This is a genomic window from Deefgea salmonis (genome assembly GCF_020531905.1).
GTDB lineage: Bacteria > Pseudomonadota > Gammaproteobacteria > Burkholderiales > Chitinibacteraceae > Deefgea > Deefgea salmonis.
Map to the genome: position 1 here is coordinate 57,672 of NZ_JAJAWG010000001.1, position 115,343 is coordinate 173,014.

95 protein-coding genes (1 of these 95 only partly in view) are annotated in these 115,343 nt (G+C 49.3%); 60 read left to right on the forward strand and 35 right to left on the reverse strand.

Translation table 11 applies throughout. The annotated features are described in order from the left end of the window. Both LG219_RS00270 and LG219_RS00275 read left to right on the forward strand, forming a co-directional pair. A protein-coding gene (locus LG219_RS00270; protein ID WP_226762553.1) for a glutathione S-transferase N-terminal domain-containing protein crosses the window boundary here: on the forward strand, window positions 1-336 show its 3' portion. It extends 21 nt beyond the left edge of the window; the window shows 336 of its 357 coding nt (coding positions 22-357); its start codon lies off the left edge, out of view; it ends in the stop codon at window positions 334-336. Window positions 337-615: 279 nt separating this feature from the next. Next, window positions 616-2,319: a methyl-accepting chemotaxis protein gene (locus LG219_RS00275; protein WP_226762554.1), complete on the forward strand. Its 1,704-nt coding sequence runs from the start codon at window positions 616-618 to the stop codon at window positions 2,317-2,319. A gap of 142 nt (window positions 2,320-2,461) precedes the next feature. Here the strand turns inward: LG219_RS00275 and LG219_RS00280 are convergent, their stop codons facing one another. Beyond that, entirely contained in the window at window positions 2,462-3,049 is a 588-nt protein-coding gene (locus tag LG219_RS00280) for a metal-dependent hydrolase (protein ID WP_226762555.1), read from the reverse strand. A 484-nt stretch (window positions 3,050-3,533) separates the two neighbouring features. Here LG219_RS00280 and LG219_RS00285 point away from each other — a divergent pair, with 484 nt between their 5' ends. The 7 genes from LG219_RS00285 to LG219_RS00315 all read left to right on the forward strand — a co-directional run bounded on the left by LG219_RS00285 (window position 3,534) and on the right by LG219_RS00315 (window position 9,910). After that, window positions 3,534-4,232, forward strand: a complete 699-nt coding sequence (locus LG219_RS00285; protein ID WP_226762556.1) for an ABC transporter ATP-binding protein — start codon at window positions 3,534-3,536, stop codon at window positions 4,230-4,232. Beyond that, on the forward strand, window positions 4,229-5,623 hold the full coding sequence (locus LG219_RS00290) for an ABC transporter permease (RefSeq protein ID WP_226762557.1): 1,395 nt from the start codon (window positions 4,229-4,231) through the stop codon (window positions 5,621-5,623). Before LG219_RS00285 ends, LG219_RS00290 begins: the two co-directional genes overlap by 4 nt. Before the next feature lie 48 nt (window positions 5,624-5,671). Then, window positions 5,672-5,857 carry a LiaF transmembrane domain-containing protein gene (locus tag LG219_RS00295; RefSeq protein WP_226762558.1) on the forward strand — a complete coding sequence of 62 codons (186 nt, stop codon included), beginning with the start codon at window positions 5,672-5,674 and terminating at the stop codon, window positions 5,855-5,857. Then, window positions 5,850-6,710 (forward strand): outer membrane lipoprotein-sorting protein, encoded by an 861-nt coding sequence (locus LG219_RS00300; protein WP_226762559.1) that lies wholly within the window; start codon window positions 5,850-5,852, stop codon window positions 6,708-6,710. Before LG219_RS00295 ends, LG219_RS00300 begins: the two co-directional genes overlap by 8 nt. Next, window positions 6,710-8,044 (forward strand): hypothetical protein, encoded by a 1,335-nt coding sequence (locus tag LG219_RS00305; RefSeq protein WP_226762560.1) that lies wholly within the window; start codon window positions 6,710-6,712, stop codon window positions 8,042-8,044. The genes LG219_RS00300 and LG219_RS00305 overlap by 1 nt, the downstream gene beginning before the upstream one ends. An 11-nt stretch (window positions 8,045-8,055) precedes the next feature. Next, a complete protein-coding gene (locus LG219_RS00310; RefSeq protein WP_226762561.1) occupies window positions 8,056-9,099 on the forward strand; it encodes a sensor histidine kinase in 1,044 nt (347 codons plus the stop codon). 76 nt (window positions 9,100-9,175) lie between these two features. Continuing rightward, complete coding sequence (locus LG219_RS00315) at window positions 9,176-9,910, forward strand: LytR/AlgR family response regulator transcription factor (protein WP_226762562.1); 735 nt, start codon at window positions 9,176-9,178, stop codon at window positions 9,908-9,910. A gap of 51 nt (window positions 9,911-9,961) precedes the next feature. Here the strand turns inward: LG219_RS00315 and pssA are convergent, their stop codons facing one another. From pssA to LG219_RS00335, 3 genes are all read right to left on the reverse strand, one after another. After that, the gene (gene pssA / locus LG219_RS00320; RefSeq protein WP_226762563.1) at window positions 9,962-11,302 is read right to left on the reverse strand and encodes a CDP-diacylglycerol--serine O-phosphatidyltransferase; all 1,341 of its coding nucleotides are present in this window, start codon (window positions 11,300-11,302) and stop codon (window positions 9,962-9,964) included. Window positions 11,303-11,445: 143 nt separating this feature from the next. Beyond that, window positions 11,446-13,437, reverse strand: a complete 1,992-nt coding sequence (locus LG219_RS00325) for a glycosyl hydrolase family 18 protein (protein ID WP_284691454.1) — start codon at window positions 13,435-13,437, stop codon at window positions 11,446-11,448. A gap of 320 nt (window positions 13,438-13,757) precedes the next feature. Next, window positions 13,758-14,852, reverse strand: coding sequence for a PLP-dependent cysteine synthase family protein (locus LG219_RS00335; protein WP_226762564.1), 1,095 nt, complete (start codon window positions 14,850-14,852; stop codon window positions 13,758-13,760). 870 nt (window positions 14,853-15,722) lie between these two features. On the opposite strand from LG219_RS00335, the gene LG219_RS00340 reads away from it, so the two are divergent. After that, on the forward strand, window positions 15,723-16,679 hold the full coding sequence (locus LG219_RS00340) for a GSU2403 family nucleotidyltransferase fold protein (RefSeq protein WP_226762565.1): 957 nt from the start codon (window positions 15,723-15,725) through the stop codon (window positions 16,677-16,679). 129 nt (window positions 16,680-16,808) lie between these two features. Here the strand turns inward: LG219_RS00340 and xseA are convergent, their stop codons facing one another. Continuing rightward, a complete protein-coding gene (gene xseA / locus LG219_RS00345) occupies window positions 16,809-18,170 on the reverse strand; it encodes an exodeoxyribonuclease VII large subunit (protein WP_226762566.1) in 1,362 nt (453 codons plus the stop codon). 461 nt (window positions 18,171-18,631) lie between these two features. Next, window positions 18,632-19,324 (reverse strand): FadR/GntR family transcriptional regulator, encoded by a 693-nt coding sequence (locus tag LG219_RS00350; protein ID WP_226762567.1) that lies wholly within the window; start codon window positions 19,322-19,324, stop codon window positions 18,632-18,634. A gap of 184 nt (window positions 19,325-19,508) precedes the next feature. Between LG219_RS00350 and uxuA the strand changes: the two genes are divergently transcribed. The 7 genes from uxuA (at window position 19,509) to kdgK (ending at window position 27,606) form a co-directional block, all read left to right on the forward strand. Further along, window positions 19,509-20,564, forward strand: a complete 1,056-nt coding sequence (uxuA, locus tag LG219_RS00355) for a mannonate dehydratase (RefSeq protein ID WP_226762568.1) — start codon at window positions 19,509-19,511, stop codon at window positions 20,562-20,564. Then, on the forward strand, window positions 20,561-21,415 hold the full coding sequence (locus tag LG219_RS00360) for an SDR family oxidoreductase (protein WP_226762569.1): 855 nt from the start codon (window positions 20,561-20,563) through the stop codon (window positions 21,413-21,415). The genes uxuA and LG219_RS00360 overlap by 4 nt, the downstream gene beginning before the upstream one ends. A gap of 325 nt (window positions 21,416-21,740) precedes the next feature. Then, window positions 21,741-23,135: a glucuronate isomerase gene (gene uxaC, locus LG219_RS00365; RefSeq protein WP_226762570.1), complete on the forward strand. Its 1,395-nt coding sequence runs from the start codon at window positions 21,741-21,743 to the stop codon at window positions 23,133-23,135. A gap of 124 nt (window positions 23,136-23,259) precedes the next feature. Then, window positions 23,260-24,243, forward strand: coding sequence for a TRAP transporter substrate-binding protein (locus LG219_RS00370; protein ID WP_226762571.1), 984 nt, complete (start codon window positions 23,260-23,262; stop codon window positions 24,241-24,243). A gap of 343 nt (window positions 24,244-24,586) precedes the next feature. After that, on the forward strand, window positions 24,587-25,066 hold the full coding sequence (locus LG219_RS00375) for a TRAP transporter small permease (RefSeq protein WP_226762572.1): 480 nt from the start codon (window positions 24,587-24,589) through the stop codon (window positions 25,064-25,066). Window positions 25,067-25,068: 2 nt separating this feature from the next. Continuing rightward, window positions 25,069-26,376, forward strand: a complete 1,308-nt coding sequence (locus LG219_RS00380; protein WP_226762573.1) for a TRAP transporter large permease — start codon at window positions 25,069-25,071, stop codon at window positions 26,374-26,376. Between the two features lie 288 nt (window positions 26,377-26,664). Further along, window positions 26,665-27,606: a 2-dehydro-3-deoxygluconokinase gene (kdgK, locus tag LG219_RS00385; protein WP_226762574.1), complete on the forward strand. Its 942-nt coding sequence runs from the start codon at window positions 26,665-26,667 to the stop codon at window positions 27,604-27,606. Between the two features lie 228 nt (window positions 27,607-27,834). Here kdgK and LG219_RS00390 read toward each other — a convergent pair whose 3' ends face one another. Beyond that, window positions 27,835-29,169 (reverse strand): NCS2 family permease, encoded by a 1,335-nt coding sequence (locus tag LG219_RS00390; protein ID WP_226762575.1) that lies wholly within the window; start codon window positions 29,167-29,169, stop codon window positions 27,835-27,837. A 423-nt stretch (window positions 29,170-29,592) separates the two neighbouring features. Between LG219_RS00390 and LG219_RS00395 the strand changes: the two genes are divergently transcribed. From LG219_RS00395 to adk, 8 genes are all read left to right on the forward strand, one after another. Next, on the forward strand, window positions 29,593-30,204 hold the full coding sequence (locus LG219_RS00395; protein ID WP_226762576.1) for a MotA/TolQ/ExbB proton channel family protein: 612 nt from the start codon (window positions 29,593-29,595) through the stop codon (window positions 30,202-30,204). A 237-nt stretch (window positions 30,205-30,441) separates the two neighbouring features. After that, window positions 30,442-30,867: an ExbD/TolR family protein gene (locus LG219_RS00400; RefSeq protein WP_173534436.1), complete on the forward strand. Its 426-nt coding sequence runs from the start codon at window positions 30,442-30,444 to the stop codon at window positions 30,865-30,867. A 74-nt stretch (window positions 30,868-30,941) separates the two neighbouring features. Then, window positions 30,942-31,616 carry a DUF4145 domain-containing protein gene (locus LG219_RS00405; RefSeq protein WP_226762577.1) on the forward strand — a complete coding sequence of 225 codons (675 nt, stop codon included), beginning with the start codon at window positions 30,942-30,944 and terminating at the stop codon, window positions 31,614-31,616. Between the two features lie 704 nt (window positions 31,617-32,320). Continuing rightward, window positions 32,321-33,367, forward strand: a complete 1,047-nt coding sequence (lpxK, locus tag LG219_RS00410) for a tetraacyldisaccharide 4'-kinase (protein WP_226762578.1) — start codon at window positions 32,321-32,323, stop codon at window positions 33,365-33,367. Further along, a complete protein-coding gene (locus LG219_RS00415; protein WP_173534433.1) occupies window positions 33,357-33,536 on the forward strand; it encodes a Trm112 family protein in 180 nt (59 codons plus the stop codon). The genes lpxK and LG219_RS00415 overlap by 11 nt, the downstream gene beginning before the upstream one ends. After that, window positions 33,533-34,312, forward strand: coding sequence for a 3-deoxy-manno-octulosonate cytidylyltransferase (gene kdsB / locus LG219_RS00420; protein ID WP_373314809.1), 780 nt, complete (start codon window positions 33,533-33,535; stop codon window positions 34,310-34,312). Before LG219_RS00415 ends, kdsB begins: the two co-directional genes overlap by 4 nt. Before the next feature lie 14 nt (window positions 34,313-34,326). Beyond that, window positions 34,327-34,710, forward strand: a complete 384-nt coding sequence (locus LG219_RS00425) for an MAPEG family protein (protein ID WP_226762580.1) — start codon at window positions 34,327-34,329, stop codon at window positions 34,708-34,710. A 70-nt stretch (window positions 34,711-34,780) separates the two neighbouring features. Beyond that, a complete protein-coding gene (gene adk / locus LG219_RS00430; protein ID WP_226762581.1) occupies window positions 34,781-35,437 on the forward strand; it encodes an adenylate kinase in 657 nt (218 codons plus the stop codon). Window positions 35,438-35,606: 169 nt separating this feature from the next. On the opposite strand, the gene LG219_RS00435 is transcribed toward adk, so the two are convergent. The 6 genes from LG219_RS00435 to tsaE all read right to left on the reverse strand — a co-directional run bounded on the left by LG219_RS00435 (window position 35,607) and on the right by tsaE (window position 42,689). Continuing rightward, window positions 35,607-36,395: a crotonase/enoyl-CoA hydratase family protein gene (locus LG219_RS00435; protein WP_226762582.1), complete on the reverse strand. Its 789-nt coding sequence runs from the start codon at window positions 36,393-36,395 to the stop codon at window positions 35,607-35,609. Between the two features lie 513 nt (window positions 36,396-36,908). After that, window positions 36,909-37,544 carry a PEP-CTERM sorting domain-containing protein gene (locus LG219_RS00440; protein WP_226762583.1) on the reverse strand — a complete coding sequence of 212 codons (636 nt, stop codon included), beginning with the start codon at window positions 37,542-37,544 and terminating at the stop codon, window positions 36,909-36,911. A 207-nt stretch (window positions 37,545-37,751) separates the two neighbouring features. Beyond that, window positions 37,752-38,696, reverse strand: coding sequence for a tRNA (adenosine(37)-N6)-dimethylallyltransferase MiaA (gene miaA, locus LG219_RS00445; protein WP_226762584.1), 945 nt, complete (start codon window positions 38,694-38,696; stop codon window positions 37,752-37,754). 87 nt (window positions 38,697-38,783) lie between these two features. Further along, window positions 38,784-40,754 (reverse strand): DNA mismatch repair endonuclease MutL, encoded by a 1,971-nt coding sequence (gene mutL, locus LG219_RS00450; RefSeq protein WP_226762585.1) that lies wholly within the window; start codon window positions 40,752-40,754, stop codon window positions 38,784-38,786. Between the two features lie 106 nt (window positions 40,755-40,860). Beyond that, window positions 40,861-42,186 carry an N-acetylmuramoyl-L-alanine amidase gene (locus tag LG219_RS00455; RefSeq protein ID WP_226762586.1) on the reverse strand — a complete coding sequence of 442 codons (1,326 nt, stop codon included), beginning with the start codon at window positions 42,184-42,186 and terminating at the stop codon, window positions 40,861-40,863. After that, on the reverse strand, window positions 42,183-42,689 hold the full coding sequence (gene tsaE / locus LG219_RS00460; protein WP_226763187.1) for a tRNA (adenosine(37)-N6)-threonylcarbamoyltransferase complex ATPase subunit type 1 TsaE: 507 nt from the start codon (window positions 42,687-42,689) through the stop codon (window positions 42,183-42,185). Before tsaE ends, LG219_RS00455 begins: the two co-directional genes overlap by 4 nt. Between tsaE and queG the strand changes: the two genes are divergently transcribed. Next, window positions 42,690-43,766, forward strand: a complete 1,077-nt coding sequence (gene queG / locus LG219_RS00465; RefSeq protein WP_226762587.1) for a tRNA epoxyqueuosine(34) reductase QueG — start codon at window positions 42,690-42,692, stop codon at window positions 43,764-43,766. A gap of 25 nt (window positions 43,767-43,791) precedes the next feature. Here queG and LG219_RS00470 read toward each other — a convergent pair whose 3' ends face one another. Both LG219_RS00470 and LG219_RS00475 read right to left on the reverse strand, forming a co-directional pair. Then, on the reverse strand, window positions 43,792-45,669 hold the full coding sequence (locus LG219_RS00470) for a PAS domain-containing hybrid sensor histidine kinase/response regulator (RefSeq protein ID WP_226762588.1): 1,878 nt from the start codon (window positions 45,667-45,669) through the stop codon (window positions 43,792-43,794). Further along, a complete protein-coding gene (locus LG219_RS00475; protein ID WP_226762589.1) occupies window positions 45,666-46,946 on the reverse strand; it encodes an HD-GYP domain-containing protein in 1,281 nt (426 codons plus the stop codon). The genes LG219_RS00470 and LG219_RS00475 overlap by 4 nt, the downstream gene beginning before the upstream one ends. 244 nt (window positions 46,947-47,190) lie before the next feature. Between LG219_RS00475 and LG219_RS00480 the strand changes: the two genes are divergently transcribed. Then, window positions 47,191-47,916 carry a LamB/YcsF family protein gene (locus LG219_RS00480; RefSeq protein ID WP_226762590.1) on the forward strand — a complete coding sequence of 242 codons (726 nt, stop codon included), beginning with the start codon at window positions 47,191-47,193 and terminating at the stop codon, window positions 47,914-47,916. A gap of 43 nt (window positions 47,917-47,959) precedes the next feature. Further along, window positions 47,960-49,336 (forward strand): peptide MFS transporter, encoded by a 1,377-nt coding sequence (locus LG219_RS00485; RefSeq protein WP_226762591.1) that lies wholly within the window; start codon window positions 47,960-47,962, stop codon window positions 49,334-49,336. A 353-nt stretch (window positions 49,337-49,689) separates the two neighbouring features. Here the strand turns inward: LG219_RS00485 and LG219_RS00490 are convergent, their stop codons facing one another. Continuing rightward, on the reverse strand, window positions 49,690-50,502 hold the full coding sequence (locus LG219_RS00490; protein ID WP_226762592.1) for a fused MFS/spermidine synthase: 813 nt from the start codon (window positions 50,500-50,502) through the stop codon (window positions 49,690-49,692). Window positions 50,503-50,654: 152 nt separating this feature from the next. On the opposite strand from LG219_RS00490, the gene LG219_RS00495 reads away from it, so the two are divergent. Both LG219_RS00495 and murI read left to right on the forward strand, forming a co-directional pair. Further along, a complete protein-coding gene (locus tag LG219_RS00495; protein WP_226762593.1) occupies window positions 50,655-52,304 on the forward strand; it encodes a SulP family inorganic anion transporter in 1,650 nt (549 codons plus the stop codon). 94 nt (window positions 52,305-52,398) lie between these two features. Then, window positions 52,399-53,205: a glutamate racemase gene (gene murI / locus LG219_RS00500; protein WP_226762594.1), complete on the forward strand. Its 807-nt coding sequence runs from the start codon at window positions 52,399-52,401 to the stop codon at window positions 53,203-53,205. 39 nt (window positions 53,206-53,244) lie between these two features. On the opposite strand, the gene LG219_RS00505 is transcribed toward murI, so the two are convergent. The 4 genes from LG219_RS00505 to LG219_RS00520 form a co-directional block, all read right to left on the reverse strand. Next, window positions 53,245-53,391, reverse strand: a complete 147-nt coding sequence (locus LG219_RS00505; protein WP_226762595.1) for a hypothetical protein — start codon at window positions 53,389-53,391, stop codon at window positions 53,245-53,247. A gap of 212 nt (window positions 53,392-53,603) precedes the next feature. After that, the gene (locus LG219_RS00510; protein WP_226762596.1) at window positions 53,604-54,335 is read right to left on the reverse strand and encodes a DedA family protein; all 732 of its coding nucleotides are present in this window, start codon (window positions 54,333-54,335) and stop codon (window positions 53,604-53,606) included. Window positions 54,336-54,517: 182 nt separating this feature from the next. Further along, complete coding sequence (locus tag LG219_RS00515) at window positions 54,518-55,729, reverse strand: hypothetical protein (RefSeq protein WP_226762597.1); 1,212 nt, start codon at window positions 55,727-55,729, stop codon at window positions 54,518-54,520. A 101-nt stretch (window positions 55,730-55,830) separates the two neighbouring features. Continuing rightward, a complete protein-coding gene (locus tag LG219_RS00520) occupies window positions 55,831-56,622 on the reverse strand; it encodes a ParA family protein (protein ID WP_226762598.1) in 792 nt (263 codons plus the stop codon). A gap of 209 nt (window positions 56,623-56,831) precedes the next feature. Here LG219_RS00520 and LG219_RS00525 point away from each other — a divergent pair, with 209 nt between their 5' ends. Continuing rightward, window positions 56,832-59,150 carry a Tex family protein gene (locus LG219_RS00525; RefSeq protein WP_226762599.1) on the forward strand — a complete coding sequence of 773 codons (2,319 nt, stop codon included), beginning with the start codon at window positions 56,832-56,834 and terminating at the stop codon, window positions 59,148-59,150. 383 nt (window positions 59,151-59,533) lie between these two features. Here the strand turns inward: LG219_RS00525 and LG219_RS00530 are convergent, their stop codons facing one another. Continuing rightward, window positions 59,534-60,208: a glycerophosphodiester phosphodiesterase gene (locus LG219_RS00530; protein WP_226762600.1), complete on the reverse strand. Its 675-nt coding sequence runs from the start codon at window positions 60,206-60,208 to the stop codon at window positions 59,534-59,536. 48 nt (window positions 60,209-60,256) lie between these two features. Here LG219_RS00530 and LG219_RS00535 point away from each other — a divergent pair, with 48 nt between their 5' ends. From LG219_RS00535 to ligA, 6 genes are all read left to right on the forward strand, one after another. Further along, window positions 60,257-62,449 (forward strand): patatin-like phospholipase family protein, encoded by a 2,193-nt coding sequence (locus LG219_RS00535; RefSeq protein WP_226762601.1) that lies wholly within the window; start codon window positions 60,257-60,259, stop codon window positions 62,447-62,449. Window positions 62,450-62,584: 135 nt separating this feature from the next. Beyond that, a complete protein-coding gene (apbC, locus tag LG219_RS00540) occupies window positions 62,585-63,679 on the forward strand; it encodes an iron-sulfur cluster carrier protein ApbC (protein ID WP_226762602.1) in 1,095 nt (364 codons plus the stop codon). Window positions 63,680-63,834: 155 nt separating this feature from the next. After that, a complete protein-coding gene (locus tag LG219_RS00545; RefSeq protein WP_226762603.1) occupies window positions 63,835-65,157 on the forward strand; it encodes a sodium-dependent transporter in 1,323 nt (440 codons plus the stop codon). Between the two features lie 215 nt (window positions 65,158-65,372). Beyond that, on the forward strand, window positions 65,373-68,843 hold the full coding sequence (gene smc / locus LG219_RS00550) for a chromosome segregation protein SMC (protein ID WP_226762604.1): 3,471 nt from the start codon (window positions 65,373-65,375) through the stop codon (window positions 68,841-68,843). A 157-nt stretch (window positions 68,844-69,000) separates the two neighbouring features. Next, window positions 69,001-70,311, forward strand: a complete 1,311-nt coding sequence (locus tag LG219_RS00555) for a cell division protein ZipA C-terminal FtsZ-binding domain-containing protein (RefSeq protein ID WP_226762605.1) — start codon at window positions 69,001-69,003, stop codon at window positions 70,309-70,311. Window positions 70,312-70,557: 246 nt separating this feature from the next. Then, a complete protein-coding gene (gene ligA, locus LG219_RS00560) occupies window positions 70,558-72,972 on the forward strand; it encodes an NAD-dependent DNA ligase LigA (protein ID WP_226762606.1) in 2,415 nt (804 codons plus the stop codon). A gap of 129 nt (window positions 72,973-73,101) precedes the next feature. Here ligA and LG219_RS00565 read toward each other — a convergent pair whose 3' ends face one another. After that, entirely contained in the window at window positions 73,102-73,329 is a 228-nt protein-coding gene (locus tag LG219_RS00565) for an immunoglobulin domain-containing protein (RefSeq protein ID WP_226762607.1), read from the reverse strand. 37 nt (window positions 73,330-73,366) lie between these two features. On the opposite strand from LG219_RS00565, the gene galU reads away from it, so the two are divergent. The 13 genes from galU to LG219_RS00630 all read left to right on the forward strand — a co-directional run bounded on the left by galU (window position 73,367) and on the right by LG219_RS00630 (window position 91,460). Next, entirely contained in the window at window positions 73,367-74,443 is a 1,077-nt protein-coding gene (gene galU / locus LG219_RS00570) for a UTP--glucose-1-phosphate uridylyltransferase GalU (protein WP_373314778.1), read from the forward strand. 751 nt (window positions 74,444-75,194) lie between these two features. Then, a complete protein-coding gene (locus LG219_RS00575; protein ID WP_226762608.1) occupies window positions 75,195-75,905 on the forward strand; it encodes a class I SAM-dependent methyltransferase in 711 nt (236 codons plus the stop codon). 415 nt (window positions 75,906-76,320) lie between these two features. Further along, window positions 76,321-81,669 (forward strand): glycoside hydrolase family 99-like domain-containing protein, encoded by a 5,349-nt coding sequence (locus LG219_RS00580; protein WP_226762609.1) that lies wholly within the window; start codon window positions 76,321-76,323, stop codon window positions 81,667-81,669. Window positions 81,670-81,863: 194 nt separating this feature from the next. Next, entirely contained in the window at window positions 81,864-83,315 is a 1,452-nt protein-coding gene (locus LG219_RS00585) for a flagellin N-terminal helical domain-containing protein (RefSeq protein WP_226762610.1), read from the forward strand. Window positions 83,316-83,390: 75 nt separating this feature from the next. Continuing rightward, entirely contained in the window at window positions 83,391-83,813 is a 423-nt protein-coding gene (locus LG219_RS00590; RefSeq protein WP_226762611.1) for a flagellar protein FlaG, read from the forward strand. Between the two features lie 44 nt (window positions 83,814-83,857). Then, complete coding sequence (gene fliD / locus LG219_RS00595) at window positions 83,858-85,345, forward strand: flagellar filament capping protein FliD (RefSeq protein WP_226762612.1); 1,488 nt, start codon at window positions 83,858-83,860, stop codon at window positions 85,343-85,345. Between the two features lie 5 nt (window positions 85,346-85,350). Beyond that, window positions 85,351-85,800, forward strand: a complete 450-nt coding sequence (gene fliS, locus LG219_RS00600) for a flagellar export chaperone FliS (RefSeq protein ID WP_226762613.1) — start codon at window positions 85,351-85,353, stop codon at window positions 85,798-85,800. A 4-nt stretch (window positions 85,801-85,804) separates the two neighbouring features. Beyond that, entirely contained in the window at window positions 85,805-86,113 is a 309-nt protein-coding gene (locus tag LG219_RS00605; protein ID WP_226762614.1) for a hypothetical protein, read from the forward strand. Window positions 86,114-86,133: 20 nt separating this feature from the next. Beyond that, window positions 86,134-86,556 carry a DUF2802 domain-containing protein gene (locus LG219_RS15490; protein WP_226762615.1) on the forward strand — a complete coding sequence of 141 codons (423 nt, stop codon included), beginning with the start codon at window positions 86,134-86,136 and terminating at the stop codon, window positions 86,554-86,556. Further along, on the forward strand, window positions 86,556-87,599 hold the full coding sequence (gene fliK / locus LG219_RS00615) for a flagellar hook-length control protein FliK (RefSeq protein ID WP_226762616.1): 1,044 nt from the start codon (window positions 86,556-86,558) through the stop codon (window positions 87,597-87,599). Before LG219_RS15490 ends, fliK begins: the two co-directional genes overlap by 1 nt. Next, on the forward strand, window positions 87,589-87,939 hold the full coding sequence (locus tag LG219_RS00620; RefSeq protein WP_226762617.1) for an EscU/YscU/HrcU family type III secretion system export apparatus switch protein: 351 nt from the start codon (window positions 87,589-87,591) through the stop codon (window positions 87,937-87,939). The genes fliK and LG219_RS00620 overlap by 11 nt, the downstream gene beginning before the upstream one ends. Then, window positions 87,936-89,075, forward strand: a complete 1,140-nt coding sequence (locus LG219_RS00625; RefSeq protein ID WP_226762618.1) for an MFS transporter — start codon at window positions 87,936-87,938, stop codon at window positions 89,073-89,075. The genes LG219_RS00620 and LG219_RS00625 overlap by 4 nt, the downstream gene beginning before the upstream one ends. A gap of 378 nt (window positions 89,076-89,453) precedes the next feature. Then, window positions 89,454-91,460: an NADPH-dependent 2,4-dienoyl-CoA reductase gene (locus LG219_RS00630; protein WP_226762619.1), complete on the forward strand. Its 2,007-nt coding sequence runs from the start codon at window positions 89,454-89,456 to the stop codon at window positions 91,458-91,460. A gap of 237 nt (window positions 91,461-91,697) precedes the next feature. Here the strand turns inward: LG219_RS00630 and LG219_RS00635 are convergent, their stop codons facing one another. Then, window positions 91,698-92,609 carry a recombination-associated protein RdgC gene (locus LG219_RS00635; RefSeq protein WP_226762620.1) on the reverse strand — a complete coding sequence of 304 codons (912 nt, stop codon included), beginning with the start codon at window positions 92,607-92,609 and terminating at the stop codon, window positions 91,698-91,700. 159 nt (window positions 92,610-92,768) lie between these two features. Here LG219_RS00635 and LG219_RS00640 point away from each other — a divergent pair, with 159 nt between their 5' ends. From LG219_RS00640 to LG219_RS00655, 4 genes are all read left to right on the forward strand, one after another. After that, window positions 92,769-93,764, forward strand: a complete 996-nt coding sequence (locus LG219_RS00640; RefSeq protein ID WP_226762621.1) for an extracellular solute-binding protein — start codon at window positions 92,769-92,771, stop codon at window positions 93,762-93,764. A gap of 200 nt (window positions 93,765-93,964) precedes the next feature. Beyond that, the gene (locus tag LG219_RS00645; RefSeq protein WP_226762622.1) at window positions 93,965-95,566 is read left to right on the forward strand and encodes an ABC transporter permease; all 1,602 of its coding nucleotides are present in this window, start codon (window positions 93,965-93,967) and stop codon (window positions 95,564-95,566) included. Beyond that, window positions 95,566-96,597, forward strand: a complete 1,032-nt coding sequence (locus LG219_RS00650; protein ID WP_226762623.1) for an ABC transporter ATP-binding protein — start codon at window positions 95,566-95,568, stop codon at window positions 96,595-96,597. Before LG219_RS00645 ends, LG219_RS00650 begins: the two co-directional genes overlap by 1 nt. 94 nt (window positions 96,598-96,691) lie before the next feature. Continuing rightward, on the forward strand, window positions 96,692-98,764 hold the full coding sequence (locus LG219_RS00655) for a methyl-accepting chemotaxis protein (RefSeq protein ID WP_226762624.1): 2,073 nt from the start codon (window positions 96,692-96,694) through the stop codon (window positions 98,762-98,764). A gap of 505 nt (window positions 98,765-99,269) precedes the next feature. Here the strand turns inward: LG219_RS00655 and LG219_RS00660 are convergent. Genes LG219_RS00660 through LG219_RS00675 form a run of 4 tightly spaced genes read right to left on the reverse strand, consistent with a single transcriptional unit; the run spans window position 99,270 to window position 102,175 of the window. Further along, window positions 99,270-100,988, reverse strand: a complete 1,719-nt coding sequence (locus tag LG219_RS00660; protein ID WP_226762625.1) for a SulP family inorganic anion transporter — start codon at window positions 100,986-100,988, stop codon at window positions 99,270-99,272. Then, on the reverse strand, window positions 100,985-101,401 hold the full coding sequence (locus LG219_RS00665) for a DUF6691 family protein (RefSeq protein ID WP_226762626.1): 417 nt from the start codon (window positions 101,399-101,401) through the stop codon (window positions 100,985-100,987). The genes LG219_RS00660 and LG219_RS00665 overlap by 4 nt, the downstream gene beginning before the upstream one ends. A 14-nt stretch (window positions 101,402-101,415) precedes the next feature. Beyond that, window positions 101,416-101,841, reverse strand: coding sequence for a YeeE/YedE family protein (locus tag LG219_RS00670; protein WP_226762627.1), 426 nt, complete (start codon window positions 101,839-101,841; stop codon window positions 101,416-101,418). Continuing rightward, complete coding sequence (locus LG219_RS00675; RefSeq protein WP_226762628.1) at window positions 101,831-102,175, reverse strand: ArsR/SmtB family transcription factor; 345 nt, start codon at window positions 102,173-102,175, stop codon at window positions 101,831-101,833. The genes LG219_RS00670 and LG219_RS00675 overlap by 11 nt, the downstream gene beginning before the upstream one ends. An 80-nt stretch (window positions 102,176-102,255) precedes the next feature. Here LG219_RS00675 and LG219_RS00680 point away from each other — a divergent pair, with 80 nt between their 5' ends. Genes LG219_RS00680 through LG219_RS00690 form a run of 3 tightly spaced genes read left to right on the forward strand, consistent with a single transcriptional unit; the run spans window position 102,256 to window position 103,772 of the window. Further along, window positions 102,256-103,128, forward strand: coding sequence for an MBL fold metallo-hydrolase (locus LG219_RS00680; protein ID WP_226762629.1), 873 nt, complete (start codon window positions 102,256-102,258; stop codon window positions 103,126-103,128). Window positions 103,129-103,137: 9 nt separating this feature from the next. Then, window positions 103,138-103,566, forward strand: coding sequence for a thioredoxin TrxC (gene trxC, locus LG219_RS00685; RefSeq protein WP_226762630.1), 429 nt, complete (start codon window positions 103,138-103,140; stop codon window positions 103,564-103,566). Window positions 103,567-103,583: 17 nt separating this feature from the next. Next, window positions 103,584-103,772 carry a YgaP family membrane protein gene (locus tag LG219_RS00690; RefSeq protein ID WP_226762631.1) on the forward strand — a complete coding sequence of 63 codons (189 nt, stop codon included), beginning with the start codon at window positions 103,584-103,586 and terminating at the stop codon, window positions 103,770-103,772. A 92-nt stretch (window positions 103,773-103,864) separates the two neighbouring features. On the opposite strand, the gene pbpG is transcribed toward LG219_RS00690, so the two are convergent. Beyond that, window positions 103,865-104,974: a D-alanyl-D-alanine endopeptidase gene (gene pbpG / locus LG219_RS00695; RefSeq protein WP_226762632.1), complete on the reverse strand. Its 1,110-nt coding sequence runs from the start codon at window positions 104,972-104,974 to the stop codon at window positions 103,865-103,867. 240 nt (window positions 104,975-105,214) lie between these two features. On the opposite strand from pbpG, the gene LG219_RS00700 reads away from it, so the two are divergent. Further along, on the forward strand, window positions 105,215-106,915 hold the full coding sequence (locus LG219_RS00700) for a PHA/PHB synthase family protein (RefSeq protein WP_226762633.1): 1,701 nt from the start codon (window positions 105,215-105,217) through the stop codon (window positions 106,913-106,915). A 99-nt stretch (window positions 106,916-107,014) separates the two neighbouring features. Next, complete coding sequence (locus LG219_RS00705) at window positions 107,015-108,193, forward strand: acetyl-CoA C-acetyltransferase (RefSeq protein ID WP_226762634.1); 1,179 nt, start codon at window positions 107,015-107,017, stop codon at window positions 108,191-108,193. Window positions 108,194-108,281: 88 nt separating this feature from the next. Here the strand turns inward: LG219_RS00705 and mscL are convergent, their stop codons facing one another. The 7 genes from mscL to LG219_RS00740 form a co-directional block, all read right to left on the reverse strand. Continuing rightward, entirely contained in the window at window positions 108,282-108,707 is a 426-nt protein-coding gene (gene mscL / locus LG219_RS00710) for a large conductance mechanosensitive channel protein MscL (protein WP_226762635.1), read from the reverse strand. A gap of 87 nt (window positions 108,708-108,794) precedes the next feature. Next, window positions 108,795-109,856, reverse strand: coding sequence for a 23S rRNA (cytidine(2498)-2'-O)-methyltransferase RlmM (gene rlmM, locus LG219_RS00715; RefSeq protein ID WP_226762636.1), 1,062 nt, complete (start codon window positions 109,854-109,856; stop codon window positions 108,795-108,797). Between the two features lie 104 nt (window positions 109,857-109,960). Next, window positions 109,961-111,463, reverse strand: a complete 1,503-nt coding sequence (locus LG219_RS15495; RefSeq protein WP_226762637.1) for a sensor histidine kinase — start codon at window positions 111,461-111,463, stop codon at window positions 109,961-109,963. Between the two features lie 101 nt (window positions 111,464-111,564). After that, on the reverse strand, window positions 111,565-112,233 hold the full coding sequence (locus LG219_RS00725; RefSeq protein WP_226762638.1) for an energy-coupling factor ABC transporter permease: 669 nt from the start codon (window positions 112,231-112,233) through the stop codon (window positions 111,565-111,567). A gap of 14 nt (window positions 112,234-112,247) precedes the next feature. After that, entirely contained in the window at window positions 112,248-112,883 is a 636-nt protein-coding gene (locus LG219_RS00730; RefSeq protein ID WP_226762639.1) for an alpha/beta hydrolase, read from the reverse strand. A 181-nt stretch (window positions 112,884-113,064) separates the two neighbouring features. After that, a complete protein-coding gene (locus tag LG219_RS00735; RefSeq protein ID WP_226762640.1) occupies window positions 113,065-113,400 on the reverse strand; it encodes a (2Fe-2S) ferredoxin domain-containing protein in 336 nt (111 codons plus the stop codon). Window positions 113,401-113,412: 12 nt separating this feature from the next. Further along, a complete protein-coding gene (locus tag LG219_RS00740; protein ID WP_226762641.1) occupies window positions 113,413-114,501 on the reverse strand; it encodes a hypothetical protein in 1,089 nt (362 codons plus the stop codon). A gap of 270 nt (window positions 114,502-114,771) precedes the next feature. Between LG219_RS00740 and LG219_RS00745 the strand changes: the two genes are divergently transcribed. Continuing rightward, entirely contained in the window at window positions 114,772-115,245 is a 474-nt protein-coding gene (locus tag LG219_RS00745; RefSeq protein ID WP_226762642.1) for a WbuC family cupin fold metalloprotein, read from the forward strand. Window positions 115,246-115,343: the final 98 nt, after the last annotated feature.

The following is a 115,343-nucleotide window of genomic DNA, read 5'->3' on the forward strand; positions in this document are numbered from 1 at the left end:
GTTGGGCGATTGATTTTGATTTTAAATGCTGTTTTTGCCCCCAAAAAAGCGCAGCATCAAGCTGAGCATCAAGCATGGTTGGATCAGCAAACCCAATCGTTGGCGCTGTATGAATACGAGGCTTGCCCGTTTTGCGTCAAGGTGCGCCGCGCGCTGCGTCGCCAAGGTTTAAATATTCAAACCATCAACGCCAAACAAGCTGAGCATAAGGCTGAGTTGGCGCAAATGGGCGGCAAGGTACAGGTGCCGTGTTTGCGCATTGAAGAAAATAACCAAGTGCAATGGTTGTACGAGTCGAGCAGCATTATTCAATACTTAGAGCAACGCTTCGCCTGATTGTTGCCGCCGCGCCGCTAGGCGCATGCTTGCCCAGTGCCACCAAAAAACCGCCCGATTGATTTGGGCGGTTTTTTTATGCCTTGCGCCGCGGTGTCAGCAAATTGTATCGAGCGTGGATGTACCCAGTTGGCAGGCTAGACTTTGGGCGGGTCGCGCCTTGGGGTTTTATTTATTGAGGTATTCGATATGTTTTCACGCCAGTCGCTCATTAGGCGTTGAATACTGACTCAAAAACACTATTGTTAGTCATGTTAATGCCATACAAGGGTGATTGAAATGTCAGCTTTCCAAAAAAATCTATTGGGCTCAGTGATCGGTTTGATTGCTTTGGCTTTGTTGTTTGCTTTTTATGTTTGGGCGCAAACCAAGGTGGAGCATGAGAATGAGCGGCGCTATCAGTCGTATTTATTGGCCGATGAATTACGGCAATCGTCGGATGATTTAACGCGTTTGGCGCGAACGTATGTGGTGAGCCGCGATCCGAATTTTGAAAAGCAATATATGGATATTTTGGCGATTCGCAATGGCGAAAAACCGCGCCCAGAAGCGTATAACCGAATTTATTGGGATTTTGTTGCCGCGAATCATCAAGCGCCACGGCCTGATTCGGCGGCGAAAGTGCCTTTGCTCGATTTGATGAAATCGCTGGGCTTTACCGAGGCGGAATTTGCCAAGCTCAACGAAGCGAAGAAAAACTCCGATGGTTTGGTCAATACCGAAGTTGAAGCAATGGGTTTGGTGAAAAAAACCGGTGAAGGCGCCGAAGAAGGTTATGCCAAGGCGCGAGCGATGATGCACGACGCGACGTATCACAGCAATAAAGCCAAAATCATGCAGCCGATTGATGATTTTTATCAGTTGTTTGAGCAACGCACGCAACAAGCGGTGGCCGATGCCGCTTTTGTCGCGTCAATGGTTGAGTTGGGGTTTTTGCTGGTGGGTTTGGTGACGTTGTTGATGCTGTGGCTCACGTATCGCAGTTTGCTGAATGTGATTGGCGGCTCAGTGAGCGACGCCAAAAAACACATTGGCTATTTGTCCGAGGGCGACTTTACGCATCCGATTGCCACTGATGGCCGTTCAAGCGACAGCTTTATGGCCTTGATGGCGGTGATGCAACAAAAACTCAGTCGCATCGTATTGCAAGTGACGCTGACTGCGCGTGAGATCGAGCAAGGTGCGGTGGATATTGGTTCGGCGTCCAGTGAGGCCGAGCATCTGGTGCAAGGACAAACGGACTCGATGTCGAGTATGAGCGCAGCGATTGAACAAATGGTGGTCAGTATTAACCATGTGTCGAGCAACGCCAATAGTGCGTCAGAGCGAACTCGCTCGTCCAATCAGGCTTTGGATCGCGGTGAGCGAGTGATTAGCGATACGGTCGATAGTATTCGCGTGATTGCTACCTCGGTGCAAGACGCATCCAATAGCGTGGCGACGCTCACAGGGCAAACGCAGCAGATTTCGCAGATCGTGCAGGTGATTCGCGATATTGCCGATCAAACTAATTTGCTGGCGCTCAATGCGGCCATTGAGGCGGCGCGCGCCGGTGAGCAAGGGCGCGGCTTTGCGGTGGTGGCCGATGAAGTGCGTAAATTGGCTGAGCGCACGGCGTTGTCGACACAAGAAATCACCGAAAAAATCCGCAGCATCCAATCGGGCACCGAGTCCACCGCCGTGTTTATGAATGCAGGGGTGAGTAAGGTGGCGGTGGGGGTGGATTTGGCCAGCCAAGCGGGCGGTGCATTTGGCTCAATCCGGCAAGACGCCAATGATGTGATGGGCGTGATTGATGAAATTAGTAGCTCTTTGCATGAGCAATCACAAACGGCCAATCAGGTGGCCAATAATATTGAGCAAGTCACGCAAATGGCCAGCGCCAGCTGCACGGCGGTTGAGCGCGCCGCGAGTATTTCACGGCGCATGGGTGAATTGTCCAAATCGTTAAGTATGGAAATGAAAAACTTCCAGCTGGCTTGATGGTTGAACTGAGGGTAATCGACCTGCTTTAGTGTCAGACTAAAGCAGGTTTTTTATTGCCTTTGAGGTGACGCTCAAATTTAAGCTTGGTCAGTTGCTTGGGGCAAACTTACGGCGGCATTGCGTTTTGCTGCTCGATGATTTAGGCCATGATGCGTAGCAGATGCACCAGCATCGTGGCGCTGTGCTCCAGTGCGGCAACGCACCAGTTGCTGACTGCCATATGCGCGGGACGAATCCAAATATCGCCCGGTCTTTGCAGTGCCACCCATAAAAAATAACCAACGCCCAGCCAGCAGCCGCGATAAATGACATGTTCCATCGGGCCGTCGGCTTTGAATAAATTCAAAGAGAATTTTTTACGTACCGGCCACAGTAGCGGCACGCCCGATGGGGTGAGCAAATCGCCAATAATGTGCGAAAAATAACCAATCACCAAGGGCAAAACGGGAATATCTTGCTGCTCTCGATAAGTCAGTAACAGCCAGATAATCAGCGCGACCATCAAAAATGAGTGCGTAAACCCGCGATGGCCAAACACTTTGGCAATCGGTATCGAGATATACGGCACGATACGGCCAAAAGTCGATTGGGGGTGATCCAAGTCGGGCAATAGGCCGGCTGCGCCAGCGAGGGCGACTTCATGCACTTGCGGCATCCGCTGCAAAATGCCAACACTGCAGGCCACCATCATCAAGGCGGCAAATGCAATGTGGGTCCGGGCCATCATGGGTAATACCTTGCAGAGCAAACGATGGGTGCCATACCGATATATGGTATTGGCATGAACCCCTTGAAAACAAAGGGGGCTGTGAAGATACCAGAAAAACTTCGCCTTGGTATAAGAAAATGTAGGGGGTTTGTCGTTTGGTTTTTAACGCTTACAAACGACTTTCTGTTGCAACTTGATTCGCCGAAAAATCGCGACTGCGCGGCGAAAAACCATACATCACTAGCCCTAGGCGGCTGAACTGATTAATCCGCCGATTGGACTATGTGCATTGAGCAAAGTTCGTCGTCACGGCCGCGTTATTGCGCGGGTACTGGCGATTTTGCGGCGCTGGCGGAGTTTGGGGTGTTTATCTTGAACATCGCTTGCTATTCAATCCCAAAAAACGGCATTTCAAACCCGCCCATCGCACTTTATCGCAAACCCACTCAGCACTACCCAAACGGCATACAGTGTCATTCTCTGTCTTTAATTGAGTACGACCATGTTGCCAGTAACCTTACAGCAAGTGAATAAGCGCTATCAGCTCGATAGCGTGGCGGTGCCCGCTTTGGCGGACATTAATTTGGTGATTCAGCCGCAGCGGTTTACGGTGCTCTCAGGCCCGTCGGGCAGCGGTAAAACCACCTTGCTCAACTTAATCGGCTGCATTGATTTGCCCGATAGCGGCCAGATTACGGTGGCCGGCGAAAATGTGCAGCAATTGAGCGATTCGGCTTTGGCGGATTTTCGTTTGCGTCATATTGGCTTTGTGTTTCAAAACTTTAATTTATTGCCGGTGTTATCGGCGTTTGAAAACATCGAATACCCTTTGCTGCTGGCTAAAGTGGCGCGGCCAGCGCGGCATAAACGGGTAAAAATGCTGCTCGACGCGGTCGGTTTAAGCGAAAAAAGCCAGCATTTACCCGGCCAGCTTTCAGGCGGGCAACGGCAAAGGGTAGCGATTGCGCGCGCTTTGGCTACGCAGCCGCAGTGGGTATTGGCCGATGAGCCAACCGCCAATTTAGATAGCCATACTGGCGCGTCGATTATTGCGCTAATGCGGCAAATGCAGCGCGAGCTGGCAGTGTCATTTATTTTTTCTTCGCATGACCCCCAAGTTTTGGCCGCCGCTGACGACGCGGTGCTGATTCGGGATGGCCGCATTGTGGCGATTGAAAGCAAAATGGCGGTGGCAGCATGAGTGTGGCAACGTTGGCGCTGAGAAATTTATTACGCAATCGTCGTCGCTCTTTGACCACCTTGTTGGCGATGGTGATTGGCGCGGTGGCGATTTTGCTGTTTGGCGGTTATAGCGGCAATATTAATTTGGGTTTACAAACCAGTTATGTGCGCAACGCTGGGCATTTGCAGATTCAACATCAGGATTATTTTTTATATGGCAGCGGCAATCCGGCGGCGTATGGCATTAAAAATTACGCCGAGTTGATTGAAGTGCTACGCAACGATCCAGAACTCAAGCCGCTGCTCACCGTGGTAACGCCAACGCTCAGCCTAGGGGGTATTGCCGGCAACTTCAGTGCGGGCGTGTCTCGCACGGTGATCGGTACCGGGGTATGGGTGAGCGATCAAAATAAAATGCAGCTGTGGAATGAGTTTGATTTTCCCGGTGAAGCCAAAACACTGGCCTTAACTGGCACGGCGGGCAATGCGGTGGTGATTGGCAATGGCGTGGCGCGGGTGTTGCAATTATGCGCGCCGTTGCAGCTCAAAAACTGTCCAGCCAGCCAAGCCAAAGTCAATGCTGGCCCGGCGGCGCCCGATGATATTAACGCCTTGTCGCAGCAAGCCCATGCTGAAAATCCAAAGCCGCAATCCAGCGCCTTGCCGCAAATTGAACTATTAGCCGCCAATGTGCACGGCGCGCCCAATGTGGCGACTTTGGCGGTGGTGAAAGCGCAAGGCTTTGGAATAAAAGAGCTGGATGACATTTCAATGCTGTTGCATTTGCCGCAAGCGCAGCAATTGGTCTACGGCCAAGAAACGCCGCAAGTCACGGCGATTGTGTTGCAGCTGAAACACAGCGCTGATTTAGCTAAAGCGCAAGCGCGGATCAATACGCTATTGGGCACTACGCTGAAAGATCAGCCGTTGGCGGTGTATGACTTTGCCACGCTTCATCCGTCTTTTGGCCAAATTACCGGCATGTTTACCGCGATTTTTAGTTTTATTTCGCTGCTGATCGGGGCGATTGTGCTGTTTACCGTTGGCAATACCATGAGCATGGCGGTGATGGAGCGCACGGTGGAGATCGGCACGCTGCGGGCAATGGGCGTGCGGCGCAATGGCATTTGGCGCATGTTTGTCTGCGAGGGTGCTTTGCTGGGTTTAGTGGGGGCGGTTGTTGGGATCGTGCTGGCGCTGTTGTTGGCATGGGGGATCAATCATGCCGGATTAACTTGGTTGCCGCCGGGCAATATTGAGCCGGTGCCGCTCACGGTGCGGGTGTGGGGTGAAACGCGGATGCTGCTTGGCACGGGATTGATGTTGGTGGTGTTGGCGGCCATTTCGGCGTGGTGGCCAGCGCGCCGTGCGGCCAGAATGAATATTGTTGATGCTTTGCGCCATGTGTAAGCCGCCATGGGTAAATCGTGATGTGTAAATACCAAAAAGGAGAGAATGATGCGACACAAGTATTTTTCTGCGCTGTTATTGGTTGCGCTCGGGATCTTGTTTTTGGCGCATAACTTTGGCTTTTTACCCAACTTTGGCCAAATGTGGGCGTTGTGGTGGCCCTTGGTGCTGATTATTGTTGGGGTGAATTTATTGTTTCGCCGCCCGAAAGACAAGGATAAAAAAGATGATTAAAGCGATGCAAGCCGCCTTGGTATTGATGGCCAATCCGTTTGGGGCGCGCGCAATTAATACGGTAGGTCAGCAATCAAGCAAAACACGCTACCGGGTATTGAGTGCAAGTCTATTGCTGGCCTGCTGCGCGACCGTGGGCGCAGCACCCAGCGCGCAGCAAATCTTAAGCGCCAGCGACGCGATCCGTAATCCTGAGCAACCCTTTGGCGTCACCAGCACCTTGATTGAATATCGCAATGGCAAGCAAGTCGAAACCAGCACCTTGGCGGTGTATGCGCGCGCCGATGCGCAAAGTGGGCAGTTTCGCAATTTAATTCGCTTTGTCGCGCCGCAGCGCGATGCCGGTAAATTGCTGCTGAAAAATGGCAATGATTTATGGCTATATGATCCATCCAGCAAAGCCAGTATTCGCATTTCGCCGCAGCAGCGTTTGCTGGGCCAAGCGGCCAATGGCGACGTGGTGACGGTGAATTTGGCGGTGGATTACACCGCCAGCTTGGTCGGTGAAGAAACAATTGCCGATGGCGAGCGACAAAATCGCGATACGTATTTGCTCAAACTCAATGCCAAAACCCCGGATGTGACGTATCACCGCATCGATTACTGGATTGATCGCCATAATAATCAGCCAGTGAAAGCCAAGTTTTATTCCAGCAGCGAGCATTTATTAAAAACGGCGTATTACCGCCGCTTTCAAAAGCAGCTTGGCGTGTCGCGCCCGACCGAAACGGTGATTATTGATGGGCTCGATCCGCAGTGGGTGACGGTGCTGCGTAGCAGTGATTTTGCCTTTCGCGATGTGCCCGAGAGCTGGTTGCAGCGGGATTTTTTGCCCCGCTTTAAGGCCGAATGATGGCGCACTGGCATGGGGTGAGCGACACTCGCGTGATGCCGCCAGTCATCCGCATTGATCGCAAGATTGGGTGGCTAAATCCACGGCTGGGCGTGGGTTTGGCCGCTTGGCTGATTGCTGGATTGGCGAGTACGGCGAGCTGGGCGAGCGATGCCGATGCACTGGCTTTAGCCGATCAAGCGCTAGAGCCAGCGGCAGCCAGATCGGACTGGCAGATTTTTACTGAGGGTATGCTCGGGCAGGTCAATCAGCGTGCGCCTTTGGACGATATACGCATCAGTCGTGCCTCGGTGGATGTGTTGCTCGATACGGCGATCAATCCCGATTGGCGATTGACGCTGGCCAACCGCGTTGATTGGCTGGGGCAAGATGGGCAGTATGAGGTGGTGAATACCTTTAAAGAAGGCTATGTCAGCTGGCAGGCGCAGCCCAATGCTGCGCTCGATCTGGGGCGAATTAATCTGCGCAATGGCGTCGCTTTGGGCTACAACCCGACTGATTACTTTAAAGTCGGCGCTTTGCGCTCGGTGGTGTCGATTGCGCCAGCTAGTTTGCGCGAAAACCGCCTCGGCGTGGGCATGTTGCGCGGGCAATGGGTGTGGGAGGGCGGTGCAGTCAATGCCGTGTTTGCGCCCAAATTGGCTAATCGGCGGCAAAACGCAGCGTTTTCGCCCGATTGGGGTGCGAGTAATTCGGTATCGCGCTATTTGTTGACCAGTAGCGTGCAAGTGTTGCCGGGCTTTGCGCCGCAATTTTTACTGTTGGGTGAGCAAGGGCAGTCGCCGCAGTTGGGGATGAATGCGTCGATTTTGGCCGGTGACGCGTTAACCCTCTACGCCGAATACAGTGGCGGGCGCAGCGCCGCCTTGTTGCTCGCTGCGCCCGCCTTGTTGCCTGCTGCACCCGTATCGTGGCATTCGCGCTTGGCCGCTGGCGGCACGCATACCTTTGCCAATAATTTATCGCTGAGTTTGGAATACCACTACGATGGCGAGGCGCTCAATCAAAGCCAATGGCGCGCTTTGTGGCTTAATCCTGCCGATTATTGGGCGTATCGCAGTGCGGTGTTTCATGCGCAAAGCCTGCCTACGCAACAGGCGGCAATGAGTTTTGTGTCGTGGCGCGATGCGGGTGTGAAGGCGCTGGATTTAAATTGGATGCTGCGGCGCGACTTAGTTGATCAAAGTTGGCAAAGCTGGCTAGAAGCGCGCTACCATTTCGAGCGCATCGATTGGGCGCTGCAATGGCAGTATCAAAACGGCGCACCGGGCAGTCAATACGGCGCGTTGCCACAACGGCATAGCCTACAAGCTGTGGTGAAATACTTTTTTTGAGTGACGGATGGATGCAGCCACAACACAAAACAATGACGTGCCGCTACCAAAAGGATTTGCCGATTTTACTCTTGGTGAACGCACTGATTGCGGTGCTATTGACCTTGATCGACGAGCGAACTGCGCTGGTCGATAATCTGGTGATTTCCAACTGTATTGGTTTTTGTATTTGGTCGTGCAATTGGGCGGTGGATCGCATTACGGGTGAGGCTTGGTCGCGGCCTTGGCGGATGCTGGTGAGTACGCCGGTGGGTTTGTTGGCCGGCTTTACGCTGGCCGCGGCCTTGGGCGCGTCAGATGTGATTGCGATTTTGCTGCATACGCCCAGTCAAGCTTGGCGCTGGGTGGCGATTGCCGCTTTAATTTCAGGTTTTGCCAGTGCTTTTTTTTGGCTGTTGTTTCGCGCCCAGCGTGATCGGGCTGAGTTAGAAGTGCAGCGTCGGCACGCCGCCGAGGCGCAGCAAGCGCAAACCGCCGCGCAATTGGCGATGCTGCAAGCGCAAATTGAGCCGCATTTTTTATTTAATACGCTGGCCAATTTACACAGCCTGATTGCGCGTGACCCCGCTTTGGCGCAAACCCTGCTCGAGCATCTGAATGATTATTTGCGCGCCAGTCTTAAGCGCACGCGGCAATCGAGCTGCAGTCTGGCGCAAGAACTCGATTTGGTGGGCGCGCTATTGGCGATTAATCAGATTCGTTTGGGGGCGCGGTTGAGCTATCAAATTCGCGTGCCGGCCACTTTACGCGGCGCTCAATTGCCACCGTTACTATTGCAACCCTTGGTGGAAAACGCCTTGCAACATGGCATTGAGCCGGCCATCGCCGGTGGCGTGGTTGAGATTGAAGCCGAGCAAATTGGCACGCAATTGTGCTTGCGAGTGATCGATAGTGGTTTGGGTTTAAATCTAAATGCACCGAGCCAAAGCGGTATCGGTTTGGCTAATGTGCGCGACAGGTTGATGTATTTGTATGGCGGTCAAGCTACACTCAGTGTTGCGAGCAATACCCCTTGTGGCGTGGTGGCCGAGCTGCGGATTCCTTTTGCTGAGTAATTCGGGCTTGGTGGGTTTTTAGATGCCGTCCCACGCCATCCTAATGTAGGCGCACGAACTGAGGTCAATTTTAACGATGCCAACTGCCCTAATTGCCGATGACGAGCCGCTATTGATGGCGGCGTTTGCCAGTCGCCTTGCTGTCGTTTGGCCGCAATTGCAAATTGTCGCGCAGGCCAAAAATGGCGTTGAAGCGGTGGCGCTACTGAGCCAATGGCAGCCCGATTTTGCTTTTTTGGATATTCGTATGCCGGGACTCAGTGGCTTGCAAGTTGCTGCCACTTGGCGCGATACGCGGGTGATTTTTGTCACCGCGTATGACGAATACGCCGTGGCCGCCTTTGAGCAATCGGCGGTGGATTATTTATTAAAACCAGTCAGCGAAGCGCGGCTGGCGCAATGCGTGCTGCGCTTGCAGCGCGAAGCCAAACCGAGTGTCGATTGGAACCAACTCAGTCGTGAACTAATCGCACCCGCGCCGCCGAGCTATTTGCAATGGCTCACTGCCAGCCTAGGCGACAGCACCCGGCTGATTGCGGTGGATGAGGTGCGCTATTTTCAGGCCACCGATAAATACACCGAAGTGGTGACCGACGGTGGGCGGTTCTTGATTCGCACGTCGCTCAAAGACTTATTGCCGCAACTCAATCCGCAGTATTTTGCCCAAATTCACCGCAGTTATTTGGTGAGTTTGCCCGCCATTGCCAAAATCGAAAAAGACCTACTGGGCCGCCAGCAAATCTATCTAAAAAACAATTTCGCCATCTTGCCGCTCAGCCGCAGCCACGCCGCACAATTTAAACAAATGTAGGGGTATAGCGTGCCGGCGATTATTGAATAATATGCCTAGGGCAATACCTGCTTATAAAAAGCGCGAAAGTAAGCGGTCAACTCGGATTCGCGATAGGCGGGTGAGGAGTTTTTTGATTTTCTCGGGGTAGTCGGCAAGGGTTTCTAGCTCGGTATAGCTGGCGATGCGCCGAGTGTGTTGGCGGATGTGTTGCAGCTCGGCCGCGGTGCTGGTGCTGAGCTCGCCTTGTGGGTCGTGAATTAAGAGCGCGTTTTCTAAATCTAAATTAAACGCCCGTGGGTTGAGATTATTGCCGGTAAGCAATTGATAATCGTCGTCGACCCAAATGCCTTTCAGGTGAAAACTATGGCCGATGTCGTGCCAGAGTAAAATATTCAATTGCCCAGTTTGCATAGCTTTGTGCTGCGCTTTGGCAAAGCGGCGCAAATTGGCTTCGTATAAATACGGCAGCGCACCGATGGTTTTAAAAGGCTCGCTCGGCGGAATGTAAAAATCGTTCGCCGTTTTGTCACCAATGATTAATTCAATCTGTACGCCGGTTTTGATTAAGCTATTGAGCGCCTTGGTGACGCTGCGTGGCAAATTAAAATACGGCGTGCAGATGACAATCTTGCGCTCGCTAGCGGCGATCAATTTTAAAATCAAGCGATTAAGCGGATTGCGCTGGCCAACGCCAACCCACGGGGTGATCGCCAGCCCAGCTTCGGTATGGCTGCTGCCTTGCAGTGAGTAGCGCGCGGTTTTTAATTGTTGGCGACAATGCCGAATTTCGCCGCGAATGGTTTTGGTGCTGGGAATGTTGGGTCGATCCAGACGATGCACTGCGGTTTGGCTCAGTAGCGCCGTTTGAAAAAACTGCACCATGCTATCGGCCAGCGCTGGGTTGTGCAGCACATGGTAGCGATCGTAGCGATAGCGATCGCCAACGTGTAAATACACATTGTTCAGGCTGGCGCCGCTATAGATTACCGTGTCGTCTATCACAAAGCCTTTGAGGTGCAATACGCCAAGTAACTCACGGCTTTGCACCGGTACGCCATAAATCGGCACTTCGAGATGCTGTTGCTGCGCACGCTGCTGATACCAAGCGGCGTTGCCCGATTCGGCCTTGGCACCAATCAGGCCGCGCTGCGCGCGATGCCAATCGACAAAAACGGCAATGTCCAGTTGCGGTTGCCGCGCTTTGGCGGCGTATAGCGCCGACAAAATCAGATCGCCGGCGGCGTCGTTTTGTAAATACAGTGCGGCGATGTAGATGCGGCGTTGTGCTGTGGCGATGTGTTCGAGCAGCCGTTCACGAAATTGAGCGCTCGATGCTAAAGCTTCAAAGGTGTCAGCCGATTGGGCAAAGCGCGGTAAGGCGCTTAAAAAAGCGCGGGGAGATTCAAACAAAATGCGAGCCTAAATTTAAAGCGATATTGCTGCAATATGGGGCTTGATGTTGCAAATTCAAGCGGAATTGCCCGATGGTAGTGATTAAAAAAGCCACCCGAAGGTGGCTTTTGGCTTATTGCAAGCCAAGTGGCATGCGGGGTTTATTTGATCTCGGCCATGGTTTTGGTGAGTGTTGCATTGCTGTCATCGCCATCGAGCGCCCAGCTAAAGCTACCGCGTAGGCCTTGCGCTTTTACGTATTCGTTTTTTAAACGAATGGTGGTGACGTCGTCGTAGCTCCACCAGTCGCCAGTGCTGGTATACAGCGACAGTTGCTTGGTGACAGGATGATATTTACGAATACCCGCAACGTCTTTGAGTGCTTTGTAGTCGCCATAGCCCGCTTCGGTTTGAACGCCCACTTTAGCTGCAGCGCGGGTTTTCTTTTGGTACAGGCCATCGTTGATATTGGCGACGCCACCAAAACCGCGACCGTAATACGGAATGCCCAAGGTGATTTTGTCGCGTGGCATGCCATTGGCGATTAATTTATTCAGCGCATCGTTGATGTTGTAGTTACGGGCAACGCCAACAGTTGGATCGGCTGGATCGGCATACAGATGCGAATGGAAGTTACTGGTTTCATCCCAGTCGCCATGGAAGTCATAGGTCATGACATTGACCCAGTCCATTGATTTGCTGTATTGCGCTGGCTCGGTTTGGTCGATTTTTTCGCTGCCGGCACCAATGGCAGCGGTGAGGTAGTAGTGTTTATTGTTTTGCGCCACGCCATAAGCGTCTAATTGCTTGCGGAACTCAGCCATCAGCAAAGTGAAGTTCTTTTTGTCGTTGACCGTATCGACGACATTGCTGCCAATGCCTTGCACGCCGGGGTATTCCCAGTCGATATCAATCCCATCAAAGATACCCGCTGCTGCTGCGAGCCCACCTGCTGGGTCGCCGCCTGATTTTTTGAGGTTGCCCTTGAGGTAAACATCAATACATGAGGCAACCAGCGCTTTGCGATTGGCATCGGTAGCCGCAGCAGTTGAGAAATACCGTGACCAAGTCCAGCCGCCCAGAGAAATAAATATTTTTAAGTTCGGGTTTTTGGCTTTGAGTTTTTTGAGCTGATTAAAGTTGCCCTTGAGTTTGTTTTCCCACACATCGGCAACGCCATCGACTGAATCTTTGGCGGCGTAATCCATTTGATAGTCGGCCCAAGCATCGCCACCATCGCCATTGGGGTTGTTGTCGTTGGCTTTATTGATGCCGCTATCGCACTTGATTGAACCGTCGGCTTGTTTGTAGACATTACCAAACGCGTAGTTAATAAAAGTGAGTTTGGCGGCCGCGCCGCTGTCTTGCACCGCTTTGGCATAAAACGCGCTGTCGTACACTCCCCATTGTGTGAAGTAAGAGCCAACTTCACGTTGCCCAATTGGATTGGGGCTAACGGTTGGTGTTGGGGTGACGGTTGGGGTGACGGTTGGGGTGACGGTTGGGGTGACGGTTGGGGTGACGGTTGGGGTGACGGTTGGCGTGACGGTTGGCGTGACGGTTGGCGTGGCTGTTGGGGTGACGGTTGGAGTGACGGTTGGGGTGGCTGTTGGGGTGACGGTTGGGGTGACGGTTGGAGTGACGGTTGGAGTGACGGTTGGCGTGGCTGTTGGGGTAACGGTTGGAGTGACGGTTGGGATTGGGGTTACAGTTGGAGTTGGGGTGGCGTCGCTTGTACCGCAAGCGCCAAGGTCTTGCCATACATCGTTACTGCCTGGTGCATTGCCTTGCGTCCACCATTTGGCTTTGTAATTGTGGTTGTTGTAAGTCACTAGATTGCCGCCGGTATAAACCGTGGATGCATTCCAAATGGCAATGGTGCAGCTGTTTGGTGATGTGCTAGTGCTTGGGGTTGCGCTTGGACTGGTGCTGGGGGCGGGGCTGCTGGTGCTCGCAATCAGCTCCCATGGACCCCAAGTGTCGGCGCCAGGCGTATTGCCTTGCGTCCACCATTTGGCTTTGTAATCTTTGCCAGAGTAAGTAACAACGGCAGCCGCTGAATAAGCCGTGCTGCTGTTCCAAGCGGAGGCCGCAATGGCGTTGACCGATGGAATGCTTAATGCAGCCGCAATGACTGCGAGTCGAAAATTCATTGTATTGTCCTCTCATCCTATTTGGGGTGAATGCTAATGCGCTGACATCATGCTTAGCATTTCGTATTAGTCAGCTTGTTTTAAAGTTACGCTTGCTGACTTGAGAGCAGTGTTGTTGATCTGGGAATGGCTTGTCAAATTTAATTGGCAGGGTGTTTTATTGTTTAACATCAGTTAATTGCTGGGATTTTTAGCCTGTGATTTTGGCGCTAAAAACCATGTGGTGGGGCGAGCTGATCCATCAGGGATTGAATGCAAAATAAAAAAACGCAGCCCATTGCGAGCTGCGTTGTTGGTTTGATTTACATGCCACAGTCGAGTTAACTTTTATCCGCGCGCTGCAAGTCGCTCAGTGCGCCCGCTTGCTCGATTTTGGCGCTGAGGTCAGCCAGCTCTTGCTCAATATCGATGCCGTGTTGACTGAGCCATTGTGGATTGTAGTAAGAATGCGCGTAGCGATCACCGCTATCGCACAACACGCTGACAATACTGCCCGCTTCGCCACGCGCTTGCATTTGGTGGGCCAGTGCTAACACGCCGATCCAGTTGCAACCGGTCGATCCGCCAACACGGCGCCCCAGATAATTCGATAACCAATGTGTTGCCGCCAAGCTCATCCGGTCGGGCACTTTAAACATGGTATCAATCACGTGCGGCATAAATGACGCTTCAACACGCGGGCGGCCAATGCCTTCGATTTTAGAGCCTTGCTGCAAGGTATGGTCTTTGCGTCCGCTGCAGAAAGCATCAAAAAACACCGAGTTTTCTGGGTCAACGCAAGCAATTTGCGTGGCATAACGGCGATAGCGCACAAAGCGGCCCAAGGTGGCGCTAGTGCCGCCAGTGCCCGCGCTGGCAACGATCCAGCGTGGAATTGGGTGACGCTCTAAGCTCATCTGCGCAAAAATCGATTCGGCGATATTGTTATTCGCACGCCAATCGGTAGCCCGCTCGGCATAGGTAAATTGGTCGAGAAAGTGCCCTTGCGTTTCATGAGCCAGACGCTGCGATTCGGCAATCAATTGCGTTGGGTCGGCTACTAAGTGGCAGCGGCCACCATAAAAAGTAATCGCCGCGATTTTTTCGGGGCTGGTGCTGGCCGGCATCACCGCAATAAACGGCAATTTTAGCAAACGAGCGAAATACGCTTCAGAAACGGCGGTCGATCCGCTCGACGCTTCGATTACCGTGCTACCGGCATGCAGCCAGCCATTGGTGAGCGCATACAAAAACAAAGAGCGCGCTAAACGATGTTTTAGGCTGCCGGTAGGGTGGCTCGATTCGTCTTTGAGGTAGAAATCAATATCGGGGTAGGCGGCCAAATGAATCGGGATTAAATGGGTATCGGCTGAGCGATTAAAATCCGCTTCAATGGTGCGGATGGCTTGGTGTACCCAATCGCGATTGCTGGTCATGTCAATCCTCAAAAATAAAAATAGTGCCGTGGATTTTAACGGCAGTGGTCAGGGCTGGCATCGGGGTATTTGCTTAGCCGGCTTGTTTTGGCGCAAGGATTGTGCTGCAAGGTTTGGGGTATTGAATCCTAGCCTTTATTTAACATTGGCTTGGATTAAATACCCCTGTTTAATAGCTGATGCTCAGCTTACGTGTTAAGGGGTTTGAGGGTTTGCGGCAAGGCGTTTTACGGTCGTAATCTGCGGCGCGAACTTATTTAAGCTGCGTAAAATCACAGTTTTCCTGATTGTACCTTTGCTGCAGAAGCCCATAAAAAGTATGCTCTTTGTCGGCGCGGGCTCGCCCGAGAATGCGAGCGCAATAAGGAAAACCTTCGCTGGCAAGCCAACGCCTACGGAGCGCTGTTGAAGCAGAGGCATAATCAGGCCGGTTTTTGCTTGGTTAAAGATAGTAAGCAAAGAAAGGCTCCGGTATGGTTCACATCGATCGAATATGGCATCCCGCTGGCCCATTACGCCACAGCCAAACTTAGATTGCAACTTACTCGGAATGACGGATTTAAACTGGGCGGTGGGCCGTAATGGTCAACAGCGTACTTTCAGTCGCTACGATTTTGGCGTATCTGAACGGCTGTAGTTGCTACTATTTCAAACGCTCAAGGTGGTGTTTACGCAAACTTCGGCACTTCGACCAAAGCAGATATTTTAAATATCATTTTTGTTTTATTTTGTCCCAAACATTGGTTTGCGTATTAAGCAATACACCGTATTTCCGTACTTTTTCAAAAACAACGAATCATACAGAAATTCGTTTAAATACAATGAATTTCCGTATAATATTTTCTTATGCAGATTTATACGGAAAACGTGATGTTTCAAGAGCTGAACGACAATCAAATGCGGCAGTACATCGACGCAAAAGCGGCATTCATGAACCTTGCTATTGCTAAAGAACAAGCCAAAGAAGTCAGGGGCGGCATGTACTGGAAGAAAGTGGGAAAGCATGAGTATTTGGCCCGCACGAACACGAGCAATAATCAAAAAATCATCGGCACTCGAACCCCTGAGAATGAAGAAATTTATGCGCGTTTTATGACGCGGAAACAAGAAATAGAACTTCGCGCCAAAACATTAAAGGCCACAGTTCAAACCCATCAGCGCATGAATCGAGCCTTGCAGATTGGCCGAGCACCTAACCTTGTCGTAAAGCTGCTCAACATCCTTGCTGAAAACAATTTGCTTCCTTACTTCACGGTCATTGGCACATTCGCGCTGTATGCCTACGAGTCAGCGGCGGGCATTCGCATTGAAAGTGAAGGTGCATTACAAACGCAGGACGTTGATATGCTTTGGCATATTGGCAAGCGGGTTCAGTTTTTTATCGAAATGAACCGAACGCAAGAAAAAACCATGATTGCGCTATTGCGTAAAGTTGATCCAACATTCCAGCTCAGTCCAACGGGAAGCGCCTATTCGGCCATTAACGATCAATCCTTTGAAGTTGAGTTTATACGCGCACCATCAAAAAATGGAGAACCACACCCCATTAGCTTTAGTGATGCATCTGAGTATGCAGATTTAGCGCCAGTTGGCATCGTCAATATGGAACGTTTAATGTCGGCGAAGCGAATGGAAACAGTGGTCGTGGCCGTGTCTGGCGAAATGGCGCTGATGCCCACGATTCCGCCAGATGTTTTTTACAAGCACAAATACTGGCTAGCCGAGCAAAAGAACCGTGATCCACTCAAGATGCGTCGCGATCGCAACCAAGCTGCAATCGTTGAGTGCATGGTGAGTGAGTACTTACCGCAATACCTTCCCGAGTAATATTGTCGTGAGGCCGCTTTGACCGAACTGATGACGCTGTTGGTCCTGCTTTTGCGTGCGGTGCGCTTGAGCCAGGTTTTAAGCCTCGTATCGACGGCACGGCAGCAACGCCAAACCAAAACATCCCCGTTAAATTGGCAGCTCTTTTTGTTCAACCACGCCTTGGTTGACGTTGACGCTGATTTTTTCGTCGGCAAATTGCACATTGAGCGTGTCACCGGCGCGCACTGCGCTGGCTTGGCGAACGAGGGTGCCATCGGTTCGGCTCACCAGTGCGTAGCCGCGCGCTAACACCGTTTGCGGATTCCATGGGGCGAGTTTGAGTGTGGCTTGCTCGATTTGCTGGCGCTGGCTTTGAATTTGCCCGTGCATGGCGCGCTGCAAGGCTGCGCGCAATTGCGCCAGCCGCAGTTGTTGGTGTTGTACATTGGGCAATTGATGCTTCAGACGCAACGACAGGCGGCTAAGGGCTTCTTGTCGCTCAATGAGTTGGCTGTGAAAGCGATGCGTAAAGCGGCTGCGCAGTAATTGCAGTTGCGCTTGCTGGCGGGCGAGTTTTTGCCCCGGATGCTGTAGGCGGCGACCAAGCTGATCGACTTGCAGCATTTTATTGTGTAGCTCGCGCTCAAATGCCCTAACCAGACGCTGCTGCTGGTGGTGTAATAAATTGAGGAGTTCTTGCCGATTGCGGCTCACTAGTTCGGCGGCCGCAGTTGGGGTTGGGGCGCGCAAATCGGCGGCAAAGTCGCAAATGGTAAAATCTGTTTCATGGCCAACGCCGCTCACCACCGGCATATTGCACGCGGCGATGGCGCGGGCGACGACTTCTTCATTAAACGACCATAAGTCTTCTAAGCTGCCGCCACCGCGACACACAATCAGTACGTCGACTTCGTCGCGCTGGCTGGCGGTGCGAATGGCATTGGCAATTTGCGGCGCGGCATCCAGCCCTTGTACTGGGGTTGGGTATAAAATCACTGGTGTATTCGGTGTGCGGCGCGCCAGCGTCGCCAGCACATCGCGCAGCGCGGCGGCCGCCGGCGAGGTGACAATGCCGATGGCCTTGGGATAGTGCGGCAGTGGGCGTTTATTGTCTTGATCGAACAAGCCTTCGCCAGCGAGTTGCTTTTTAAGCGCTTCAAAGCGCTCAAACAAGGCCCCCAAACCCGCCGGGCGCATCGCTTCGATGGTGAGCTGAAAATCGCCGCGCGCTTCGTACAAAGTCACAATCGCCCGTGCTTCAACTTGCAAGCCTTCGCGCGGTTGAAAATCGAGTAAACCCGCCCGATTGCGAAACATCACGCAGCGCACCTGCGCGCCAGCATCTTTAAGGCTGAAGTAGCAATGCCCTGAATCGTAACGCTTAAAATTGGAAATCTCGCCAACCACCCAAAGTTGCGGCAGGCCAGTCTCTAAAAGCGTGCGTACTTTTCTATTCAGCTGCGTGACAGAAAATACAGTACTTTGTGCTATTGACAAATCAGTTTTCACGCGAATCCAGCCTTAATTAATCCACAAAATCGCCAATCTAAGCCACTTGGCATAATGTTTTAAAGTTGTAGTTTATTTGATGGTGTTAAGTTGTTGATTTTTATCAATTAATTGTTTTTGCCTAAAATCTAGGCAAACTAAACAAATCAAACTAAAACCACGCTTTTGGCCCCGTTTTTAGCACTTCCCCACAAAATTGTCCACAGAAACTGAGGATTAAAAACGGACTACATTTTGTCAATAAAGTGCTTGCTGAACCGAAACTTTCAGTTGATTCCAATGCTTAGATCTGCATTTTTGCAACAGACTTGAGGCATTCTCATTCAATTTGGCTCAGCAGTACGCTCAATTTTAAAGCCCAACGCACGGTGTATTTTGCGTTAGGACTGCGTGTATTTAGGGTGGGGGCCGAGTTTGGCCATCCGCTAATGCGGGTTTGGCCAAGTTGGCGTCGGGTGCGGTTAGCTGAAGTTGGGTTTGAATAATTTACTGTAGACATGCTGCAAATGCATGCGCATGGCTTGGCGGGCGGCGTTGGCGTCGCGATTGACTAATGCTGCGGCGATGTTTTGATGGTCTAGCAGCATTACTTCCGATACGTCATCGGCGCAAAGCGCTTCAAAGCGGGTAAATATCGCGCTGTAACGCTGATTCCATAAGTCTTTGAGGATTTTTTCTAAAATCGTATTGCCTGTGAGCTCGCCAATTAAAAAGTGAAATTTCATGTCTAAATCATGAAATTCACTGCTGTCTTTGGCGTTGTCTTGCATTTGCTGCATTACTTGTTGCAGCGCTAATAATTGCGCGTCACTGGCATTGATGGCGGCCAGCGCTGCGAGTTCACCTTCGATTAGCTCTCGGGCCTTGAGTAATTCTTCAACGCTGATTTCATCAAATTCATTCGGTTCGGCTTGGACGGGTAGTAAATTTTTAACAAAAACGCCATTACCGGTCCGAATATCGACCCAGCCTAAGATCTCCAAAACGATTAAAGCTTCGCGTACCGATGAGCGACTCACGCCCAGTTGCTGGGATAAGTCTCGTTCGGCCGGTAGCGCTTGTCCGGCAATGAATTTGCCTTCTTTAATTTGTTGAATCAATAGCTTAGATATTTTTTGGTACAGTCGTTCTGCTTTAATAATAGGTAATGGCATTTACTTCTCCGTCGCGCGAATGCTTTGGCTGCTCCTAGTGGAGTCGGCGTCACTGTATCGATAAAACAAGTGGGATCCACTAGAGGATATCCCTTACTTGCGGTGGGGGTTCGAATCATTATAATCGATTTTATTGAAATTGGCCTGACCACTAGGCCATCAGGCTATTTAAAGGAGTGCAGTAATGAAGATGACTTTTCGTTGGTACGGTGCAAGTGATCCGGTTTCTCTGGAATATATCCGTCAGATTCCTGGTATGGATGGCATTGTCTCTGCGGTGTACGACATTCCTGTTGGTGAAGTTTGGCCAGTCGAAAATATTCAAAAGCTCAAACAAACCATCGAGTCGCACGGCCTTAAATTTGAAGTGATCGAAAGTGTGCCGGTGCACGAAGACATTAAATTGGGCAAACCGAGCCGCGATCGTTTGATTGCCAACTACGCCCAAACATTACGCAATTTGGCGCAGTGCGGCTTAAAAGTGGTTTGCTACAACTTTATGCCGGTGTTTGATTGGACGCGCACTACGCTCAGCATGCCTTTGCCCGATGGTTCAAATACCTTGGCGTTTAGCATGGCCGAAGTGGCCCAGATCGATCCAGATCAAGGCATTTCTCTGCCCGGTTGGGATAGCAGCTACACCCCAGCAGAGCTCAAAGCGCTATTGGCTGAATATGCGTCAATTGATGAAGAAACCTTATGGGCACATTTGAGCTACTTCTTGCACGGCATTATTCCGACGGCCAGCGAAGTGGGCATCAAAATGGCGATGCATCCAGATGATCCGCCGCGCCCAATTTTTGGCTTGCCGCGCATTATTAAAAACCGCGCTGACTTGCAACGCTTATTGGCGATGATTGATACGCCTGCCAATGGTTTAACGCTGTGCTCAGGCTCTTTAGGCGCGGATTGCAATAACGATATTGTGGAATTGGTTCGTGAATTTGCTGGCCGTGGCCGAATTCATTTTGCGCATTTACGCAATGTCAAAGTCAATGCCGCTGGCGACTTTCACGAAACCAGCCACAAATCGAGCGATGGCTCTTTAGATATGGGGCAGATTGTTCGCGCTTATTTTGAGGCGGGTTTTGACGGCTATGTGCGTCCAGACCATGGCCGAATGATTTGGGGTGAAACCGGCAAGCCTGGTTACGGTTTATATGATCGCGCCTTGGGTGCGGTGTATTTGAATGGCTTGTGGGAAGGGATTGAAAAAGCCAAACAGGAGCAAGCACAATGAAATTGCCATTTGAAATTGATTTGCAAAACAAAGTCGCGGTCGTGACTGGCGGCGCGGGCGTGTTATGCGCTGAATTGGCGGCGGCCTTGGCCAAAAATGGCGCAAAAATCGCCATTTTGGATTTGAACCCAGTGGCAGCAGAAGCCGCAGCGCAGCAAATGCGTGATTTGGGTGCAACGGCGATTGGCGTGGCATGCAATGTGTTGCAGCGTGAATCGCTCGATGCTGCGGCAGCGCGGGTGTTGGCTGAGTTGGGCCCTTGTGATTTATTACTCAATGGCGCTGGCGGCAATCACCCTAAAGGCACCACGGGGCAAGAGTATCTGGATGTAGATCGTTTAGACGACCCAGAATTGACTAGTTTTTTTGATCTTGATCCCGCTGGCGTTGAGTTCGTGTTTAACCTCAATTTCCTCGGTACTTTGCTGCCAACCCAAGTGTTTGCGCGGCAAATGCTAGGCCGTACCGGTTGCAGCATTATCAATATTTCGTCGATGAGTGCGTTTTGCCCATTGACCAAAATCCCAGCGTATAGCGCCGCTAAAGCTGCGGTGAGTAACTTTACGCAATGGCTGGCGGTGCATTTTAGCAAAGCGGGTATTCGGGTGAATGCTTTGGCGCCGGGCTTCTTTTTGACGCAGCAAAATCACAAATTATTGATTGATGAACACAGCGGCGAATTCACCGCGCGTGCGCAAAAAATCATTCAGCAAACCCCGATGGGCCGCTTTGGCGAATCGCACGAATTGGTCGGCACTTTGCTCTGGCTCGCCAGCGAAGATGCGTCCGGTTTTGTCAATGGCACCGTGATTGCGATTGATGGCGGTTTCTCTGCTTACTCGGGCGTTTAATTTTGGCAATACACTGGGGTGGTATTGAGTTGTAGTCACTATCCATAAAGGCCTACATCGCAATACCCATTGGTGATTGATTGAAATTGTAAATATTAAAGGTTTTATTTTTTGCCAAAGGTTTGCATCATCGCTGTAAGCCTAGCTGGTTCGACGTACTGGCCGGGGTTTTCCGAATGAACGTCGCACTTTAGCCAAGTAAAGCCAATGCAATAAAGATGCTGATTTTGCCTCAGTTTGAGTGCAATAGCGGATGCACGGCGAGCGCAAAGCCAGTATGCGCTTGCCGAGTCACTGAGCAAATCAGCAGCAAAAGGACAGCATCATGAAATCGTTTATGGATCAGGATTTTTTACTCGATACCGGCGTGGCACAGCAGCTTTATCACGACATTGCCGCCGATTTACCCATTATTGACTACCACTCGCATTTGCCACCGAAAGAAATTGCCGACCGTAAAGCGTGGCGCAATATCACCGAACTCTGGCTCGGTGGTGATCATTACAAATGGCGCTTAATGCGTAGCGCCGGGATGGATGAATCGCTTATTACTGGCGACGCTGATGACGAAGCCAAATTTAACGCGTTTTGTTCAGCCTTGCCGCAAGCGATTGGCAATCCGATTTATCATTGGTCGCATTTAGAATTACGCCGAATTTTTGGGATTGATACCATCATTAATGCCAAAAATGCATCGCAACTGTGGACGGACATTAATCAAAAATTAGCGCAGATGGATAGCTGGTCGATGCTTAAACAGGCCAATGTTGAAATTGCTTGTACCACCGATGATCCGGCTGATGATTTGCTTGATCATCAACGCATTGCCAATTCAGCATTAAGCACCCGTGTATTACCGGCGTTTCGTCCGGATAAAGCCATGCGAATTAATGACGCTGGATTTATTGATTACTTAGCGACGTTAGGCCAATGCAGTGGTGTTGAAATCCATTCGTTTAAGCAATTAATTACCGCTTTGGCCAAGCGAATTGAATTTTTCCATTTGCAAGGCGCGCGTATTAGCGATCATGCCGTCGATTTGGCTTTGCCGCATCAAGTGATGAGTGACGCTGAATTAGAAATCGTTTTCCAGCAGCGTTTAGCGGGTCAATTGCTATCGTCAGCAGCGCAATCGCAATATCTATTTGCCATATTGGCGCAGTTGGCTCCGCATTATGCCGCCCACCAATGGACGATGTGTTTACACATTGGCGCGCAGCGCAATAATAACCAACGCCAATTGATTCGACTCGGCGCCGATACCGGTTATGACGCGATTTCTGGTATGGACGTTTCGTTGGGTTTGGCGCATTTACTCGATACGCTCGATGCCCAGCAATGCCTGCCTAAAACCATGCTGTTTTGTTTAAATCCGAATTTAAATGAAGTGCTGTCGACTTTAATGGGTTGTTATCAAGATGGCTCGATTGCCGGCAAAGTGCAATTTGGCCCAGCTTGGTGGTTTAACGATCATAAAGAAGGCAATTTGCAGCAATTTATTACCTTGGCCAATCACGGGGTATTTGGTGCATTTGTTGGTATGGTGACCGATTCGCGTAGTTTTGCTTCGTATCCACGACATGATTATTTCCGCCGTTTATTGTGCCGCCAAGTCGGCGCGTGGGTGGAGTCGGGTGAATATCCGCACGACGAAGCGGCATTAAGCCAAATTATTCGTGGCGTGTGTTATGACAACGCCAAAAAATATTTCTCTTTATAAAAAAATAGTCAATCGCCTGCGATATATCACCAATAAAAATTAAATGCGGGTTCGATTGCTGGTTTAGGTTTTAGTTATTTAGATAGTTGGAATGGTTTTCTTTAATTAAGGGTGTAATTCAATCATGAAAAAAACATTATTAAGTAAAATGATCGCCTCTGCTGTAATTTTGGGATTTGTTGCTGCGCCAGCAATGTCTGCGGTGAGAATGAAACTAAGCCACAACCAAAGTGTGCAGCATCCAGTTCATATCTCGATGAAGTATTTTGCCGATCGCGCCAAAGTCCTTTCTAACGGCGATGTGCAGATTCGGATTTATCCAGATGGCTCATTGGGCGATCAAAAAGATTCATTAGAGCAAGTACAAAATGGCGCGATTGCTTTGGCAAAATCCAATGCTTCTGAGCTAGAATCATTCCATAAACCATATAGTGTATTTAACTACCCCTATATTTTTAACGATAGCAATCATTTTTACAAAGTATTGTTTAGCCCAATTGGTAAAGATATTTTAGCGTCTTCAGCATCTAAAGGCTTTATCGGAATTGCTTATTACGATGGTGGTGCGCGTAGTTTTTATGCTAAAAAACCAATTAAATCACCCGCCGATTTAAAAGGCATGAAAATCCGCGTGCAGCCAAGTAAAACGGCGATTGAAATGCTCACCGTCATGGGCGCTAACCCAACGCCATTGTCGTTTGGTGAGTTATATACCTCATTGCAACAAGGGGTGGTCGATGGTGCAGAAAATAACCCACCCTCATTTACCTTAAATCGCCATAGCGAAGTGGCGAAGTTTTTTAGTTTAGATGAACACACCATGGTGCCCGATGTATTGGTAATGTCGACTAAAGTCTGGAATAAATTATCCGATGCGAATAAAAAAGCCATTCTACAAGCGGCCGAAGAATCAACTAATAAAATGCGCACGCTATGGGCAGCGAGTGAAAAAGTTGAATTAGAAAAAGCCAAAAAAATGGGGGTGAGTATTGTTGCTGTGGATAAGAAACCATTCCAAGACGCAGTGAAACCTATTTTTGATAAGCTCAAAGTGAGTGATCCAGCAACCTATGAGCAAATTGAAAAAATCCGCGCATTAGGTCGTTGATTTTGTTTTGAGGTCAATGCATTCATAAAATTAAGCACAAATACTTTAAATGATCGACTAAGTATTTGTGCTTTTTTTATGATCTATATTTTGTGATTAATTACGTTTTTCCTTCTTAGTTTCTGATTGGATATTTGTTCCAGCGCAATTATTGCAAGGCGTAAATCGTCGATGATGATGTCTTGAAATTAAATTGTTTTAAATAAAATGATTTTATCATTCAATTGCACAAAGGTTATCTAAGAACGTGCGCATTATGATGAGCTCGATACAGAGACGGGTAATGTCAGGGTAAGGTTGTGCAGGAGCTGAATTATATTTATAAGTAGTTAAGGATAATATTATGGAATTGATTAAACGCTGCTTGGATTATGTTTTATCAAAATTGATTATTTTTCTGTTTTCAATTTTGCTCATTTGCATTGTTTGGCAAGTGTTGGCGCGTTGGATGGGGGTGAATAGTACATTTACCGACGAAGGTGCGCGGTTTATTTTTATTTGGGTGGGTTTGTTTGGTGCTTCTTTAGCGCATGGACAGAAACGACATTTGGCGATTGATTTATTAACCAGTCGTTTATCGGGGTGTCGCAAAGTATGGTCTGATCGATTGATTCATTGCTTGGTGATTGTATTTTCTGTTTCGGTGATGGTGGTCGGTGGCTATATGGCGATGCTCAATACCCAAGGTCAAGTGTCTAGTGCGATGCATATCCCAATGTGGATTATCTATTTAGCGATTCCCCTCAATGGTTTAGCCATCACTTTTTATAGCTTGAATGATTTACTGCAAGCAATGAAAGCGCCACAGTTACAAGGAGCATAATCATGGATTGGTTTGCGCTGTCGGTTTTATTTGGTTTGTTTTTTGTTTTGATTTTCTTGGGTTTACCTGTTTCATTTGCCATTGGTTTGTCGTCAATTGCCACTTTGGTGTTTGCTGCAGATATTCCGCTGACGTCGAGTTTGATGACCATGGCGCAAAAAATGGCGTCGGGATTAGATAGCTTTGGTTTATTAGCGATTCCATTTTTTATTCTGGCCGGCAATATTATGAATCGCGGTGGTTTGGCGATTCGCTTGATTAATTTTGCCAAAGTGCTGGGTGGCCGTTTGCCTGGTCCTTTACTGCATTGCAATGTGCTGGCCAATATGATGTTTGGTGCATTGTCCGGCTCGGCCGTTGCGTCGGCCGCGGCTGTGGGTGGGGTGATGGCGCCACTCCAAAAAAAAGAAGGCTATGATCCGGCGTTTTCTGCTGCGGTGAATATTGCTTCTGCCCCTGTGGGTTTGCTGATTCCACCTTCAAATACCTTTATTGTGTATTCCTTGGTGTCGGGTGGTACTTCGGTAGCGGCGCTGTTTTTAGCCGGTTATTTGCCCGGTATGTTGTGGGGTGGCGCGTTGATGTTGATTGCCGGTTTGATCGCCAAAAAACGCGGTTATGTGGCCGAACAAAAACCAACTTTAAAAGACTTTATTTTTTACGGCAAAGCCGCGATTCCTTCGTTAATGCTGATTATCATCATTATGGGCGGTATTTTGTCGGGCCTTTGCACGCCGACTGAAGCTTCGGCCATTGCCGTGGTGTATTGCTTGGCGCTGACTTTTTTATACCGCGATTTAAGCCTTAAAGATTTACCCAGTATTATTTTGGAATCGGCCTTGGTGACTTCGATTGTGATGCTATTGATTGGCGTTTCAATGGGGATGAGTTATGCGATGGTGTTTACTGATATTCCAGCGACCATTAGCGAGGGTTTATTGGCGATCTCGGATAATCCAATCATCATTTTATTAATTATCAATTTGGTGTTTTTGGTGGTTGGCTTCTTTATGGATATGACGCCCGCGATTTTGATTTTTACCCCGATTTTTTACCCGATTGCCGTGCTTGAATTGGGCATGAATCCGATTCATTTCGGGGTAATGATGACCTTTAATCTGTGCTTAGGGATTTGCACGCCACCGGTGGGGAGTTCGCTATTTATCGGTTGTTCGGTGGCTAAAGTGTCGATCGAAAAAGTCATTAAGCCTTTATTGCCTTTATACGGCGCGATTGCGGTAGCGTTGTTGTTGGTGATTTTTGTACCAGAAATTTCAATGTTTATTCCTAATTTGTTCGGTTACGAATAATTCAATTTTCGCTTTACTTTGGCGTGTGGCAGGCCGCCGCCGGAGTAATTTAAGCTATAAAAGGCCTATTGATCAGAGGTTAAGCGAAGCGCTTTTGACTCTTCGCAGAATTTGCTCAGCTAGCAAAGCATTGCATGCGCTGGCAAGCCCGCGTTTACTAGTTCTAATCCGTTTTTTGACTACTTATACCCCTTGTTTTTATGACAAGGCCTCAATACTTGCTTGATTAACACAGCAGATCTTGACGGCGATTGAAGTGCCGTCGATTTGAATGGAAGTGATCTCATCATGAATAAAACAGCACAAGGTATCGCTTTAATCGGCGAATGTATGATCGAACTTCGCCGCGAGCCAACGCATTTAAATTATCGCTTTGGTGGCGATACGCTCAATACGGCGATTTATTTGGCGCGCCAGCTCGATGCCGCGTTTGAAGTGCGTTATGTCACCGCTTTAGGCGTGGATGGCTTTAGCCATGAAATGATGCAAGCTTGGCAAGGCGAGCAAATTTGTACTGATTGGGTGCTGCAAGACCCATGCCGTTTGCCCGGCATGTATTTGATTGAAACCGAAGACAGTGGCGAGCGGCATTTTCATTACTGGCGCAGCGATTCGGCGGCTAAATATTGGCTGCAGCATCCCGCAGCGCCTAGCGTGTTGGCTGGTTTGGCAGAGTGCCGCATGATTTATTTATCAGGGATTAGTCTGGCGATTTTAAGCGCCGCTGATCGCGCGGTGTTATTGGCTGAGCTGCAAAAAGCCAAGGCCGCCGGCAGCCAGATTGTGTTTGATAATAATTACCGCCAGCGTTTGTGGGAAAGCCGCGAAGTGGCGCAAGCCAATTACCGCGCTATTTTGCAATTGGCCGATATTGCCTTGCTAACGCTAGATGATGAAGTGGCGCTGTATGGCGAAGAATCGGTCGCGGCGGTGATTGCGCGAGCTCAAGCGTGCGGCGTGACTGAGGTGGTGATTAAGCGCGGCGGTAGCGCGTGTATTGTCGCCACCGCAGACATGCAAATTGAAATTTCGGCCGAGCCAGTCACTAAAGTGGTGGATACCACGGCGGCAGGGGACTCATTTGCTGCTGGCTACTTGGCCGCGCGTTTGCAAGGCATGGATTATCCAGCGGCAGCGATGCAGGCGCATCGTTTGGCCGGGATTGTGATTCAGCATCCGGGCGCGATTATTTCGCGTGAAAATATGCCGAGCGCGACGGTTGCGGCTTAACGGCAAACCAAATACTTATGCCTTTGCTTCAGAAGAGCGGCGTAGGAGCGGGCTTGCCCGCGAAGGTTTTCCTTGTTTGGGTCGCATTCTCGGGCGAGCCCGTGCCGACAAATGCACGCTTTTTGTGGGGTTCTGAAGCAAAAACAGGATCAAATAAAGCCTTATCCCGATGAACTCGGGATAAGGCTTTTTTTAAGTGTGATCAGTGCTAAGGGCGATCACAACGCTTTAGTGTGCGTCGACCCAGAAAAACTTAAGCGCAAATAAACCCGCCACAATCCAAGAGCAAGGGTGGATTTCACGCCAGCGGCCGGTGCCGGTTTTCATCACGCAATACGCAATAAAGCCCATCGCTACGCCCTCGGTAATCGAAAACGTAAACGGCATCATCACGGCCGCAATAAAAGACGGTACGGCTTCGGTGAGGTCTTCCCAGTTGACTTTGGCCAGTTCAGAACACATCAACACGCCGACAAAAATCATTGCGCCAGCGGCAGCATACGCCGGTACCATGGCTGCCAGCGGCGAGAAAAACACCGCCAGCAAAAATAATACCCCAACCACAATCGCCGTTAAGCCGGTACGCCCGCCGACAGCCACGCCTGAGGTGCTCTCGATATACGCCGATGTGGCCGAAGTACCCAGCACCGCACCACTGATTGAGCTTAAGCTATCAACCACCATCGCTTGCTTCATGCGTGGGAAACGGCCTTGTTCATCGACCATATTGGCGCGGGTGGTTACGCCAATTAAAGTGCCCGACGAATCAAACAAGTTGACCAGCAAGAATGAAAAAATCACCCCAGCCAAAGCGATGTCGAGCGAGCCCATTAAATCGAGCTGGCCCAGCACGGGCGACATACTCGGTGGCAATGCCACCACGCCTTTAAAGCTCACGTCGCCCAAAAAGTAACCCAAGGCAGTAGTGACCGCAATCGAGATCAAAACGGCAGAATGAATGCCTTTTTGCGCGCAGATACAAATAATAAAAAAGCCCAAAGCGCCCAAAATACACGGGATCGACGCTAAATTGCCCACTGCCACCATCGTGGCAGGATTAGCCACCACAATGCCGGTGTTTTGTAAGCCAATCAAGGCAATCAATAAACCAATCCCGGCGGTAATCCCTACGCGCAAGCTGTGCGGAATGTTGACCACCAACCAGTAGCGCACGCGCAACAGCGTGAGGATCAGCATACCGAGCGCGCCCCAAAAAATCGCGCCCATGCCGATTTGCCACGAGTAGCCCATGCCGGTGACGACGACAAAAGCAAAAAAAGCATTCAGCCCCATCGCGGGCGCAATGGCAATCGGTAGATTGGCAACCGCACCCATTAAAATGCAGCTCAGCCCCGTCACCACGCAAGTGGCCACAAACACCGCTTGTGGATCCATCCCCGCGTTCGACAAAATCTGCGGATTGACAAAGATGATGTACACCATCGTTAAAAAGGTGGTGACCCCAGCGATGAACTCGGTTTTGGCATCAGAGCCATGGCGCTGTAGTTTAAAAAAACGCTCGAGTAGACTCGTCGGCTCGGCGGTAGAGGGCGCTGGATTCATGGGGTTCTCAAAATAAAAGCTAAAAATAAAATACGTTGTCAATCGACGATTGCTTGCATCGCGCACTGGCGGTCCCGCAGAAGTTGGTTCGTGAACTTTAAATGGCAGACGTGTTTAATGGACAATTCTAAAGCAATCTGGCGTTAAAGACTGCATTGAGCATTCACATCAAAGGCGGTTGCCAGGAATCAATCGGTTTTTTAAGGCTTATTTTTCGCGGGTTTTTGCTTGAATGATCCTGTTTGGCGTCGCAATTGTGGCATTGGCGCGGCCAAGGATATGGCAAATATTCGGCGTGGATCGCGATTTTGTCTTCGCGCAGTGTGAATCTTATTTAAATCTTCGGCGCTAACCCTTCCCCTTACACCGTATTCGGGCTAAAGTTACGCGGTTTTTGCCATTCGTCTAATCAAGGGTTTTATTATGCTCGCTATCATCGAGGCCGCAGGCTGGCCCATCTGGCTGATTATCGCTGCGTCTATTGCAACGGTGACCATTATTATTGAGCGTTTGCTGTCCTTACGTAAAACATTGGTGTTGCCGCAAGGTACTTTGGCCAAAGTGGTGCAAGAGTATCGTAGCCAAGGCGTTACGGCAGAAAGTTTGAATAAATTGTCAGCCTCTAGTCCCTTGGGCAAGGTGTTGGCGGCGGGCTTGAAAAACGTAAAAAGCTCGCGCGAAATCATGAAAGAATCAATCGAAGAAACCGGCAGCGCCGTTGCGCATGAGTTAAATCGCTATTTGTCGACTTTAGGTACGCTGGCTGCGGTGACCCCACTATTGGGTTTGTTTGGTACCGTGATCGGGATGATCGAGATTTTTGGTTCGCAAGCCCCCAGTGGCGCCGGTAATCCAGCGGCGTTGGCGCACGGGATTTCGATTGCGCTGTATAACACCGCTTTCGGGATTATCGTTGCGGTGCCAGCGTTGATGTTTTATCGCTATTTTGCCAGTAAGGTCGATGACTTTATTGTTGAGATGGAGCAGCAGGCGATTAAGCTGGTTGAGATTGTCCACGGCGAACGCCACCAATAAAAAAACGGGCTGCGAAGCCCAAATACGGCGTTAAAAAGCGACTCAAAATCCTCATTTACCTATATGTAAACTCCGGTTTTTCGTCGCTTTTTGCCTTGTCTTTGGACTTCTCGCTCCGTTTTGAGCATTGCTAGCGTGAATCTGCATATTTTGTGTGCATCAGTTCCTGCGCTCTTAGCGCCCAACTCGAAACGGGCGCTCGCTACTTTAAAACGCTCTTTGCAGGCGGTATAAAACATGAAATTCAATAAAGGCCGTCGTGGCCGCATCGATCCGGAAATCAACTTTATTCCCTTGATCGACGTGCTGTTGGTGATTTTGATTTTCTTGATGGCAACAACCACGTATTCCAAGTTTGCCGAGCTGAAAATCAACCTGCCAACGGCCGATGCCGTGAAGCAAGAAGAACAACCGCAATCGATTCAAGTGGGTATTTCGGGTAACGGGCAGTTAATGATTAACGGCCAACCCGCGCAATTTAATAGCCCCGACGATTTCGCGGTACAACTACGCCGCGCCGCCGGCAGCAACGCCGAGCCGATGATCGTCATCAATGCCGACGCACAAACCAGCCACCAAAACGTCGTCAACGTCATGGAAGCAGCAAGGGTCGCCGGCTACGGCAAGCTGACGTTTGCTACGCAGACTAGCGGGCAGAAGTGATTGGATTGATCGTTAAAAACGGCGCTGCGGCGCCGTTTTTTGTGTAAGTGATAAAACTTGTTACTTTGGAATGTATGACAAAATATGTAGCCCCAGAAATATCACTAAAAGCTTTTAACTGTCCTTTATGTGGAGTCTTGGCGCACATTAAGTGGGGTTGGCTTGCTTCATCTAGGCCTGGTTCAGGGCATCAGTATCTTGAGGCGGTATGTAGTCATTGTGAAGAAGCTAGTTTGTGGCGTGCTATCAAGACAAATACTAATGGTTTTTCTTCTTATGCGACTGAAGGTGAAATGCTCTATCCCTGTTTTGGTCTTGCGCCATTGCCTGAAAAGGATATGCCTGAAGATGTTATTGTTGATTATATGGAAGCGGCAACGATTTTTTCTAAATCACCGCGAGGTGCCGCAGCTTTATTGAGGCTTGCTTTACAGAAGCTTTGTAAACATTTGGGAGAGAAAGGGGAAAATATTAATGAAGATATACGTTCTCTAGCTGCAAAGAATACGATTCCTCCTATGGTTGTTAAGGTTGCGGATACAGTACGAATTGCTGGAAACAATGCAGTTCACCCCGGTGAAATGTCCGATGAAGATTTTGACCTTGTAGCAGCTAAAATGTTTGATCTATTAAATTTCATTGTAAAGAAAGGTATTTCAGAGCCTAAAGAATTAGAGGCTTTGTATTGTATGACGCCAGAAGCGCCGAGAAAAAGTGCCGAAGCACGTGATGCAAAGGCAAAGGTTTAAGCACGTAAGATGGGTTGAGCCGTGTTTTTTCGGCGATACCCATCAATCGCTGGCTCTATTTGATGGGAGTCGCTTTGTTCCACCCATTCTACTGATGTATTCGCTTTTGGGGTTTGGTTGATAAGGCTTAGCGGGCAATACATCTGTTTTTTTTACAATGTTCAGATTTAGTGTTGGTGCTGTGCCGCGCTCGTCGTGCTGGGACTTAAAATCCCGTCTAAGCGCACCGAGTGAGGAGAGAGACAAACAGCTATATCGTTTGGCTCACGACGATCGAGGGCACAGCGGAGCTGGGTGCGCTCGGGTCGCCTTTCTTTCCCCCTCTTTCTTTGGCGAGTCAAAGAAAGAGGGTCCCCGTCGCGGACTGCGACTGTAAACAGCCGTGCCGCAGGCACTTAAAACCATCAACACGTAATCTGAACATTGCCGTTTTTTTTTTGTGATGTTCAGATTGTGTGTTGATGCTGGTTATAGCATCGCGGCATTCCCTCTCCCTTGATGGGAGAGGGTTAGGGTGAGGGTGATACGATGGCGTTTAGCGTAACGCCCCCCAAGGCGGAAAAGTGCGGTAGTCGCGTAACTCACGCCGTGTCGCGTGGCTTGGTTTTATTAATCGGCGCTGATGCGCTGATCCGCTGTTGTTCTGTCTGAATCCAATTGACGGGTTACGCCTAAAGGCTAACCCGCCCTACGATGATGTGTTTATGAATATTGAATCTTTTCTCAACCGAATTTGGTATGGCCGCCTAACGTTTTGGGCGGTTTTGCTGTGGCCGCTTTCCATGCTGTTTGCGCTACTCGCTAAGCTCAATGCGCTGCTGTTTCAACTCAAAATCAAACACTCGACGCGTTTGCCGGTGCCGGTGGTGGTGGTGGGCAATATCACGGTTGGGGGTACGGGTAAAACGCCGTTGACGATTTATCTGGCGCAGCAATTAACGCAGCTAGGTTTGCAGGTCGGGATTATTTCTCGCGGCTATGCCCGCAGCGGCGATGATCGCCATACGCCGCTGGCGGTGACGGTTGATAGCGATCCGGCGGTGGTGGGCGATGAGCCGCTGCTATTGGCGCGGGCAACTCAGGTGCCGGTGTTTGTCGCAAGGCAGCGCGCGAGCGCGGGGCAGGCGTTGTTGGCAGCGCATCCGGCGGTGAATGTGCTTTTGTGTGACGATGGTTTGCAGCATTACGCTTTGGCGCGCGATATTGAGTTGTGTGTGATTGATGCCGCGCGCGGTTTAGGTAATGGTTTACGTTTGCCGGCTGGGCCGCTGCGCGAACCGCGTGGGCGTTTGGGACAAGTTTCGGCAGTGGTATTGAATGGCAAGCCAGATGTGGATTTGCTTGGCGAGGCATACCCACCGCAGTTTGTAATGCAATTGGCGGCGAGTGCTTGCTATCAATTACACCACCCCGAGATCAAGCGCCACGCGGCGGATTTTGCTAGTGAATCGCTGACGGCGATGGTGGGGATGGGCAATCCTGCGCGTTTTTTTGCCACGCTGCGCGGTTTGAATTACCAGTTTATTGAGCAAGCAATGCCCGATCATCATGCTTTTTGCGCTGCCGATTTGCCCGCTTGCGGCGCGATTATGGTTACGGAAAAGGATGCGGTGAAGCTCGCTGCCTTAAATTTAATGGCAGACGGTGATAGAATCTGGGTCTTGCCAGTGACAGCGCAGATTGAACCGAATCTGGCGGACTGGCTGCAAGCTACTTTATCTGCAATTACGGAGTATCAAAATGGACGCTAAGCTACTGGAAATTCTAGTGAGCCCAGTTTCAAAAGGCCCTTTGATTTACGATAAGGCCAAGCAAGAGTTGATCTCCAAAGCAGATCGTTTGGCATTCCCAATTAAAGACGGCATCCCGGTGATGCTGGTGAGCGAAGCGCGCGAACTTAGCCCAGAAGAGTTTGAATAATGAGCTTTGTGGCGATTATTCCGGCGCGACTTAATTCAACGCGCTTGCCCAATAAGCCTTTGGCCGATATTGGCGGCAAACCGATGGTGGTGCGGGTGGTTGAGCAAGCTTTGCGCTCAAATGCCTCCATGGTGGTGGTCGCTGCCGATGCGATGGCGATTCAAGATGCGGTAACGTTGGCGGGCTACGCCTCGTTGTTAACGCGAGCTGATCATGCCTCTGGCACCGATCGATTGGCCGAAGCGGTGGATCGTTTGGAGCTGCCCGATGACGCCATTGTGGTCAATGTGCAAGGCGATGAGCCTTTGATTGATCCAGAACTCATCAATGCCGTAGCCGCAGCGCTGAGCGCTAATCCAAGTTGGGCGATGGCCACCGCGAGTCACCCGATTGCCGATGCGGAAGAGTTTTTCAATCCCAATGCGGTGAAAGTGGTCTGCGATGCACAGCAAAAAGCGCTGTATTTTAGCCGTGCGCCAATGCCGTGGCACCGCGATGCTTTTGCTGCTGACAATGAAGATACCGACTGGGTATTGCCCGCTAATCTAGGTGCACAAAGGCATATCGGCCTATACGCCTATAGAGCGGGCTTTTTACGTCAGTACCGTGATTTAGCGGTGTCGCCGCTCGAGCAAGTGGAGGCGCTAGAGCAGTTACGCGTGCTCTGGCATGGTTTTGCCATTGGGGTGCATATTGCCAGTAGCGCGCCAGCCGCTGGGGTTGATACCCCTGAAGATCTAGCGCGAGTGCGCGCAATCGTTGCCCAGCAGGGCTAATCAGCGAGGTCGATATGCAGATGGTTGCTTTGTACGCCGCATTACTGTGCCTGCTCTATCTGTATTTGACCTTGCGCGTGATTACGCTGCGGCGAAAATATCGGGTCGTTCTTGGTGATCAGCAGCAACCTGAGTTAAATCGAGCGATTCGGGCGCACGCTAATTTTGCCGAATACGTGCCGTTTTGCGTGCTGTTGTTGTTTTTACTCGAAATGCAAAATGCGCCGCATTTATTATTACAAGGCTTGGGTTTGGCTTTATTATTAGGCCGAATCTTGCATGCTTATGCGATTAGTCAGCTTAAAGAGCCGCTTAAATTCCGCGTTGCTGGGATGCTGCTCACTTTGATGACCATGCTGATTGCTGCGCTGGCTTTGTTATTTAATATCTTGTTTTAAATATAAAAAATATTCTCTTTGCCTTGAGCACTACTGAGTACTCATACTTTCAAACCACGAGGAAAACACCATGCGATTAATTCTTTTGGGCGCGCCAGGCGCTGGTAAAGGGACACAGGCGAACTTTATCCGCGAACAATTTGGCATTCCACAAATCTCGACTGGCGACATGCTGCGCGCTGCGGTTAAAGCGGGTACGCCCTTAGGGCTAGAAGCAAAAGCCATTATGGATGCCGGCGGTTTGGTACGCGATGACATTATTATTGGTCTGGTTAAAGAGCGCATTGCGCAAGCCGATTGCGCCAATGGTTTCTTGTTTGATGGCTTTCCACGCACGATTCCACAAGCTGAAGCGATGATCGCGGCGGGTGTTGATATTGATTACGTCGTTGAAATCGACGTGCCAGACGCCAATATCGTTGACCGTATGGCCGGCCGTCGTGTGCATGTGGCCTCTGGCCGTACTTTCCACATCAAATACAATCCACCCAAAGTGGAAGGCATTGATGATGAAACGGGTGAGCCTTTGGTGCAACGTGATGACGATAAAGAAGACGTGGTGTTAAAGCGTTTGGGCGTTTATCATGAACAAACCGAAGTCTTGGTTGATTTTTATGGCAAATTGGCCGCCTCTGGTCATGGCAATTCACCTAAATATATCAAAATCGATGGCACGCAAGCCGTTGATGCTGTGCGTGAACAAACACTCAAAGCATTGGGCGCTTAAGTCGTATTGATTTTGTTATTTGCAATACAAAAAGCCACTTTCAATCGAAAGTGGCTTTTTTATGGCTAAAAAATAGATCTTTTGAGAATACTTGTGGATTTGCTGGACGACTTTTAGTCTCAAGCGCATCGACATTTTATTTAAATCGGCCGCTTACGCCGACAAAGCCTTAATCGTATTGGCGCGGCGCAAATTCGACCTCATGCCCTTTGCCGGCTTTTCGGGCTAAGCGACTATTTTTGCCCAGTAGTAATTTAAGTTGCCAGATTTTCTCGAGACGCAACGCTTTGCTTGGCTTGAGGTACATGGCGTTGATTACTTGCTTGCCGGCGTGCAAAGCGTCGGGGGATTGCTGGCAAAGACGCTCTGCGAGTTCGATGGCGGCGGTTAATGGCGTCTCGGTGACCGTGCTAATTAAACCCAGTGACTTGGCCTCGGTGCCATTCAAAATTCGTCCGCTAAAGGTGAGCTCTTTGGCGATATCACTGGCGACCAATCCGCGCAGCGTTTGTGTAATGCCCATATCGGGCACCAGCCCCCAGCGACTCTCCATGATGGACAGTTGACAATCGGGTGTAGCAATTCGAAAGTCGGCTGCTAAAGCCAGCTGCATGCCCGCACCAAAACAATGGCCATGCAAAACGGCGATCACCGGAAACGGTAGTGTTTGCCAAATTAAAAATGCAGTCTGAAAAACACTTTGGCCGGGTTTAATCAACTGCCAAAATGCAAATAAACGATTTTTGGGCTGATTTAAATCGTTTAAATCAATCCCCGCACTGAATGATTCACCTTGCCCCATCAGGATGACGCAACGAATTTGTTTGTTGTTTTTGAGCTGCTTGGCGGTGGCAATTAAATCCATTAATAGCGAAAAAGGCATTGCGTTGCGTTTTTCTGGACGATTGAGTGATACATAGGCAATGGCGCCTTTGATCTCTAAAAGTAAATTAGGCATGCGATGACTCTTTGATGGGGGGGCGCATTTGCGCCAGTTTAGCGGGTTGGGCGGGGCGCTTAAGTCTTTCTTTGCTCAAAGATTGTGCCAGACAACGCTAAATAAGAAGTAAAAACAGTTGTTTAAAACGCATTGGCGTCGTCATTTATGCGACGGTCTGCAATTTAATGTTTGATGAGCAGCTTAAAGTCAGGGTTATCCGCTACTGAGTAATCGGTTCGATGTCGAGCCTTATTGGATTGTTGATGATGATCCAATCATTTTAATGCCGTGGCAGATATTTTTTTGATGGTTTTAAGGTGGGTGTAAAATTGGTTTTTACGATTTGACGGTATTGAACTGGTGGTTTTTTATTGGAAATTAATTTTTTGGTGCTTGTGTTTTATGGGTTTTGATCTTTAGGTTTTTAATAGTAATAAACTAGATAGGGTTGTATGAAAATTATGGCATATATAGAATTGTTGCCCAATAAAAAACGCCATTAATGGCGTTTTTTATTGGGCGCAGTATTGATTAATATTTACTTTTTGTATCGTGGCGTGATTTACGATGGCGGGCGGCGAGTAAACCGACTAGACCGAGCCCCATTAATGCATAGGTTTCTGGCTCTGGAACAGGCTGAGTAATACTCACCATCGAACCATACCCTGTTTGATTACTGGCTACATAAGTGCCATAGCGCGTTTGGCCGTCGGAGAAGGTTGCCGCTACTTTGGCGCCAATAAAGCCTGCGCCATTAATCCCGTTACAATCAATGCAACTCAATAAATCAGTATCAACACCAAAAATAAATTTTTGACCAGCAGCGAATGTATTGCCAGCAAAATTAAAGGTAACTTTTTGCTTGCCATCTAACGCTGCATCGCTGGGGGCCGTTGCTGAAACACCGCCAGTTGATGTATTAATCACTAAGCCTGAATAGCTATTTCCTGGGTTCGCTGCGGTGGTATCAAAAAAACCGCCAATTGGGGTTAAGTCCCAAGTTAATGAGGTGATGTATTCGCCAGCGGTTGAAGTGTTAAAAAATTGAAATGCATTATTGGTGCTAAAAGTGGTGCCGCTGATAATTTGCCCACTTGCAGAGATCTGCGCAAAAGACGAAGTGCTCAATAGGGCGGCAATAATTGCAAGTTTTTTAAGATGTTTCATTACATGCTCCGTACGCAGTTTAAAGTGGGCAAATCTCAGATGAGTTGTTGAGATATTGCATTAGCTTTAGTTTTAAATTGAAATACGGAGTAAAGCAAGAGTGCATTTAAATTTATTGACAAATGGTAATTAATTAATCTCTTATGTAATGATTTAATGATTTGTTAATGTGTTATTTATTGTGTTTATTTGCTATTTTTTGTTTTTTTAATTTCTGTGTAATTTTTTTAAAATTAATTCTAATGATTCTGTTTCTGCATTATTTCTAGTGCAGTCAATTAAGTCGCAATCCGCCATGCCGCGTAACCAAGTGAGTTGACGTTTAGCCAGTTGTCGGGTGGCGGCAATGCCTTTTTCGCGGCAGGTGGCTAAGTCGTATTCTCCGTCTAAATGGCTCCATGCTTGGCGGTAACCGACGCAGCGCATGGACGGTAAATCCAGATTGAGCGGGTATTTGGCGCGTAGCATTTGCACTTCGGCCAATAAACCGTTATTGAGCATTTGATCAAAACGCAGCGCAATTCGCTGGTGAAGTACTGAGCGATCACTTGGAACTAAGGCAATTTTGAGTAAATCGTAGGGGAGTATCTCTCTGGCGGGCTCAGCCAGTATGCTCGACATGGCTTTACCCGACAAAATGCAGACTTCTAAAGCGCGCTCGATTCTTTGTGTGTCATTGGGGTCAAGCCGAGCCGCGGTGATGGGGTCTAATGCGGCTAATCGTTGATGCATCGCTGCCCAGCCTAGCGCTTGGGCGTCAAGATGGATTTGAGCGCGCAGTTCGGCATCGGCCGTGGGTAGGTCGTGAATGCCTTGTTGCAAGGTGTTGAAATACAGCATGGTGCCGCCAACCAGTACCGGTACTTTACCGCGCGCGGTAATGTCGTCCATCAAGGCGCGGGCATCAAGTCTAAATTGCGCGGCTGAATAGACCTCAGTAGGGGCGATAATGTCGATTAAATGGTGCGGCGCCGCCGCAAGTTCGGCTTTGCTGGGTTTGGCACTGCCAATATCCATGTCTTTAAACACTAAGGCCGAATCGACTGAAATGAGTTCAACCGGCAGTCCGAGCTCTATAAGCCGTATGGCCGTCGCCGTTTTGCCGCTGGCCGTTGGCCCCATGATGAAAATAGCAGGAGGAAGTGGATTCATGATTGGGGGGCCGTGGCAAAAGTAGATCGATTAAGTTTGGCGTTGCAGCTTTGCGTCGTGGTCATACTGGGGGCAGCACAAAATTCATTACTGTCCTCGCATAAACATTTTATCAAGGTCATTCATGGTGAGGCGAAACCACGTCGGGCGGCCGTGATTGCATTGGCCGGATCGCTCGGTGACTTCCATTTCGCGCAGTAGCGCGTTCATTTCTGGCAGCGTGAGCTGACGATTGGCGCGCACCGCGCCGTGGCAGGCCATGGTGGCCAATAGCTCGTTGCGACGACCGGAGAGCACTTGCGAGACGCCCACTTGGCGAATATCGCGCAGCATGGCTTGGGCTAATTCAACGGGATTGCTGTTTTGCAATAACATCGGCACGGCGCGAACCGAGAGCTGTGTGGGCGACGTGACTGAGATTTCTAGCCCTAAATCGGCGAGTTGCTCACCAAAGTCTTCGACGGTGGCGATGTCAAATTTGTCGGCGTTAAATACATGCGGTATGAGTAAAGGCTGCATCGGCATATTGGCTAAATCGAGTGCCGTTTTGAGTTTTTCATACACCACGCGCTCATGCGCAGCGTGCATGTCGATGACGATCAGGCCTTCGTTGGTTTGGCTCAAAATATAAACGCCATGCAATTGGCCTAACGCAAAACCCAGTGGCGGCGCGCCGTTTTCATCACTCGGCGGTAGCTTGGTGCGCGGTGTTGCTAGCCATGGTGCAGGCTGATCAACGCTAGCGCCACCGATCTTCGCGCGGTGCTCAGGCTCGGGCGTGTTGCTGATGATTGGCGCAACGGGCGCTGGATCAATCTGTGCGATGTCTGCGGTCGATGCGGCGGTGCTGGGGGCGCTAGCGGCACCTTGGCGCAAATCGGCAAACATCGTTTCGTAAATCTGCAGCCCTTCGCCTGCCGTTGGGGCAAGGGGTATCGATTGCTGACGATACGCCATTTTGGCGTAATCTTGCGGTTTGTAGTTGTTTTCTTGGGGTATTGCTAGCGGGGCTTTTATTTCTCCGGTTTCGGTGTCAATACCCTCGGGTAACTTACCGGCTTTGGTTTGAGCAAGCGCTTTCGATAGGCTGGTTAGCAAAAAGCGATAGATGGCTTGGCTTTCGCGAAAGCGCACTTCGATTTTGGTGGGGTGGACGTTGACATCCACGCCTTCGGGGTCGAGCTCTAAAAACAGGCAAAATGACGCGTGCAGATTATGGTGCAGCACATCGCGATAGGCTTCTTTGAGCGCATGCATCACCACTTTGTCGCGCACAAAGCGGCCATTGACAAAAAAGAATTGCGCTTCGCGACTGGTTTTGCCCAGTGTTGGAGAGCCGGTAATGCCATGTAGACGTAAGCTGCCTATCCCTTCGTCAACCACAATGCCCGATTGCACAAATTCATCGCCGACAATCGCTGCGGCGCGTTTGGCTAAATCACCCGCCAGCCAGCGCTGCTGCGCTTTGCCGTTGTGCAGCAAGGTGATTTGAATTTGCGGGTTGGCCAGCGCCAAGCGTTCAACCATGCTCAGGCAATGGGCGTATTCGGTGCTGTCTGATTTTAAGAATTTTTTTCGTGCCGGCACTTGCGTATACAGCTCGTGCACTTCGATGGTGGTGCCGCAGGCTAAAGCGGCAGGCTCGGGCTCAAGTAAATGACCATGGTCGGCTTCAACTCGCCACGCGTGGGCGGATAATTGACCGTTTTCAGTAAAGCGGCTGGTTAAACTCAACCGAGAGACGGAGGCAATCGAGGCCAATCCTTCGCCGCGAAAACCCAAAGTGCCGACCTTGGCTAAGTCGTCCATGCTGCTGATTTTGCTGGTGGCATGGCGATGCAGGGCAAGGCCCAGATCGTCTTTGGCAATGCCGCAGCCATCGTCAATGACTTTTATCAGTTTGCTGCCGCCAGCGTGTAATTCAATTTGCAAGCTTTTGCTGCCGGCATCAATGCTGTTTTCTAAGAGTTCTTTCAATGCTGACGCGGGTCGTTCAACCACCTCGCCGGCGGCGATTTGATTGACAAGGTGATCGGAAAGTCTTTGGATGCGTGGCATGAAGTTAAACGATGGTCAAAAAACAAAAGAGGCTGAAGTATACCAGCCTGTTGGATTGACGATGCAGTCGATCCAACAGGCATTACACCGGCCAGATGGATGGGTTTTAGCTGTGGGCGAGTCGTGTTTTGGCCAGTGGTGGGTTTTTAGCAAAGTAGCGCTTAATGCCTTGATGTAAGGCTTGGGCCATTTTGTTTTGATAGGCGTCAGAAATGAGCTTTTGTTCTTCTTCTGGATTCGAAATAAACGCGGTTTCGACCAAAATCGATGGAATATCTGGCGCTTTAAGGACTGCAAAATTGGCTTGTTCAACGCTAGGTTTATGCAGACGATTGATGTTGCCGATTTCACCGAGCATGGCTTTGCCCAGCTTCATACTGTCATTAATCGTTGCTGTCGTCGTTAAATCCATTAAGGTGCGTGCCAAATACGGATTTTCAGTTTTGATTTTAATCCCACCAATTAAATCAGCATCATTTTGCGTTTGCGCCAGCCAGCGCGCTTGACTGCTGGTTGCGCCGCCTTCAGACAGCGCAAACACCGATGAGCCATTGGCACCGGGGCGCACAAAGGCATCGGCGTGAATGGAGACAAATAAATCGGCGTTGACCGCGCGGGCTTTTTTAACGCGAACGCCCAGCGGCACAAAATAATCACCATCGCGGGTTAGCACCACGCGCACATTGGCTTCATTTTCGAGTAAAGCTTTGAGTTTTTTGGCGATTTGCAAGACAACCACTTTTTCGTGCGTACCCGATGGCCCAACGGCACCGGGATCTTCGCCTCCATGACCAGGATCAAGCACCACAGTAATTAAGCGATCGACTTTGAGTTTATTACGATCGACCGTATTGTCATTGGCTTTACTGGGTTCGACGGGCTTGGTGGGTTCGATGGGCTTGGCCGCTTCGGCAACTTTGGGCTCCGCCGGTTTGGCCGGTATGGCGGTAGCGGCGCTTGGGTTGTCGTTAAGTAAGGCCAGTAGGGGATCGTTTTGTTCGGTCGGATAAAGGTCAATCACCAAGCGATGCTTGTATTCTGAGAATGGCGCGAGGGTAAAGACTTGTGGGCTGACTTGGGTTTTTAAATCTAAAACCAAGCGCACTGTGCCGGGCTTATTGCGCGCAGCGCGCAGTAATTTGATATACGGATCATCGCCGCCGACTTTGCCGGCCAAACTTTGTAATTCATTGTTTAAATCAATGCCGTGCAAGTCAATCACCAAGCGCTCTGGATCTTTAATCATAAATTGATTAAACGGTAGCGGCTCAGACGATTCAATGGTGACGCGGGTATACGCGGCCGATGGCCAAACGCGCACCGCAACGACGCTGGCGTTGCCAGCCAGACTGACCGGGCTCACCGATAAAATCAAGGTCGCGGCGGCAGCACGCAATACGTCACGGCGATTTAAATTTAGTTCGCAATTCATGGTGCGGCTTGGATTGCTAAGGTCAAAGCGTTCTGACATGTTTGGCCTAACTCACTGGTGGCGAATAATAAAATTTTTCGGCCTTCGCCTTCGGGGCTTAATTGAATAATCCAATCGGGCGTGGGGAGTTGTCCGCTGGCTTTATCGGCCCATTCAATTAAACACACTGATTCGGCATTAAAGTAATCTCTAAAACCGGCGTCTTCCCATTCGCTTGGATCATTAAAGCGATATAAATCAAAGTGATAAAAGTATAATTTAGAATCGGCTTTAAGTCCAAGCAAAGGGTAAGGCTCTACTAAGGTATAAGTTGGGCTTTTGACGCGACCCGTAAAGCCAGCACCGCGTAAAATGCCACGCGTGAGCGTGGTTTTGCCTGCGCCCAAATTACCTTCTAAAAACACCACCATGCCCGCGTGCAATACTTGCGCAATATGGCGGCCAAATTCCAATGTGGCGGCTTCATCATTTAAAACAGCGCTGAACGCGGTATCATTTGCAATATGACTGAATTTATACATTTACCACCCAATGATCAGGTTATGGTGCAATCGATTAAAGATTGGGCGCACCAGCTTGGCTTTGCCGCTGCGGCGATTGCCAATATCGATTTAAGCCATGCCGAATCCGATTTAACCCAATGGTTGGCAGCGGGTTATCACGGCGAAATGGATTATATGGCAAGGCACGGTTTAAAGCGCGCCAGAGCGGCAGAATTAGTGCCGGGAACTTTATCGGTGATTACTGTTTTTATGCCGTATCTGTCTGGCGGTGCTGATCCAGAAGCCGTTTTGGCCGATACCGATAGGGCGTATATCTCTCGTTACGCCTTAGGGCGTGATTATCACAAAGTTTTGCGGCATCGTCTGCAAGAATTGGCCGAAAAAATTACCGATTTAATTGGCCCAATGGGCTATCGGGTATTTGTCGATTCAGCGCCGGTGCTTGAGGTCGAATTGGCCAAGCAAGGTGGCAATGGTTGGCGTGGCAAACATAGTTTATTAATTAATCGGCAATATGGTTCTTTCTTTTTTATTGGCGAATTGTTTTTAGATATTGCCTTGCCGGCCGATCCTCCGATGCCCAAAGAGCATTGCGGTCAATGCACTGCGTGTATTGATGCGTGTCCGACGCAAGCGATTGTTGCGCCGTATATCGTGGATGCTCGGCGGTGTATTTCTTATTTAACCATTGAATTAAAAGGGGCGATTCCCATTGAGTTTCGCGCCCAAATTGGCAACCGCGTGTATGGCTGCGATGATTGCCAATTGGTGTGCCCATGGAATCGGTTTGCCAAAACCAGCCCTGAAACTGATTTTGTGATTCGCCATGGTTTGGATGATGTGAGTTTATTGGCACTGTTTGCTTGGTCTGAAGCTGAGTTTCAACAAAAAATGGCCGGGAGTCCGATTTACCGAATTGGTTATTGGGCGTGGTTAAGAAACTTGGCCGTTGGTTTGGGTAATGCAAACACTTCGCCAGCGGTGATTGCCGCTTTACACGCTCGGCGCGATATTGACCATGACATGGTGCGTGAGCATGTGTTGTGGGCTTTAGCGCAGCATGGGGTATTGGCTTAAAGCCTAATTAATACAAAATCTGCAGCTATATACCCTGATGGATATAGCCTAAAGCATTGTCGATGATGGGCAGTGCTTTGGCCAGATCAAGTGGTTTGGTCAAATAGGCGTCAAAGCCAAGTTGAATCGCTTGATGGATGTCTTCGGCCAAAGCGTCGCCCGATAAAGCAATCACCGGAATATGTCGGGTGGTTTTATCCATTCTCAGTTGAACCAGCAGGCTGGCACCGGTGGCGTCTGGCAGATGGCGATCGAGCAAGATTAAGTCGGGGGTGTGTTGCTGCGCGCGCAATAAGCCTTCGGCGGCGGTACTGGCGAGCGTTAATACATAATGAGCCCGCTGTTGCTCGAGTATGTGGCTCATGAGTGTTTGGGAAAGTAGATCGTCCTCAATGTATAAAATGTGCCGCTGCTTGGCCTCGGTTGAGCCGTTGCGGGGGCTGTATACGGGCACCTCGGGCGTGACCGCCGGGAAGTCCACCCAGAAATCACTCCCTATATCGAGCTGGCTTTTTACGCCGACAGTGCCGTGCATCAGCTGCGCCAGTTTACGGGTAAAAGCCAATCCGATGCCGGTGCCTTCTATTTCTTCTTGCTGCTCACCGACCCGAGAAAACGCCATAAAAAGCTGGGCTTGATCGGCTTGGCTGATGCCAAAACCGGTATCGGACACCATTAAACGCCAGTCGTTGTTTTGGGTTTGGCTGATGCTTAAGGTCACGCGGCCGGCAGAGCGATTGTATTTGATCGCGTTGGAGGTGAAATTTAATAAAATCTGTTTAATCCGCCGCGCGTCGCCACTAACAAAGCAAGGCGTGTACTTTGGCAAATCGCTGAGTAATTGAATGTTTTTTTCTGCGGCTAAATTTTGCATTAATTCGCAGCAGTCGCGCACGATGGGCGTGAGATCAACGGTTTCTTGGCGCAAGGTGAGTTTGCCCGCTTCGATACTGGCTAAATCGAGCACTTCATTAATCATGTCGAGTAAATGTCGGCCGGCATTCATAATGTAATTGCCCAGTAAACGCTGCGGGTTATCGGTGTCGGCGCAAATCAGTTGGGCAAAGCCCAGTATCGCGTTGAGTGGTGTTCTGAGTTCATGGCTCATGTGGGATAAAAATTCGGATTTGGCGCGGCTGGCCGCTTGGGCTTTTTCATGCGCAATGCGCAGCGCAGCTTCGCTGCATTTGATGGCCGTGGTGTCGTGAGCGCTAAAAATCCGCCCTTCAGGCGCTTCGCCCAAGCGTTGGGGCTGACTATTAAAGTCATAAAATCGCCCGTCAAGTAAGGCGGCGCTAAAGTGCGATGCCAGATAAGGGTCGCTATACAACAAATCGAGCCAGTCTTGAAATGCTTCGGCATTACTCAGTTGCGGGAGGATCCACTCAAACAGCGTTTCGGATTGCTGCGTGTCGGACCATTGCCAAATGTGCAGCATGGCGGCATTGCAATGGCGAATATGGCCGTCCAAATCAGTGACGACGATACCATCGGCGGTGGACTCTAAAGTGGCATACAGCAAAGAGGCGGTCAGTGCGCTTTCTCGTTCTAGTCGCTTGCTGTGGCTGATGTCATAAAAAGAAATCACGCACAGCGTTTGATCTTCCCAGATGGTGCTGCGTACGCTTTTACAGACCGATAAAAAATAACCTTGTGCATGGCGATATTCGGTTTCGAGTTGACTGACGTGGCCCTGACCGCCTTGACGAACGTCTTCCCAAAAAAAGTGCTCTTGTAATCCGGTTTCAATCTCGAGAATCGGCCGACCCATTAAATCGTGTTGGGAATAACCCAGCAGCAATGCGCTGGCTTGATTGGCCGAAACAATGCGTAAATCATGCGGCGTGACGGCTAAAATCGCGGTGGCGCAGGCGTCGAGCAGATTGTGGGCCAGTAAGGTCATATTGACTCGCTGGCACTAAAAAAATAGTTCATGCGTTTACTCGGACTTAAGGCGCGCGCTGCATCGGCACTCAGTTGATTGGCCTTGATTGATTTACTGATATTGATGCCATTTTCGTGTTCTAAATCCAAAATAATGGCGTTTTCACTGTCAGATTCATGACCGCAGACTAAGACTTGCGGCCGCAAAGGGCGCGAAGCATTCACTGAAACCACTAAGCCATAACAGTCATTGGATAAAATCACTAAAGTGCCCGGCGGATACACGCCAAGGCATTTGATAAAGTGATTGAGCGGGCCGGGATCAAATTTGGCTTTGTGTTGGGTAAACATACACGCCAAGCCTTCGTGTGGCGTTAAAGACAGCGCTGAGTTATTGCGATTGCAGTAATTGTCGTAAGTGTTCACGAGGACCAAAATGCGCGCCAGCGGATCAATTTGCGCCAATTGAAGATGTTGTGGGTAGCCCGTGCCATCGCAGTATTCGTGATGCTGGGCAATGAGTTTTAATACACTCGGGGCTAATCCTGCGCGCTGCGCGGTTTCTACGCCCCACATGGCATGTTGCTCCATCAGCGCTTGTTCTGCGCGGTTTAAGCGCTCGGTTTTGAGTAAAATACGGTCGGGTACTTCGTTTTTACCAATGTCATGAAATAAGGCGGCCAAACCCAAGGTGTGAATCTCTTCGCGAGATAATTGCATGGCGCGCCCTAGCATTAAGGCCAATACGGCCACATTTAAAGTATGGAAGTAAGTTTCATCGCCCAATGTATTGCCATTCATTAAATGAATCGCAATGTCATCGTCAATTAACAGCGAGTCGAGCATTTGATTGACGAGTTGGTTGGCCGCAGCCACGGTTTTTTTGGCGTCAATATGGATCTGACTGTTCATGCTTCTGACGGTTTTTGCCGCTTTGCCAAAGGCTTTTTCGCAGGCATCCAGTTGCGCTTGTCGGCGTTCATGCTGGGCTTGGCGTCGTCTTTTGGCCGCCATCAGCGCTAAAACATCCGCGTCGACTATTTCGGCATTGCTGATGGCATTGCTGGCTTGTTCGATTGACGGAGGGGTGAATGGTAGAGGTTGGCTGTCACTTTTATTGGGGATGTAGCGAATTTTGACTAAGCCAAGCTTTTTTAAGGTGTCAATTTGATCCATCGATTTGATTTTAAAACTACCAAAGCTAAATGGATGCGCCATCCAATGCAGATCGAGTTGGATGTAAACGCCCACTTGCAGCTGATCGGGGTGAACAAAGTAATTGGACTCGTTGGTCATGGGGTACGCATTGGTGTCAAGCATGGACTTAATTATGGCTAATTTGCGGATAAAATCTGCGCTCTCTAGCAACTATATTCAGGGTTTTGAAATTATTAATAAGTATTGGATGGTTTTTTGTAAATAAGCGTCAGGCACCGGTGCGCTCTGTTGCAATAAAATGCATTGCGTAGCGGCGTGGCTATTTTTGATCTGTTACTGGAACGTCGCGCGAAAGCTCGCCGTTACCGCAAAGGACATTGTTTTGATTGAGCAGGGCGTGGTTTTAGAATTGAACGCTGATTTTGGTCGCGATCAGGATTTGGATTCGCAATGGATGCCCTTGGTGTCGTTGGCCAATATTGCATGCGGCGGTCACGCTGGCAGTGTGGAGTCAATGCGCGCAGCGGTGCATTTGGCGCATCAGTATGGGGTGCGTATTGGCGCTGCGCCCAGTTACCCGGATCGAGCGAATTTAGGGCAGCGCTCGTTATCGATGCATCCCTCGCAACTGGTGTTTAGTATTACCGCCCAATTGTGGGCGATGAAGGCGGTGTGTATTGAAGAAGGGGTTTCAGTGGCTTACGTTAAATTGCATGGGGCTTTATATCGTGACGCAGCTAAAAACCCGGTACTCGCCGATCAAATCGCGCAGTTGATTTTTGAAATTGATCCGGATTTATCGGTGATGGCCCCTTTGCACAGCGAATTATTGCTGGCGGCCACTGCGCGGGGTTTGACGACGATTTCGGAAAGTTCGCTGGGGCATTGCGACGCAGGCGATGCAGCATCAAGTCTAGGGCTCGATACCTCAAAAATACGCGATTGGTCTGCATCAGAACAACAGGCTTTGGCGCTGGTGGGACAAGTCCAGTCGTTGTCGGTGTCGGGTGATAATTACCTTGCATTGGCGCAAACGCTTGCGATTCGTCAGTTTTTATTGAATTTGGGTGTCCGTCTGTGTGCTGAGTCTGGTCAAAAGGGCGAATGATGCGTTAAGGTAAACACAAATCAATCATTGATAGCGTGCTTCTATGTCTGCAACACAAGCTCACCCTAAAGGGCTATATCTACTTTTCGCTACCGAAATGTGGGAGCGATTTTCGTATTATGGGAATCGGGCTTTATTGGCTTTATTCATGATTTCCGCATTGTCGTTTGATAAGCAATTCACCTCTGCTTTATACGGGCAATACACCGGCTTGGTGTTTTTAACGCCGTTGATTGGTGGTTATATCGCCGATCGTTACTGGGGTAATCAGCGCTCAATCTTGGTCGGCGGCTTATTGATGGCAGCTGGGCAGTTTGCCTTGTTTTTTGCGAGCACTTTTTACACCAATCTAACTTTGGCGCTGCCGTTCTTTTATTCCGGTTTGGGTTTGATTTGTTTGGGTAATGGTTTTTTTAAACCGAATATTTCAACGATGGTTGGGCAGCTGTATGCGCCCAATGATGCGCGTAAAGATGCGGCGTATACCATTTTTTATATGGGGATTAATTTAGGCTCATTTTGTGCGCCATTGATTTGCGGCACTTTGGGCGATACCGGTAATCCGGCTGATTTTCGCTGGGGCTTTTTAGCCGCAGGCGTTGGGATGCTGTTGTCGTTGGTGATTTTCCAAACGTTTAAAAATAAATACTTATTGTCGCCTGAAGGGCAGATTTTGGGCTTGCCGCCCAAGCAGCTGTCGGCGCTGGAAAAAAGCCAAATCGACACTTCATTAACCACGATTGATATTCAAAGAATGATCGTCATTGGTGTGCTGGCCTTTTTTGTGGTGTTTTTTTGGTCGGCATTTGAACAAGCGGGTGTGTCGCTGACCTTTTTTGCCCGCGAATCCACTGACCGGATGATTTATGGCTTTGAAGTGCCCGCATCGTGGTTTCAATCGTTAAATCCGGTGTTTGTGTTGATTTTTGCACCGATTATGGCGCGCTTGTGGATGAGCTTGTCGGCCAAGGGCAAAGAGCCGTCGTCGCCGACCAAAATGGCGTGGGGCTTGATTTTATTGGGCTTGGGCTATGTGGTGATTGCTTTTGGTGTCGATGGTATTGGTGCCGGAATGAAGGTGTCGATCTTGTGGTTGGTGTCGATGTATTGGCTGCATACCATGGGTGAATTGTGCTTGTCGCCGATTGGTCTGTCTTTGGTGAATAAATTAGCGCCAGCGCGATTTGCGTCTTTATTGATGGCGGTGTGGTTTTTGGCCAATGCGGCCGCCAATTGGTTTGCCGGTATTTTGGCTGGGTTTTATCCCGAGTCAGGCAAACCTTTTCCGTCTTTTTTGGGCTGGCAAGTGACTAATTTGCACGACTTCTTTATGTTGTTTGTCGCTATGTCGTTCTTGGCGGGCGGCTTATTGCTATTGGCCAGCAAGCCATTGCAAAAAATGATGCACGGCATTCGTTGATGCGATTAAGCAGGGTGTGAGTTGGCAAAAAGTCCGGCAATTGCGGTGATGGCATGCGCTTAAAAAGCTATTGACGCAGAGGCGCAGAGGCGCGGAGAAAAGCCAGTCAGAGCTCAAATCGGTCGTCAATAAGTGGGTCGGCTCCAGATAGTTTGAATGTAGAAAACAACAAGCCTATTTAAATCATAGGCTGGCGTTACCATCATTCAAACTGAGTGAGGCGACCGTACTTAGGACGATTTAAACTGCGATTTGCTGATGTTTTGCGCTGGTTTACTCTGTGTCTCTGCGTCTCTGCGTCGGCTTTTCGATGTGGTGCGCTGACGTGAGCCGCATACCACCTCTGTGATGGTTTAACCGGCCGGTTCAATATGGCGATTGGCCGGTTCTAGTCCGTCGGGGTGACGCAAGGCGCGCTCGATTCGGCGTGCTAAGGCCGGTAGATCCACGCTGTGCGCTTTGGCCAGCGCTTGCGCGCGCTGCATGATGGCGCGCGAGTTTGGCGGGAACTTGCCGCCGTTCATGGCTAACACAATCCGATTGGCGCAACCATCAGCACCGATGGCGATGGCCGCACCGTCAAACACCGTGCGAATGCGCTGGTAATAGCTGTCAAAGCGCGCGTCGCTGCCCCATAGATTCACCACCAATATCCCTTCATCGGCCAAAGCCGCGCGGCAATCGTCAAAAAACTGCGCTGTGGCCAGACTTTCTGGCATGCCGCTTTGGCTGTACGCGTCGACCAAGAGTGCGTCAAACGCCGATTGGCGTTTTAACCACGCCGCGCCGTCAACGCATTCAATTTTGAGCCGCGCACTGTCGTTGGGAATGGCAAAGCGATCGCGCAAGGCAATGACATCGGCGTCGATTTCTGCGACTTTAATCGTGCAATCGGGCAGGTAGTGATGGCAGTATTTGGCGAGTGAGCCGCCGCCGAGGCCAATCATGCCAATATGTCGGGTATTGGCTTGCAGTAGGCTAAATGCAATCATTGAGCGCGTATACCCCAGTATAAGATCTTGTGGGGTTTGGCGTTTCATTCGGCTTTGGACGGTGGTGAGGTCAAACATCAGCGAAACTTCGTCGCCTTCCTCATAAACAAATGGCTTACCACTTAAGGTTTCGGCAAATAAATCGGCAAAAGATGGGCTGGGCTGCTTAGTCACTCTGGCTGGCACTATTAAAAATGAATCAGCCCGCCATCATCGCATGTTCAACAAATAATCAACAAATAAAGTATGTCGTGATCTAGCGCATGAAAAGATTATCGATGTAAGGCTACAATAAGAAATCAATTGATCTTCATAGGCCATACATCGTGATTGCTTTGCTTGCCGCGCAAAAAGCCGGATTACTTGCGCCCAAAAATTGGTTGAGCAATATCGTTGCTGGGGCGATTGTGGGCGTGGTGGCTTTGCCGCTGGGGATGGCGTTTGCCATCGCGTCGGGCGTCAAGCCCGAACAAGGGATTTATACCGCGATTGTAGCGGGTTTTATTGTGGCTATTTGCGGTGGCAGCCGGGTGCAAATTGCCGGCCCCACCGGCGCGTTTATTGTGATTTTGTCTGGCATTACCGCGCAATACGGCGTCGCTGGCTTGCAAGTGGCGACGATGATGGCCGGTGCGATTTTGCTGCTAATGGGCTTGGCCAAGCTCGGCGGGGTGATTAAATTTATTCCTGCGCCGGTGATCGTTGGCTTTACTGCCGGGATTGGGGTGATTATTTGGGTCGGGCAGTGGGGGGCATTTTTTGGTCTACCTGCGGTGCAGGGCGAGCATTTCCATCAAAAATTTTGGCTCACGGTGCAGGCTTTGCCGCATTTGCATTGGGCCACCACCGGTTTGGCGGTGTTGAGTTTAATCGTGCTGATTGTTGCGCCCAAATGGCGCTGGACGCAAAAAATACCGGGGCCATTGCTGGCGATGGTGCTGGCAACGGGTTTGCAATCGCAATTTCATTTTGCGGGTGTAGCTACGATTGGCTCAGCGTTTGGCGGCATTCCGCAAGGTTTGCCTGAGTTTTCGCTGCCGCAGGTGAGTACCGGTCAGCTGATTAATTTGATTGGGCCCGCTTTTACCATTGCGATGTTGGGCGCGATTGAATCGTTGTTGTCTGCGGTGGTGGCCGATGGCATGACCGGCACGCGGCATGATTCAAATCAAGAGTTAGTCGGCCAAGGTTTGGCTAATTTAGTCACGCCACTGTTTGGTGGTTTTGCCGCCACCGGCGCGATTGCGCGCACCGCGACCAATATTCGTAATGGTGGCAATAGCCCCTTGGCGGGGATTGTGCATGGCATTACGCTTTTGGTAATCATTTTGTTTTTAGCACCGCTCGCCGCGTCGATTCCCTTGGCCGCTTTGGCAGCGATTTTGTTTGTGGTGGCGTGGAATATGAGCGAAGTGAAGCATTTTCGGCACATGTTGACGCACGCCCCGCGGGCCGATGTGGTGATTTTGTTGATTACCTTTGTGCTGACGGTGTTTGCCGACTTGGTGGTGGCGGTGAATATTGGCGTGATTTTAGCCACGCTGCATTTCTTGCGGCGGATGTCGATGTCGGTCGAGGTGGTGTCGCAAGATGCGCAGCAAATCGGCATGGAGTTAATCCAGCAAGGTTTAATTCAACTGCCGCCCGGCGTGTTGGTGTTTTCGATTGAAGGGCCGTTTTTCTTTGGTGCGGTAGAAAATTTCGAGCGCGCGCTGGCCGCAACGCATACCGATCCCAAGGTACTGGTGATTCGATTGTTACGCGTGCCGTTTATTGATATTACTGGGCTGCAGGTGTTAGACGGGGCGATCGCACAGCTGCAGCACCGAGGCGTACGGGTGCTGCTTTGTGAGGCCAATGTGCGCGTTTTGGCTAAATTAGAACGCGCTGGGGTTATGGCAACTTTGGGGGCGGCGCATTACTGCGCCGATTTGGCGGGCGCGATTGCCCGAGCGGATGGCTTATGTGCTGATTGATGTTGAGTAAGCTGACTTTTTGTGCGCTTACGCTGTTTTCTCTTGGGCTTCAGAGTAGAATCCCGCCTTTGTATGTTTTGTTGCTAGGCCGAATATGACTTCATTACCGTCGCACCCGATTGGCGTTTTTGATTCTGGAGTGGGTGGGCTTACCGTCGTGCGGGCTTTGATGGACCGCTTGCCCTTTGAAAACATCATTTACTTTGGCGATACGGCACGAGTGCCGTATGGCGTGAAGTCGGTGGCGACCATCGAGCACTATACGCAGCAAATTGCCCAGTTCTTGCAGCAGCAAGAAGTCAAAATGCTGATTATTGCGTGTAATACCATGGCGGCGGTGGCGGCCGATAAAGTACGCGCGTCAGCCAATGTGCCAGTGCTGGACGTGATCGAAGCCGGTGCTAAAAATGCGGTGGCGCATACCAAAACCGGTGGCATTGGCGTGATTGGTACGCCAACGACGATCAATTCCAATGCTTATGCGCGGGCGATTCATCAGCTCAATCCGGCTTTTCGGGTTTATTCGCAAGCTTGCCCGTTGTTTGTGCCTTTGGTAGAAGAAGGTTGGCTCGACCATGCGGTCACGCGTTTAACCGCGCAAGAATACCTCAAGCCGGTGTTTGTTGAGTCGATTGATACGCTGGTGCTGGGTTGCACGCATTACCCATTGATTAAACCGTTGTTAATGGATATTTGTGGTGATCGCATGCAGTTGGTCGATTCGGCGCTGTCGATTGCCGATCAAACGGCGGAGATTTTGCAGTCGCGCGGTTTAGCTAATCCGTCACACCAAATTCCAAATTATCGTTTTGTGGTTACCGATTTGCCGGTGAAGTTTCAAACCATTGGCGAGCGATTTTTGGGGCGTAGCTTGGGTAAGATTGAGCTGACTCAGTTGTGATGCGCGAGCAAAAAAGCCAGCGGATGCTGGCTTTGTCATTTAGTGCGTGAGTTGGGTATTGAGCTTGATCCATGCAAACGGGGTACTGCCGCGCATGCGATCGGCAAAAGTTTGTTTGGGTTTGGGTAGGTGGGTGTGACCGAGCGCGGTGCTGCGCGTGGTGTTGCTTGCGGGCTTGTTATCCATGATCTGGCCTCTTTAGGGGGTGAAAGAGATTTGAATTGCGATGAATTACGAAGCCCAATGATAATCTGATTTGTCTTTGTGACCAATGTCACAATTTGACTTAACGCAAAATGAACGCTGAATTTAGTTTTCTGGCTTTGGGTTTGCTTGATAAGCACACTCGCTGCGACGCCGCACTGGGCTGACGCCGCATCAATGAGCGGGTTCAGCGCTTAGCTTAAAACCTGCCAAAGTCGTGAGCCGTAGTTCGTGGCGTGAGGATGGCTAAAGAGGAAGTACAGTGCGCCGGCACTGGCGAGTGTGACAATGGGCGCGCCGAGCGAAAACCAGCGATGGCGGGTATTTTGCTTAAAGCATTGCCACAGCATCCACAGGGCAGTAAAGACCAAGCCCAAGGTGATCATTAACAGCGTTGGAAAATGCATCGCCGTACTTTCACCCAGCCCAATCGCCGCGCCAGCCAAAATTCCCGGCAAAAAATACAATGGTGACCAAAGCACACACGCCAGTATACACGCCGGCATGAAGCGTTTGGCGGGCATGGAGAGCATACCTGCCACCATCGGCAATACCGGCCGAGTTGGGCCTAAAAATCGGCCAACAAAAATCCCCACTGGACCGTGATGCCGTAAAACCAGCCGTGCTTGGATCAATAAGCGGCGATGTTGGCGAATCAGTTTGAGTTGTTGTAACGGGCGGCGATAGCGGTAACCGAGCGCATACGAAATCAGATCGCCCAATAGTGCGGCGACAAAGCCAACACTACACGCCAACCAAAAATCCATTTTGCCGCTGCCAATCAATGTGCCCATCGTAACCATTAAAATCGTACCGGGAATGATCAGTCCAATTAAGGCGGTGGATTCGGCCAGTACAATCACAAATAACAGCGCGAGCGCCAATTCATTCGAGTGGTTGAGTGCAGTTTGAAGCAAGTCTTGCATGGCGGTGGCAGTGGGAATGAAGTTGGCTATTAGGGCGCGTGCGGCCAATTTAGTTCCGAGCTGCGGTTGATATTGCGTTGATCTTGGTGTTTGAGCTCAGGCAGTCAAAGCTAGAATTAGTGCGGGGCGGGGTAAAGTCGGTTGTTTGAGCGTCGCAAAAAAACAATGTTGATCTGCTTTGATTAAAACCAGGCGCCAAAATTGACTTGCCAGCTTTCGAGATTCTCGCCTTTGCTAAAGCTCACGCCGCCATGAAAGTCAATGTCGGTGTTTTGCTCGTTGCGTTGGCGGCCAAAACTCACACCAACTTCATTTTGATGGTTGCTAAATAATTTGGTGCCCGTGTATTGGGTGTTAATTAAATAGATTTCCCAGGAAAGCGGATCCCCGCCTACTTCCCATTGACTATCCAGAGAATAAAACAAACCATTTCTAAATACGGTGTTGGCAATGTCGGGATTCAATGTATTGCTATCTACGCGCAGACTAAAGGCGTTGTAGTAGCCGAGCAGATTGCCCAGTGTGAGATGCCAGCCGTCCCCCTCCCAAACATAGCTTGAGGCAATCGCTGCCGAGCCGATCCATGCGGATGTACCCAGATCGTTAGATCCAGCAAAACGGGCCGAGCTGGTTGCGCCTAAAGTCCAGTTGCTGTTGACCGGATAGCGATAACTTAAGCCGAGGTTTGCGTCGTAAGATTTGCTGCCCTCAGCGTCGGTGTAACCCAGTGGTGCGCTGACAATGAGCTCGTGATTGGCTTGGCCTAAGTTGTAAGCGTAAGCCAAAGGCAGCGTGACGCCATCGCTATGCATGGCCCTGACTCGTGCGGTGGCGCTCGATTGCATGTGGGTGTAATTGATGCCTGCTGAAAAGCGCTGCTCGTCGGCAGCGGCATCGCTGCCAAACCACAATGTTTGGGCATCAAGGCTTACGCCACGACTCATTAAGCTATTGCTGTTGCCAGCGACTAAATCAATCGGCGACAGCTCGATTAAATGCGTACTCGGTTCGCTGAGTAAGTCAGAGCGGCTACTAAGGTATTTTAAAAACAGTGCTTGGCTTTGTTCTCTGGTGTTGCCTTGAAAGGTTTTGCTAAGGCCGGTGCTTGGAATACTAAATTCTAACTTACTGCTTATGTCTGGGTAGGCGATGATAATGGGCAGTCCACGAAAATTGAGTGTGCTCGTTACGGCTTCTTTGCCTGTGTAATTATTAAATAGGCTGCCAGGTCTGATCGCTTGTTTGTAGAAAATATTGACACTCTTTTCGGCGTCAATGTGGCGGCTAGATTGAGTTTGGCCGCCCATTGTGGCGCTAAGTTCAAAAGGCGCGGCATGCCCGTATGTACTGAATGCGAGGGCAATTAAAGTCAGGAAGGGTTTGAAATTAGGCATGATGCTTTCCGTTTGTCGCAATCTCTTTTTTTGTAGATGGTGCGATTCGGAAAGCAAGAATTAAAAACAACAGTAAGCGTAAGAAAGCTTGACGTTAGTAATTATTCGTGGATGAACGGTAAGTCTCGTGATAAAGACAGTAGATTGCTCTCAATTAATTCATCCAGTAGAAAGCTAAAGTCAGTTGCAGCGTCGGATGTGGGGGCAAAATCAAAGATATTACTGCCGCAGCCCACCGCTGCCGCCAGCGCTTCTTGTTCGCGGATTCTGGTTTTCAGCACTTCGCCGGGGAAGTGTTTGGTGAGTTGGCCAGCAACGGTTTCGGCGGTGATTTGGTTGGGGATATAGCGATTGATCAGGTAGCGCCGAGGCGTTCTGGCTTGAAATTTTTCCAGCCCATACAGCGTTTGCGACAGTTGCATTGCGCCGTTGAGCGCCAAATATTCTGCCGCCACTGGCACGAGGATGATGTCAGCGGCAAACAGTGCCGAAAAAGCAACAACCCCCAGCATTGGCGTGCAATCGATGATGATAGGCAGGCCACTTCCGGCCAGCATTTCGGCGTGTAGGCCGAGTTTGAGTCGCCAAATATTGTCGCGATGCCGCGACACTTGAGCGTCAATTTTGCCCAACTCAAGGTGTGACGCAATAAATTGAATGCCGCTGGGTAAGGGCGTAGCTAGATCAGACAGCGTGCTTAAGCCTTGATAAAAACGATAAATGCTTTTGCTGCTGGGGATTTTGATGCCATACATCGAGGTTAAATGTGCTTGGGGATCAAGGTCGATCAGTAAGGGTTCGATCCCGTTTTTGGCGATCGCAGCGGCTAAATTGGCGGCAATCGTGGTTTTACCCACGCCTCCTTTCATATTAAAGACGGCGATTACGGTCATTGAGCACGTTCCTGGTTGCAATGTCTCGGCGATGTTACGGCAAGGGCTGACATAGTTGCGTTGCCAGCCTGTCATTTGTTGTCCGCTGCTGAAATTGCATTCTACCTGAAGCCGCTTTCTGACTGGGGATCGATTTGTCGGTACAGCTGGGCAAAGCCATGCTTTACAATGCACCGCTTGACCCATTGCTTATGAATTAGGTTTTCTTGATGACATCGATATTTCAGCGTTTAGCGCAAGAGTTGGCCTGCCGTGAGCCACAAGTTTTGGCGGCAGTGACTTTATTGGATGAAGGCGCGACCGTGCCGTTTATTTCACGCTATCGCAAAGAGCTGACTGGTGGCTTAGATGACACCCAGTTGCGTCGTTTGGAAGAACGCCTGCGCTATTTGCGCGAGCTAGAAGACCGTCGAGCCAGTGTGCTCAATACCATTCGTGAGCAAGGTCAGCTTACTGCAGATTTAGAGCGGGTATTGCTTGAAGCCGACAATAAACAAACGCTTGAAGACCTATACCTGCCTTTTAAACAAAAACGCCGCACCAAAGCGCAAATCGCCCGTGAAGCCGGTTTGGCCCCTTTGGGTGAGGCGTTGCGACTCAATCCATTGTTGGTGCCGGAAACGGTGGCGCTGGATTTTTTGAGTGCTGAGCATGGCGTGAATGACGTGAAAGCGGCGCTGGACGGTGCGCGGGCGATTTTGCTCGAAACCTGGAGCGAAAACGCCACTTTATTGGGCGCTTTGCGCGCGCATTTGCAGCAAGAAGGGCAACTCAAAACCAGCGTCATCGTCGGGCAAGAAAGCGCGGGTGCCAAATTTAGCGATTATTTTGATTTTTCTGAACGATTAATGGCAATGCCGTCGCATCGCTTGTTGGCGATTTTGCGGGCGCGCAACGAAGGTATTTTGGCGATTCATTTATTATTGCCCGAAGAAATCGCCGCCGGTGGCCGCATGGGCGAAGCCAATCGTTGTGAAGTATTGATTGCGCGCCATGTTGGGATTGCAGCGCAAAATCGCGCGGCGGATAAATGGCTGAACGACACGGTGCGGTTGGCGTGGCGGGCGAAAATCGGCTTGTCTTTAGAAAACGAATTACTCAGCGCCGCCCGCGAGCGCGCCGATTTAGAAGCGATTCGGGTGTTTGCTTTGAACTTAAAAGACTTGCTGCTGGCCGCGCCCGCTGGCCCACGCGCCACTTTGGGCTTGGATCCGGGTTTACGCACCGGTGTGAAAGTGGCGGTGGTGGATGCGACCGGTAAATTTGTCGCCCACGAAACGATTTATCCGCACGAGCCGCGCCGAGATTGGGCTGGTTCGCTTGCCGTGCTAGAGCGCTTATGTATGGCACATCAAATTGAATTGATTGCCATTGGTAATGGCACGGCCAGCCGTGAAACCGATAAATTGGCCACTGAATTGATTGCCCGATTGACGGGGCGAAAACCTGCGAAAATCGTCGTTTCAGAAGCGGGGGCTTCAGTGTATTCGGCGTCGGAATTGGCGGCCAAAGAGTTTCCAGATTTGGATGTGTCGATTCGCGGCGCGGTGTCCATTGCGCGGCGTTTGCAAGACCCATTGGCGGAATTGGTGAAAATCGACCCCAAAGCGATTGGCGTTGGCCAGTATCAGCATGATGTGAATCAGCATGAATTGGCGCGCATGCTCGACGCGGTGGTGGAGGATTGCGTGAATGCCGTCGGCGTGGATGTGAACATCGCCTCGGCGGCGCTGTTAGCAAGGGTATCGGGCCTGAGCGCAACCATTGCAAGCAACATCGTCACCTACCGTGATAGCCATGGCGTATTTGCCAATCGCAAAGCTTTGCTCAAAGTGCCGCGTTTGGGTGATAAAGCGTTTGAATTGTCCGCTGGGTTTTTGCGAATTATGCAAGGCGACCATCCTTTGGATGCCTCAGCGGTTCACCCTGAAGCGTATCCATTGGTTGAGAAAATCTTGGCACGAGTGGATAAAAACATTCGCCAGTTGATTGGTGATCGCAGTGCTTTGCAGCAATTAGATGCGGCGAGCTTGGTGGATGCCCAATTTGGTCTGCCCACGGTGAACGACGTGTTGGCGGAGCTAGAAAAACCTGGGCGTGATCCGCGGCCAGAGTTTAAAACCGCGACGTTTGCTGATGGCGTTGAGCGGATTCAAGATTTAAAAGTCGATATGGTGCTCGAAGGCGTGGTGAGCAATGTGACTAATTTTGGCGCTTTTGTGGATATTGGCGTGCATCAAGATGGCTTGGTGCATATCTCTTGTTTGGCTGGGCGTTTTGTCAAAGACCCGCGCGAGGTGGTGAAGGCGGGCGACGTGGTGAAAGTCAAAGTAACCGAAATTGATGTGGCGCGTAAACGCATCGCGCTGACCATGCGCTTAAATGATGCGCCACGCGAGGCGGCAGCAACACCGGGCGCACCAGCGCTGACGGCGCAGCAAAGAAAGGCTGTTAAAGCGCCACTTACAGCGCCGCAAGGCGCGCTGGCCGAGCAATTGGCAGCACTCAAACTCAAGCCTACTCGATGATGGGTTCGGTCATGGCTTGAACCGCGGTTTGCTGCTGGCCTTCATTGTTTCGGTATGAAGGCGGGCACTGCGCTGACGATTGAATTACTTGTTGTGATTGAGGTGCTGCGCCACGCTGCGGTGATGATCATTTGATCGAGGCATATTGATTTGTTTTTGATGTAAACCACACAGCACCGCAACCAAGCTGGGTTTGCTTGGGTCTGGGTGGGCGGTGTGGGCGGACGTTAGTGGCATCGCAGCGTAAGCATGGGCAAGCATAAGGCAGATATGATTTGGGTTGGTTCACTGATGCTATCGACGATTTTATCTGCTGCTTGAGTCTCAATTGCTTAGAGGCTTGAAATATTAGTCAATTTTTTGCGCAAGACGGCCAATTTGGTTTATTGCAGGCGGGGCACGCTCGTCAAGCCGACCCATTCGGGGTAATCGGTGATGATGCCCGCTAGGGCCAATTTACGACACCATTCATGTTCAATTTCATTGGAGGCGCCATAAACAAAATGGGCAAAGCCCAGTCGACGAGCTTCATCTAGGTAGAGGGAGTCAAGAACATCAAAGTCCCAGATTAAGGTGTTAATTTTGCTGGAGGCATAGTTGATTTCTAGTAGGGTATTGACTGATAAAGGGCGGCTAGCAAAGAGCAGACCCAGATACGTATCAAGGGTATTTGCAGCCTCTTGGATTAGTGGGTGGTAAAATGAAGAGAGTAGAATCGGCGTTTTATGCTGTATTTTGCCTAAAGTGGCCAAGATAGACGCCAAACCATCTGGCGTTTTAAGCTCAATATTCCAAAAAGCATCGGGAAAAGCGTCTAGCGCTTCGTTTAAGCTGGGGACGATAAAGCCTGCTTGATGCGATAATTCTTTGCGAGTCAGTGCTGCGACAGCTTGGCCGCGTGGGCTAAGCCGGTCGTGATATAAAATCGCCTCGCCATCTAAAGACCAGCGTACATCGGTTTCAATGCCGGTAAAGCCTAAAGCCAGCGCGCTGGCAAAAGCGGCGAGGGTGTTTTCGGGGTGTTGCTGTGTACAGCCGCGATGCGCGAGTAGATGCATGATGATGGCTCGAGAGAGGGTGCAATAATTTTAAATTATAGGAAGAAAATGACACGTCAATTGCGCTACGCCAGCCTTAAACCGGCTTTATTGTGCTTGGCCTTTTTGCTGTCGAGCATGCCGGCGTTGGCTGAACGGCCACGGATTGGCTTAGTGCTGGGCGGTGGTGGCGCGCGCGGCTTTGCGCATGTGGGCGTCATCAAAGTATTAGAGCAAAACCGCATTCCGGTCGATTGCGTGATTGGTACCAGTATTGGTTCTTTGGTTGGCGCGGCGTATGCGGCTGGGCGCAATCCAAATGAGATGCAAACACGGATTGTGCGCGCCAATTGGGATGACTTAATTAGCTCAACCTTGCCACGTCAACTCAATACCTTTCGCCGTAAACAAGACGATTTGTATTCATTGATCAATGTGGAGTTTGGTCTGAGCGATGGCGGCGATATTAAGCTACCGAGTGCGGCCATTAGCACGCAAAAAATCGAATTTTTTCTACGTGATCTGACCTTTGCTGGCACGGTCAAAGATTTTGACCAACTGGGCATTCCTTATCGGGCGATTGCCACCAATATGGAAGATGGCAGTATGGTGGTGCAAGATCGTGGCGATTTGGTGACGGCCATGCGCGCCAGTATGGCGGTGCCGGGGATTTTTCCGGCGGTCAATACCGACAACCGCATGCTGGTCGATGGCGGCTTGGTGCGTAATTTGCCAGTGGATGTGGCTCGAAATACCTGTGCCGACGTGGTGATTGCGGTTGATGTCGGCTCTCCCCCTTTAAAACGCGATCAAATCAAAGACGTGTTTAGTGTGGCCGATCAATACACCCGCTTGATGATGATTCAAAACGTCGCGCCACAATTAAAAAGCTTAAGCGATCAAGACGTGTTAATTACGCCTGAGTTTGGCGGTATTTCGGCGAGTGACTTTAAAAGAGGGGTGGAACTCATTGACGCTGGTGAAGTCGCGGCAAATCGGGTTTTAACGCAGTTGCAGCGTTATGCGGTCTCGGTGGATGAATATGCCGCGTGGCAAGCACAAAGAGAGGCGTTGCGCTTACAGCCGAAACCGGTGCAAAGAATCGATGTTGCGCCGACCAATGTGGTCAATCCTGAGGTGCTTAAAAACGCGCTGAATATTGATATCAATCAGCCATTGGCATCCAATGAATTTCATAGTCATTTAATGCAGGTTTACGCTAAAGGCGATCACAGTCAATTAGATTATGAATTGCGCCAAACCAGCGATGGTGAATCGGTGTCTATTTTGCCGATTGAAAAAAGCTGGGGCCCCAATTACCTTAAATTTGGTTTAAGTTTTGCGACTGATTTTAGTGGTTCTCAGCCGTGGAATATTAGCGCGCAATATCGCCGTACATGGCTCAATGATTTGGGCGCAGAGTGGAAAACCATTGCGCAAATTGGTAGTTCAAGTATGTTGCATACCGAGTTGTACCAGCCTTTGCAACTGGATGAAACGATGTTTTTAGCGACGTATTATCGCTATTTTACTGGGCCACTGTCGATTTGGCAGGGCGATCAGCAATTGGCCGAATATGAGTACAGCAAGTCATCGGTGGGTTTGGATTTTGGCTCGGTATTATCAACGCATACCGAATTAAGAATCGGCCCGGTATTTAATGAATATCGTGGCAATCGTTCGGTGGGGTCGTTGGTATTTCCAGAGTCGTCTAATTATGATTACGGCATTCGATTTAATGCTTTTTATGATAATTTAGACCATTATTTCTTTCCAAAAAATGGCACTTATTTTAATGCCTACGGCTATTACGCTTTCGGCGCGGGCAAACAGCAAGAGGATTATGCCCGTTATGGTTTTGTTTATCGCAAAGTATTGCCGGTTGAAAATGATGCTATTTATTTCACATTAAAGGGGCAAGCCACTTATGGCGAGCAACCGGCGTTTGCTGATGTGAAATGGTTGGGCGGATTTTTGAATTTATCCAGTTATAACTATCAAGAATTGGTCGGTGATCGATTTGTGTATGGCTCTTTACAGTATTTACATGCCACCTCATTTTTATCTGGCAGTTATATTGGTGGTGCGCTTGAGGTTGGTGGGGTGTTTGATACGCAAGATAAAAGAGTGGACGATACGTTACATTATTCGGCCTCGCTGTATCTGGCTTACGATAGCTTTTTAGGGCCCTTGTATTTTGGCGCTGCGTATGGTGACAATCGTCAGGCGCGGTTTTATATGATGTTGGGTAAGCAGTTTTAATGTGTAAGGCGGCCGGGTTACTTGAAAAGTGGCCATCACGCCACACTTTATGGTGATGTTTTGAGTTTAAAAAAAATGATATTTGATCGATTGCTCGGCCAAACAGCCGCAGTGTCTAGCCAAGGAAATCCTGTTGTGAGTGAAGCAAATCTTGAAATTTTACGCCAAACGCTGGCCACGCTAATCGATCCGGATACCGGCAAAGATTATATTGCCAGTAAGTGCGTTAAAAACTTGCAATGGCAGGCCGGTGTCGTCAGCTTGGACTTGGTATTGGGCTATCCGGCGCAAAGTCAATTCGCTGCGCGGCAGGCGCAAATTAGCGCCGCATTATTGCCATTGGCCGACGTTGATGCGGTGAATGTGAATGTCAGTAGTGTGATTGCCGCGCATGCGGTGGCGCGCGGTTTGCCCTTGCAGCAAGGCATTAAAAACATTATCGCGGTGGCGTCGGGTAAAGGCGGTGTGGGCAAATCGACCACGGCGGTGAATTTGGCCTTGGCACTGGCGGCTGAAGGCGCGCGAGTGGGCTTACTGGACGCCGACATTTATGGCCCAAGTTTGCCAACGATGATGGGCGTGGCCGATCAACATCCGGAAACCATCGACAATAAATACATCCAGCCGATTTTGCATTACGGCGTACAAACCATGTCGATTGGCTTTTTGATTGATCCTGAGCAGCCGATGGTGTGGCGCGGGCCAATGGTAACGCAGGCGTTAACACAGCTACTCAATGATACGCGGTGGGACGCTTTGGATTATTTGGTCATCGATTTGCCGCCGGGTACCGGCGACATCCAGCTGACGCTGTCGCAAAAAGTGCCGGTGACCGGTGCGGTGATTGTGACGACGCCACAAGACATTGCTTTGCTGGATGCACGCAAAGGCTTAAAAATGTTTGAGAAAGTCGGCGTGCCGATTTTGGGGGTGGTGGAAAATATGAGCATGCATATTTGTAGTCAGTGCGGCCATATGGAAGCAATTTTTGGCGAAGGCGGCGGCCAAAAAATGGGCACAGAGTATGGTATTGATGTGTTGGGTCAATTGCCTTTGGATTTGTCGATTCGTTTAAATGCCGACGCTGGTCGCCCTAGTGTGGTGGCCGATCCGGATGGCGAAATTGCCGGTTTGTATAAGGCGATTGCGCGGAAAGTGGCAGTGAAAATCGCCGCCAAGTCGCAGGATTTTTCCAGTAAGTTCCCGAAGATTGTGATTCAAAATACCTAAACCATTACCGATGTATCAGTACATAAACCCAGGTCCGTCCTGGGTTTTTTTATGCGTCTAACGTAGTGCCCTTGGTTTGTAAAGCAGACGTTTTACGCCTAGGCGAAGCCTAGTAAGTATGCCAATGTGGCGCGGATAATTAAATGGAGCGGGCAATGGCAAGAAGTGAATGGGGTTCAAAAATCGGTTTTATTCTTGCTGCATCCGGTTCGGCAGTCGGTTTGGGGGCGATTTGGAAGTTTCCTTACGTGGCCGGACAAAATGGCGGTGGGGCATTTTTATTGGTGTATTTGGCGATTACTTTTTCGATCGGTATTGCGATGCTATTGGCGGAAATGGTCATCGGCCGCGCCGCAGGGCTGTCGGCGGTCGGCGCGTTTCGAACTTTAGCCGGGCCAGCTTGGGCTTGGGTTGGTCGGATGGGCTTGTTGTGTATTTTTACGATCTTTTCTTTTTATAGTGTGATTGGCGGCTGGACCTTGATGTATATCGGTGAAGCCCTTACTGGCGCTGCGCTAGCGAAAGATACTGCTTATTTAGGCCAGCACTTTACGGCCTTGATTGCCGATCCAGTGAATTCCATCGCGTATTTAATGGCTTTTGTTGGCATTACCGCCGCGATTGTAGTGGGCGGGGTGCAAAAAGGCATTGAATCGGTCAGTAAGGTATTGATGCCTTTATTGTTTGTATTAATGCTGGTGCTGATTGCTCGGGCGCTGACATTGCCCGGCGCAATGGAAGGCGTGATGTGGTTTGTGACGCCCGATTGGAGCAAGGTTAATGACAGTATGTTTATTGATGCTTTGGGTTTGGCGTGTTTTTCTTTGTCGGTGGGCTGCGGCACGATGATTGCTTACGGCTCGTATTTGGGACGCGATATTCAGCTCGGTAGCGCCGCAGTCTGGGTGGCGGCATTGGCGGTGGTGGCGTGTTTGTTGGCCGGTTTGATGGTGTTGCCAGCAGTGTTTGCTTTTGGCATGGACCCTGCTGCTGGGCCAGGCTTGACGTTTATCACCATGCCAGCGGTGTTTGCGAGCATGCCCGGTGGGCAGTTTTTTGCGGTGGCTTTTTTCTGCTTATTACTGGTAGCGGCACTGACTTCGTCGATTTCAATGCTCGAGCCGATCGTGAGCTTTTTGATTGATGAATTTGATTGGTCACGCAAAACCGCAGTCATTGCCAGCCTGTGCGCGGTGATTTTGGCGGCGATTCCGGCGGCGTTGTCATTCGGGATTTGGTCAGATGCCAAATTATTTAATCGCACGACGTTTGAGTTGATGGATTATCTGGCTTCCAATTTATTGCTGCCCTTGGGCGGTATGGCCAGTGCCATTTGTGTTGGCTGGGTGATTTGGCAGCGCAGTAGTGCCGAGATTACGCAGCAGGGCGCTCGTGCACCGTGGTTGCCGCTGTTTCGCTTGACCAGCGCCGTGGTAGCGCCCGCTTTGATTGCCTGGGTGTTTGTAAAGGGTTTGTAAACCAAAAGGCTTGTAAACCGTGAGTACGAGTGACGCTTAAGTTCAGATTTCGCCCCAACAATGTGTTGGGGCGTTTTGTTGTGCGGCGGTAGTTTGTTGGTAATTTTGGGGTGATGAGCTGTTTGAGGCGACTTGAATGGATTTGAGTTGGATCTTTTGCTTCAAGCATTGGATGGCTGAGGTAAAATGCGCCCATTCTGTTGTTTGAAGCTATCGTGCGCCTGACTCATATTAAATTATCTGGTTTTAAGTCCTTCGTTGATCCAACGACCATCCCTGTTCCGGGGCAGTTGGTGGCGGTGTGTGGCCCCAATGGGTGCGGCAAATCCAATGTGATTGATGCTGTGCGCTGGGTGCTGGGCGACTCATCGGCCAAGCAATTGCGCGGCGAATCGATGCAAGACGTGATTTTTAATGGCTCGACCACGCGTAAGGCGGTCAGTCGGGCGGCAGTGGAGCTGGTGTTTGACAATAGTGCTGGCCTGCTCACAGGCGCTTGGCAGGCGTATGCCGAAATCAGCATTAAGCGGGTGCTGACTCGGCAAGGTGATTCATCGTATTTTATTAATCATCAAGCGGTGCGCCGCCGCGATATTACTGAGCTCTTTATGGGCACCGGCGTAGGTAAGTCCGGCTACGCGATTATTGAGCAAGGGATGATTAACCGCATTATCGAGGCCAAGCCCGATGAATTGCGGCAATATCTGGAAGAAGCAGCCGGGGTCTCTAAATACAAAGAGCGTCGCCGCGAGACTGAAAGCCGCATCGCCGATACGCGGGATAATTTAGCGCGGGTGGCCGATATTCAACTTGAATTGCAACGGCAAATCGACACCTTGAGCCGCCAAGCTGGCGTCGCCCAGCAATATCAAACCTTGAGCCAACAAATATCGCAGGCCGAGCAATTGCAGGCTTTGCAAAGAAAAATCGACGCGGCGGTGGCCGCTGATGCCGCGCATATGGCTTTGCTGCAAGCGCAAACGCAATTAGAGGCCGCAGTGGCGCAGGTGACTGCGGCAGAGGCGCAGCTTGAATGTTTGCGTGAAAGTCATTTTGTTGCCAGTGATGTGTTGCAAGCGGCGCAGGCGAACCTATATGCCGCTAATGCCGAAGTGGCACGAATCGAGCAAACCTTGCTGCATTTAAAGCAAAATCGCGAGCGGCTGGCGCAGCAAATTGCGCAATGCGAGCGGGATGAGCAGGCGCAGCAGCAAGCGGCCAGCGACATCCAAGTGGCCTTATTGCATTGCACTGATCAGCAAGCAGATTTGCAACTGGCATCTGAAACTGCCGCCATGGCCTTGGCCGAAGCCAGTTTAAGCCTGCCAGATCAAGAGCAAGAGCGCCATTTCGCCGAGCAAGCATGGCAAGCGCTCCAAGCGCAATTGGCGGCTGAGCACAGCGCCCAGCAATTGCAATTGCAAGAGCGGCAATTTGTCCAGCGCCAGATCAGTCAATTTCAAACCCAACAACAGCAACTGCAGACTGAATTAAATCAGTTAGCGCCGGTGGCGTTGACTGAGGATTTGCCCGAGCAAATTGACGATTATCGCTATGAATTAGCCGAATTAGAATTAACGCTCGCCGCGCACGCTGAGTCGCGCTTGGTATTGGACGCGCAGTTGGCGCAGCAGCTTAGTACTGCGCAGCAGTTGCAAGACGATGTCACGCAGCTGGCTGCGCGTGAGCAAGCCTTACGTGAAGTATTGACCGTCACCACCAGCGCGGCGTTGTCGCCGTGGTTGGCGCAAAGTCAGTTGCAAGGCGCGCCGCAGTTGAGTGAATTATTGCGGGTAGCGGCCGGTTGGGAGCTGGCCGTTGAAGCGGTGTTGGGGCAAAAAATGCAAGGGCGGCTCGGTTGCGTTGATTCGGCGCCGCCCAGTGCCTTGTTTGTATTAAGCCCCGCGCCAATGACGGGGCCGGTTCATCCGCAGAGTCTGTGGCAGCATGTGGCAAACAGTGACGCGCGCTTGCACGCGGGCTTGCAAGCGCTACTGGGTACGGTGCTTTGCGTTGAACATACGGCGCAGCTTTGGACGCAGCAATCAGAGATTCCAGAAGGGTATAGCTGGGTATCGGTTGATGGCCATATCGCCACCCGATATACCCTTGATTTTTTTGCCGGACAATCGGCGGAAACTGGGCGCTTGCTGCGGCAAGCCGAATTACGCAAAGTGTCGACTGCGCTCGATATGGTGCAGCAAACACAGCAAAGCTTTGGGCCGATCTTGGCGCAAACGCAGCTCGAACACGCCGCCTTACTGCAAGCGCAGCAGCAAAGCCAAGCGCAATATGCCCAGCGCGCCCAAACCTTGCCGGCATTAGAAAATGAATGGCGTCGTCAGCAAGAGCAGCAGGCGCAGCGGCAATCACGCCTTGATCAAGTGCAGCAAACGTTGGCGCAAATCAGCCAGCAATTGAGCGAAGAAACGACTCATTCGGTGGCGTTAGACGCCGAGATTGAGCGGCTTGCCGGGTCTGTATTGCAATTGCAAACGCAAGAGCAGCAAGCTCGTGCGAGTAAGGAAGGATTTCAGGCGTCGCAAAGCCAGCATAGTTTGCAGCTGCGGGAGCTAGAGCGATCGGCGCAAAGTGCGCAATTTTCGGTGGTGAACAAGGCGCAACAGATCCGTGGTTTGCAACAGCGCCAAATTGACCTTGATCGCCAGCGTGAGCAGCAAATTCAGCGTAAACAGGCGCTAGAGCAAGAAGCGCAAGCCATCCAAATCGATGAAATTGACGCGCAGTTTCAAGTCTTGCTCGCGCAACGTGCAGAGCAAGAGCGGGTATTGACGCAAGCCAAAGAAGCGCTCAATCAATATGCGACGACATTGCGTGAGCAAGAAGTAAGTAAGCAAAGCGCCGAAAAAGCCGCCGCCACCCAGCGCGATGCCTTGGGGCAAATGCGCTTGACGGAGCAAGAAACCCGCCTCAATTTGGCGCGATACGCCGATGAAGTGCTGGAGTTGGCGGTTGATGAGGCGGCTTTACGGCCTTTATTGGGGCGCAGTGTCAAAGCCTACGCGGCTGAAATTAGTCGCTTGAATGGCCAATTGAGCCAATTGGGGGCGGTGAACTTGGCGGCGATGCAAGAATTGGCCGCCAATGAAGAGCGACAAAGCTATTTGGCCGAACAATCGCGCGATTTGGAGCAGGCGATGGCCACGTTAAGTGCGGCGATTACCCGCATTGATAAAGAAACTCGCACGCTATTGCAGTCGACTTACGACAGTGTCAATGTCAATTTGCAAGAGTTATTCCCGGCGCTGTTTGGCGGCGGGCATGCTGAGCTAACGTTGACGGGGGATGAAATATTAGACTCAGGGATGAGTTTGATGGCGCAGCCGCCGGGTAAGAAAAATGCAACCATTCATTTGTTGTCAGGTGGTGAAAAAGCACTGACAGCATTAAGTCTGGTATTCTCTCTCTTCAAGCTCAATCCAGCGCCTTTTTGCCTATTGGATGAGGTAGATGCACCGCTGGACGACGCCAATACCTTGCGTTTTTGCGAATTAGTGAAAAAAATGGCACAGCACACGCAATTTTTGTACATTAGCCACAATAAATTAACCATGGAAATGGCGCAGCAATTGGTCGGCGTGACGATGCAAGAGCAAGGGGTGTCGCGGATTGTGGCAGTCGATATTGAAGCCGCGCTAAAAATGCGTGAGCCTGAATTTAACTAAGCGAAGGCTAGATTTATCGCCTTTGTAGTGGGTGCTCAATCCTGATGATACCGCCTGATGTGCGGGATTGATTTGAGCTAGATCGGTACTTTGCCTTGGTGCAAAATATAATTAACGCGTAAATTGATTACGCCTAAGTTGAGACCTAAATAAAACAATGACTGAGTTGCAGATTTATTCCTTAGTCGGTGCCGGTGGGATTGTCGCCGCAGTGTACGGATTTAATTGGTGGCAAGAATACCGCTTTCGCCAGCAAGCCAATAAAGCGTTTGCGCGCAATCAGCCCGATGTGTTGCTCAATACGCCAAAAAACGTGGTGCGTAAGGGGGATGGCCAGCGTCTTGAGCCGATTTTAGAGCCCACGCTGGCAGCTGAATCCGCGCCACTTTATGATGAAAATCGCTTAGATCAGGCTGAGTACGATGTGCCGGATTTAACTGAAGCGCAATTGAGTGATGCGCAGTTGAGTAATGCGAGCAAATCGACCTTAAACGACGATATGCCCGATGACATTCCTGAAATGCCCCCAGCCTATCGCTCGATGTATACGCCGCCAGCCTCGGTAGAATCTATTGCGCCAGCCTATACTGAGCCAACTTTTTCGTCGCCGCCACCGATTGCACCGGTCGTAGCCGCCGCGCTGACCATGCAGCACGAGGTGGTGGATGAAGTGGTATTAGCCGGTAGTTTGCTCGATCCAGCGTTGGATTTTATTGCCGAAGTGCATGCGCCCGATGCGATTTCTGCGTCTGAAGTGCCGCCGTTTCCAGCGAATAAACGGATTCAAGTTTTGGGTTTAAACCAAAACAAGCAGTGGGAAATGCTCAATAGCACTACGCGGGGCCGCTTTAAAGAGTTGCGCGTGGGTTTGCAAATGGCTGATCGGCAAGGCGCGTTAAGCCAAGAATCACTGAATGCCTTTTGCATGGGCGTACAGCAATTTGCTGATGCGCTCGATGCTTCGGTGACCTTTCCGCAGCGCGCCGCCAAGCTCAATTTGGCGGCAGAGCTCGACGAGTTTTGTGCGTCGGTCGATGTGTTGATCGGCTTGAATATTCCCGCTGGCAGTCGGCCATTGCCGATGGAAAAAGTCCGCATTTTGGCGGAGCAAGCCGGCTTGGTGCGTCATCAGGCCGATGGCACGTTCCAATATCGCAGTGATTCGGGCAAAACCTTGTTTGTTTTAGCCAATCAAGACCAAACGCCGTTGATGTCGACTTCGCAAGGGCTAACTTTGCTGTTTGACGTGCCGCGCGTGGCGGGTGGTTTGGCGGTGTTTGATTATCTGGCCGATTTTGCACAAAACTTGGCGACGGCCTTGCACTGCGATTTGGTCGATGACAATCAAAAGCCGCTGAATGCGGCCAGCTTAGCCAATATCCGTAAGCAACTGAGTGGCCTGTATGCCAGCATGGATGATCGCGGCATTGCGCCCGGCTCGATGGCGGCACTGCGCTTGTTTGCTTAGGCTGGGCGCTTTCGCGGTGACTCTGCGTTGTAGCAAGCTTACATAGAATGACTATGTATCGCTTACTGCGCCTTGATTCGCCGCGAAAATCGATCCCGCGCGGCGGGAAACCAAGCGTCAACAGACCCTGAACGGTTAATGCCGGCCACGCTGTTGGCCTTGCTGATTTATTCGGTATAGAGTGAATAACGCCGCTTCGGTTGAAGCGGCGTTTGCTATTGAAGTCCTTCATTTGGAAATTGAATCATGCTTGAAACTGCACAACGCGCCGAGCAATTGCGCGAAGAACTTAATCGGTATGCGCATGCTTATTATGTGCTCGATCAGCCAACGGTGCCAGACGCCGAGTACGACCGTTTGTTTCAGGCCTTGCAGGCGCTAGAAATCGCACACCCCGAATTAAAAACTGCCGACTCGCCCACGCAGCGCGTGGGTGGGGCGGTGTTGCCGCAGTTTTTGCCGGTAACGCATGTAATACCGATGCTGTCGATTCGCACCGAAACCGATGTCACGGCGCAAGGCGCGTTGGCGTTTGACGCCAGTGTGCGTAAAGAATTGGATTTAAACGCGAGCGAGCCCGCGATTGAATACGCCGCCGAATTAAAGTTTGACGGTCTGGCGATTAGTTTGCGCTATGAAGACGGCGTCTTGGTGCAAGCAGCAACCCGTGGTGATGGTGCAACGGGTGAGGACGTAACGCAAAATATTCGCACGATTCAGCAAATCCCATTGCGCCTGCGCGCCAGCCAAGGCGCTCAATCTTTGCCGCACTGGCCCAAAGTGCTCGAAGTGCGCGGTGAAGTGTATATGCGGCGCGATGATTTTGAAAAACTCAATGCGCGTCAAAGCGAGTTGGGCGAAAAAACCTTTGTCAATCCACGCAATACCGCCGCCGGTGCGGTGCGCCAGTTAGACCCTAAAATTGCCGCCGAGCGTCCATTATCATTTTATGGGTATGGGCTGGGCGCGGTTGAAGGCTGGGATCTGCAGCCCAATACCCATAGTGGGGTGCTGGATGCGTTGGCTGGATTTGGCTTTCCGGTGTGCGATATTCGTGAAGTACTGCACGGCGGTCAGGGTTTGGTGACCTACCATCAGCGCGTTGCACAACTGCGGGACACGCTGCCGTTTGATATCGACGGTGTGGTTTACAAAGTTAACTCATTAGAGTTGCAGCGCCAGTTGGGCTTTCGCACCCGCGAGCCGCGTTGGGCGGTGGCGCATAAATACCCAGCGCAAGAAGCACTCACCGTCGTCGAGGCGATTGATGTGCAAGTGGGTCGTACCGGCGCTTTAACGCCAGTGGCACGCTTGGTTCCGGTGTTTGTTGGTGGCGTCACAGTCACCAATGCCACGCTGCACAATCAAGATGAAATTGATCGTAAGGACGTTCGCCTTGGCGATACCGTCATCGTGCGCCGCGCGGGTGATGTGATTCCTGAAGTGGTGTCGGTAGTGATCGAGCGCCGGCCGATGGTTGAGGTATCGGGCGCAGATCTTTTTGATACGCAGCTTGCAGCGCAATACCCTGCGTATCGACTGCCTGAGCAATGCCCGGTTTGCGGCTCGCACGCGGTGCGCGAGGTCGGTGAGGCAGTCACGCGCTGCACCGGTGGGCTGATTTGTGCGGCGCAGCGTAAAGAAGCGGTGCGGCATTTTGCTTCGCGCCGCATGATGGATATCGACGGCCTCGGCGAGCGCTATATCGATAATTTGGTGGATTTGGGCTATGTCACCAGCTTGGCCGATTTGTATCGTTTAACGCTGGACGACTTTTTGGCGATGAAGCGCCGCGCCGATGAGCGCGATGGCGTCACGCCAGAAAGCGTTAAAGCCGGGCAAGTCACCAGTAAATGGGCCGAAAACTTATTGGCGGGCATCGCAGCCAGTAAACGCCCGCCGTTGGCGCGGTTTATTTTTGCGCTCGGCATTCGCCATGTGGGTGAGTCCACCGCCAAAACGCTGGCCGATTGGTTGGGCAGCCTAGCGCGAATTCGCCACGCCCCTGCGCCTTTGTTGCGCGTATTGCCCGATATTGGCAGCACCGTCGCCGCCGCTTTGGCCGAATTTTTGGCCGAGCCGCATAACCAGCAAGTGATGGATGACTTTTTGGCTTTGGGCGTAGCGCCGCAAGGCGAGCATGCGCCGCATCCGGCTTTGCGCGAAAAACTCACGCCAGCGGCGATGTTGGCGGCATTGGAAATCCCTAAATTAACCGCAGCGCGGTGTAATGCGCTGGCTCAATCGTTCACAAACTTGGCCGATTTGCCCGGATTTAGCCTTGGTCGTTTGCAAGACGTGGGTTTGCCGCTCGATGTCGCCCAGTCTTTAATGGCTTGGCTGGCAACGCCGGCGGCGCAGGTGCTGGCGCAGCTCGATACCCTGCGCGCCGAATTATTGGCTGCGCTGCCTGAGGCAGATGCCGTGGCGCAAGGCGTGTTGACTGGAAAAACGGTCGTGCTCACCGGTACATTGCCGACATTAAGCCGCGATGAAGCTAAAGCCATGGTCGAAGCCGCAGGCGGCAAAGTCTCGGGCAGTGTGTCGAAAAAAACCGACTTTGTCGTGGCGGGTGAGGCGGCGGGCAGTAAATTGCAAAAAGCCGAAGAATTAGGCGTGACAGTGTTGAGTGAGACTGATCTGATTGAGATGTTGAGCTAGGGTATCTGACGGTGGCTGTTTGTTGGTAAAGACTGCAGTGATATACCTGATGATTTTTGGCTTTGTTCAGATCGCGGGTTGATGCTGTGCTGGTTGAGCTGGCGCTTAAAATCTGTTTAAGCGCGGGAGTCAGAGATAAGTCGTTTCCTGTTGCGGCCTTGGCATCAGAAGCGCGTAGGAGCGGGCTTGTTCGCGCAGGTTTTTCTTGTTTGGTTCTCCTTCGCGGGCGAGGCTGCGACTATAAATACCACGCTTTTTGTCGGTTTCTGAAGCAAAAATACGATCAGCAGCCGGTTTATCATTGGCCTCACGACAAGCAGCAAGTGCTATGTACATTTTGTTTAAAAAAATAAACAAGTTTTAAGTCATGGTAAGTGTTGACTTTGCTGTTTAAATGATTAAACATAACGCCATGCGTAAGTCTGATGTTCTACAATTATTTGGTTCACAAACCCGTCTCGCCGAAGCCTTGGGCTTGGGGCGTTCTGCGGTTTCGCAGTGGCCGGATGAACTCAATCAAAAACAATCCGATCAAGTGATGGGCGCCGCTTTGCGCCTAGGCTTGATCGCGTCACCTGTTCAACAAGGAAGTTCCATGCAAAAAATCCGCAAAGCCGTGTTCCCTGTCGCCGGCATGGGGACGCGTTTCTTGCCTGCCACCAAGGCCAGCCCCAAAGAAATGATGTCGATCGTCGATAAACCGTTGATTCAATACGCGGTAGAAGAAGCATTGGCAGCGGGTATTACCGAAATGATTTTTATCACCGGTCGGCATAAACGCAGTATTGAAGATCACTTTGATAAAGCCGGTGAGTTAGAGGCGGATTTAGAAGCCAAACAAAAAACCAAATTGCTCGAAATCTTGCGCGGAATTATTCCTAAATCGGTGACGTGTATTTATATTCGTCAGCCTGAAGCCTTGGGTTTGGGACACGCGGTATTGTGCGCGAAGCCAGTGGTGGGTGATGAGCCATTTGCAGTGATTTTGGCCGACGATTTAATCGACGGCAATGGCGTCTCAGAAATGAAACGCATGGTCGACGTATTTGACGATACGCATTGCTCGGTACTCGGGGTGGAAAAAGTAGCGATGGAAGAAACCGGCAGCTACGGCATTGTTGAAGTGTCTGAGCACGCTGGCCGTTTGCGTATTGGTAATATCGTTGAAAAACCAAAACCGGAAGAAGCCCCGTCAAATTTGGCCGTTGTTGGCCGATATATCCTTACCCCGCGGATTTTCCATCACTTGCAGCACGTGCAGCCGGGTAAAGGCGGCGAAATCCAGCTTACTGACGGCATCTTTGCCTTAATGCAAGAGCAACACATCCTCGCCCACAAACTCGAAGGCACCCGCTACGATTGCGGTAGCAAAATCGGCTTTTTGAAAGCGACGGTTGAGTTGGGGATGAAACACCACGAGGTGGGTGAGGAATTTACGGCTTATTTGAAAGATTTTTGCCAAGCAAAGTAAATGTGAGTAATGAATGAAACAAAAGGGCGCTACTTCTGGTAGTGCCCTTTTGTTTTTATTAAGATAGATATGTAAAAAACTATTTAAATCAGCAATTGAAAGCGAGGTAAGAAATAAAATTTATAGAGGTTAGGAGGGGCTCACGGTCAGTGCTATCGTTTTAAACGCCATTTATAAAAATTATGCTCTTGCTTCTTTTTTGTGGGGCGAATAATAGTTCAACAAATATATTATTTATATTTGTTGAAGGCTTTTGAAATTGTTATGTTTGTTAAGGGTCTTTAAATGTATTTTCTCTAGGAGCAAGGTGCAGATAAACTGATAATAAAAATTGATTGGTGTTTCATTTTTTTGGCTCTTGTATTGATTGTCTTTATGGTAAGGATGAATTTTACTAGATTATGGGGGGGCAAAAATCTAGCGTTTCAGTTGGGGTGCAATGTGTCGTAATTACTGGTTGTTCGTAAAAAAATGGTTTAAAAACCACCATAAGTTTAGAAAAACAAACAAAGACCTTGAAGTTTGTCAGGGTGAATGCATTGCTTAAAATTGCATAATCGTGAGGGTCTTGAATATCTAAATTGCTTAGGTAGTCCGTTGCAACGGAATAAAAAATACAAATTATTGCCGTAGTAAAGCTAGTGAGAAAGTAGTGTTTAGATAGGAATCAGTGATAATAAGTTTTCACGATAGAATTAACTCGTTTTACAAGAGTCTCATTTAATGTCAGCTTCTGGGGACCATCTATAGTATGTCTAATATCAATGAAATTACCTATGACGAATCAAATGTTCTTAAAAAGCTTGGGCCGCTATACCACGAGTACTCATTTTTTGGGGTGAATAATGAGCAACTACCGGGTATTTTTGAATTAAATCAGAAATCAAAATCTCCTATTATTTCCGCATATATAGCCCTTGCAATTGCTCACTCAAGAAAAGCAGCAACAGATTCTGTTTCATTTATGGAAATGTTTTGTGCGGATGGATATTATGCAATGATGGCATCTAGACTTGGCTGTAACCAATGCATTGGTATTGATGATGATAGCCAAGGTTTTTTTAAAAATGCGGAAGAGATTGCAGATTTACTCGGTATCCACAATGTAGATTTTATTAACAGGAAAATAACTCCAGATATGGAACTTCCAAAGGCTGATATTATCGCAAATTTGGGCGGTTTATATCATGTCAGCAATCCTGAAGAGATACTAAAACTTTCTTTTGAAAAAGCTAATAAATTCCTTATTGTACAAAATGTAGTGTCCTTAGCAACAACTGATGAAAATTATTTTGAATCCCCTGCACCTGGCTGGAATTGGGGTAGCCGGTATAGTGTTGAATCGTTTGATTGCATGATAAGAAGGCTTTTTGATAAGGTGATTGTTTGTTATTTTAATGTACTAGAAGGAAATTCTCGGCTGGAAGACAGAGGGAGTGTATATTATTTGATTGAAAAATAAATAACAAAATTAATCCTGATATATCTTATTTTATTTGATCGGTTTGCTAAACCATCATTATAGGTGAGACTGCTCCAGATGGTTTGAATGTAAAAAAACAAGTCTATTTAAATCAATGGCCTGCGGATCCATCATTCAAGCAGCGTGAGGCAAACGTAATTAATTTTGTAGCTCTATGGGTTTCTTTGTTGTCAGGCAGTAGACTGTGATCGTTACATATAAAATCTAATGAAGTAGTGACACGTAATCAAATGGAAATATTTTACTATTCTTGTCTAGGTGACGTTTGCACCTTTGCTGTGCTACAACAATGGTTCGAAGTTTTTCCATGCAGGTGCAACGGACTACTTAAAGTAGACGCCAAGCGTAATATTAAATGCAGTCCAACTGAAACAGTAATGAGGTTTTTCTTTGTATGAAAAAATTATCTGATTTTTGCTTTGACCCGGAACTAAGGGTTTGGTTTTCCACTGTGAATAAGAATTTTTCTTATTCAGATGGAAAGGCAACAGAGGATTTTATCTATAAAACTGTCCGTGAAGTTTATGGTCGTGGTGGTAATGAAGATGATTTGGTTGCATATATCCGTGACTGGCCAACTGAGTATCATTTTTCCCGGAGGCGAGCCAATATAATTAAATATCTTGACGGACTGAAGGTCGGAACTAAAGTGCTTGAGTTGGGGTGCGGTTGTGGTGCTGTTACTGCTGCTTTGGCAAAGATAGGGTGTGTGGTTGATGCTGTAGAGGGTGCCATTGATCGCGCGAGGGTGGCCGCGGCTCGGACTGAGTATTGCCAGAACGTTAAAGTGTATTGCTCTAATTTTCAAGATATTGAGTTTGAGCCAATTTATGATGTCGTGACATTGATCGGAGTTTTGGAGTATTCCCCGCAGTATCTTGATTATCCTGATCCTTTTGTTGGTTGCCTTCAAATGGCAAAGAAAGCATTAAAACCTGGAGGGGTTCTAGTTGTAGCAATTGAAAATAAATTTGGAATTAAATATTTTTCTGGTATGTCTGAGGATCATCTTGCAATTCCATTTTATGGGATTGAAAGTCGGTACAAAAGTAATCAAGTGACTACTTTAGGTAAAAAAGGGTTGACTGGAAAGTTAGGTGAGGCTGGTTTTTCTTGGACGGAGTTTCATTATCCTTTTCCGGATTATAAGCTTCCAGAGGTTATTGTTTCTGAAAGTGGGATGCAAGAATCTAGCTTTAATGTTGCTGATTTGGTGGCTGATTTAGAGTGTCGTGATTATTCTAGCGTTGGAACTTCAGTATTTAATATTTCTGCTGTTATTGATGGTTTGGCAGAGGAGGGTATGCTGGGTGATTTATCGAATTCATTTTTAATTATTTCTGGATTTGATGACTCTTCCTCTCTTGTTAGTAAAAATATTTTGGCACGAAAGTATGGATACAATAGATCTCCCGGGTATAATTTAATTACAGAGTTTAAACGTAACAATTTTGATATTGTTGTTTGTAAGAGGGCAGTTGATGATAAAGTATTTGTTCAAAATGAATTTCTATCGATAGGGAGATTAAAAGAAGCGTATCGTAGTGGACGTAATCTGTGTCGTTTGATGGTCTATGAATTGAATAGAGGGGCTGTTGATGAATTTTATAGATTATTATTGCTTTGGATTGATTGGCTTTCTCTAAGAAAAAATGAAATTAATAGTTTTAGCCTTCCTGGTTTTATAGATGCGGTGCCAGGAAATTTTATTTATGCTGAAGATGAGCTTAGTATTATTGATACAGAATGGCAAGCTAAAGATAAATTTACATTTGATTTCTTAGTTGTTCGCGGTGTAGTGTCATTGTACTATATTGAAGGGGTTCGTAAATATTTTTCAGCGGATTCTTTGTTTTTGTTTTGCGAGAAATTGATTTCTCCTGTACGTGATAAGTTTGATTTAAAGTTGTTTAGTGTTGTAGATCAGTTTAATAATCATTTATTTGAAACGGTGTATGGCTTGGGCCGTTGGAATGAGTCATCCTATAGAAAAAATAAAGTAGAAGAAACTAAATTAATTGTTGAGCCTAAGCCATTAGTTAGTTTAATTGCTTTTTATTTACCTCAATTTCATGAAATTACAGAAAATAACAAATGGTGGGGTGAAGGCTTTACTGAGTGGACAAATGTTCGAGCGGCACAACCTTTGTTTGATGGGCATTACCAGCCGCATGTGCCGCATGCTGATGTTGGGTATTACAATTTACTTGATTCTAGTGCCCTTTCCCGTCAAGCGGTCATGGCAAAAAAATATGGAATAAATGGGTTTTGTTTTTATCATTATTGGTTTGATGGCAAAAGACTATTAGAAAAACCGGTTGATATTTTACTAGCTCACCCTGAGATTGATTTGCCATTTTGCTTGTGTTGGGCCAATGAAAATTGGACTCGTCGTTGGGATGGTGGGAATGAAGAAGTTTTAATTGCTCAGTGCCATAGTCAAGAAAGTGATAAACGTTTTGCTGCAGATTTATTGCCTTATTTGCTTGATGTTCGTTACATAAAAATTAATGAAAAACCCCTTGTTTTAATATACCGTCCAGATTTAATTCCTGATATTGAGTCAGCTACTGCTGGCTGGCGTGAGGTTTGGCGTCAAAGTGGTGTTGGTGAGGTTTTTCTAGCAAATGTACAGAGTTTTTCGATGGATGATCCTCGTGAAATTGGATTTGATGCTGCGGTGGAGTTTCCCCCTCAAATTGTCTCATTAAGCTCAATTCGTCCTGAGTATCCAGAGTTTAGTCGCATTGACCCTTTGATTAATCTTGCTAGCTATCCAGCAAGCAGCCGTGCTTGGGCAGGGCGTGAAACGCCAGCATATACACGGTTCCGAACGGTGATGCCTGCTTGGGATAATGCCAGTCGCAGACGTAAGGGTGGAGCTTCCGTTTTTGTCGATAGCACACCGGATTGCTATCGAAAATGGCTAGAGACAACGATTGCTCATACGCTTGTTGAGAAAGAGGGGGATGAACGAATTATTTTTGTGAATGCTTGGAATGAATGGGCAGAAGGTTGTCATCTCGAGCCCGATCAGAAATACGGCTACGCCTACTTAGAGGCGACACGTGATGCTTTGTATTCTTCAAGTCCGAAAAAATTGCCGGCGAATAGTGTTTTTAATGATTGGCTCAAGGCTTTTTCGCTTGATGACCGACAACGTTTAAATATTCATGCTGCGCTCTCTGATAAAAATCTGCCCAATATTGTTTTTGTTATTGATGGCTTAGATGCTTCATTGGAACTTATTAGTGATACGTTAAAAAGTATTGTGCCAATATTATCAATGTTGGCTGCGAAAATAATAATTTTAACGCCACATTCAACGACTCAATCATCATCACAAATTATTTGGTTACAAACAAATTGTGTCCCTAAAGGCTTTTGGCATGAAATCGCCTTGATTCATGCAGGACAATGGTTTTTTCCATTAAAAGCGGGTGACCGATTAATTCAAGATGACTGGTTGCAAGTACTTGCCGCTTGGCCTTTTGGAGAATATGTTCGATTAATCTATGGCGATGAACTTTCAATTCAAGAGGATGGAGTTGCCAATGGCGCTATTTTGCGCTCATCAGCAGAGCGCTTAGATTGGTTTGCAATGCCCATTCAGGGACGGCATGCGTTGATTGCTGCAGAACTTCTTGCGACTGTTGATTCTGCCGAATGTACAGGTTTTGATGAATTGTTTTTATTACGCCTTGTACTTGCAGCATCACGAACTAGTACGGGGATTCATTTATCACAATTTTTAGTTAGTAAGACAATTGGGCACTTACAGGTCGACTTTTCCGCCGCGATGGCAATTTGTCAAAACGAGTTAGATGACTGCTCAATCAAATTGAACATACACCCTGGTTTGTGGGCGGGTAGTACCCATTTAGTTTGTGGCGATCAGAATTTGCCTGCGGTTCAGGTACTTTTACCCGTTGATCGACCGATCTCATTGCTTTTGCCGGTGATCGAGAATTTATTGGCGACGACTGACTATCCAAATTGGGAGCTTGTGCTGCTTGCAACTCGCATGGATGAACAATCAGAGGCATTGCTTGATCAAATCACCCAAATTGCACCCGGTCGTTTGTCTGTTTGCCGTGTTGATGCCACACCAACTTCACCTAGAACAATGATACAAGCGGCAACCGCTGATTTTGCCGTGCTTTGGGCTGCTGATTTGTGCGCGCTACATAAGAGCTGGTTGAGTGCATTGATTGGCCCTCTGTCCGTCTTTGACGAGCTTGCTGCAAGTGGTGGTTTGTTGCTTGCGCCTTCTGGTGCAATCATCAGTGCGGGTTTGATTCTGGGGCGCGCAGGGGGCGTCGATCATCTATTGCACGGCAGTACTTTAGATGTTGCTCCGCAGCGGCAAAGTCAGACTGGTCGTATGGTTTCTGCTCTTGATTTTAGGGGTATCGCCATACGAACTAAACTATTTAAAGACTTGGATAATATACCTGAGGATATTTGGGATTTTTATGCTGCGACTGATGTTGCTTTGAGCCTTGCTGGGCAGGGGGGGCGTTGCTATTGGTCGCCCTATGCGCCATTACAATGGGCGGGGGATAACCATAAATATTCGGTTGAATTGTCTGAGCTCGGGCTTCGTGAGCCAGCAGCGCAATCTTTTTGTGAGCGTAATTTTTCCGCATTAGAGCGGGATATCTATTTTAGCCGTTACTTGTCAGAGGATGTTAGTGGCATTCATTTTCATCAGTTCGAGTTTGGCGAGCAGTTTTCCAAAAAGGCAGTTAACGCAGATTTGTTACGAGTCATCGCGCTGCCTGCAGACAGTTATGGCTGCGGTCAGTATCGTGTTCGAAAACCTGCGGCAGCTTTGCAAAAATCAGGTTTGCTGAATGTGATTACGGCTAGTCGCCTACCTTTACCTGCCGAGTTGGCACAAAGTCAACCAGACTCGATTGTAGTGCAGCGTTTGGTATATGGGCCTGATATTGAACGTTTACGTCAACTACGTCGATGCCGTGAATTGTGGTCTGTTTTTGAATTGGATGATTATCTGCCTGCTGTACCAAGCTCCAGCTTGCATCGTGGGCAAATTTCCAAAGATATTACCAAACGTATACGGGCAGGTTTGTCGGTTTGTGATCGATTATTAGTGTCAACTGATTCATTAGCTGATGCTTTGAGTAAGTTCCATTCTAATATTGTGGTTGCACACAATTATTTATGTCCCGATTGGTGGGATGTGACGCCGATTAAAAAAGAGCGGCAGGATGAACGCTTACGTATTGGTTGGGCAGGCGGCGTAAGTCATACGGGAGACCTTCGTCTATTGCAAAAGGCTGTTCGAGTACTGGGGGATCGAGTGCAATGGGTATTTATGGGTATGCTCCCAGAATGGATGCCGCCTGAATGGGTTGAGTATCATTCACCGATAAGCATTGAGTCTTACCCAGCTCGGTTGGCCAAATTGGACTTAGATTTGGCATTGGCGCCATTAGAAATCAACTTGTTTAATCGCTGTAAAAGTAATCTTCGATTATTAGAATATGGCATTTGTGGTTACCCCGTGCTTGCGAGTGATCAGGAGCCTTATCGCTGTGATTTACCCGTTACTTTGGTTAAAACTAGTGAAGATCATTGGTTGCAGGCGATCGAAGCGAAGCTTGGTCAGCGGGAAGCGTTGCGTGCAGAGGGTTTACAGTTGCAGGCGAAAATAGTTGAAAGTTATCTTTTGGATGGTGTACGACTTGAAGCTTGGCGTGATGCGTGGATACCTTAGATCGGCATACTTGCATAGTGAAAGCATGAGTTGTATGGCTCAACAGAGATGGGTTTTGTATGTTTTTATGGTCATAAAAAAAATAATCTGGAGTGATGTCCTAAAGTTTTGTTTTTTACAACCGAAAAAACAGTTGTAGGCGGCGCAATGATGCGAACCGCTGAAGCGTAAATCAATCTTCAAGGAGCAGCATCATGGCCGCCGTTATTAACACCAATGTACCTTCGTTAACCGCACAGAATAATCTGTCTAAATCTCAATCTGCGCTTTCTACATCATTGCAACGTTTGTCTTCTGGTCTACGCATTAATAGTGCAAAAGATGATGCGGCAGGTTTGGCGATTTCAGAACGGATGACGAGTCAAGTGCGTGGTTTGGATCAAGCAAAACGCAATTCAAATGACGGTGTCTCAATGTCGCAAACCGCAGAGGGCGCGCTGTCATCCTCTGGTGATATTTTGCAACGGGTGCGTGAATTGGCCGTTCAGTCGTCAAATTCAAGTAATAGCTCGTCTGATCGCCAAGCGATTCAGGCAGAGGTGAATCAACTGACGCAAGATTTGGATCGGATCTCAACGCAAACTGCATTTAACGGTACAAAATTGCTCGATGGTAGTGCCGGTACTTTGAATTTTCAGGTTGGTGCCAATGCGAACGAATTGATTTCAGCCTCTGGTGCTAACTTTCGAACAACAAATTACGGCAATAATCAAGTAACGAACGATCAGAAAGCAGTTGCGTCTGGTTCTAGCGTTGCTGCAGGTGCTGTTGTAGTTGCTGGTTATCTAGGGTCTAAAAGTGTCACAACAGTGTTAGGAGATACTGCTAAATCGATTGCTCAAAATGTCAATCAGGCAACGTCAGACACTGGAGTTACCGCGACGGCTAAAACACTTAGCTCATTGAAGTTGGGTCAAAATGAAGCTTATTCATTTAGTATTGTTTCCGATAATCCGGCCGCCTCTCCAGTAACTATTGCATTTTCAACGGGGGCAACAGCTGATGCAAGTGGATATGCTTCAGCAATTAATAATATTAATGCTCAATCGTCGAAAACAGGTGTGGTCGCTGAGTTTGATAAAGTAAATTCGAGTATTAAATTAACAAATTCAACAGGTAATGATATTAAGATTACAAATGGAGCAACAGCAAATACTAAATTTGATGTTCAAAGTTATACAACCACAGGAACGCTTACTGCTGCGTATGACGGAAAGGGTGCTGCCGCGGTTGCGATAGTCAATGGTACAGTAACATTTGATTCGGAAAATAGTTTTAAAGTGACTGATACATCTGGTTTGCAAGGCACTAATACGGCATCAAAGTTAAACTCAGTCGCGGGTTTGGATGTTACCTCCTTTGCTAATGCGCAAGATGCAATTAAAACGATTGATTCTGCGCTCGCTTCAGTCAACAATCAGCGCGCTAAGTTTGGTGCTTTACAATCGCGTTTTGAAGTGGCAATCGGTAATTTGTCGACAACTTCTGAAAATCTGTCTGCATCTCGTAGTCGGATTCGTGATGCGGACTTTGCATCAGAAACCGCAAGTTTGACGCGTAATCAAGTCTTGCAACAGGCAGGTAACGCAATGTTGGGTCAAGCCAATGCACTCCCAAACCAAGTGCTTAGCTTGCTTCGTGGTTAACCAGGTAGTAAATTGATAGTCTAACTAATGCCTCGGCTGTGTTTGCAGTCGGGGCGTTTTTCTAATTGGAGGTGTATGATGCAAATTAATTCAATTGCTCATGTAAGCTCGGTACCAATGAATGATGGGCAGTCAAAAACAAGCAAAAATAATAACTCAACCGATGTTGGATCGGCACCAACAACAGTTCTAGCCGCCAGTTTGGCTGCGCAGCAACAGATTGTCGGGGTTGGCGCGGGGGAAAAAAGTGCCAGTGCGGGGGGGCGTGATTCGAGCGGGGAAGAGCGTAAGGCTGCAGTTGAAATGCTCAATCAGATTGTAAAGTCAAATAATGAGTCTTTGCAGTTTTCAATTGACGATGATACTGATATTCGTCTGGTAAAATTAATCGATATTTCGACTAAAGAAACAATTCGCCAATTTCCTTCTGAAGAAATTGTCGACATTGCGCGTGCAATGAAAAAACTCCAAGGGATGATGGTGGTTGATAAGGCTTAATTGCCTTTGGTTGTCTAGCTAGGATTAATTAAGGGAGTATCGATATGGCTCTGACTTCGTCTGGCTTGGGATCTGGTTTGGATGTGGCGGGGATTGTCTCTTCATTAATGAAGGTTGAGCGTGCGCCATTGGGTAAATTAGATACTAAAGAAGCAGGTATTCAAGCCAAAATCTCAGCACTTGGTACGGTAAAAGGCAGCATTTCAGCGCTACGCACGGCCATGGTGGCTTTGCAAGACATGAGCAAATTTGTTGGTTTAAAAGCCAGTAGTTCTGACTCCAGCTTTGCCAGTTTAAGTGTGACTGCCGGTGCCGCAGCAGGCGCTTATAGTCTTGAGGTGCAAGAGCTGGCCAATAGCCAAAAGTTAACCAGCAAGAGTGGGGTATTTACCGCCGATAGCCAGATTCTGGCGACCTCGGCCGCATTGGGCGGTAAAGGGAAAATCACGATTACATTTGGTGATGCCAATGGAACGAGTGCGTTTATTCCTAATACGACTAAAACACCGGTCAATATTGATTTAGATCCCGGTAGCGATGGTAATTTAACTTTGGCAGAAGTTCGAGATCAAATTAATGCCAAAGATGTGGGTGTTACCGCGAGTTTAATTCAAGCGGCCAATGGTGATGTGCGTTTGAGTTTGCTAAGTAAAGATACGGGCAAGGCCAATGGCATTAAAATAGACGTAGCGGCACCTGGTGTGGCGACCGATTTAAATAAATTAACGTATGATCCCGATGCATTGACCGCAGGTTTTGAAGTGCTAGCGGGCAATGAAGCAAAAGATGCTACTTTTATACTGAATGGCGTATCGATTCAGCGCTCCAGCAACACGATTGCCGATGTGGTGAGTAATGCCACGATTACGCTGAATAAAAAAACGACAGCGGCAATTAATTTGGAAGTTAAATCCGATAGTGCTTCTGTTTCAAGTATGGTTGATGCTTTAGTTAAGGCTTATAACGATACGAATAAAATGCTTAACGATGCCTCGGCATATAATGCAGAAACCAAGCAAACTGCTATTTTAAATGGCGATAGTACTATTCGTAGTGCGCAAACGGCGATTAGAAATTTGCTAGGAATTTCTATTGAAGGTACTGGCGATTTACAAACCATGATGGGTATTGGTGTTTCGGTACAAAGAGATGGTTCATTAAAGTTTGATAAAAGTAAATTAGAAAAATCAATTGCTGCTGATCCAGCGAATGTGGCTAAATTTTTTGGTGCTTATGATAAAGTGGCAAATTCAACGATTGTGCCAGAAACTGCAAAAACAGGCATTGCTTATCAGTTTGATCAAATCCTAAAGCGATTGGTTGATACAAAAGGTACTTTTGATTCTAAAGTGGACGGTTTAAAAAGCTCAGTAAAAAATATTGGGCAGCAGCGAGAATTATTGACGCGACGCTTTGATTCGGTAGAGAAACGATATAGAGAGCAATTTACAATGTTAGATATTAATGTTGCCAAAATGCAGCAAACTTCAGGCTGGTTAAGCCAGCAATTGGCAAATTTGCCTAAGGGGTAGGCGTTATGCATAAAGGTGCAATGAAAGCATATGGGGCAGCCACAATTGATGAGCAAGTTGCAACGGCTAGCCCCCATCGTTTGATCGTGATGTTGTTTGATGGTGCGATTAAATCAATTAATTTGGCAAAATTTCATCTACAGCAAGGTAATATCGCAGCAAAAGGTGAAAGTATTAGCAAGGCGATAGCCATTATTGAGGAGGGTCTACGACTTTCTTTGGATAAACAGATTGGCGGTGAAATCGTTAATAATTTAGATTCTTTATATGAATATGCAGCTTATCAGTTAATGTTAGCTAATTTGCATAATCGGGTCGAGTTACTCGATGAGGTTTTATTGTTATTAAATCAGCTTAAATTATCATGGGAAAGTATCGATCCTCGATTGCAAATAAGCCCTCAGAGTTCTGAAAAATTGCCAGAGTTGAATAATTTAAGTTTTGGCCGAGCTTGATTGAATGGCTATTTTAAATGAAATGCAGCAGTTACTGATTCTGTCCGAAAGCTTGCTGGGCATGGCGAAGAATGAAGCTTGGGATGATTTTTTTCTTGCGTGGCCGGCGTATGATGAATTGATTTCTCGTCGATCTAATATCAATTGGCTCGATTTTTCAAAGAATGATCAAATAGAATTAAAAAAAATACTGCTTGAAATTGAAACGGTGCATGTGTCCTTAATTGCTGCATCATCGGCTTGGCGGACCGAGTTGCAAGACTTGCTGCAAACTATTGTTCAGTCTCGCAAGCTGAGTATCAGCTATCGCTAGGGTATATTAATGGGGGTATTGTGCATAACGCGGGCGTCTATCTAACTTGGCTACAATTACTCTACGTGGGTATTTTACTTCTCATTTTTTACGCTGCAGAGTTGGTGTTTTTTTGGCTGCGACATGGTCGAAAGAATAAAGCGACAGATTTAACTGTAAATCTGCAACTGCAAATTGATGATTTACGTAATGAATTGGCCAATACACGTGTGCGCCTTGCTGCAATTGCTGTGCAATTGCCGTCTTCGGACTTTGAACATAATTCATTAAACGCATTATCAGTATCCTCTGCGCTTGTTCAAGATCCAGAATCCCCTTACTCCCACGCGATTCGGCTAGCGCAAACCGGGGCAGATGCGCCGGAAGTGGCGGCGGCTTGTGGGATTTCTCGTGGCGAGGCCGATTTGATTGTGGCGATTTATCGTAGCGCGGAACGCAACTAATGCTGCCGGGTAATATGGCCAGCACCTTGCTAACGCAATATTTGCGCGGTCAGCAAGGTGTTTTAGAGGCGGTCAAACTCTCCCCTGATGATATTCGCCTGACTGTGGGCGAGAAAGTTCAAGCAACAGTCACCAATCTGTTACCCAATGGCCGCTTTGCGGTGCTGATTAAAGATCAATTGCTCGATCTTAACTTACCCCGCAATACTCAACCCGGTGAAAAACTCGATTTAACAGTGTTGGCTAAAACGCCAACGCTCACCTTTAGTCTGGCTCAAGCTGAAGCCAAGCCAACTATAGCACCAGCGCCAAATGTGGCATTAAGTCAAGGCGCAGCGATGCTTAGCGCTGTATTAAACGCGCCAACGGATGGCAAAACAGCGGTATTACAGCAAGCTCAGCCTTTGTTTATGGCTTCACCAAATTCGGCGCAATTGGCTGGCCAATTGGCTGGGCGTTTAGCAGAAAGTGGCTTGTTTTATGAGTCGCATCAAGCCGAATGGGTGAGTGGACAGCGGCCTTTACAAACCTTATTAAAAGAGCCACAGGCGCAATTTAATCTTGCCGCAGGTGCCGAACAAACACTAAAGAGTGATCTGCCTTTAGCGCGTCAAACCACGACCATGGCGGCGGATGCCTTGTTGTTGCATAAAAAAAATGAGGATATACCGCCCGAGCAAGCGATGCGGCAATTGGTTCGCCAGCAAGTCGATTTACTTGAGCAGCGGCCTTTGATTTGGCAAGGGGTGGCGTGGCCCGATCAGTCTTTGCGTTGGGAATTAGAGTTAAAAAACCAGGGCGAGGCGCATAGCGAGCTCAACCCCGCGCAGCAGCAATGGCAAACCAAACTAGATTTGACTTTGCCTAAGCTGGGTGAGTTGGGCGTTGTTGCTAGCTTGCAACACGGGCAGTTTCATTTGCGCTTTAACGCGCTGAACGCCGATACCGCTGATTTACTCAAGCAGCAGCAAGCAAGTTTGCTTGAGCGTTTTGCGGCAGCCGGCCTCAATGTCGTGCAATATCAGGTCAGCAATGAGACATAAACCGTTATCACGCGCGGTGGCGCTGGCTTATCGCGAGGGCAGCAGTGCGCCGCGCGTGGTGGCCAAAGGGCAGGGTTTGCTGGCCGAACGCATTATTGAAAAAGCCAAAGAAGCCGGTATCTTTGTGCATGATTCGCCAGAAATGGTGTCTTTACTGATGCAAGTTGATTTAGATAGCCAGATTCCAGCGCAGCTGTATCGCGCTGTGGCAGAATTGCTGGCGTTTATTTATATGCTCGAGCGGGGTGATACCGTCACCGCGCCTGATTTTAGTCATTTATCTGCTTTAAGCGAGCCGCAGGCTGCGCCTTTAGTTGTTGATCCGACGGACTCCTTGTGATTATTTCTTCAGTCTCTTTACGCCGCAGTCAGCTGGCGGTGGCCGCTTTATTTCTGGTGTTAGGTTTTAATTTTGGCACTTGGGCTTCTCGCATTCCCACCTTAAAAATGCAATTGGATTTAAGCGCCGCCGAGGTGGGGATTTTATTATTGGCCAGTGGATTGGGTGCGGTATTTTCCTTTCCGATTACCGCCACTTTGCTGCATAAATTGGGCTCTAGAAAACTCTGCTTGCTGGCAGGTTCAGCGATTCCATTGATTTTGATCGCGCTGTCTTTGGCGCCGACTTTTCCTTTAGCGATGGCGGTGATGGCGCTGGAAGGTATCGCTGTGGCGTGCCTGAATGTCGCGATGAATTCGCAAGGGGTTGAGGTTGAGCTGGCGGGTAAGCAGGCGATTATGTCGCGCTTACATGCGGTGTTTAGTTTGGGTGGTTTATTGGCAGCGTTGTTTGCTTCTGGGCTGACGCTGCTGACGGATTCTTTATGGATTCATTTTGTTTCTGCCGCTGGTTTGTTGTGGCTTGGCGTGGCTTTTGCGCGTAAAGGCTTGCTGCCCGAGCAGATAAAAGACGCCGAGCAGTCCAATGGCAAACGTTTTGTGATGCCTAAGGGTATTGCACTGTGGTTGGGTTTGATTGCGCTGTGCGGCACGGTGGTTGAAGGCTCGATGTCCGATTGGTCGGCTTTGTATTTAAAAGAAATGGCTGGCGCTTCGGCGCAGTTGGCCCCACTGGGGATTGCCTGTGTTTCCGGTACGATGCTGATTGCCCGTTGGTTGGGCGATGGTTGGCGCACGCGCTGGGGCGCTGAGCGAATGTTAACCGGCGGTGGTTTATTAGCTGGCGTTGGTTTAGCGATGGCACTGGTGATCGGTGGCGTGGTACCGGCTTTAATCGGCTTTGCTTTGGTCGGTTTGGGTGTGGCGGCGGTGTCGCCGTGTGTGTATGCCGCAGCCGCCAAGCATGGCGCAGTGGCGTTGGCGGCAGTGACGACCATGGGTTCGATTGGGGCGCTGATGGGGCCACCGTTGATTGGCTTTATTGCCCATGCGAGTAATTTGGCGTGGGGCATGGCGGTGATTGCGCTGGCGGCCACATTGATTGCTTGGTGCACTCGGCGGGTTGATTGGCGCTGATGGGGGGGAAGGGTGCAGCACACAACAGTGCTGCATCGTAGTGCTCAATACGCATTCTGATGAGCAGCCAAGTCAGCAACATTCTGTAGGAGCGGGCTTGCCCGCGAAAGCAATGCCGATATAGGCGTGAATCACCCCAGTTGACCGCGCTTTCGCCGACAAGCCAGCGCCGATAAGTGCAATTTCTTGCTGACAGAGATGGTCATCTAATCAGGATATTCCTTTGCTGCTAATACATACGGTGTTAGCTGATTGTGCGCGCTGTTGGGTGTGCTTGGGGTTAAAAGTGTCGTTTAATCGAGACTGAGTGATTAACCCTAATAGTCTAGCGAGGGTGAACTAGGCTAATGTCATTCAAACGATCGTTTGGAGACGGCAGTGCCTTTATATCCGCATTTATTTACCCCGCTTGATCTTGGTTTTACCACACTAAAAAACCGCGCTTTAATGGGCTCGATGCATACCGGTTTAGAAGAGCATGCCGATGCGCCAGAACGTTTGGCGGCTTTTTATGCTGAACGGGCAGCGGCTGGCGTGGCTTTGATTGTCACTGGTGGCATTTCGCCCAATCCGGCGGGCTGTATGTATGTGGGCTCATCCATGCTCAATGACGCCAGTCAACTGGCACGGCATATTCCAATCACCAGCGCAGTGCATGCCAATGGCGGTAAGATCGCCCTGCAAATATTGCATACCGGTCGCTATGGCTATCATGCGGATGCGGTTGCGCCTTCGGCGATTGCTTCGCCCATTTCTGCTTTTACCCCGCGCGAACTCAGCGCCGCTGAAATCGAACAAACCATCGCCGACTTTGCCAATACCGCCAGTTTGGCGCAGCGCGCTGGCTATGATGGCGTCGAGATCATGGGCTCTGAAGGCTATCTAATTAATCAATTTTTGGTGGAACGCAGTAATGTTCGCCAAGACGCATGGGGTGGCAGTATCGCCAATCGGCAGCGGTTTGCGATTGAAATCGCCAAGGCGGTGCGCGCGGCTTTGGGCCCCAATTCAATCGTCATTTTCCGAATTTCTTTACTCGATTTGGTCGAGCAAGGCGGCACTTTGGCCGAGGCGATTGAATTGGCGCAAGCGTTGGAATTGGCTGGGGTGACCTTGCTCAATACTGGGATTGGTTGGCACGAAGCCCGAATTCCAACCATCGCCGCAACCGTACCGCGTGGGGCGTATAGCTGGGTAACGCGGGCGCTAAAACCGCATGTGGGCATTCCCTTGATTGCGGTGAATCGGATAAGTACGCCAGAAATCGCCGAAGATATTCTGGCGCGTGGCGATGCCGATATGGTGTCGTTGGCGCGGCCTTTATTGGCCGACCCAGAGTATCTGCTTAAAGCCCAAGCTGGCCGTGCGCTAGAGATCAATACCTGCATAGCCTGTAATCAAGCTTGTTTGGATCATGTGTTTGAAGGAAAACCTGCATCGTGCTTAGTCAATCCACGCGCGTGTAATGAGACCGAACTCAATGTCGTAACGAGCCAGCAGCCGAAAACCGTCGCCGTGGTGGGGGCCGGGCCGGCGGGATTGATGGCGGCCTTGACCGCCGCGCAAGCTGGGCATTATGTAACGCTATTTGAAGCTGGGCCGGCGATTGGTGGGCAGTTTGGTTTGGCACAAAATATTCCAGCCAAGGCCGAGTTTAGCGAAACCTTGCGCTACTTTACGGTGATGTTGGCTAAGTTTAACGTTGAAATTCAACTCAATCAGCGGGTCACCGCTGCGCAATTGGCAGGTAAGTTTGCTGAGGTGATTGTTGCAACGGGGGTGGTGCCGCGCGTGGCGCAAATCGAAGGCATTGATCACGCCAGTGTGGTGAGTTATCCGGATTTAATCTCTGGCAAAGTGCGGCCAAAACAAAAAATCGCCGTCATTGGTGCAGGGGGTATTGGCGTCGATGTCGCAGATTTCTTAGTCAATGGCATGCATACCGAGCGGGAGTATTTGGCCGAGTGGGGTGTGGATACCACCTTAAGCCACCAAGGCGGTTTAGTTGCACCACAAGTACACGATAGCGGGCGTGAAGTTTGGTTACTTAAACGCAGTAAAGGTAAACCTGGTGCAGGGCCAGGCCGCACCACCGGTTGGATTCACCGCATCGGTTTACAGCGCAGCGGCGTGCATTTATGGGGTGGCGTTGAATATCTAAAAATCGATGATGCCGGTTTGCATGTCCGTCATGATGGCGTTGAAAAATGCTTGCCAGTCGAGCAAATCATTGTGTGCGCTGGGCAAGAGTCGGTCAGTGATTTATTCACTCAGCTGCAAGCTTTGCAGCAGTCGGTGTATTTGATTGGCGGCGCGCTGGAGGCGGGCGAACTCGATGCTAAGCGGGCGATTGAGCAGGGTTTTAAACTCGCTTTGACGTTGTAGTTATCGGTTTGCCGTATAAAAAACAGCCTCGTTAGCGTCATGCCGTTCACTCTATAAAAAACCTTTTGACGCAGAGACGCAGAGGCGCAGAGAAAAGCCAAGTTGGAACTTAAACCCCAGTAAAAATCACGATTTAAGTCGTTGTTTGCTGATGTTTTGCACTGGTTTTCTCTGCGTCTCAGCGCCTCTGCGTTGGCTTTTCAATGTTTGACTTGGTGGTGTCGGCGACTAAATAGCTTAGGTTTTTTGTGTTTCGCCGCCCAGCGCTACAACCAATTCAGGAATAAATCCGCGTAGCTCGCCAATTAAGAGCGCCATTTGCGATTCGAAGAGCGCGTCTTGCGTTTCGGCGTCCATGTCTTTGACTTCGTCTTTGAGCACGTCAAGCATCGCCAGTGATTTGATTTCGAGCGCTTCGGTGAGTGTAAACGTCAAGCGTTCGCCAAAAGCCAAAGCCAAACGCGTGGCAATTTTACCGGCTTCTAAATGCTGGCGAACTTCTTCGCAGTCCATCACTTGGCGCTTAAAGCGGGCAATCGAGCCTTCGTCGCCCGGCACTTTAAGCTCGGCATCTTGGCCGATGCTGAAGGCCGCGGGTGGTTCGCTCGTTAGCCAGTCGGTCATGGCCATCGCAGGGCTGGTTTCGGTATCAATCAAGCGCGTTGGCAAGCTGCCCAGTGTTTCGCGAAGGGTTGAGAGTAGATATTCAGCCTTGGCAGCGGACGCGGCATCGACAATCACTAAGCCATTGGCTAAATCGAGCAGGGCGCGATTGGTGCGGCTGCGGGTAAAGGCGCGTGGCAACAGCTCATCGGTAATGCGTTCTTTCATTTCTCGCTGTTCTTTACGGCCGACTTTGCGGTTTTCTTCTTGCTCAATGTGTAAAACGCGCTGATCGAGCTCGTCTTTAATCACGGCGGCAGGCAGCACTTTTTCTTCGGTTTTGAGGCTAATCAACACGGCATCTTGGCGTACGAAGGCGAATTCTTCTGGCGCATGACGGGCGGGTGCAACCCAGCCACAACTTTGCATATCCATATTGCCGCAAGGCACAAATGGACGTTTAGCCAATTCGGTGCCGATGGATTCGCTGGTGAGTGCGTGATCGGCGCTCAGGCGATAAATTTGTAAGTTACGAAACCAAAGCATGGGGCTTTCCTTTATCTGGGTGGCCGATTGTAGCGCTGCTGGCGGCAGACGCAAAGGTTAAGCGTGAAAGAGTCGGTTTGCTTTGTATGTGTTATTGAGAATGATTGCTATTGTGTGCTACAGTGGCCGCACTTTATCTTCTTTATTTTGGAATGACTCATGATGAAACGCATCGCATTCTCTGTGCTGACCTTGTCTTTGATGTCGGGCTTTGCTCAGGCGGAAACGGTTACTGTATATAGTGCCCGCAACGAGCAATTGATTAAGCCTTTGTTTGATGCGTATACGCAGCAAACTGGCGTTGAAGTCAAAGTGTTGACCGATAAAGAAGGTCCACTGATGGCGCGTTTACAAGCTGAAGGCAGCAATACACCAGCGGACATGTTGATTACAGTCGATGCCGGCAATCTTTGGCAGGCATCCAATTTAGGCTTACTTAAAACCGTGAGCTCAAAAGTACTCGATGCCAATATTCCAGTGCATTTGCGTGATCAAAAAGGGCAATGGTATGGCTTGTCAGTGCGCGCGCGCACTATGTTTTACAATCCAGAGTTAGTTAACGCCGATCAACTGTCGACGTATGAAGACTTGGCTGATCCAAAGTGGAAAGGTAAATTGTGCTTACGCACCAGTAAAAAAGTCTACAACCAATCTTTGGTTGCGATGATGATTGAGCAATACGGCGAAGCCAAAACCGAAAAAATTGTTCGCGGTTGGGTGGCCAATTTAGCGACCAATGTATTCCCGGATGATACGAAATTGCTCGAAGCCATTGCGGCAGGTCAGTGCGGTGTTGGGATTGCCAATACTTACTATTTCGGCCGAATTGTAGAAAAAAATCCAAAATTTAACGCCAAGCTCTTCTGGGCGAATCAAAAAGCTGAAGGCGTGCATGTGAATGTCTCCGGTGCGGGCGTGACGCGCTACGCTAAAAACGAAGCCGGTGCGTTGAAATTAATCGAATGGTTGTCGTCGCCAAAAGCGCAAAATATCTACGCCGATAAAGACATGGAATTCCCGGTTAATCCTGCAGTTAAACCGGATCAATTGGTGGCTTCTTGGGGACCATTTAAGCAAAACCTAATCAATATGAGTAAGGCCGGTGAATTGCAGTCGCAAGCGGTTAAATTGATGGATCGCGCTGGGTATAAATAATCTCAGCGGCAGTGCGCGCCCTTTGGCAGCAAAACACGGTGTGGTTTTCGTTTTAGGGTGTTTTGATGTTGTTGGCTAAAATGGGGATGCCGTACTTCGCTATCATTTTATTGTAATCAAAACGTGGCATATCGCCCGCGCCCGATTACAATCGATAGGCAGCCGTTAATCGGCTGCCTTTTTCATATTTTTGGATCGCTATGCGTTTTATGTCTCCTCGCGGTGCGGTATTGCTATTGCCAATAGCCTTGCTGACACTGATTCCGCTGTTGGTGGTGATGGGCTCTTTTTTGCAGCCCGAGCCCGAAATTTGGCAACATTTATCTGAATATGTGTTGCCCGATGTGCTCAAAAATACCCTGATCTTAATCGTGGGGGTGGGGGTGGGGGTATTGCTCTTGGGGGTGCCGCTCGCTTGGCTCACCGCCGTATGCCAGTTCCCCGGACGACAGTTTTTTGCTTGGGCTTTAATGCTGCCTTTGGCTATGCCAGCCTATGTGCTGGCTTTTGTCATGGTCGGCTTTTTAGATTTTACTGGGCCGGTGCAAACGTTATTGCGTGAATGGACGGGCTCATCAGCGTGGTTTCCGCGCATTCGCAGTACCGGTGGCGTGATCTTGGTGATGTCGCTGGCGTTTTATCCCTATGTGTATTTGCTCGCCAGAAATGCATTTTTAACCCAAGGCAAACGTGCACTCGAGGCGGCGCAGATGTTGGGCATGTCACGACCACGGGCGTTTTTTGCTGTGGCTTTGCCCATGGCGCGCCCTTGGCTCATTGCTGGGGTGACGTTGGCGCTGATGGAAACATTGGCTGACTTTGGGACGGTGTCGATTTTTAATTTTGATACCTTTACCACCGCAATTTATAAATCGTGGTTTTCATTATTTAATCTGACTGCCGCGTCGCAATTGGCGTCTTTACTGGTGTTGTTGGTGCTGCTGATGCTCGGGCTTGAGCGTTGGGGGCGGGGGGCGCGCCGCTATCATGGCCGCATTGTGGCGCGTGAACGGATTATTCTGACGCCTTCGCAAGGCCGTTGGGCCACAGCGGCGTGTACGTTGGTGTTGTTGCTGGCGTTTTTAATTCCAATGGCGCAATTGCTGGTTTGGTGTGCTGAAGTATGGCGTGAAGATTTTGATTCACGCTATCCAGGGTTTATTTTGCGCTCGATTGGCATCTCTTTATTGGCGGCGTTGATTGTCACGGTATTGGCCTTGTTGATGGTGTATGTGCAACGCCGCTACCCAGCAAAAATCACCTCGGTCTTGGTGCGAATCGCCACCGTCGGCTATGCCGTGCCGGGCACGGTGCTGGCAGTCGGGGTGTTTATACCGATTGCGTGGTTAGACAACCAATTGCTGCCTATTGCCCATGCTTTGGGCTTTACCACGTTTCAGATTTTAAAAGGCTCGGTCGCGGTGATGCTGCTGGCTTTGGCGGCGCGCTTTATGGCGGTGGGCTTTCAGCCGATTGATAGTGCGATGCAAAGGATTAGTCGCAATCAAGAAGATGCCGCTCGTACCTTAGGGGTGAGCGAGCGCGGTTTGTTGTGGCGTTTGCATTTACCGCTACTGCAAGGTGGGGTGATGACGGCGGTGTTGATGGTGTTTGTCGATGTGATGAAAGAAATGCCAATTACCTTGATGACGCGCCCGTTTGGCTGGGATACCTTGGCAGTGCGGGTATTTGAAATGACGTCCGAAGGCATGTGGCAAAACGCCGCATTGCCGAGCTTGTTAATTGTAATCAGTGGCTTATTGCCAGTGATTTTATTGGTTAGAAAATCAGAGAGTGAATAATGGCTTTGCTACAAGTTGATGCGTTAGCGGTTTCATTTGCCGGGCGTAAGGTCGTTGAAAATTTGTCGTTTGACTTGCTTGAAGGCGAGATTGCTTGTTTGCTTGGCGCTTCAGGCTGCGGTAAAACCACGGTTTTGCGCGCCATTGCTGGCTTTGAGCCTTTGACGGCGGGGAGCATCGTTTTGGCGGGGCGACAAGTGGGCTCGCCCCAATTGCAAACGCCGGTACAAGAGCGCGGTATCGGCATGGTGTTTCAAGATTACGCCTTGTTTCCGCATTTGACCGTTTCGGCCAATATTGCGTTTGGTTTGCCCAATAAAGACAGCAAAAAAATAGCCGAGCTGCTGGAGCTGGTTGGCTTAAGTCATGTGGAAGATCGTTATCCACATCAATTGTCCGGTGGTCAGCAGCAGCGGGTGGCTTTAGCCCGCGCATTAGCGCCCAAGCCGCGTTTATTATTGCTCGATGAGCCGTTTTCAAATTTAGACGTTGAGTTGCGTGAGCGTTTGGGGCAAGAGGTCAGGGCGATTTTAAAAGCCAGTGGCACGACGGCGATTTTAGTCACGCATGATCAGCGCGAAGCATTTGCAATGGCCGATCGTGTGGGCGTCATGCATGAGGGCGCATTGCGGCAATGGGCCGCGCCGTATGATCTTTATCATGAACCGGCGGATCGGTTTGTCGCTAATTTTATTGGCGAAGGGGTGATGCTGCCCGCGCGCTTGAGTGGCCCCAATTGTATTGCATTTGAATTGGGTGAAATTTGCCGCACGGTGCCCATTGAATGCGGAATTGGCAGCGAAATGGAAGTGCTGATCCGCCCGGACGATATTGTGCATGTCGATCACAGCCCGCTCAAAGCCGAAGTGGTGGCCAAGGTATTTCGTGGTGCGCATTTTTTGTACACCTTGGCGCTGCCTTCCGGGCATAAAGTGCTGTCTTTGGTGCCGAGTCATCACAATCATGCGATTGGCGAAGCCATTGGTATTGAGGTTGAATGCGAGCATGTGATTTATTTTAAAGTTGAATAGCGCGCGATTGCTGGTTGGTGGCGATTTGTCTAGGCAAATAGTGCTGCATTAGTTATTATTAATATAATTAATTGATAGCTAAACGGGATCTCGAATGCTGCACTTAAGCCGGATGAGTCTAAGAACAAAAATCCTACTGTTCACCACTACCGCCATTGTGATTGGTTTTTCGGCGATGATTTTAATCATTGCCAGCAATGCGTATCAATCGGCTAAAGCACAAGGCTTATTGCGTTTGCAAGAACAAGCGCGCTCGTATGCCAATCAAGTTGAAGGGCAGTTTACTGCCGCTTACCAATTGCCTATCAATCTGGCGCTGGCGATGACGGGGATGCAGGCCAGCGGTGTGCCTGAGCGCAAAGTGCTCGATAGCCTGATGATGAGCATGTTGGCTTCCCAGCCTCTGGCTTCGGGTTTGTATATGGTGTGGGAACCCAATGCGCTCGATGGTAAAGATGATGGGTATCGGCAGGACTGGCCCAAGCATGATCCTACCGGGCGATATACCCCCTATATTGTTCGTAGTGAAGGTAAAATCATCCAAGATACGTTACTTGGATCGGCACAAAAAACCGCCGCCGAGCCATTTCGAGCCAATCCTCAGCAATATCAGGCGCCTTACGAAAGCGCGGGTTGGGGCGATTTTTACTTTATCCCCAAGCAGCGCCAGCAAGACTCGGTGACTGAGCCGGCGACGTACGATGTGAATGGTCAGCAAGTGTTGATGTCTTCTTTGGTGGTGGCGATTAAAAATGCGGCCGGGCAATTTTTGGGCGTGGCCGCAGTGGATTTGCCTTTGGCGTCATTGCAGGCCAGCATCGGTCAGGCCAAGCCTTTTGGTGTTGGGCATGTGAGTTTGATTTCGAATGCGGGCTTGTATGTGGTTGCGCCAGACGCTGAGAAAATTGGTAAAAAAGTCAATGCTGCCGATTTTCCGGCTGGCTTTATGGCTGATTTAAGCGCCGGTAAAGCACTGCGTTTTGAGCGTGATGGCCTGTTGTATGAATACCAGCCGATTAAAATGGGCAATAGCCAGCAGCCGTGGGCGGTGGGTGTTGCAGTGCCAGAGTCGGTGGTGGTGGCTGAGGCGGTCAGCGTGCGCAATTGGGCGATCTTGGTCGGTTTGATCGCCATTGTGCTGATTGTCGCCGTGCTTGGGGTGGTATTGAATATCTTGATTGCACCACTGCGCCGTTTAGCCCTAGCGATGGAAGAAGTCTCCAGTGGTCAGGGCGATTTAACGCGGCAATTGCCGATTCATGGCCAAGATGAAATAGGCCGCACCGCCCAAGCGTTTAATCAATTTGTGGTCACGCTACGCGCTATGTTTTTAGACGTTCGCTCGCAAAGCGAAGCGGTGAGTCAGGCCAGTCAGCAATTGGCCGGCCCTGCTGAAACGGTGAAAACCTCGTCAATTCATCAGGCCGAGGCCGCCACCTCAACCGCAGCGAGCGTTGAGGAAGTCACTGTCAGCATTCAGCACATTGCCGATTCGGCGCATGATTTTGAACAAACAGCGCGTGAGACCGGCAAAGAAACCTTGGCCAGCCAGTTTAAAGTCGATGAAGTGGCGAAAGAAATCGCGCAAATTCACGCAACAATGGCGCACTTGGTCGCGTCGATGCAAAGCTTGAATACCCAATCGTTGCAAGTGAATCAGATTGTGCAAACGATTAAAGACATCGCCGATCAAACCAATTTGTTAGCACTGAATGCGGCCATTGAAGCGGCGCGGGCGGGGGACATGGGACGGGGTTTTGCGGTAGTGGCTGATGAAGTGCGAAAACTGGCGGGCCGCTCAGGTGAGGCGACGATTGAGATTTCTAAAATCGTGAATGCAATTCAAGGCGAGATTCATAAAGCGGGAGATCATATGCAAGTAACGCAGCAGCAAGTGGGTGCGAGCGTGCAGTTGTCGCGTCAAGCCGCTGAATCAATGAATACGGTGCGAGTGGGGACGGAGCAGTTGCTGGTTAATATTGGCGACATTGCCAACGCTACCCGTGAGCAAGCTGCGGCGAGCACCGACATCGCGCAAAATATCGAAACCATCAGCAATATGTCACAGCGCAATAGTGATGCCATGTCTGAGGTGGGCGCTTCGGTAAAAGGCTTGGAACAAATGGCCTTGCACCTTAAAACCATAGTCGCTGGATTTAAGCTCTAGTCTCGATGGTAAGTTGTCGATGCTTAGCACAAAAAAGCCGTTCAGAACTTGAACGGCTTTTTTTGTTTACTACGTTGAAATTGCTGGGTATATCTCTATGGGTATTTATTGGCGTGCTCTGCAGTTAAATACCCAATTAATAATGGCAATGTTTAGATTACGTGTTGATGGTTTTAAGTGCCTGCGGCACGGCTGTTTACAGTCGCAGTCCGCGACGGGGACCCTCTTTCTTTGACTCGCCAAAGAAAATGGGGGAAAAGAAAGGCGATTTTGATCTCGCCCAGCTCCGCTGTGCCCTCGATTGTCGTGAGCCAAACGATAAAACCGTTTGTCTCTGACTCACTCGGTGCGCTTAAACGGGATTTTAAGCCCCAGCTCGACGAGCGCGGCACAGCATCCACACCAAATCTGAACATTGTTAATAATGCTTAGACATCTGACTGGCTGTTGATGTCATGCCGCAGCGACAGAATGCCATTCGCGTCTTATTTAAATAAAGCCCCAATTAAATACTGAAATCCTCCTCTGCTGGCTCGCTGAGTGTTTTAACCGCGATATGGGTGGATAGGAAAATCGGTCGGGCTAATTCATTGAGTAAGGCGCTGTGTTGCAGGGTGTTTTGGACGTGACGTTTGACTTCGGCCAAATGCAAGGTGATGCCTTTTTGCGCCAGCGCCTTACGAAAATCACGTAAAGCTTCGATGGCGCTGACGTCGATGGCGTTCACCGCCGAGAGTACCAAAATCAAGTCTTTGGCGCGTGGGTAATCCAATAAATAGCGCTCACATTGCTCAACCACCTGATTGCAATTGCCAAAGTAAAGACTCTCATCAATTCGAATCGCCACAATGCGAGCCGGCATTTCCACTTTAAAAAAGCGCATATTACGAAAGTGCTCGCTGCCGGCAATGCGGCCAATGACGGCAAGGTGAGGTTTGCTGGTACGTAAAATAAACAGCAATAAAGAAACCCCCACGCCAATGGCGATACCATTGATGGGGCCGACCAGTAAGACGCAGCAAAAGGTCAGTAGCCAAGCGGCGCCATCACGGCGATCAATCCGCCACGCTGCGCGTAAAGAAGCAGGGCTGAGCATTTTTAAAGTGGCCAAGACAATGGTCGCCGCCAATAAAGGCAGCGGTAATAGACCGATCACGTCTTTGAGAAAAAACAGCCCCAATAACATCCACGCTGCCGTCATTACGCCGGCCAGCGGGGTGTGCGCGCCCGCACTGGCATTGACTGCGGTGCGAGAAAAACCGCCACTGACGGGCATGCCGCCAACAAATGCGGCCGCCACATTGCCGCCACCGAGCGCGATAAATTCCTGATCGACTGAGATTTTTTCATTGCGCTCAGCGGCAATGGTTTGTGCGATGGTGATGCTTTGTAAAAATCCAGCCAAACCAATTAACAGCGCAGGCAACCAAAGCTGCTCAAGCGCATTGACGGTGATTTGCGGTGTAATGACACTAAAACCCGCGTTCGGTAGCGCACCAATAATATGGATTTGCGGCTGGTCAGACAGGCCAAATTGCAGCACTAAGCCAGCAAAAATAAGCACGAATAAAGGCAAAACTCGGCTAATCAGTTGCGCGGTTTTTAATGAGGTGCCCCGGCGCTGTAGCAATGAGATTGTTGGTGCGCCAGTGGCCCACAATAGGGCTAAACCACCAAGGCCAAAAAGCGTTGGGATGATGTTCAGTTGTTGCAATGCCGCTGGAGCCGCGATAAGCCAATCAATCAGGTTGCTGCTATGCCATGACACGCTCAGTAGCGCGCCGATTTGTGTTAACGCGATCAAGAGCGCCGTGCCGGCACTAAAGCCTTGAATCACCGGGATCGATAAAATTCGCGTGAGTTTTCCAAGTTTAAAACTGCCAAAAGACAGCATAAATAAACCCGAAATCAAGGTTAAAGTGCCCGCCAATGCGATATAACTGGCGCTGCCGACCGGCGCGAGCGGCATCAATGCCGTCGCGGCCATCGCCGATGTGATCGCCATCGGCCCGACTGATTGGGTCATGCTGCTGCCCAATAAGGCATAGATCAAGACGGGGGCAATGCTGGCATAAATACCCGCTAGCGCGGGTAAACCGGCGAGTTGCGCATAGGCCAAACCTTGCGGGATCAGTAGTAAAGCCACAATAATGCTGGCGCCAAAATCGCCATAGGCTTGCTCACGGCGATAGTTGGGCAGCCAAGTTAAAATGGGCCATTTCATCGTGTTTGCAACCGTTCAAATAAATTCATACCTGCCCACATGGCGATAAAGAAAATAATCCCGCCGATTGAGCCCGCACCGACGGCCACTAAAGCGGGGCCGGGGCAGATACCTGCAATGCCCCAGCCCGCGCCAAAGGCGACGCTGCCCAGAATGAGTCGAGCGTCAATGGTCTGGTTGTTGGGTAGTTTCATTGCTTCATGCGTGAGGAGGGTAGTTTGACGTTTTTTGGCCAGCGTAAAAAAAATCACTGCCACGCTAATGCCGCCGATCATGACAAAGGCCAAGCTCGGATCCCATAAACCGGTGATGTCGAGAAAGCCTTGTACTTTGCTTGGGCTGGCCATGCCCGCTAATAACAGCCCCAGTCCAAATATAAGGCCGGTGATGAGGCCAAGGAGATTTAATTTCATGATGAATAATTCGCCTAAAGAAGGTGTTTGATCAGGTAAACGCTGATAAAGCCGCTACTCATAAAGGTCAGTACCGCGATTAGCGAGCGCAATGAAAACCGTGATAGTCCACAAATACCGTGCCCGCTAGTGCAGCCATTAGCGTAGCGGGTGCCGATGCCGACCAGCAGGCCGGCGATGATCAAACCGGGTATTGAGGTGACCATGGTTAAAGACGGTAGCGGCGCAAACAGCTGCCAAAGCCATGGCGAAATCAGTAAGCCCAATACAAATAAGGCTCGCCAAGTGCGATCGGGAGATCGATTCACTAAGCCGCCCAAAATACCCGCAATGCCAGCGATTTTGCCCGCGAGCAAGATCAGTAAGCCTGCCGATAAGCCAATTAAAGCGCCGCCAGCCAATGAGGCCAACGGAGTAAAGTTTGCATAATCAATCTGCATGCGAAGGCTCCGAAGGGGTGTGGCCAAGGTCGATAGGACAATACAGCTCGTACAAAACTTTAATGAGGTGCTGAACTTCTTGGCTGGCGAGCGAGTAATAAATTCGTTTGCCGTCACGGCGTGTATTCACCAATCCAGCATTACGCAGCACGCTCAGCTGTTGTGACAGGGTGGGTTGGCGAATATCGAGTAAATTTTCAAAGTCCGAGACGCATTTTTCGCCGGTGACCATCTGGCACAGCAATAACAGCCGGTCTTCGTTGCCTAAGATTTTGAGGGTTTGCGTTGCTTGCGAAACCGCAATGCGCATGGCATTCATTGCGTGTGGATCCATTGTGGTGCGCCATTAAAGAAGATTTGACTTTATAATATATAAAAACATATTATATGTAAAACTATTTTATTGGGGTGGCCATGTCACGCATGATTCCGCAGGTTCGGCCTTTTTTTGATTCGGCGAGCTGCACATTTAGTTATCTGGTTTACGATCTTGCCGGTGGTCACGCCGCAATCATTGATCCGGTACTCGATTTTGACCTCCAATCGGGTCGAACGGCCACCCGCTTGGCGCAAAAAATGGTCGACGCAGCGCGATCGCTTAATCTCACCGTGGATTGGATTGTGGAAACGCATGCGCATGCCGATCATTTGTCGGCGGCGGGTTGGCTGCAACAACAAGTTGGGGGAAAGATCGCTATTGGGCAGGGGATTGAACAGGTACAGCAAATATTCAAACCTATTTTTGCTTTAGAATCTGAGTTTGAAACCGATGGTCGCCAGTTTGATTATTTGTTCGCCGCCGATGAAGAATGGGGTATAGGCCGCTTGAGCGCAAAGGCATTATCTGTTCCTGGACATACCCCTGCTGATATGGCGTATTTAATTGGCGATGCGGTTTTTGTTGGGGATACGATTTTTATGCCCGACGTGGGCACCGCGCGCTGTGATTTTCCCGGCGGCGACGCGGCAACGCTCTACCATTCGGTGCAAAAATTGTATCAATTGCCTGATGCGACACGGGTGTTTGTTTGTCATGATTATCTGCCCGCTGAGCGAGACCAATATCAGTGGCAAAGCAGTATTGCCGAACAAAAAGCGCAAAATATCCATTTGCCATTGGCGCGAAGTTGCGACGAGTTTGTGGCATTACGCCAAGCGCGGGATGCCACGCTGGCTGTGCCAAGCTTAATTTTGCCTTCGATTCAAGTCAATATTCGCGCTGGGCGTTTGCCGCCAGCGGACGAGCTGGGACGACAATTTTTAAAAATTCCGTTAAACATAATTTAAGGAATAAAAATGAGTTTAATTCTGGCCTGCCCGCATTGCCAAACCAAAAACAAGCTCGCGGTTGAGCGCTTGAGTGAGCAGCCGCAATGCGGTGCTTGCCATCAATCCTTGCTGTCCGGCGCACCGATTTCGGCTACGAATGAGAATTTGTCGCTCATTTTAAAACACAGTCCTTGGCCGGTAGTGATTGATTTTTGGGCGCCTTGGTGCGGCCCTTGCCAAACCTTTGGCCCTACGTTTGCGGCAACGGCAGCAGCCATGGCAGGGCAATTGTTATTTGTGAAAGTCGATACTGAGGCGCAGCCTGCTTTAGGGCAGCAATATCGAGTGCGCAGTATTCCTACGCTGTTGGTCATCGAAAAGGGCGCGGAATTGGAACGAATGTCGGGTGCTTTGTCGGCAGGACAATTTAAAGCGTGGTTGCAGCAGTTTTTATAAACTGAAGGAGAAGGATCATGAATGTCGGTGGTTTGGACCGTACTTTGCGGGTGCTCGTTGGTGGCGGATTAATCTTGGCGGCGCTATTGGGCTGGATTGGTGTTTGGGGCTGGATTGGCATTGTGCCTTTAGCGACGGGGATATTTCGCTATTGCCCTTTGTATCGACTATTGGGCTTGAATACCTGCCCGTTAAAGCAGAAATGATCGGTCGCTCGGTGTTAGTCTTTTGATTTATTGTTGTGTTACAAAGTAAAAAAGCACCAATATAAAATTGGTGCTTTTTTTTGAAATAAAAATTAACCGGCGCGTAATTTAGCCAGCGGACTGGTTTCCATCCATTTTCGAATGCGCTGTGCATCGCCAATACGGGTGTATTTACCACTCGAATCCATCAGTACAATAATGACCGGCTTATTGTTAATCATGGCTTGCATCACAATGCAGCGACCCGCTTCATTAATAAAACCCGTTTTTGAAACGCCAATATCCCAATCGCTATCTTTCACTAAAGGATTGGTATTGCGAAAAGTCAGCATGCTGCCATTTTTATTGGAGGCAAAGGTATATTCGCTTGACGTTGAGAATTGATGAATTTCAGGATAACGCTGCGCCGCTTTGACCATTAAGGCCAATTCACGCGCTGAAGATACATTGCTCGGCGTTAAGCCGGTCGCGTCATAAAAACGTGAATTACGCATGCCCAATTGTTGCGCTTTTTCGTTCATCTTACGAACAAATGCGTCTTTGCCGCCAGGAAAGTGATGGCTTAGTGTCGATGCAGCTCGGTTCTCGGATGACATTAACGCTAAAAGGAGCATCTCACCTCGCGTTAAAGTGGTACCAACAGACAATCTGGAACTGGTATTTTTAAGCGTATCGATATCCGCTTCGGTAATGCTAATTAATTCATTGAGTGGTAAATGTGCATCAAGCACGACCATCGCCGTCATTAATTTGGTAATGGATGCAATTGGAATAATGCTATCGGCATTTTTTTCGTATAAAACTTCGCCCGATTGTTGGTTTAATACCAATACACCACTCGATTGTACGCCGGGATTATTGGCATCCATGCGCGCGGCAATGGTGCGCGTCACTTGAACATCTTGCCGTGCATTGGCAATCGCCAATTTTGAAACGTTAGATTTACGGCTGGTATAGGTGACTTTGGATTGATTCGATTTGCTATTTTTGACACTGCTGTTTTTAGTGGTTTTTTTGTTAGAGTCTGTTGTTTTTAATGCTTTTTTTTGCGTGGTAGTGGTGGTTTTTTTGGGTTTTGTTGTGGACTTTTTTGCGCTGTTTGACGGCGTTTCTTTGGTTTTTTCTGCGCTGTAAGCAAGCGGGGTGTAGGCAATCACACTGGCACTAATCAGCACACATAATGAATTTATAAGCTTAGACATCAATCTTCCCCAACCTATTCGGGCTGTGCATTAGTAATCGGTAATTTATTTTACTGAATAGATTGAAAAATGTCATGTTAAATCAAGTAGTAGTGGTGTTTTTTCAAAGCAACAACTGAGGAGTAGCAAAGCTTGCAAACTTTGTTAGACTGGGATAATGTTGCATTGCAATAAAATAGACCGTGTCAATTAATCTGCAGAATAAAATCGGAGCAATACACTGTGTTAAATAACCCCGCTATGGACAATTTTTTTCAGCAAATTACTGAAGCGCATCGCCAGTGGACCCAAAACTGGGTGAATTCGCAGCCCAATGCTGAGTCAGTTGATTCGATGCATGCGATGAATGATTTGGCACAAAAAATGAGCCCAGTGCATTGCGCATGGCTGGGGTCGCAATCGCAGTTTTATCAGCAGCAACTCGATTTATGGCTGGGCCTGATTGGTGCTAAGCCTGCGGCTAAAGTGGCTGAGACAGAAAAAAATGATCGTCGATTTAATTCGCCAGAATGGGATGCACCACTGTTTGACTATATTCGCCAAAATTATTTAGTCACGTCTAAATGGTTGCTTGACATGGTTGGCGCTGCCAATAGCGACGAGGCCAGTAAAGAAAAGGCTGCATTTTTTACGCGGCAGTATTTAGATGCCATGAGTCCGACTAATTTTGCATTTACTAATCCAGAAGTAATGAAATTAGCGCTAGAAACGAAAGGCGAAAGTTTGCAAGAAGGCATGAAAAAACTCATGGCCGATATGCAAAAGGGCGCGATTACGATGACCGATGAAAGCCAATTTGCCATTGGTGAGAATTTGGCGATGACGCCGGGTGAAGTGATTTTTGAAAATGAATTATTTCAACTCATTCAATACACGCCAACCACCGCTAAAGTGTATAGCCGACCTTTATTGATTATCCCGCCTTGTGTAAATAAATATTACATTATGGATTTACAGCCGGCCAATTCAATGGTCGCTTATGTTGTAAGCCAAGGCTACAGCACCTTTTTAATGTCGTGGAAATCAATTGAAGCTAATCAAGGCCATTTGCAATGGGATGACTATATTGAGTCGGGCGTGATTAAAGCCACTGAAGTGGTTCGAGCAATTAGTAAAGCTGAAAAAATCAATGCCTTGTCTTTTTGTATTGGCGGCGAATTATTGACCACGGCGATGCCAGTCTTGCAAGCACGTGGCTTGGATTGGTTTGAGTCGATTACGTTGATGACGGTGATGCTTGACCATACTGATCCGGGTGAAATTAAGCATTTCATTGATTGGAATTTAATCCGTCAACGTGAGTCTCAAGTGGAAGGGGTGATTGACGGCAAAGAATTGGCTAAAACATTCTCTGCACTGCGCTCAAATGATTTAATTTGGAATTACGTGGTGAATAATTATCTTAAAGGTAAAAATCCACCGCCATTTGATTTGTTGTATTGGAATAGTGATTCGGCTAATTTGTCACTGCCGATGCATACTTTCTTTTTACGCAATATGTATTTAGAAAACAATCTAACTAAACCTAATTCATTTAGTTTGTGTGGTACACCGATTGATTTAACGTCAATTAAAGTCCCCGCATATATTTTTGCCGCACGAGAAGATCATATCGTGCCTTGGCATTCGGCATATTTAAGTAATCGAATTTTGCAAGGCCCAAAACGGTTTGTTTTGGGCGCGTCTGGGCATATTGCCGGTGCGATTAACCCTGTTTCGACCAATAAACGTAATTATTGGGTCAATGAAAATACCGATCAAGACGCCGATACTTGGTTAGAACAAGCCGAGTCTCATCCAGGTAGCTGGTGGCAAGATTGGAGTGCTTGGCTTGCGCCGCAATCGGGTTCGCAAATCGCTGCGGCCAAAAAACTCGGCAATGCGCAATTTAAAATGATTGAGGCCGCACCTGGCCGCTACGTGAAGGCACGTGTGGTTTAAATTTGATTTTTCTAAGAAGCAAGGCGATTGGCCTTGCTTCTTTCTTATGTATTGACTTACAAACTTACTTGCAAATTATTTAAATTAACGAGGTTTTGTATGACAGAGGTTGTTATTGTTGCCGCATATCGTACTGCGCTAGGCAATTTTTCTGGCGCTTTGGCCAAAGTTTCGGCACCTGAATTGGGTGCTACGGTGATTCGTGGCTTGCTGGCTAAAACGGGTTTGGCCGCCGAGCAAGTCAGTGAAGTGATTTTAGGTAATGTATTAACCGCAGGCTTGGGACAAAATCCAGCGCGTCAGTCGGTTCGACTTGCCGGCTTGCCCGATGCGGTACCTGGTTTGACGATTAATCAGGTGTGCGGCTCTGGTTTGAAGGCCGTAGCATTGGGCGTGCAAGCGATTTTGGCTGGCGATAGCGAGATTGTGATCGCCGGTGGTCAAGAGAATATGAGCGCAACACCGCATTTACTCAATGGTAGCCGCGATGGCTTTCGGATGGGGAATGCCAACCTAATTGATAGCATGGTGTATGACGGTTTGACCGATGTTTACAACCAATACCATATGGGCGTAACGGCTGAAAATATTGCTAAAAAATACGCAATTAGCCGTGAAGAGCAAGACGCTTTGGCGTTGACTTCGCAGCAACGCGCGGCTGCAGCGCAAGCGGCTGGGCGATTTGCCGATGAAATCTTGCCGGTGAGTATCCCGCAGCGCAAGGGCGACCCAGTTATTTTTGATCAAGATGAGTTTATTAAACCAGCTACCACGGCCGAGTCTTTGGCTAAATTGCGTGCCGCTTTTGATAAAGCCGGTACGGTAACCGCTGGCAATGCATCGGGCATTAATGATGGCGCAGCAGCCGTATTGTTGATGACGCGTGAGCGGGCTGATGCCTTGGGTTTAAAACCAATGGCAGCAATTCGTGCCTCGGCCAGTACCGGTGTTGATCCAACGATTATGGGAATGGGGCCGGTTTTGGCCAGCCAAACTGCACTTAAGCGTGCCGGTTGGGATTTAGATAGCGTGGATTTGATTGAAGCCAATGAAGCCTTTGCAGCGCAAGCTTTGGGTGTGGCGCGTGAAATGAAATGGGATATGAGTAAAGTCAATGTCAATGGCGGTGCGATTGCCCTGGGCCATCCGGTCGGTGCATCCGGTTGCCGTGTGTTGGTGACTTTGCTGCATGAAATGGTTCGCCGTGATGCAAAACGCGGTTTGGCTACGCTGTGTATTGGCGGTGGTATGGGTGTTGCACTGTGCGTTGAACGTTAAAAAAACGCTGCAGTAATTGGCTGCAGCGTTTTTTTAATAATGGGTATTTATCGCTAGGCCTTTGTGAATAAGGGCTGGCTGTAAATACCTATTTTTTTAGCGCGTCACGAATTTCACGCAATAGCATAATATCTTCTGGCGTTACGGCGGGTGTCGCCTCAGGCGCTGGCTTGCTGCGGTTCATTTTGTTAATGGCTTTAACCAACATAAAAATAGCAAACGCCACAATGATGAAGCTAAGAAGCGAGTTAAAAAACAGACCTAAATTCATCGTTACCGCACCAGCATCTTGCGCGGCTTTGAGCGTGAGGTAAGGTCCTGCGACTTTGCCATCAGCTAAGGTGACAAATAAATTAGTGAAATCCACCTTGCCCATCAAAAAGCCAAGCGGCGGCATGATGATGTCTTTGACCAATGAATCGACAATCTTGCCAAAAGCGGCGCCAATCACAACACCAATCGCCAAATCAATGACATTGCCACGCATGGCAAATTCACGAAATTCTTTAAACATAGACTGACCCCTAAAAAATGGAAGTTGTACCACAGCTTGGCGTAAGAGTACATTCTGTCGTCCAAGGCTGTGGCGTGTCAGCTTAGCTTAGTCTTTAACCGCAGTCAGGTAGCAAGTGATTTCTTCGCGATCATGAAATAATTGCTTGGCCGTTAATTTGTAAGAGATATCGGCTTTTTTTAATTTTTGATCAATCAATGCAAAGCATTTTTCAACTTCGAGATGGCGCTTTTTCATCGGCAGTTTCAAATTAAAAATAGCGCGGCGGGCATTGCCAGAAGCCACCCATTTGGCAATGAGATCGGCGATGCGAATCGGTTGCTCAACCATATCGCAAACCAGCCAATCGACGGGGTTTTTCGGGCGATATTTAAAGCCATCATCACGTACATGTTTGACTTGATGGTGACCGTCCATGCTGCCTTTCATTGGGCCATTGTCCACTGCGAATACTTTCAAACCGCGCGCAACCAGTTGATAGGTCCAACCACCCGGCGCTGCGCCCAGATCAACTGCGGTCATGCCTTCACGAAACTTGCGTTCTGGCTCATCCACCAACACTAAAATAGCTTCGAGCATTTTAAGTGTTGAGCGGCTAGGGGCGTCAGACGGCATCCGTAAGCGTGGAATGCCATTGAGCCAATCGGTGGCGCGAACAGGGCGTGAAGCAACCATGACTTCATTTTGCGCTGGGAAAAATAAATGCAAACGTTGACGAGATGTTTGTGGTTGCAACCAAGCATTGGCCGTCATGGCTTTGGCAACATAGTCACCAAATTTGCGGGTAAATCCAGACAACGATTTGCCTTCGTTGCTATCGGGGTGCTCTAACCAAACATCGCTAAAGGTGGTGTTTTGGATTTTTAACGCGTCGACAATCGGCGTTAAACGATCTTTGCTGCCTAAACTCAGGCGCTGATGAACTTGCAGTGTTTGTCGTGAAAAAATCAAATTTAGCGCGAGTAAGTCGCGCAAAACTTTTTGGCAGCCACTTTTTTCTGTTGGGGTAAAAACCACCCAGCCATCGCCGCGTTCAAATTGGCCTGGTGCCAGTGCGCGGTCAGCAATCTCTTCGGCACATTCTGGCTCAAAACCGGGTCGACAGTAGGCAAGAAGGGCGTAGGGCAGTCCGGTTTGAGTGGCAGTCATGGGGTGAACTCGTTGCAAAAGGCGCAAGCATACCCAAAATTAACGGTTTCACCAATGCCGCTGGTGTTTTTGCCTGCATAAGTCAGGATGAGGTGGGGTGTTGTTTAGGCGTTTGCCTCATTGGTTTCTTTATGTTTTGGGGCAATCAGGGGGAAGGTCATGCTAAATATCGTGCCTTGGTCAACAATGGACTCGACGTTGATATGGCCCCCTAAGGTTTGCGTGACCAAATTAAATACAATATTCAGTCCTAAGCCACTACCGCCATTGGCGCGTTTGGTCGTATAAAAAGGGTCAAATATTTTGCCAATCACGCTGCCATCAATGCCCTGACCATTGTCTTTGACTTTGAGTGAGACGTTTTGTTGGTGTTGCTCGGCAATAATATGCACTTGTTTTTTAATTTCGCCCGAATTGGGAATACCTGAAAACGCATGCAGTGCCGCATTGTTTATGAGGTTGCTGATGATTTGCGAAATCGCGCCAGGGTAGCCCTCCATATCGATTTCGTTTGGGCAATCAATCAAGATTGAAATCTGCGAGTGCTTGAGCGCTGGACTAATGCTGGTGACGGTTTCGTGTAGGTATTGGCTAAGTTCAAAATCACGCCGCGCTTCGGAGGTTTGATCAACCGCGACGCGTTTAAAGCTTTGGATTAATTCGGCGGCACGAACGGCATTGCTAATAATCAGTGCCGAGGATTGTTCTGCCGTTTGGCTGTAACTGACTACCTCGGACTTTTTCATATTGCCAGATTCGACTTTGGCCGAGAATAAAACCGAATCATCATGCAAAACTGAGGCGCTGGTGAGAATAATACCGACCGGGGTGTTAATTTCATGCGCAATGCCAGCGACTAAGCCGCCTAATGATGCCATTTTTTCGGATTGAATTAAGCTGGTTTGCGCGTCTTTGAGTTGATCTAATGCTGTTTCGGCATCTTCTTTGGCGGTGCGCATTTGTTGCTCGGCTTGGCTGCGAATGGCCACATCTTCTTTGAGACGTTTGATGATCCGGCCAAAGCCATCGGTTAAAACCGAAAATTCTTTATACGGATTGTTCGGCAATTCGATTGATTCTAAATCTTTATCCGAATTGGCCGCTTGACTCAGCTTTTTGCCCAGTAACGAAAGGGGACTAATGACAAAATGCTGCAAAACTGTCGTGAGTGTCAGCATGAGTAAAGCATCAAGCAGGACAATCTCGAGTATTTTTTCTAGCACCATTTGTCTAAGTAGTTGGTCTATTCTTTGCCGAGAAATCGTGACGACTAATTTGCCGATGGCTTTCTTTTCATAATAAATTTCAGTGGTGTCTGTTTCGGGCCCGAGTTGAGTGATGGGCGCGTTGAGGGTGGTGATTTTATTGTTTTCTCGAATTCGCCCTGTAACAAACGCATCGGTGCTGAATATTTCAATGCTGTGAATGTCGGGGGAGCGCATTTCCGCATTTAAAATGAGTGCCAATTGCTGGTCATCAAAGTTCCACATCACACCGGGAAGTACATTTTGCAATTGAATGGTCAGTGATTGCTTAAATTCACTGAGCTCATGCTCTAATTGTGCTTGCGTTCGGTAATAGGAAAACGCCCCTGACACCGTAAGCACGATGGTCACGATCGCGATAAAAATTAAATTTAGATCAGTGCGGATTTGGCGCATGTCAACGAGTACTTTTGCTGGTTGCTTGCAACCAATTTAGCAGAAGATTACGGTTTGCGCAGGTATTGCCGGTCGTTAAAGCTGCTCACTGTGCCTGGAGCCCACACAACGAGTAAGCTAATGGTCAATCCGGTGATGAAAGCTTCTGGCCATGCCATTAAAAAGTAAAAAGGGAGCGCTGCATTGAGCACAAAATCGCTGGAGTAAATCGTCAAGGTGACGAGTAAAACGCATTGGCTGATTCCCAGTATCAGCATGCTCAGCCCGGCCGCTGCAAAGCTATTGATAAAAATGAAAATAAAGTAATTATGCGGCAATCGGCTTTGAGCTAGGCGTAATAAGCCTTGCGTGCACGCAATAGGCAGCGCTGCGTTGAGCAATAAATTGAGGCCCAGGCCACTGAATGCGTCTTGAGTTTGTGGTGAAAAAGCCGCAGTCATGATCAATAATGCCGCCATGCCCAAGAGCGCTCGCCATGGCCCAGCGATCAAGGTCAGTAAAGTTGCACCGGATAAATGAAACTCAATGCCCGGATTGACGCTCACTTGCAGCTGCCAAGCGATTAAAACGGCAATGGTGTAAGCCAGCCAGCTGCGAATCTCAACTGGTGTGAGCGCCGACCAAGCCACTTGCCGCGCTGCGCGTTGCAATAACCAGAGCGCCACTAAATTACTACTTATAAGTAAGCTGGGCGGGATAAATTCACTGGCTAACATATGGCTTGATTTAACTAACGCCAAGCGGCGTGGACTAAGTCGGCCAGTTGCGTGAGGCGGCCATGGAAAAAATGCCCAACCCCCGGCGCAACAATAATCGGTAGCTGTTGTGGACGTGCCCAGTTCAAGACCGCTTCGAGCGCAATGACTTCATCTTGCTCGCCGTGAATCACTAAAGTGCCTTTGGGTACATTGGGGAAGGCGTAGCGACTGACTGCTGGGCCAATCAAAATCATCCCTTCGATTTCGTCATCACTGAGGCGCGCGCGTAAGCAGCTTTGCACATACGTCCCAAATGAAAAGCCAGCCAAGGTAATGCGTGTTAATTCAGGGTGCTGGCTGCGGGCAAAAGCCAGCACAGCGGCCATATCGTCCGGTTCAAACTCCCCGTAGCTATGACTGCCTTCGGATTCACCCACGCCGCGTAAATTTGGGCAGTAGGCAATATATCCTAGTCGCGACAGTGTTTTGGCCAACGTATGCACGATTTTATTATTAAAGGTGCCGCCTTCAGTGGGGTTGGGGTGCGCTACCAAGACGATGCCCCTCGGCGTTTCGGTGGCGGCATCAAGGCGTAAACATTCAAGGCGACCCGCTGGGCCCGCGATATTGATGGGTTCGAAACTAGGTGCTTTACTGGGTATGGTCATGGGGCGCTTATTGAGGTTGGTCTTGAGGTAGATACATCAATTATTTTTACTGATTGCTCGCAAAGGCGGCGTTGTTTTGCCGCTAAAGTCGATGTCAATTGCAGCGTAGATCAAAGGATGACGGTCAATGGTGGCAAAGGGTGAAGACATGTGTAATTCCGCATGCCTTCACCGTAGCTCATTACTCGGCAGTTTGGCTGCGCGGCGGGATCAGTAGTCGCTCAACAATACGGCCATGCAATAAATGCTCGTTGACGATTTCATCAATGTCGTCTTTGTCGATATAGGTATACCAAGTTTCTTCGGGATAAATCACAATGACCGGCCCTTCTTCGCAGCGCTCAAGGCAGCCGGCTTTGTTAATCCGCACTTGGCCATCGCCATTGAGTTTGAGCGCTTTAACGCGCTCTTTGGCGTAGGCCCAAAGTTGATCGGCGCCGCAGCTATTGCACGATTGTCGCTCGCCGGGTTCGCGCTGGTTCAGGCAGAAAAACACATGGTATTGATAATGACTCATTCCCAGCTCCTTTTATTGCAATGCCGGTGCTTTGGTGTGCGGCGTGATAAACAACGGCAAACCATCGGTATCGAGTACCGCTTGTACCCCGTCAATCAACACCAAATCCGTCATCCGGCATTCGAGCATTAATTCTTGAATGTATTGCGCAATCTGCTCGACATGATCAGACGGCAAAAGCGGCCACACATAGCCTTCCCAGCGTTCTGGGTCTTCTTTACTGGCAAAGGTGATGCGAATTTCATTGTTTTCATGGGCGGCAACGGTAACCACTGGGGTGCGACCTTTGCTGCGAATGCTACGGAGTGCATTGCTGGTCATCACTTGCAGGCGCGTTTCGAGTTGCGTGACGCGGCCCACATCTTGTGCGCTAAGCCAAGGCAGCGGCGTGCGTGGAATTGGGAACAACGTGACGCCATCGGTTTTGAGCGTCTCGCCAATCAGATTGGCCAGTGGCATGCCCCAGCTGCCAACTTGGCCGCCTAATGTAATCGCAGCGGGCGCGCCCGTGCGTTCAATGGCGACGCCAATCAGATAACGTAAAGCAACCGCTTCGTCTTTAAATTTGATTGCACTGCCGGCCGAATCAATCGGGAAGTCGCGGGCGACACTGAGTGTTGCGCGCCATTCGGCCAATTGCGCTGGGCTGATGGCCGCCAAAATATCCGGCCCCAGCAATGCACCTGACAACCAAGCATCGGCATCGGCCGCAATCACGCCGTGTTCGCGCAAAATGGCCAGCGCTGCGTCGCCATCGATTTCGCTTGGCAGCGTAGTGTCACCTTTGCAACCTGCGACCAAAATCACCGGAATCGCAAACAAGGTCGCTGATTGTTGGGCGTGCTGGCTCGGGCTTTCTACTTCTTGACGCAGCGCATGCCATAGCGTCATCCATGCATCTTGCGATGGGGCTTGGGTCAAGGCGCCATTGAGGGCGTAATGATCTTTGGCCATGAGTAATTCGGCCATCAGTTGTTGCAAACCGAGGCGTTTTTGCGCCACTTGTGCGGCATCGCGCTCAGTCAGTAATGACATCAGCTGACGAATAATTGGATTTTGCGGGTTGACGCGAGGGTATAGACGAGGATCAGGCAGGTTCATGGCAGGCGCTAAGTGAAACCAAAACGGCAATTATACCCATCTGATTGCAATCTGTCGGCATCGCAGCGCGGTCGGCGCTGATTCGGCGCGCGGGATTTTACAAAACTCGCCTAAAGCTATGGTTTGCTGGGGTTTTAGTGCCGCATGCGATCGCGCGTGTTGTTGAGTGACGGCATTTTTCGTCTCTTGCCATGGGGCTTGATGGCATGGCACTTGGTGTCCGTTATGGTTTTATTGCATGATGCGGTACTTTCTTGCTGAGTACTTGTTATGCCAACTCGTTTTATCGATCAGAGCTTATTGTCCGAATTGCTGTGTGCTGCCGAGCAAAGTCCACGGCAACGCAAAAATTTTAATTTTCACACTACTGACGATGCCAGTTGTCATCGCTTACTCAATGCACTGCAACCCAATACGTATGTGCAGCCGCATTGTCATTTGTCGGCGGATAAAGCTGAAACCATGGTGGTGCTGAGCGGCCGAATGGGGGTGCTGATTTTTAATGCTGAAGGGGGTGTGATTGCGCAAAAGGTGATCGCGGCAGGCGGTGATTGCCTTGGGATTGATATTGCGCCGGGGGTGTTTCACAGTTTGGTGGCGTTAGCGCCGACGGTGTTTTTTGAGGCTAAAGCCGGACCGTATATTCCGGTGGCCAGTCATGAACGCGCACCTTGGGCGCCGGCCGAGGGTGAAGCTGGCGCAGTTGAATATCTGGCTTGGATGCGTTCAAGGTTTGAGGTATAGCTCGCTGGCTTATATTTAATATAGTTTACCGCGCTATACCTATTGGTTTGATGCAGATGTTTTGGTCGGCTCGTCGTGTCGTTTTGGATGTGGTGTTG

What these genes read in the sequence shown, in the direction of transcription:
- fliK (WP_226762616.1), top strand. Translation starts at nt 86,556, where the DNA reads ATGCTGCCGGGTAATATGGCCAGCACCTTGCTAACGCAATATTTGCGC.
- trxC (WP_226762630.1), top strand. Translation starts at nt 103,138, where the DNA reads ATGAGTTTAATTCTGGCCTGCCCGCATTGCCAAACCAAAAACAAGCTC.
- LG219_RS00680 (WP_226762629.1), top strand. Translation starts at nt 102,256, where the DNA reads ATGTCACGCATGATTCCGCAGGTTCGGCCTTTTTTTGATTCGGCGAGC.
- LG219_RS00645 (WP_226762622.1), top strand. Translation starts at nt 93,965, where the DNA reads ATGCGTTTTATGTCTCCTCGCGGTGCGGTATTGCTATTGCCAATAGCC.
- LG219_RS00510 (WP_226762596.1), bottom strand. Translation starts at nt 54,335, where the DNA reads ATGCAAGACTTGCTTCAAACTGCACTCAACCACTCGAATGAATTGGCG.
- LG219_RS00350 (WP_226762567.1), bottom strand. Translation starts at nt 19,324, where the DNA reads ATGCCATTACCTATTATTAAAGCAGAACGACTGTACCAAAAAATATCT.
- LG219_RS00340 (WP_226762565.1), top strand. Translation starts at nt 15,723, where the DNA reads ATGTTTCAAGAGCTGAACGACAATCAAATGCGGCAGTACATCGACGCA.
- LG219_RS00670 (WP_226762627.1), bottom strand. Translation starts at nt 101,841, where the DNA reads ATGCAGATTGATTATGCAAACTTTACTCCGTTGGCCTCATTGGCTGGC.
- LG219_RS00505 (WP_226762595.1), bottom strand. Translation starts at nt 53,391, where the DNA reads ATGGATAACAAGCCCGCAAGCAACACCACGCGCAGCACCGCGCTCGGT.
- LG219_RS00545 (WP_226762603.1), top strand. Translation starts at nt 63,835, where the DNA reads ATGGCAAGAAGTGAATGGGGTTCAAAAATCGGTTTTATTCTTGCTGCA.
- LG219_RS00275 (WP_226762554.1), top strand. Translation starts at nt 616, where the DNA reads ATGTCAGCTTTCCAAAAAAATCTATTGGGCTCAGTGATCGGTTTGATT.
- mscL (WP_226762635.1), bottom strand. Translation starts at nt 108,707, where the DNA reads ATGTTTAAAGAATTTCGTGAATTTGCCATGCGTGGCAATGTCATTGAT.
- LG219_RS00635 (WP_226762620.1), bottom strand. Translation starts at nt 92,609, where the DNA reads ATGCTTTGGTTTCGTAACTTACAAATTTATCGCCTGAGCGCCGATCAC.
- miaA (WP_226762584.1), bottom strand. Translation starts at nt 38,696, where the DNA reads ATGAATCCACTTCCTCCTGCTATTTTCATCATGGGGCCAACGGCCAGC.
- LG219_RS00335 (WP_226762564.1), bottom strand. Translation starts at nt 14,852, where the DNA reads ATGACCAGCAATCGCGATTGGGTACACCAAGCCATCCGCACCATTGAA.
- adk (WP_226762581.1), top strand. Translation starts at nt 34,781, where the DNA reads ATGCGATTAATTCTTTTGGGCGCGCCAGGCGCTGGTAAAGGGACACAG.
- uxuA (WP_226762568.1), top strand. Translation starts at nt 19,509, where the DNA reads ATGAAGATGACTTTTCGTTGGTACGGTGCAAGTGATCCGGTTTCTCTG.
- LG219_RS00730 (WP_226762639.1), bottom strand. Translation starts at nt 112,883, where the DNA reads ATGACCATACCCAGTAAAGCACCTAGTTTCGAACCCATCAATATCGCG.
- LG219_RS00325 (WP_284691454.1), bottom strand. Translation starts at nt 13,437, where the DNA reads ATGAATTTTCGACTCGCAGTCATTGCGGCTGCATTAAGCATTCCATCG.
- pbpG (WP_226762632.1), bottom strand. Translation starts at nt 104,974, where the DNA reads ATGTCTAAGCTTATAAATTCATTATGTGTGCTGATTAGTGCCAGTGTG.
- LG219_RS00725 (WP_226762638.1), bottom strand. Translation starts at nt 112,233, where the DNA reads ATGTTAGCCAGTGAATTTATCCCGCCCAGCTTACTTATAAGTAGTAAT.
- LG219_RS00360 (WP_226762569.1), top strand. Translation starts at nt 20,561, where the DNA reads ATGAAATTGCCATTTGAAATTGATTTGCAAAACAAAGTCGCGGTCGTG.
- LG219_RS00525 (WP_226762599.1), top strand. Translation starts at nt 56,832, where the DNA reads ATGACATCGATATTTCAGCGTTTAGCGCAAGAGTTGGCCTGCCGTGAG.
- LG219_RS00300 (WP_226762559.1), top strand. Translation starts at nt 5,850, where the DNA reads ATGATTAAAGCGATGCAAGCCGCCTTGGTATTGATGGCCAATCCGTTT.
- LG219_RS00295 (WP_226762558.1), top strand. Translation starts at nt 5,672, where the DNA reads ATGCGACACAAGTATTTTTCTGCGCTGTTATTGGTTGCGCTCGGGATC.
- LG219_RS00440 (WP_226762583.1), bottom strand. Translation starts at nt 37,544, where the DNA reads ATGAAACATCTTAAAAAACTTGCAATTATTGCCGCCCTATTGAGCACT.
- LG219_RS00435 (WP_226762582.1), bottom strand. Translation starts at nt 36,395, where the DNA reads ATGCCTAATTTACTTTTAGAGATCAAAGGCGCCATTGCCTATGTATCA.
- LG219_RS00485 (WP_226762591.1), top strand. Translation starts at nt 47,960, where the DNA reads ATGTCTGCAACACAAGCTCACCCTAAAGGGCTATATCTACTTTTCGCT.
- LG219_RS00425 (WP_226762580.1), top strand. Translation starts at nt 34,327, where the DNA reads ATGCAGATGGTTGCTTTGTACGCCGCATTACTGTGCCTGCTCTATCTG.
- LG219_RS00400 (WP_173534436.1), top strand. Translation starts at nt 30,442, where the DNA reads ATGAAATTCAATAAAGGCCGTCGTGGCCGCATCGATCCGGAAATCAAC.
- lpxK (WP_226762578.1), top strand. Translation starts at nt 32,321, where the DNA reads ATGAATATTGAATCTTTTCTCAACCGAATTTGGTATGGCCGCCTAACG.
- LG219_RS00640 (WP_226762621.1), top strand. Translation starts at nt 92,769, where the DNA reads ATGATGAAACGCATCGCATTCTCTGTGCTGACCTTGTCTTTGATGTCG.
- LG219_RS00515 (WP_226762597.1), bottom strand. Translation starts at nt 55,729, where the DNA reads ATGCCTAATTTCAAACCCTTCCTGACTTTAATTGCCCTCGCATTCAGT.
- LG219_RS00455 (WP_226762586.1), bottom strand. Translation starts at nt 42,186, where the DNA reads ATGAATTGCGAACTAAATTTAAATCGCCGTGACGTATTGCGTGCTGCC.
- LG219_RS00650 (WP_226762623.1), top strand. Translation starts at nt 95,566, where the DNA reads ATGGCTTTGCTACAAGTTGATGCGTTAGCGGTTTCATTTGCCGGGCGT.
- LG219_RS00280 (WP_226762555.1), bottom strand. Translation starts at nt 3,049, where the DNA reads ATGATGGCCCGGACCCACATTGCATTTGCCGCCTTGATGATGGTGGCC.
- fliS (WP_226762613.1), top strand. Translation starts at nt 85,351, where the DNA reads ATGCATAAAGGTGCAATGAAAGCATATGGGGCAGCCACAATTGATGAG.
- LG219_RS00585 (WP_226762610.1), top strand. Translation starts at nt 81,864, where the DNA reads ATGGCCGCCGTTATTAACACCAATGTACCTTCGTTAACCGCACAGAAT.
- LG219_RS00380 (WP_226762573.1), top strand. Translation starts at nt 25,069, where the DNA reads ATGGATTGGTTTGCGCTGTCGGTTTTATTTGGTTTGTTTTTTGTTTTG.
- LG219_RS00375 (WP_226762572.1), top strand. Translation starts at nt 24,587, where the DNA reads ATGGAATTGATTAAACGCTGCTTGGATTATGTTTTATCAAAATTGATT.
- murI (WP_226762594.1), top strand. Translation starts at nt 52,399, where the DNA reads ATGACTTCATTACCGTCGCACCCGATTGGCGTTTTTGATTCTGGAGTG.
- LG219_RS00675 (WP_226762628.1), bottom strand. Translation starts at nt 102,175, where the DNA reads ATGGATCCACACGCAATGAATGCCATGCGCATTGCGGTTTCGCAAGCA.
- LG219_RS00705 (WP_226762634.1), top strand. Translation starts at nt 107,015, where the DNA reads ATGACAGAGGTTGTTATTGTTGCCGCATATCGTACTGCGCTAGGCAAT.
- LG219_RS00390 (WP_226762575.1), bottom strand. Translation starts at nt 29,169, where the DNA reads ATGAATCCAGCGCCCTCTACCGCCGAGCCGACGAGTCTACTCGAGCGT.
- LG219_RS00590 (WP_226762611.1), top strand. Translation starts at nt 83,391, where the DNA reads ATGATGCAAATTAATTCAATTGCTCATGTAAGCTCGGTACCAATGAAT.
- LG219_RS00290 (WP_226762557.1), top strand. Translation starts at nt 4,229, where the DNA reads ATGAGTGTGGCAACGTTGGCGCTGAGAAATTTATTACGCAATCGTCGT.
- LG219_RS00405 (WP_226762577.1), top strand. Translation starts at nt 30,942, where the DNA reads ATGACAAAATATGTAGCCCCAGAAATATCACTAAAAGCTTTTAACTGT.
- LG219_RS00520 (WP_226762598.1), bottom strand. Translation starts at nt 56,622, where the DNA reads ATGACCGTAATCGCCGTCTTTAATATGAAAGGAGGCGTGGGTAAAACC.
- LG219_RS00735 (WP_226762640.1), bottom strand. Translation starts at nt 113,400, where the DNA reads ATGAGTCATTATCAATACCATGTGTTTTTCTGCCTGAACCAGCGCGAA.
- LG219_RS00315 (WP_226762562.1), top strand. Translation starts at nt 9,176, where the DNA reads ATGCCAACTGCCCTAATTGCCGATGACGAGCCGCTATTGATGGCGGCG.
- LG219_RS00660 (WP_226762625.1), bottom strand. Translation starts at nt 100,988, where the DNA reads ATGAAATGGCCCATTTTAACTTGGCTGCCCAACTATCGCCGTGAGCAA.
- fliD (WP_226762612.1), top strand. Translation starts at nt 83,858, where the DNA reads ATGGCTCTGACTTCGTCTGGCTTGGGATCTGGTTTGGATGTGGCGGGG.
- LG219_RS00655 (WP_226762624.1), top strand. Translation starts at nt 96,692, where the DNA reads ATGCTGCACTTAAGCCGGATGAGTCTAAGAACAAAAATCCTACTGTTC.
- LG219_RS00415 (WP_173534433.1), top strand. Translation starts at nt 33,357, where the DNA reads ATGGACGCTAAGCTACTGGAAATTCTAGTGAGCCCAGTTTCAAAAGGC.
- ligA (WP_226762606.1), top strand. Translation starts at nt 70,558, where the DNA reads ATGCTTGAAACTGCACAACGCGCCGAGCAATTGCGCGAAGAACTTAAT.
- LG219_RS00740 (WP_226762641.1), bottom strand. Translation starts at nt 114,501, where the DNA reads ATGAACCTGCCTGATCCTCGTCTATACCCTCGCGTCAACCCGCAAAAT.
- galU (WP_373314778.1), top strand. Translation starts at nt 73,367, where the DNA reads ATGATTAAACATAACGCCATGCGTAAGTCTGATGTTCTACAATTATTT.
- LG219_RS00745 (WP_226762642.1), top strand. Translation starts at nt 114,772, where the DNA reads ATGCCAACTCGTTTTATCGATCAGAGCTTATTGTCCGAATTGCTGTGT.
- LG219_RS00530 (WP_226762600.1), bottom strand. Translation starts at nt 60,208, where the DNA reads ATGCATCTACTCGCGCATCGCGGCTGTACACAGCAACACCCCGAAAAC.
- LG219_RS00305 (WP_226762560.1), top strand. Translation starts at nt 6,710, where the DNA reads ATGGCGCACTGGCATGGGGTGAGCGACACTCGCGTGATGCCGCCAGTC.
- kdgK (WP_226762574.1), top strand. Translation starts at nt 26,665, where the DNA reads ATGAATAAAACAGCACAAGGTATCGCTTTAATCGGCGAATGTATGATC.
- LG219_RS00665 (WP_226762626.1), bottom strand. Translation starts at nt 101,401, where the DNA reads ATGAAATTAAATCTCCTTGGCCTCATCACCGGCCTTATATTTGGACTG.
- LG219_RS00580 (WP_226762609.1), top strand. Translation starts at nt 76,321, where the DNA reads ATGAAAAAATTATCTGATTTTTGCTTTGACCCGGAACTAAGGGTTTGG.
- LG219_RS00575 (WP_226762608.1), top strand. Translation starts at nt 75,195, where the DNA reads ATGTCTAATATCAATGAAATTACCTATGACGAATCAAATGTTCTTAAA.
- LG219_RS00285 (WP_226762556.1), top strand. Translation starts at nt 3,534, where the DNA reads ATGTTGCCAGTAACCTTACAGCAAGTGAATAAGCGCTATCAGCTCGAT.
- LG219_RS00555 (WP_226762605.1), top strand. Translation starts at nt 69,001, where the DNA reads ATGACTGAGTTGCAGATTTATTCCTTAGTCGGTGCCGGTGGGATTGTC.
- queG (WP_226762587.1), top strand. Translation starts at nt 42,690, where the DNA reads ATGACTGAATTTATACATTTACCACCCAATGATCAGGTTATGGTGCAA.
- uxaC (WP_226762570.1), top strand. Translation starts at nt 21,741, where the DNA reads ATGAAATCGTTTATGGATCAGGATTTTTTACTCGATACCGGCGTGGCA.
- LG219_RS00370 (WP_226762571.1), top strand. Translation starts at nt 23,260, where the DNA reads ATGAAAAAAACATTATTAAGTAAAATGATCGCCTCTGCTGTAATTTTG.
- LG219_RS00395 (WP_226762576.1), top strand. Translation starts at nt 29,593, where the DNA reads ATGCTCGCTATCATCGAGGCCGCAGGCTGGCCCATCTGGCTGATTATC.
- LG219_RS00605 (WP_226762614.1), top strand. Translation starts at nt 85,805, where the DNA reads ATGGCTATTTTAAATGAAATGCAGCAGTTACTGATTCTGTCCGAAAGC.
- LG219_RS00475 (WP_226762589.1), bottom strand. Translation starts at nt 46,946, where the DNA reads ATGACCAACGAGTCCAATTACTTTGTTCACCCCGATCAGCTGCAAGTG.
- LG219_RS00700 (WP_226762633.1), top strand. Translation starts at nt 105,215, where the DNA reads ATGGACAATTTTTTTCAGCAAATTACTGAAGCGCATCGCCAGTGGACC.
- LG219_RS00310 (WP_226762561.1), top strand. Translation starts at nt 8,056, where the DNA reads ATGCAGCCACAACACAAAACAATGACGTGCCGCTACCAAAAGGATTTG.
- LG219_RS00690 (WP_226762631.1), top strand. Translation starts at nt 103,584, where the DNA reads ATGAATGTCGGTGGTTTGGACCGTACTTTGCGGGTGCTCGTTGGTGGC.
- rlmM (WP_226762636.1), bottom strand. Translation starts at nt 109,856, where the DNA reads ATGACTGCCACTCAAACCGGACTGCCCTACGCCCTTCTTGCCTACTGT.
- LG219_RS00470 (WP_226762588.1), bottom strand. Translation starts at nt 45,669, where the DNA reads ATGACCTTACTGGCCCACAATCTGCTCGACGCCTGCGCCACCGCGATT.
- LG219_RS00535 (WP_226762601.1), top strand. Translation starts at nt 60,257, where the DNA reads ATGACACGTCAATTGCGCTACGCCAGCCTTAAACCGGCTTTATTGTGC.
- mutL (WP_226762585.1), bottom strand. Translation starts at nt 40,754, where the DNA reads ATGCCACGCATCCAAAGACTTTCCGATCACCTTGTCAATCAAATCGCC.
- LG219_RS00620 (WP_226762617.1), top strand. Translation starts at nt 87,589, where the DNA reads ATGAGACATAAACCGTTATCACGCGCGGTGGCGCTGGCTTATCGCGAG.